Raw genomic sequence first — 112,005 nt, 5'->3', positions numbered from 1 at the left:
GCCGCCGCGGGCGTCGTGGGCGTGGCGCTCGCCCTCTGGGGCCGCGGCCGCATCGCCCCGATGCTGACGCTCTGCTGGGGCCTCGCCTGGGTCGCCGTCGGACGCCTGGCCGACGAGCCCGCCTCGACGACGACGGGGATCGCGGCGATCGTCGCCGCGGGCGTCGTCGCCGTCGTCACCATCGTCGCGCGGGTGGGGTCCGCGCGTACCGCACGCGCCGAGTCGTCCGCGGGGGGCGGCGAGAGCGCGTGACGGTCCGCTGCGCGGGAGCGCAGCAGGCGGGGTCGGGATGTTTTCGGGTCGTCCCGGCCCCGCCGCACGGCACCATGGAGTCATGGGCGAACGCGTCGAGGACCTGACGATCGACGTCGGCGAGGGGATCGGTGCCGTCCCGGCGGTGCTGCTCCGACCCGATGCCGCGACGGCGACCGTGGTCGTCGCACACGGGGCGGGCGCGGGCAAGGACCATCCGTTCCTGATGGGCTTCTGCCGCGGACTCGCCGAGTTGGGGATCGCGACGCTGCGCTTCGACTTCCCGTACCGTGTGGCCGGCCGCCGGTTCCCGGACCGCCCTCCGGTCGCGATCGCGACGTGGCGCGCGGTGGCGGATGCCGCCCGGGCGCACGCCGCCGACGGCGAGCCCGTGTGGGCGTCGGGCAAGTCGTTCGGCGGCCGCATGGCGTCGATGGCGGTCGCCGAGGGCATGGATGCCGCGGGGCTCGTGTTCCTCGGCTATCCGCTGCATCCGCCCGGCCGTCCGGAGAAGTCGCGCGACGAGCACTTCGCGCGGCTCGGCGGGGTGCCGATGCTCTTCCTGCAGGGGCGCAACGACCCCTTCGCGATCCCGAACGAGCAGCTCGACGCGCTCGTCGCCCGGCTCGCCCCCTCGGCCGTGCTGGACTGGATCGACGGCGCGAACCACTCGTTCGAGGTGAAGGGCGCGAAGCGCCCCGCGGCCGAGATCGGTGCCGGGCTCGCCCCGCGTACGGCGGAGTTCGTGGCCGCGCGGGCGGCCTGAGCGGGCATCGCGGTCCCGCCCGAGCCGGCACGGCCGGGCCGGCGTCAGCGCGACGAGACGTGCGCGACGATGGCGTCGAACGCGTTCAGGTCGAAGGCGTTGAGGTACTCGTCCTTCGACACGGGCTGCGACGACTGCTTCACGATGGCGATGCGACGCCGGGGATCGAGGTGGATCCACTGCCCGTTGATCCCGATGGCCATGAAGGCCTCACGACCGGGCGTGTGGCGCACCCACCACTGCGCCCGATAGCTCCACTCGCCGCGCCGGTGCACGACGTCGTCGGACTCGGGGCCGCGGTCGAACGCCGCGATGTCGCCGCCATCGGCGATCGCCCGGATGACGCCGGGCGGCACGACCTGCTCGCCCGCGAACACGCCGTCGGCGGTCATCATCGCGGCGAACCGGGCGAGGTTCTCGGGCGTCGCGTTCAGGCCGCCGCCGGCGACGAGGGTCGCGTTGCGATCGAGCAGCACGTAGGTCTCGCCGTCGGTGCCGAGCCCAGCCCACAGTCGATCGTGCAGCGTCTCCCGGAAGGACCGGCCCTCGACCCGGTTGGTGATCCAGTTGAGCACGTCCGTCTTCGGCGTCTGGTAGTGGAACGTGCGGCCGTGCGGCTCGGCGTCGTCGCGTTCCAGCGTCACGAGGTAGTCGGGCAGGTTCGGCGGGTACTCGATGCCGGGCACCGGGTCGGTCCAGCCGAGCACGGCGCCGTACCGGCGGATGCCGGACAGGGGGTCGGCGTAGTCCTCGACGAAGTGCATGGAGGTGGTCATGTCGAGCACCTGGCCGACGGTCGCGTCGGCGAAGGCGCTCGATGCCGCGAGCTCCGGCACGTGCGCGGTGACGGGGTCGGTCTCCCGAAGCCGGCCGTCGGCGACGGCGAGCAGCGCGAGGAGCCCGCAGAACGACTTCGTGACCGACATCATCTGGTGCGGCTGGTGCGCGTGCATGCCGTTGGCATAGCGCTCGTGGACCACGCGTCCCTCGTGGAGCACGACGAGGGCGTCGCTGTACGTCTCCCGCAGGTAGTCGCCGAGTCCGACGGTGCCGGCCCCGCTCGGCCGGGGCACGACGACGTCGTCGAGGTCCGCGATCCGACGCTCGAGCGCGACGGGCTCCGCCGCCGATCGGACGGGCGCCGACGGGTACAGCATGCGCATGTGCAGGTAGGCCCAGCGGTTGTACGGCGGGGTGAGCAGCGCCGTCGAGCGCGTCACGCGCCGGTCCGGTGGCGGGGGGAAGCCCTGCATGAGGCCGAGCTCGGCCGCGGTCGCGTACGGATCGACGGTCATCGCCACCTCCCGGGTCCCGTCCAGCCTCGCGGCTCACCGACGCGGGCGCAGGGACCTTGGGCCTCGCGATTCCGGCGCCGACGCGTCAGGGTGGCGATGACGAAGGGGGATCGTCATGACCGAGTACCCGCCCGGCGCACCACCGCCTCCACCGCCGGGGCAGAACCCGCAGGTGGCTCGCGCCGCGCGCGAGTCGACGTCGAACCGGTCGTTCATCGCGACGTGGCTGTTCTCGTGGCTGCTCGGCGTGCTCGGCGTCGACCGGTTCTACCTGGGCAAGGTCGGCACCGGCATCCTGAAGCTCCTCACCGCGGGCGGCTTCGGCATCTGGTGGCTGATCGACCTCGTGCTCACGCTCACGAACACGGCGAAGGACGCCGACGGGCGCCGCGTCGTCGGCACGACGCAGGAGCAGACGATCGCGTGGATCGTCACCGGCGTGATCGTGCTGTTCAGCTGGGTCGCCGGTGCCGTGACGCAGGGCTTCTCGTTCCTCACCGACCAGTTGCAGCCGTTGCTGCCCTGGCTCTGACGCCGCCGTACGAACCTCCTTACGAACCCCTTACGGCCGCCGCTCCGCAGCGATCGCAGCGGCACGGCGGACGTAGCCTGAGACCATGCCGACCGATCGCGCGCCCTTCGGCTGGTGGCGTCCCGCCGGGGCGGGCGTCGCGGCCGCGGCCTTCGGCGCCGGTGCGGGCGAGCTGATCGCCGCGATCGTGGCGCCGACGACCTCGCCGTTCGCGTCGATCGGGAGCCTGCTGATCGACCTCGCGCCGCCGTGGGCGAAGGATGCCGCGATCGCGCTGTTCGACACGGGCGACAAGCTCGCCCTGCTCATCGGCGTAGGCGTGGTGCTGGTGCTGCTCGGCGGCGTCGCCGGCGTCGTCGAGGCGCGCCGCCCGCGGTGGGGACGCGGCCTGTTCGCGCTCGCCGGCCTGTTCGCCGCGCTCGCCGCGATGACGCGCGCGAACGCGTCGGTGCTCGCGTTCCTCCCGGCCGCGGTCGGCGCGCTCGCGGCGATGGCGGCCCTGTCGATGCTGCTGCGCCGGCTGCCGGCCGAGCAGCCGACGCCCGCGGCATCCGTCCGCGAGGTCGACCGGCGCCGCTTCCTCGCCTGGGCCGGCGGCACGGCGGCGGTGGGCGTGCTCGCGGCGATCGCCTCGACGGCGCTGTCGGCGGGCTCGCGAGCGGTGAGCACGGTGCGGGACGCCCTGAAGCTCCCGACGCCGGCCTCGACCGCGTCGGTCCCCGCATCCGCCGAGCTCGGCATCGACGGGCTGACCCCGGTGATCACGTCGAACCGGGACTTCTACCGGATCGACACCGCGTTGAGCGTGCCGCAGGTCGACCCTGAGGAGTGGCGGCTGCGCATCCACGGCATGGTCGGCCGCGAGGTCGAGCTCACCTGGGACGACCTGCTCGCCCTGCCGATGTCGGAGAGCGTCACGACCCTCGCGTGCGTGTCGAACGAGGTCGGCGGCGACCTCATCGGCACGGCGGTCTGGCTCGGCACCCCGATCCGCGACCTGCTGGCGCGCGCGGTGCCGGATGCCGGCGCCGACATGGTGCTCTCCCGCTCGATCGACGGCTTCACCGCCTCGACGCCGCTCGAGGTGCTCACCGACCCCGCCCGCGAGGCCGTGCTCGCGGTCGGCATGAACGGCGAGCCGCTGCCGGTCGAGCACGGATTCCCGGTCCGCATGGTCGTGCCGGGGCTGTACGGCTACGTGTCGGCGACGAAGTGGGTCACCGACCTCGAGGTGACGCGCTTCGATGCGGCGCGCGCGTACTGGACGGACCGCGGCTGGAGCGCGCGCGGCCCGGTGAAGCTGTCGTCGCGCATCGACGTGCCGCGCATCGGTCAGGCGCTCTCGGCCGGCACGATCGTGGTCGCCGGCGTCGCCTGGCTGCAGCACACGGGCGTCGCCTCCGTCGACGTCCAGGTCGACGACGGCCCCTGGCGTCCGGCGACCCTCGCCACGGCCGTCTCGGCCGACACCTGGGTGCAGTGGCGGTTCGAGTGGGATGCCGCGCCCGGCCGTCACACGGTGCGGGTGCGCGCCACGTCGGCCGACGGCGAGGTCCAGACCGCCGACCGCGCCCCCGTTGCGCCCGACGGCGCGACCGGGCTGCACGAGCGCACGTTCGACGTCGCCTGACGCGGACGGTTCGCCGGCTGCTCGCGTCCACCACGGCGGCACTCGTCCGGGCGCCCCGGCAGCCGTCCTCCACCGGGTGACGCGGTGCTCGTCCGTCGGCGCACGCCATCGGTAGCTCGCCGGATCCGCTCGCCGCGATGAGACCGTTTCCGCACCGACGCTCCGGTACTTCGGTACCGCAACCGCGAGGCGAATCATGCGCCGGCGCGGCGCACGAGACGGAAGCGACAGGGGAGACGCGATGGCGGAACGACCGATCAAGGTCGACGAAGCGACGGACCGGACCGTGACCGAGCTGGCCTTCTTCCTCCGGACGACGAAGAAGGCCGTGGTCGCGACCGCGGTCGCGGTCGCGGAGTACGCGTCACAGGCGGCCCGCTCCCGCGGCGCGGCCCCGGGGCGGGACGCGCGTCAGCCGAGGCGCGGGGTGCGCGGCGGGGCGACGCGACGGGGCGCGAGTGCCTCGAAGGCGGCGCCGAGGCGCAGGAGGGCGGTGTCGTCGTAGGCGCGGCCGGCGAAGGTGAGGCCCACCGGCATCCGGATGTCGGCCATGAGGCCCATCGGGACCGTCACGGTCGGGATGCCGAGGTGCCGCGGCACGAGGTTGCCGTTGGCGACCCAGACGCCGTTGCGCCAGCCGAGGTCGGCCGAGGCGGGGTCCACGTCCATGTCGGCGGGGCCGACGTCGGCCACGGCCGGGAAGGCCACCGCGTCGAGGCCGAGATCGTCCATCCACTGCTCGAGGTCGACGCGGCGGGTCTCCTCGAGGCCGCGGAGGCCCTCCTCGAGCTCGGGCATGTCGTCCCACGTGGCGCCCGGGTTCGCGCGCACCCAGCCCGGGTACTCGGCGATGTCGTCGTCGAAGCCCGTGTAGCGGTCGGGCAGCGCACCCTCGGGCTGCGGGAAGATCCGCGCGCCGTCGACGTCGACGAGCGTCGACAGCGCCGGGTCGCCGTTGGCCTGCAGGAAGTCCTCCCAGCCCCACGCCGAGAGGTCGACGATCTCGCGCTTCAGGAACCCGGGCGTCACCAGCCCGCGCGTCGCGATCGTGGGCGCACCGGGGCGGTCGCCCTCGTAGTTCGACACGACCGGGAAGTCGACGAGCACGACCTCGGCGCCCGCCGCCTCGAGATCGCGGCGGGCGGCCTCCCAGAGGTCGATCACCGAGGCGCGCGTCTCGATGCGCTGCCCGGTCGCGCCGCCGATGCCGACGGTCTCCCCCGGCGCGGCGGTGCCGGCCTCGGGGTCGGCGTTGACGTACATGCGCGGCACGCCGATGCGCGTCCCTGCGAGCGCGGCGGGCGCGCCGGCGGCATCCGTCGCCAGCGCGGGGTACGAGGCGGGGCGCACGACGGATGCCGCGGGCAGCTCGATCCACGTCTGCGCGCGCCAGAAGTCGCCGCGCGTCTCCGGGTCGTCGGCGACGATGACGTCGAGCACCTCGAGCAGGTCGGCCATCGTGCGCGTCTGCGGCACGACGACGTCCATGGTCGGCACGAGCGGCCAGTTGCCGCGCGTCGAGATCACCCCGCGCGACGGCGTGTAGGCGCACAGCGCGTTGTTCGACGCCGGCGCGCGGCCCGACGACCAGGTCTCCTCGCCCAGGCCGAACGCCGCGAACGACGAGGCCGTCGCGGTGCCCGAGCCGTTCGACGAGCCCGAGCCGAACGCGGCCGTGAGGAAGTCCGCGTTGTACGGACTCTCGGCGCGACCGTAGACGCCGCGCTGCATGCCGCCGTTGGCCATGGGCGGCATGTTCGTCAGCCCCAGGCAGATCGCGCCGGAGCCGCGGAGGCGCTCGATCGTGAACGCGTCGCGCTGCGCGACGAGGTCGGCGAACGCCGGCGAACCGGATGCCGCGGTGAGGCCCCGCACGAGGTAGGAGTCCTTCGCGGTGTACGGGATGCCGTCGAGCGGGCCGAGCAGCTCGCCGCTCGCGCGGCGCGCGTCCGAGGCGCGGGCCTCGTCGAGCGCGTCGGGATTGCGGACGACGACGGCGTTCAGCGCGGTGTCCGTCTCTGGCCCGTCGTACGCGTCGATGCGCGCGAGGTACGCCTCGACCAGCTCGACGGCCGTGGTGCGACCGGCCTCGAGGGCGGCGCGCAGGTCGGCGATGGAGGCCTCGACCACGTCGATGCCCGTGCCGGCGTCCGCGGCGGCGCCGGTCGTCTCGGTGCGGATGTCGCTCATCATCGCTCCGTCTCCTCGTTCGGCAGCGCGGGCTGCTGCTGGGTGATGCAGTGGATGCCGCCGCCGCGCGCGAAGATCGGGCGCGCGTCGACGGTCACGACCTTCCGGCCGGGGTAGGCGTCGGCGAGGATCGCCGCCGCGCGCTCGTCGGCCTCGGGCTCGCCGAAGCCGCACGCGACCACGCCGTCGTTCACGACGAGGTGGTTCACGTAGCTCCAGTCGACGACGCCCTCGTCGTCCCGGAGGGTCGCGGGTGCGGGCAGGTCGACGACCTCGAGCCGCCGCCCCGCGGCATCCGTCTCGCCCTCGAGCAGCGTCTTCAGGTCGCGCGTGACCTCGAAGTCGGGGTGCGCGGGGTCGGCCTGGTGGTGCAGCAGCACGCGGCCGGGCGAGGTGATCGTCGCGACGATGTCGACGTGGCCGTTCGTGCCGAAGTCGTCGTAGTCGCGGGTGAGGCCGCGCGGGAGCCAGATCGCCTTCGTCGCGCCGATCGTGCGGGCCATCTCGGCCTCGACGCGGGCCTTGTCGGCGTACGGGTTGCGGCGCGGGTCGAGCTGCACGGTCTCGGTGAGCAGCACCGTGCCCTCGCCGTCGACGTGGATGCCGCCGCCCTCGTTCACGAGCACGGAGCTCACGAGCTCGGCGCCGACGTGCGCGGCCGCGAAGCGGGCGATCTCGGCGGACACCTTCCACTCGGCCCAGGCGGGGGCGCCCCAGCCGTTGAAGGTCCAGTCGACCGCGCCGAGCACGCCGGGCCGCTCGTCGTCGAACACGAAGGTCGGTCCGAAGTCGCGCATCCAGAACTCGTCGAGCGGGGCCTCGACGAGCTCGACCTGCGACCCGAGCATGCGGCGGGCGCGGTCCCGCTCGGTCGGGTCGACGACCATCGTGACCGGCTCGAACTCGGCGACCGCGTGGGCGACCGCGGTCCACGCCGCGTAGCCCTCCTCGCGCTCCCCGGCACCCTCGCCGAGGGTGATCCCCTCGCGCGGGAACGCCATCCAGGTGCGCTCGTGCGGTGCGGTCTCGGCGGGCATGCGCCAGGTCATGCGTCGGCTCCCTCGGTGCGGGCGGATGCCGCGGCATCCGGTTCGATCATGGCAGCGGATGCCGCGCCCGGGCGCTTCGCCGGGTCGCGGTACGGGTCGGTGGTCAGCCACAGCAGCGCGTAGATGCCGGCGCCGAGGACGGGGCCGACGAACGCCGAGAGGTCCGCGCCGCCGAGCGCGGCCGAGATCGGGCCGACGTAGAGCGTCGTGTTGGCCGAGAGCACGGCGATCGTCATGGCGCCGACCATCGCGACCGCGCCGGGCAGGAACACGCCGCCGCGGTACCAGAACGGGCTGCCGGGTCGCGTGTCGTCGAGCGCGGCGCCGTCGTAGCGGTTGCGGCGGAGCACGATGTCGATGGCGTAGATCGACACGAGCGGGCCGAAGACGGTGACGGACAGCTCGAGCGAGGCGCTCAGCGCGTCGAGGAAGCTCGGCGTGAGGAAGAGCACCCAGCCCGCCGCGGCGGTGGCGACGACTCCGGTCACGATCGTGGTCACCGGGCGCGAGATGCGCTCGGCGAGCGCCTGCGCGTAGAAGCCCGTCGAGTAGGCGACGAGCACGTTGTTCGTGATGCTCGAGAGCACGATCATGCCGAGGAAGAGCGGCGTGAACCACGCGGGCACGATCTCGCCGATGGTGAGCTCCGGGTCGGTCATGTCGATCGCGGTGCCGGCGACGACGCCGAGCAGGCCGATGAGCAGGGCGGGCACGAAGCCGCCGAGGGCCGTGTACCAGGCGACGGCCTTCTTCGACACGTTCGCCGGGAGGTACCGCGCGTAGTCGGCGCCGATGCCCCACGAGAGCGGGCTCGAGGCGACGATCGCGAAGCCCAGCATCACGAGCGCCCAGTGCTCGGCGACGGGGAGCGGCTCGACCGTGTAGGCCCAGTCGGCGGCACCGAACACGAAGACCGCGAGGATGACGAACACCACGGCGAGCGCGGCCGAGAACCACGGCGCGAGCGCGAGGATCGTGGCGTGGCCGTAGACGCCGATCACGAAGCTGAGGACGCCGATGACGGCGAGGACGATCCACTCGCCCCCGGGCGGGAGCCCGATGCCGACGTGCGCGAGCAGCGCGATGGCGCCGAGCGTCGCGAAGGCGACGTTGATGATCTCGTAGAACACGCCGATCAGCACGCCGAGCCCGGCGCCGAAGACCTTGTTGCCGCGGATGCCGAACATGGCGCGCATGATCGACACGCTCGGCGAGCCCGAGGCGGGTCCGCTGACGGCGAGCCAGCCGACGAGGGCCCACCAGAGGTTGCCGACGACGGTGATGGCGAGGGCCTCCCAGAGCGGCAGGCCGAGCAGCATGAGCACGCCGCCGACGACGAAGTAGAGGTAGCCGACGTTCGCCGACATCCACACCCAGAACAGGCTGGAGGGGCGGCCGTGCCGCTCGGAGGCGGGCACGTGCTCGGTGCCGTGCTGCTCGACGTGGCCGACGCGGTCGGCGGCCGGCGTGTGGGGCGCGGAGGGCGTCGCGGCGTCGGCGCGGATCTCCTGCGGGGTCTGGATGCTCATGTGCGGAACCTCATCGTTCGACGGCGGGAAGCTCGATCGACCTGATCGATATATTGATCATGCGATCAATAAGGTGCGAGGTTACCTAGACTGTGAGCACGATGTCAACACCCGTCCGCACCCGCGCCGCCCGGAAGAGCCCCGCCGAGCGCTCCGCCGAGATCGTCGAGGCCGCGCGCCTGGTCGCCCTCGAGCACGGCCTCGCGGCCGTCACGCTGCGCGCGATCGCGGCACGCGCCGGCGTCACCCCCGCCCTCGTCGCGCACTACCGGCCGAGCATGGACGTCCTGGTCGCGGAGACGTTCGCGGCCATCGTCGCGGCGGAGATCGACGAGGTGGCCGACCTCCTCGCCGACCGCCCGGGACCGCGCGAACGCCTCGGAGCACTGCTCGACACGCTGCTCGACGGCACGCGCGACGACGTCACGATCGTCTGGGTCGAGGCGTGGGCGATCGGCCGCCGCAACGAGCCGCTCGCGGCATCCGTGCGCGAGCAGATGGACGCGTGGCAGGAGGTCGTCCAGGACGTCATCGAGGACGGGACCGCCCGCGCGGGCTTCCGGACCGAGGATGCCGCGGCCGCGGCCTGGCAGCTCCTCGGCATGATCGACGGACTCAACGCCCAGGCCCTCGTGCGGTGGGGCGACCAGAGCGCGCGCGGATCGATGATCCACGGTGCCGTCGAGGGCATGCTCGGCCTCGAGCGCGGGGCGCTCGCCGCGCGCGACTGACGACCCGGAGCGGTCGGGCATCGCACGACGTCGCGAGTCCGCCGAGCGCGGCGTCGCGACATCCGGAGTCATTCCTCGATTTTCCGTGAGCGAACCTCGGATCCGTGCCAGACTGACGCCATGGGGGCCGACCCGCCGCGCCTCGCGGGGCGCGAGCGCGAACTCGCCGTGCTGTCGCACGAACTCGACGCGGTGCTGCGCGGCGAGGCGCGCACCGTCCTGATCACCGGAGAGCCGGGCATCGGCAAGACCGCGCTCATGCAGGCCGCCTGCCACGCCGTCGGCGAACGCGCCGTCGTCCTGACGGCGCGCAACCTCCCCCTCACGACCCGGGTGCCGAACCTCGCCGTGCGGTCGCTGCTCGCACAGGCGGAGGGCGACGGCGGCGACGCCCCGGCGCGATCGCCCGCACCCGTGCGCCTCGACGACGCCGTGCAGCACCTGCTCCGGGATCGACCGGTCATCGTCGCGATCGACGACCTGCAGTGGGCCGACTCGAGCACCCTCGACGCACTCATGTTCCTCGTGGGCGGCGCCGAGGACCGACCGCTCGGAGTGGTGGCCACGCTCCGCTCCGGCAGCGGCCGCGACATCGACCGCTGGCGCGCCGACCTCGTGCGCCTGCCCGGGACCCGCGTCCTCGACGTCGGACGCCTCGACCGGCTCGGCGTGCGCGACCTGATCGCGACCGAGCTCGGCGCGCCGCCGCATGAGACCCTCGTGACCGACGTGCTCGCGCGGACGGGCGGCAACCCGTACCACGTGCGCCTGCTCATCGCCGGGATCGACCCCGGGTCGCTCGAGGCGCCGGCGACCGCGCCGGGCCTCGACGCCGCGCTCCTGCAGGCGTGGTCCCGGATGCCGGAAGCCGCCCGGGAGCTGACCGTCATGCTCGCGATCCACGGCAAGCCGGTCCGGCCCGCGGTGCTCGCCGAGATCGACCCCACCTGGCACGACGCGCCGCGCGACCTGCGCCCGGCGATCGCGCTGCGCGTGCTCGACCAGGACGACGACGGGCGGCTCTGGTTCCACCATCCGCTCATCGCCGAACTGCTCGTCGCCTCGGTGCCGGCGGTCGAGCGCCGGGAGCGCCACGCCGCGCTCGCGCGCAGCACGCTGCGGGCCATCGGGAGCGGGATGGACGGCCCGGACGTGCTGGTCGACCTCGCCGACCATTACGCGGGCGCCGGCGATGCGGACGCGTGCATCGCGGCGAGCCGACGGGCGATCACGGCGCTCGCCGGCGTCGACGACGCGACGCGGCTGCGGCTGGCCCGCCGGAACGCCGAGCTGCTCGCCGTCGCCTCCGAGGTCGACGCCGCGTTCGAACGCGACGTGCTCGAGGAGTGGGCCGATGCCGCGTCCGCCGTCGGCGAGGACGAGGACGAGTTCGGCGCCGCCACGGCCCTGCTCGAGCACATCGACCGCGACGCCGACCCGACCGGCACTGCCGAGCTGCTGCTGCGTCGACAGCGTCTGCAGTTCCGCATCGGCGGCGAACTGAACACAGTCGCCGCGGCCCGCGAGGTCCTCGAGTTCGCCGCCGCCGACCCCGACGGGCGGCCGTACGCGCTCGCGCTGAGCGACCTCGCGCACGCCGAGAACCTCGCGGGCGACCCTGCCTCCGCCGCCCACGCGGCCGAGGCGGTCGAGCGGGCCCGCCGCCTCGGCGACACCGAGGCCCTCGCCTACGCCCTCGCCGCGGCCGGCCAGGAGGCCGCGCGCACCCGCGACCTCGATGCCGCGGCGCGACTCGCGGAGGAGACGTTCGCGGTCGCCGTCCCGAACGGCCACTACTGGCCCGCCGCGCTCGCCTCGTTCTGGGAGGCGTACTCGATGCCCACCTACCGGCGCGCGGCGACGCGGCTCAGGGAGCTGCGCGAGGTCCTCGTCGCGGCGGGCGCCCCGCATCGCGTGACCACCGCGATGGCGGCGACCGAGGCGTCGAGCTGGCTCACGATCGGCGAGGTGAGGGACGTCCGGGAGGCGCTGCGCTTCGTCCGCACCGAGCAACCGCCCGACTACGTCGACCTCAGCCTTCGCGCCATCGAGGCCCTGCTCGCGGCGTACCAGGGCCGGGTCGACGAGGCCGAGTCGCATCTCCAGCGCGCCCGCGAGCGCTTCCCCCACATCCCCTCGTACGTCATCCCCAGTCGGGCCGTCGCCGAGGGCACGACGAGCATCGTCGCGGGCGACCCCGCCGCGGCGCTCGGGGTGCTCATCCCCGCGATGACGGCCCACCCGGGCACGCACGGCACCGAATGGCTCGTCCCGCTCGCCGCGCGGGCGCTCGCCGACCGCGTCGACGCGGCGCGCGACCGGCGCGAGCCGACGGCCGGCGCGCTCTCGGAGCTCGCGGCGTTCCGCGACGAGCATCCCCAGGTGCTCCCGCGGCGCATGGGCACGTCGTACCCCCGCGACCTCGTCGCGCTCGACGCACTCTCCGACGCCGAGGTCGCCCGGGCGCGGGACGACGACGACGCCTTCGAGCGGTGGGCCGCGGCGGCCGACGCGTGCGCGGCCGCCGAGCTCGCGTGGGAGGAGGCGTACGCGTGCCGACGGGGCGCTGAGCGCGGGCTCGCGCGCGACCAGGGCACGCGATCCCGCGCGGTCGGACTCCTCAGGCGCGGCGCGGCGATCGCCGAGCGGACCTCGTCGGAGGGGCTCGCGGCCGACCTCGAGTCGCTCGCCGCATGGTCGCGCGTCCGGCTGCACGAGGACGTCGCCGTCGACGACGACGCCGTGAGCGACTTCCCGCTCACCCGCCGCGAACGCGAACTGCTGCCGTACATCGTCGACGGACGCACGTACGCCGAGATCGCCGCACTGCTGACCATCAGCGAGAAGACGGTCAGCTCGCACATCTCGAACCTGCTGCGCAAGACGGGCGCGGCGAACCGGGTCGACCTCGCCCGGATGATGCGGCGGCGCGAGCGGTCGGCCTGAGCCGGGGGCGGGCGCTCGACGGAGCTTCCGGAACATCCGCGCAGCTCCACCGGTTGGGGAGGACATGAGCTCCCTGCCGAACCACATGCACGCGGTCGCCGCGACCGGATCCGTCCCGCTCGACGACGAGCGCGCGCTCGTCGACGTGGAGGTCCCGCTGCCCGAGCTGCGGCCCCGCGACCTCCTCGTCGAGGTGGCCGCCGTGTCGGTCAACCCGGTCGACGTGAAGAGCCGGATGCGCCGCCCGGAGGACGCCCCGCCGGTCGTGCTCGGCTACGACGCGGCCGGCACGGTCGTGGCGGTGGGATCCGAGGTCACCCTCTTCGCCCCGGGCGACGAGGTCTACCACGCGGGCGTGATCACCCGGCAGGGCACGGATGCCGAGTACCACGCGGTCGACGAACGGCTCGTCGGCCGCAAGCCCGCGAACCTGTCCATGGCGGAGGCGGCCGCCATGCCGCTCACGACCATCACGGCGTGGGAATCGCTGTTCGACCGCCTCAGGCTGACCGCCGACAGCGGCGGCACGCTGCTCGCCGTCGCCGCGGCGGGCGGCGTCGGCTCGATCCTCACGCAGCTGGCGACCGCGCTCACCGACGTCGCCGTGATCGGCACGGCCTCTCGCCCGGAGACGCAGGACTGGGCGCGTCGCATGGGCGCCGCCCACGTCGTCGACCACCACGGCGACCTCACCGCCGCGGTGCGCGAGGTCGCACCCGACGGGGTCGACCGCGTCTTCACGCCGTCGACCGCCGGTCGCCTGCCCGTCTACGCCGACCTGCTCCGCCCCTTCGGGCAGATCGTGGCTATCGACGAGGACCCCGACATGGACCTGCGCGTGCTCAAGCAGAAGAGCATCGCCTGGCTCTGGGAGTCCATGTTCACGCGCGGCGTCTTCGAGACGCCGGACATGATCGGCCAGCACGACCTGCTCGACGCCGCCTCCGCGCTGTTCGAGGACGGCCGACTCCGCTCGACGCTCACGCGCGAGCTCGCAGGGATCGACGCCGCGGCGCTCCGCGAGGCGCACGGGCTCGTGGCATCCGGTCGCAGCATCGGCAAGGTCGTGCTCGTGCGCTGACCCGCGTCGCGCCCGACGGCGCGGTGTCGGATGCCGCGGCTACCGTGGGCACCAGGACGACGGCGGAGGGAGCCCGATGTACCTGGCCGAGGGCACGGTGGTCACGAGCGCGAGCGACCTGAAGAAGGCGTCCGACTGCGAGTTCGCCTTCCTGCGCGAGCTCGACGTGAAGCTCGGGCACGACACGCGCTTCGAGCCCGTGGCGGATGCCATGCTCGAGCGGGCCGGGCGCATGGGCGACGCGCACGAGCTGCGGGTCCTCCAGCGCTACCGCGACGAGTTCGGCGAAGGCGTCGTCGAGATCGACCGGCCCGACCTGCGCGACCCCGAGCAGCTCGAGGCCGCCGTCGCGGCCACGCGCGCGGCGTTCGAGGCCGGCGCGCCCGTGGTCTTCCAGGCCACCTTCGTCGACGACGGCTTCGTCGGGTTCGCCGACTTCATCGTGCGGCAGCCCGACGGGCGCTACCTCGTGCAGGACTCGAAGCTCGCCCGGCGCGCGCGCGTGACGGCGCTGCTCCAGCTCGCGGCGTACGCGGCCCAGCTCGACCGCCTCGGCATCCCCCGCGCCGACACCGTCGAGCTGCTCCTCGGCGACGGCACGACGAGTTCCCACCGGCTCGCCGACATCGAGCCGGTGTTCCTGCTCCGGCGCGAGCGCCTGCGCCAGATCGTCGCCGAGCGCGTCGCCGCCGACGGCCCGGTCGAGTGGGGCGATCCGAGGTACGCGCTCGACGGGCGATGCCCGACCTGCGACCTCGAAGTGCAGGCGAACCGCGACCTGCTGCTCGTCGCGGGGCTCCGCATCACCCAGCGCGCGCACTTCCACGACGCGGGCATCACGACGATCGACGAGCTCGCGGCATCCACCGGCCCCGTCGAGGGCGTGATGGACGCCACCCTCGAGGGGCTGCGCGTCCAGGCACGGCTCCAGCTCGCGGCCGAGGCCGAGACGCTCGCCGCGGAGGCGGCGGGCACCCGAGGGCCCGACGACCCGCCGCTGCCCCCGCCGGTCGAGGTGCGCGAGCCGGGCGCGCTGGCCGCGATCCCCGAACCCGACGCGGGCGACCTGTTCTTCGACTTCGAGGGCGACCCGCTCTACACCGAGGGCGCCGCGACCGAGTGGGGCCTCGACTACCTGTTCGGCATGGTCGACGTCGACGAGCGGTTCACGCCGATCTGGGCGCACTCGTTCGCCGAGGAGCGCGCAGCGCTGCTCGCCTTCCTCGAGCTCGTGCGCGAGCGCCGGGCGCGCCACCCGAACCTGCACATCTACCACTACGCGAGCTACGAGCGCACGCACCTGACGTCGATCGCCGCGCGGCACGGCGTCGGCGAGGCAGAGGTCGACCAGCTGCTCGCCGACGGCGTGCTCGTCGACCTCTACCCGATCGTCAAGCGCGCGGTGCGCGTCGGCAGCCGTTCGTACTCCATCAAGAAGCTCGAGCCGCTCTACATGGGCGACGAACTGCGCGAAGCCGACGTCAAGTCGGGCGGCGACTCGATCCTCGAGTACGTCCGTGCCCGCGAGCTGCGGGCCACCGGCGGGCTCGACCCGGCCACCGGGCTCGAGGGCGAAGCGGCCGCGCAGTTCGTGCTCGACGACCTCGCCGAGTACAACCGCTACGACTGCGTGTCGACGCTCCGGCTCCGCGACTGGCTGCTGGGGCTCGCCCGCGACCACGGCGTGGCGCCCGTGCCCGCGCTGCTGCTGGCCGAGCCGACCGGCAAGCAGTACGAGACGAGCCCGCTGGCGTCCGAGCTCGCCGCGCTGGCGGGCGGCGCCGACGAGCGTCGGGACGACCCCGACCGCACGGCGCTGGCCCTCGCCGCTGCGGCCATCGACTACCACGATCGCGAGGCCAAGACCTTCTGGTGGGGCCACTTCTTCCGTGTCGAGCAGCCGCTCGAGGCCTGGGAGGACCACCGCGACGTGCTCGTCGTCGACCCCGCCCGCACCGTGGTGCTGCACGACTGGTACCGCGAGGGCCGCCAGCAGTTCGACCGGCGCGAGTTGCTGCTCCGCGGGCGCATCGCGCCCGGGTCGCGCTTCAGTGCGGGCGCCGAGCTGTACCTGCTGTACGACTGGCCGGCGCCGTTCCCGTCGTTCTCGCGGCGGCCGGGCTCGCGGGCCCTGGCGAAGGCCGTCGTCGTCGAGGCGACGGCCGACGGGGTGCGCATCGAGGAGCGGTCCACCGCCGACGACACCTGGCGCGAACTGCCGTTCGCGCTCGTCCCGGGCCCGCCGCCGCAGGCGGGACGGCAGAAGGGCGCCATCGCCGAGTGGGCCCGCCCGATCGTGGATCTCCAGCCCCGCTGGCCGAAGGACGCGGCCGTCGACCTGCTGCGCCGCATCCCGCCGCGCACCAGGTCCGGGGCGCTCGCACCGCTGCCCGACCACGACTACGTCGGGTCGGTCGTTCGGTCGCTCGGCGACCTCGACGACTCGTACCTCGCGGTGCAGGGCCCGCCCGGCACGGGCAAGACCTACGTCGCGTCGCGCGTCATCGCGCGCCTGGTCGGCCACCACGGCTGGAAGGTGGGGGTCGTCGCACAGTCGCACGCGGTCGTCGAGCACCTCCTCGACGCCGTCGTCGAGGCCGGCCTCGACCCGCGGCTCGTCGCCAAGGCGCCCAAGGACCGCGACGACGGGGTGGCGCGCGGCTGGACGACGATCGAGAAGAACGGCGCAGCGGCGTTCATCGCGGCCAACCGCGAGCGCGGCTTCGTCTACGGCGGCACGGCGTGGGACTTCGCGAACGCCGACCGGGTCGGCCGTCGTGCACTCGACGTGCTCGTGATCGACGAGGCGGGTCAGTTCTCGCTCGCCTCCACGATCGCGGCCTCGGTCGCGTCGCGGCGGCTCCTGCTGCTCGGCGACCCGCAGCAGCTTCCGCAGGTGAGCCAGGGCACGCACCCCGAGCCGATCGACATGTCGGCGCTCGGCTGGATCGCCGACGGGCACGACGTCCTCCCCCACGAGTTCGGCTACTTCCTCGCCGAGAGCCGTCGCATGCACCCCGACCTCGCGGCCGCCGTCTCCGAGCTGTCCTACGAGGGCGAGCTCGCCTCGCACCCCTCCGCCGCGTCGCGGTCGGTGCAGGGCGTCGCGCCGGGCCTCGTGCCCGTCCCCGTCGAGCACGAGGGCAACACGACCGAATCGCCCGAGGAGGCGGCCGAGGTCGTGCGCATCGCGTCCTCGCTCGTCGGCCTGCCCTACACGGGCCTCCGTCAGGGCGACGGCGACCCGGTCGCCGATGCGCCGCGACCGCTCGAGCCCCGCGACCTCATCGTCGTGACGCCGTACAACGCGCAACTCGCGATCGTGCGTGCGGCGCTCGACCGCGCGGGCCTGGCCGACGTGCCGGTCGGCACCGTCGACAAGTTCCAGGGGCAGGAGGCGGCGGTCGCGATCGTCTCGCTCGCCGCATCGTCGGCGACCGCGGCGCCCCGCGGCGTGGAGTTCCTGCTGCTGAAGAACCGGCTGAACGTCGCGATCTCGCGCGCCCAGGTCGCCGCGTACCTCGTGTACTCGCCCGGGCTGCTCGACGCCCTGCCGCGCACGCCGCAGGGCGTCGCGCAGCTGAGCGCGTTCGCGCGGCTCGTCGGCGTCGAACTCCCGGTGTGGGCCCCGGAGCCCGTCGGCTGAGCGCGCGCCGGTGAGGCGCCGCCGGCGATGGCCCGCTCGACGACCTCAGGCGCCCATGGGCTTCTCGATCGCCTTCGCGATGCGGCGCTGTCGCGTCTCGTCGGTCTTGGCGTCGGTGATGGCCGTGACGTGGGCCTTCTGGTGGCTCGGCGCGAGGCGGTCGTAGGCCTCGCGCGCGCCCGGGGTGGCATCGAGCGCTGCAGCGAAGTCCTCCGGCGGCTCGACCGTGCGGGGCGCGGTGTCGAGCTCGAGCTCGACGGTGATCGGGTCACCGCCCGAGATCCCCGTCGCGGCGCGCTTGTCGGAGCTGAACGGGATCAGGTGCCGGCCGCCCATGACGGCGAGCGTGCTGCGGTACTCGAACCCGTTGACGCGCACGACCACCGGCGCCCGGCGGCCGCCGCCGAGCTCCTCGACGACCTCCGCGGGCACCTCGATGCCCGTGTTGTTCCCCGTCTGCGACATCGTGGTCTCGAACTGCATGCCCCGAGCCTCGCACCCGGTCGCCGCATCCGGAACCCCTGCGGCGGCCGCGCCTCCGGTCGCTGGGAATACCGCACAGGATACCCACGTAGGTTATGTGCATGACCTCCCCCACCGACCTCACCCCTGCCCGCATCACGATGTACGGCGCCGCCTGGTGCGGCGACTGCCGCCGGTCGAAGTCGCTGCTCGACCGCCGCGGGGTCGAGTACGACTACGTCGACCTCGAGGTGGTCGTCGAGGGCGCCGAGCGCGCCAAGGCGATCTCCGGTCGCACGAACATCCCCGTGGTCGTCTTCCCCGACGGCACGCACTTCACCGAGCCCACCGACGCCGAGCTCGGCGCGAAGCTCGACGCGTTCGAGCTCGACCAGGACGGCGCCGCCGCCTGACCCACCCAGGGGGTCGCTTTTCTCAGGAGTCATCCGGCGTGTCGCTGCGCGCGACGGCGTGTCCTCCTGAGAAACGAGGGCGTTCCGCGGAACCCTCCTGAGAAACGCATTCGGCGGGCGCGGGCGCCGGCGCCGGGTGGCCGGCGCGCGGGCGTCAGGCGAGCGCGGGCATGACCTCGCGCTCGTAGAGCTCGAGGCCCGATCGGTCGTACGCCAGCTCCGGGAAGTAGTGGATGGCGTAGCCGAGGCCGCGGTCGCGCATGTCGATCAGCTTCTCCACGACCTGCTCGGGCGTGCCCACCGCGATGGCCGCGTCGGACCGGAAGTCGTGGATGAAGCGCGCCGCCGCCTTCGGCCCTGCAGACCCGGCGATCCGCGCCTCGACGGCCTGCAGCCGGCGCTCGACGTCGGCCTCGTCCTCGCCGATGACGGTGTTGAAGTTCGCGCTGCGCACGATCGAGTCGAACTCGCGCCCGAGCCGGTCGGCGTGCCCGCGCAGCACCTCGCTCTTGTGGCTGAACTCCTCGGGGCTGCCGTAGAAGTTCGTGTAGGCGGCGTACTTCGCCGCGATCTTCAACGTGACCTTCTCGCCGCCGCCCGCGACCCACATGGGCACGCCGCCCTCCTGCAGCGGCTGCGGCTGCACGATCGCGTCGTCCACCTGGTAGAACTCGCCGTCGAGGCGGGCGCGTCCGGTCGTCCACGCCTGGTGCATGATCTCGACGCCCTCGCGCAGCATCCGGAGCCGCTCCGGCGCGTGCGGGAAGCCGTACCCGTAGGCCCGCCACTCGTGCTCGTACCATCCGGCGCCGATGCCCATCTCGAGGCGGCCGCCCGAGATGACGTCGACGGTCGCGGCGACCTTCGCCAGGTAGGCGGGGTTGCGGTACGCCATGCAGGTGCACATCTGGCCGAGCCGCACGCGCGACGTCGAGGCCGCGTACGCGGCCATGAGCGACCACGCCTCGTGGGTCGCCTCGGTCTCGCTCGGCACGGGCACGGTGTGGAAGTGGTCGTAGACCCAGATCGACTCCCACGGCGAGCCCTCGCGATCCGCGTGCTCGGCGAGGCCGTGCATCGTCGACCAGTGGTCGGCCGGCTCGATGCCGACGAGGTCGTGGCGCCATCCCTGGGGAACGAAGAATCCGAATCGCATCCCGCCAGCCTAGGGTCGTGATCTCAGCGCCAGCCCTGATGTCGGTGGCCCTTGACATCCGTACCGTCGGCGAACATGGCCCACACCATCGATCACGCGCATGTGCATGTCGACGACCTCGCCGCCGTCGCGATCACGACCGGCGGCATCCGCGTCATCCACCTCTCCGGGGTCGCCTCGTGCCCCAGCGAGCTGTGGCGGGTCGACATCGTCCCGAACCGGTCGCCGCTCGCGACGACCGCACCCGACCGGATCGCGATGGACCTGCGGTCGGCGCCGCCGCGCCGCCGTGGTCGGTTCCGCTCGGTGAAGGTGCCGTTCGAGGCGATCATCGAGGACCGCCACACGACCGAGCTCGAGCTGCACTTCGAGTGCCAGCCCGCCGTCGTGCTGCCGGTGCTCGAGGCCGACGGCTCGTTCGGCGCGGGCGCCCGTGCCTCGGCGCCGCGGCGGGGGCTCGCGACGGCCCGCGCGGTCGCGCACGCCCGGACGGCGACGGATGCCGCTCGCGGCGCGCTGCACGCGCTGCGTGACGCGATCGCGATCGCGCCGCCGCGGATGGCCGTCGCGGTCTGAGCCGACGCGTCCCGAACGCTACGCCAGCGCGAACCTCAGTTCCGCCATCGCCGGTCCCGACCACACGACGTCCTCGAGGTCGTCGCCGCGCACCGTGACGACCTTGCCGCCGCGCGCGATGACGAGCATCGCGAGCTGGGGAAGCAGGTCGCCGGCGTGCGTGCCGTCCGGGAGGGCGTCGCCGTTGCCGTGATCGACGGCGAACTCGATCGCCCCGGACTCGTGGTCGAGCGTGCCGTTGACCGACGTCGTGAAGTCGAACCACAGCCGCTCGACGGCGCCGTCGGCGGCGAGCCGCCCGATGGCGGCGAGGTCGCGCTCGACGCGCCCGGCGCTGCCGTCCGCGAGGTCGGTCAGCGCGGTCTTCGCCTCGTTCACGTTCAGCTGGGCGAGCTGCTGGCGCAGCTCGACGTCGATCTCCGCGGCACCGAGCCGGTCCGGGCCGCCCGGCACGGCGACGACGCGACGGCCGTTGTGGGCGCGGTCCAGGAACGAGCTGAGCAGCGGCTCGGCCGCGAACACGAACAGCGGCACCCGGGCATCGGGGTCGTGCTCCTGCAGCTCGTGCCAGACGGCGTCGGCGACGCGCTTGGCGTAGATGTCGTGGATCTCGGGACGACGGTCGTCCTCGTTCGTGCCGCGGTCGCCGTGGCCGCCACGGCGTCGCTGGCCGACATCGCCCGGCACCCGGTTGGCGGCGTCGTCGAGGTTGCGGGGCAGGCTCGGGTCGAGCGGCATCTCCTCGGCGCGCGCGGTGGGCAGCGCATGCCAGAGCGCCCACTCGTTCGAGGACAGGGTGACCGCGAAGGCCTCCTGGTCCTGGCTGGGCGCCCGGAGCAGCTGGCCGAGCACGAAGTGCGAGCCGACGTGGACCGCGTCGTCGAGGCGGTTCGGCAGCACGTAGACGTCGGTGAACCCGGGGGCGACGAAGATCGCCATCGATCGGGAGAGCCCGGCCCAGAGTCCTCGGTCGCCGAGCACGCCGTCGCGCTCGGACTTCAGCGCCTCGACCTCGCCCGCCTCGGCGCCGTTCCCGCGCAGCCGGTCGATGGCCTCGTCGAAGGCGCTCTTCACCGCGACCTCGGCGCGCTCGCGCTCGCTGACCACGGGTGACGTGGATGCGTAGATCGTGATGGCCGGGTGGTGCTCACCCGCCAAGGTCCCGAAGTCGGTCGTGGTGGGCAGCTCATGGTGAACCGTCATTCGTCCCTCCCCCAAGGTCGTGCGACGTCGTCGTCGCGTGTCCCCCAGCCTAGGAAGGTCGGCGCGGAACCGACAGACCCATTCGTCCGCCGTGACCGCACGCGCAACGGGCCCGGCATGATGGCCGGGCCCGTCGCGGAGTCGGTCGCGTCAGCGGCCGACCGGGTGGTTGGAGCGGATGACGCCCGTGGGGTCGACGGCCTGCTTGACCGCGCGCAGCCGCGCGAGCCGGCCGTCGTCGCCGAAGAAGCGCGAGCTCGTCGTGGGGCGCTCCGCGAAGTTGAGGTACTCGAGCCCGGCGCGCCACGGCTCGACACGCGAGAAGAGCCGGCCGAGCGAAGCCACGACCGCGTCGTGGGTCTCGGGCACCGAGATGCCGACGGCGTACACGAGGTACTCGGCCTCGAGCCCGGCGGTGGCGCCGGGAAGCGGCAGCCCCCGCTCGACCGCGAGCTCGACGGCCGCGGATGGCGCGAACGCGCCGCCCAGGTGGCGGATCTCGACCGAGAGCAGCGCGGTCTCGGCATCGGGGCCGACGGCCGCCACGACGGCGCGCACCGCCTCGGCGGGGAGGTCCTTCAGCATCATGCCGTCACCGTGCCCGGGCGTCGGGCCGGGCGGGTCCATGTGCAGCTGCAGCAGGTCGGCGGGCGCCTGCTCGTGCACGGTGTCCATCGCGGGCCCGAGCGCACGGAGCGGGGCGAGCAGGGCGTCGGCGCGGTCGGCCGACTCCTGGACGACGGCCTCGACGAGCACGAACGACTGCCCGGAGAGGAACGGCGGCAGCTCCGGCATGGCCGGGAACCGCAGCACTCGGCCGACCGAGGTGACGGTGTCGGGGACCGATCGGGTCCACTCGGCCCAGGCCTGCAGGACCTCCTCGGACCGCTCGATCGGGAAGAAGAGCGCGCCGGCGACCACCCGGTCGAGCTCGAGCAGCCCGAACTCGAGGGCGGTGACGACGCCGAAGTCGCCGCCGCCGCCGCGGACCGCCCAGAACAGCTCCGGGTCGTGGGTGGCGTCGATGCGGCGGAACTCGCCGTCGGCGGTCACGAGCTCGATGGCGACGACGTGGTTCGCGGCCATGCCGTGCGCGCGGCCGAGGAACGAGACGCCGCCGCCGAGCGTGTAGCCGACCACGCCGACGTCGTGGCTCGACCCGGCGAGCGCGGCGAGGCCGTGCGGTGCGGTCGCGGCGACGACGTCGCCCCAGAGGGCGCCCGGCTCGACGCGGGCGATCCGCTGCGTCGGGCGCACCTCGACGCGGCGCAGCTCGTGCGTGCGGAGCAGGATCGCGTCGGCGAGTCCGCGGCCCTCGGCGAGCGGACCGGCGTTGTGCCCGGTCGCCTGCGGCGCCACGGCGAGGCCGAGGTCGCGGGCGGCGCGGACGGTGCGGGCGACGTCGGCGATCGAGGCGGCGACGACGACGGCGGCGGGCCGCTGGGCGACGGCGAGGTTCCACGCCAGCCGGTCGGCGTCGTACTCGGGGTCGCCGGGGAGGGCGAGCCGGCCGTCGAGGCGCTCGGCGAGGATCGCGAACGATTCGCGGAGCGACATGGCGGGTGCGGCGGTGGTGGTCCGGGACTCCACGGCGTCGGCCGTGGTGGTGTCGTAGGCGAGGTTCACTGGTGGTTCCTTCCGGAGTTCTGGGGGTCGTGGGCCGGGTGGTGGCCGAGCGGCCTGGTCCGACGGCCGCCCGGATCACCGGGGGCGCTCACGACGGGTTCCATCCAACGACCCGGCGACGGGGCGCAGATCAGGACGGTCCCCCCGATCCGCTCAGGGATAACCCGCCCGTCGCGGGCGGAACCGGGCCGACGGAATAGCGCCTCGCGCCCGTCGGTTGGAGGTGTGGATGTCACTCTCGCCACGCCTCTCGGTCCTCGATCTCGTGCCCGTGCGGAGCGGCCAGTCCTCGTCGGAGGCGCTCACGGCATCCGTCGCCCTGGCGCAGGTCGCGGACCGGCTCGGCTTCACCCGCTACTGGTTCGCCGAGCACCACAACATGCCCTCCGTCGCCTCGACGACGCCGCCGGTGCTCGTCGCGTCGATCGCGGCCCGCACGGAGCGGATCCGCGTGGGGTCGGGCGGCGTCATGCTGCCGAACCACGCGCCGCTCGTCGTCGCCGAGCAGTTCGCCGCCCTCGAGGCGCTCGCGCCGGGCCGCATCGACCTCGGCATCGGGCGCGCGCCCGGCAGCGACCCGGTGATCACGCAGCTCCTGCGCATCTCGGGGCCGACGGCCGAGGTCGATCGGTTCCCGGACCACGTCGCCGACATCCTGAGCCTGCTCTCCCCCGACGGGGCGACGCTGCGCCTGACGAGCGGACGCGAGTACCCGATCCAGGCCACGCCGGCCGCCACCGCCGTGCCGGAGCTGTGGCTGCTCGGGTCGAGCGACTACTCGGCGCGCCTGGCCGCCGAGCTGGGACTGCCGTACGTGTTCGCGAACCACTTCTCGGGCGAGGGTCTCGAGCAGGCGCTGGAGCTCTACCGGTCGGGGTATCGCCCGAGCGAGCGGCATCCCGTGCCGCAGACGATCCTGACGCTCAACGCCGCGGTGGCCGAGACCGCCGAGGAGGCGGAGGCTCGCGCCCTCCCGCAGCTGCGGGCGATGGCGCGCCTGCGGCTGAGCCGGCCGATGCGCCCGCTCGAGACGGTCGAGGAGGCGCTTGCCGCACCGCGGGACTCGGACGCCGACGAGGTCATCGCGCGCATGCGATCGCGCTGGGTGATCGACGAGCCGGATGCCGCGGCCGCCGCCGTGCGCGCGCTGGCCGAGCGCCACGCCATCGACGAGGTCATGCTCTCGCCGGTCGCCGGCGCACGAGTCGCCGAGGACGCGTCGAGGACGCCGGGTCGCGAGCGCACGCTCGAGCTGCTCGCGGACCGCCTCGCCGCCTGAGCGGGCCGGTGCCGGTCCCAGCGGACCGGCACGAGCCCCATAGGAACATCATCGGATCGACACAGGGTCCGCCTCGGCGCGTCCGGCTGGATGGGAACTCCCAACCACCGTTCGGAGCCTCATCGTGGACCAGACCCTCCTCATCGTCGCCGACCTCGTCGCCGTCGGCCTGCTCGTCTTCGCCCTCTACTTCCCCCGCCACCGACGCCGAGACCTCGTCGTCGCGTACCTGACCGTCAACGTCGGCGTGCTGGCCGTGTCGATCGTGCTCGGCTCGAGCACCATCGGCGCGGGCCTCGGGCTCGGCCTGTTCGGCGTGCTGTCGATCATCCGGCTGCGATCGAGCGAGATCGAGCAGCACGAGGTCGCGTACTACTTCGCTGCGCTCGCGCTCGGACTGCTCGGCGGCCTGGGCGGCGCGTTCGGCTGGCTCACCGTCGCGCTCATGGCCCTCGTGCTCGCGGTGCTCGCCGTCGGCGACCACCCCGCGCTGTTCCGCCGAGCGCGCCAGCAGGTGCTCGTGGTCGATCGTGCGATCGCCGACGAGCGCGAGCTGCGCGACCACGTCGGATCGCTGCTGGACGCGCGGGTGCGCTCGGTCCGCGTCGAGCGGCTCGACCTCGTGAACGACTCGACGACCGTGGTCGTGCGCTTCGATGCGCCTCGAGCGGATGCCGCCGAGCGGCGGCCGGACCGCGGGTCCGGGATCACGGCCGCGACCGCCCCGCTCCCGGTCGGCCCGCGCCCGGAGCCCGTGCCCTTCACCGGCGCGGCGCGCGTCGAGTTCGACGGGGCCGCACGGTGACCGGCCGGCACGCGGCATCCGTCGCGCCCTCCCCGCTCCGCACGCTCGACGGGCTCGCGACGGTCGACCTCGAGGGGCTGAACGCCGAGGCCGCACTGCAGACCCGCGTCGACCGCAAGTACATGCTGCCGGTCGCGGCGCTGCCGGCGCTGCTCGAGCGCCTCCCCGACGGGACCCTCGTGCTCGACGTCGACGGCTGCCGGGCGAGCGCCTACCAGTCGGTGTACTTCGACACGCCGGAGCTCACGAGCTTCCACCTCGCGGCCCACGACCGGCGCCGCCGGTTCAAGATCCGCACGCGCTGCTACGTCGACACCGAGGCCAGCTTCCTCGAGGTGAAGACGCGGGGCGGCCGGGCGCTCACGGTGAAGGAGCGCATCGCCGTCGATCCGGCCGCCGCCGACACCCTGACCGGAGACGCCCGCGCCTACGCCGACCACGTGCTCGCGGAGTCGGGCGTCGGCGACCTCGGGCCCGCGCGGCTCGATCCGGTGCTCACGACCTCGTACCGTCGCACGACGCTGCTCCTGCCCGCCGCGCCGGGGCGGCCGGCGAGCCGGGCGACCATCGACGTCGACCTGGCCTGGACCGACCGCGGGGTCGACGGGCACTTCGGCCGCACGCTGCGCACGCCGTCGTCGGCGATCGTCGAGACGAAGTCGGGCGCGCAGGCCGGCGCGGTCGATCGGGTGCTGTGGGAGGCCGGGCACCGCCCGATGCGCGTCTCGAAGTACGCCACCGGCCTGGCCGCCATCCGCCCGGGCCTGCCCGCGAACCGCTGGACGCGCGTGCTCGACCGGCACTTCCGCACCGCGGTGGCCGAACCCGCCACCTGACCGCGGGCCCGACCGCGGCCGGCCCGGAGCGTCCGACCGCACCCGACCGACCTCGACCGACCCCGACCGCTCGGCCGAACCCATCCGACCGAACCCATCCGACCATCCGACCATCCGATCCGACCGATCCCTCCGAGAGGACCGCACCCATGAACGCCTTCCGCTTCCACCGCTCCACCGGCGCCGACCGCGACCCCGCCGCCGCGGGCAGCCGACGCCGGCCCTGGCTCGCCGCCGCCCGCGTCGCGCCCGTCGTCCTCGCCGGCACCCTCGTGTTCGCCGGCTGCACGGCGACGACCACGGCCGCCGGCGAGGACTCCGGCACCACCGATTCGACCGTGTCGCTCGCGGCCTCCGCATCCGTCGACCCCGGGGTGACCGCCGCCGAGGCCATGGCCGCGAACGAGGACCCGCCCGGCGAGGACGGCGACGACACCTGGGACGCCGCCTCCGAGGTCGCCGTCGAGCTCGACGGCTCGTCGGCGACGGTGGCTGCCGACGCCGAGGGCGTCTCGGTCGACGGCGACACCGTCACGATCACGGCGGCGGGCACCTACCGGCTGAGCGGCGACCTGGCCGGCCAGGTCGTGGTCGACACCGCCGACGAGGGTCTCGTGCGGCTCGTGCTCGACGGCGCCTCGATCACGAGCGACGCGTCGGCGGCGATCGCCGTGACGAGCGCCGACCGCGTGCAGGTGGTCCTCGCCGACGGCAGCGAGAACTCGCTCGCCGACACGTCGTCGTACGCGGACGACGCCGACGTGAACGCGGCCCTGTTCAGCTCGGCCGACCTCGAGATCGCCGGCTCCGGCGCCCTCACCGTCACGGGCAGCGGCAACGACGGCATCACCTCGAAGGACGGCCTGCTCGTCTCCGGCGGCGACATCACGGTCGACGCCGTCGACGACGGCGTCCGTGGCAAGGACGAGGTCATGGTCGCCGGCGGCACGCTCACCGTGACGGCCGGCGGCGACGGGCTGAAGGCCGACGACGACGAGGATGCCGACCGCGGCTACGTCGCGATCGCCGGCGGCACGGTGACGATCGACGCCGGCGGCGACGGCATCGACGCGGCGACCGACGTCGTCGTCTGGGGCGGCGCGCTCGACGTCACCTCGGGCGGCGGCGCGGGCTCGCCGGTCGCCGCCGACACGTCGGCGAAGGGCGTGAAGGGCGCCGTCTCGGTCGTCATCGACGGCGGCGAGGTCGTGGTCGACGCGGCCGACGACGCGCTGCACACCGACAACACGGCCCACGTGGCCGACGGCGAGCTCACGCTCGCGAGCGGCGACGACGCGGTGCACGCCGGCGTCGCGCTCACCGTCTCGGGCGGCACCCTCGAGGTGACCGGCTCGTACGAGGGCCTCGAGGCCGACGCGATCGCGATCGCAGGCGGCACTCTGCGGGTCCGCGCATCGGACGACGGCGTGAACGCGGGCAGCACGCTCGAGCTCGGCGGCGGCGAGCTCGAGGTCGACGCCGACGGCGACGGCATCGACGTCAACGGCAGCATCTCGATGAGCGGCGGCACCGTCGTCGTGCAGGGCCCGACCGAGCAGAACAACGGCGCCATCGACTACGACGCGCAGTTCGACATCACGGGCGGCTCGATCGTCGCAGTCGGCTCGAACGGCATGGCCATGGCGCCGAGCGCGGATGCCGCGCAGGCCTCGGTGCTCGTCGCCTTCTCGTCGACCGTCCCGTCCGGCACCGACCTCCAGCTGGTGGCGTCGGACGGCACGGTGGTCGCGAGCATCACGACCGCGAAGTCCGCCGGCAGCCTGGCCGTCTCCACGTCCGAGCTGGTGAACGGCGAGACGTACACGGTCACCGCCGGCGGCACGACGCTGGGCTCCGCCGTGGCGGGCGAGCAGGTGTCGGCCATGGGTCCGGGCGGCGGCATGGGCGGCCCCGGCGGCGGCGCCCCGGCGCCGCGGGGCTGAGCCGCGGAGGCGCGGGTCAGGCGCGGTTCGCGTGCACCCGCGCCTCCCACGGACCGAGCGGGGCGTCGAAGGGCGCCGGGGCGTCGGGCAGCGTGTTCGTGAGCAGCGGCATCCCCTCGCGCCACCGCTCGGTCACGTCGTCGGCGAAGACCGGGTCGTGCTCGACGGACGCGAGGTTCACCGTCACCAGCAGCCGATCGCCGTCGAGTTCCCGCTCGTACGCGAAGATCGCCGGGTGGCCGGCCTCGACGCGCGCGAAGGATCCGTGCGCCACGACCGGCCGGTCGTGGCGGAGCCCGATGAGCGCCCGCGTGTACTCGAAGACCGAGCCCGGGTCCCCGACCTGCGCCGCCGCGTTGATCCGGTCGTGGTTCGGGTTCACCGCGAGCCACGGAAGACCCTCGGTGAAGCCCGCGTTCGGCGTGGCATCCCACTGCACCGGCGTCCGCGCGTGGTCGCGGCTCATGAGGCTCAGCCCGTACAGCGCGTCGGCGACCGCGGTGCCGCTCGCGACCTCGTCGGCATAGGCGTTCAGGGACTCGACGTCCCGGTACTCGTCGATCGCCGAGAACGGCGCGTTCGTCATGCCGAGCTCCTGGCCCTGGTACACGTACGGCGTGCCCCGCAGCAGGTGCAGCATCGTGGCGAGCGCCGTCGCCGACGAGTACCAGTGCTCGTCGGCGTCGCCGAAGCGGCTCACCGAGCGCGGCTGATCGTGGTTCTCGAGGTACAGGCTGTTCCAGCCGCGGTCGGCGAGGCCCTCCTGCCACCTCTCGAGCGACGCGGCCAGCTCCCCCGGCGCCAGCGGGCGCGGGTGGAACTTCGTGGCCCCGTGGTCGAGGCCGACGTGCTCGAACTGGAACACCATGTCGACCTCCCGCCGTTCGGGGTCGGTGAAGCGCAGCGCCTCCTCGAGCGTCACGCCGGGCGTCTCCCCGACGGTGATGAGGCCGTCGCGGCCGTCGAACACCTCGCGGTGCATCTCCTGGAGGAACTCGTGCAGCCGGGGGCCGCTCGTGTACGCGGCGCCGCCGTCGCCGTAGCGGCGCCCGGACCGGACGGGCCCGTCGGGCAGGTGCGGATGCTTCGAGATGAGGTTGATCACGTCCATGCGGAACCCGTCGACGCCACGGTCGAGCCACCACCGCATCATGTCGTAGACGGCCTCGCGCACCTCGGGGTTCTCCCAGTTGAGGTCGGGCTGCTTCACGTCGAACAGGTGCAGGTAGTACTCGCCGGACGCCTCGTCCCACGCCCACGTCGACCCGGAGAAGAACGACTCCCAGTTCGTCGGCTCCGCGCCGGGCTCGCCGCCGTGCGTGCCCTCGCGCGGCGGTCGCCACCAGTACCAGTCCCGCTTGGGGTTCTCGCGACTCGACCGCGACTCGAGGAACCACGCATGCTCGTCGGAGGTGTGGTTCACCACCAGGTCCATCACGAGCTTCATGCCCCGCGCATGCAGTGCCGCGAGCAGGTCGTCGAGGTCGTCGAGCGTGCCGAACACGCGGTCGATGTCGCGGTAGTCGCTGATGTCGTACCCGTTGTCGGCGTGCGGCGACCGGTAGATCGGCGACAGCCACACGACGTCGACGCCGAGTCGTTCAAGGTGGTCCAGCCGCTGCAGGATGCCTCGCAGGTCGCCGACGCCGTCGCCGTCGGAGTCCTGGAAGCTGCGCGGATAGACCTGATAGACCACGGCGGACTTCCACCAGTCCGGGGCGGTCGACGGATGCCGGGGCTCGCGTTCGTTCGCCATGCCCCGATCCTCGCACGCGGACACGACGATGCCCCGGGCATCCGCCCGGGGCATCCGTTTCCTCGGCGACGAGCCGGCGACCGGCGTCGCCGGCTCAGGCCGCCAGTCCGAGGCGACGCAGGTCGTCGCCGGACGCGCGGTACTCGCCGCCGTCCGCGACGGTCGCCTCGCGCGGCACTCGGGCCGCGTTCTGCACGCGCGCGCCCGCGCCCACGGCCGCGTACGGGCCGACGACCGCGAAGCGGCCGACCACGGCGCCGCGCCCCACGCGCGCGTTCACGCCGACGGTCGCGTTCTCCGCGACGATCGCGTCCTGCTCGATCCACGCGCCGTGCGAGATGGTCGCGTTGCGCTGCACCTCGGCGCCGGGATCGACGTATGCGGTCGGATCGACGAACGCCGTGGCATCCACCTTCGCGGTCGTCGCCACGAGGCCGCGACCGTTCACGTGCTTGCGGTAGCGGCGCAGGATGCCGGCATCGTCTTCGAACTCGACGTAGCTGATGCCCACTCCGTCCTCCATTCCGTCCGGCCATAGGGGTGCCGGATACAGGTACAACATCCGGGCTGACCGGGGCATTCCCCAGCCTCCGCGCCGATCCTGTGCACGACCCGGGTTCTCCCTGATCCCGCGCTGGACGTGTCGCCCTAGCGTGTGGCGCGGGCGGCCGTCCCGGGCCGCTCCCCGCCGCCCCGTGCCTCCGCACCGGCGACGAGCCGACCACCGGAGCACCCGCCATGTCCACCTACCTGCTCTGCGCGACCCCCGTCCACGGGCATGTGGCCCCCACCGTCGCGGTCGCCGGCGCGCTCAGCGCACGCGGGCACGCGGTCACCGTCCTCACCGGCTCCCGGTTCCGTGACGCCGTGCAGGCCGTCGGCGCCGTCCACCGCCCCCTCGACGGGCTCGCCGACTACGACGATCGCGACCTCGGCGCGTTCCTGCCGGACCGCGATGCGCATCGCGGGGTCGACCGGTTCCAGTACGACCTGCAGGGGATCTTCATCCGCCCGGTCCCGGACCAGGCGCGCGCCGTGGCCCGGCTCGTCGACGAGCTGCGTCCCGACGCGATCCTCGCCGAGGCGGGCTTCGCCGGCGTGCTCCCGCTGCTGCTCGGCGACCCGGTCGCCCGGCCGCCCGTGCTCGCCCTCGGCGTGATCCCGCTCAGCCGATCGAGCGTCGACGTCGCGCCGTACGGGCTCGGCCTGCGCCCCACGCGGGGCGCGCTCGGCCGCCTGCGCAACCGCACGCTCAACGCGCTCTTCCAGCGCGTGCTGTTCCGCCGCACGCAGCGACTCGCGGTCGACGTGCTCGCGTCGATCGGCAGCGCACCCCTCACCGACTTCGTGCTCGACACCTCGCGTCGCTTCGACCGGTTCCTGCAGCTCTCGCCGGCCGAGTTCGAGTACGCGCGCAGCGACCTCGGCGACGACGTGCGCTTCGCCGGGGCCGTGCTCCCCGTGCTGCCCGACGCGGACCCGCTGCCGCCCTGGTGGGACGAGCTCGACGGCAGCCGTCCGGTGGTGCACGTGAGCCAGGGCACGGTCGACCACCTCGACTTCGGCCGGCTGGTCCGCCCGACGCTCGACGCCCTCGCCGGCCGCGACGTGCTCGTCGTCGTCGCCACCGGCGGGCGCCCGGTCCACGAGCTCGGCGAGCTTCCGCCGAACGCGCGCGCCGCCGAGTTCCTGCCGTACGACCGGCTCTTCCCGCGCACCGACGTCTTCGTCACGAACGCGGGCTTCGGCGGCGTCCAGTTCGCCCTGAGCCACGGCGTGCCGATGGTCGCCGCGGGCGACACGGAGGACAAGCCCGAGGTGTCGATGCGGGTGCAGGTCTGCGGCGCCGGACTCGCGCTCCGCTCGGGCGCGCCGCGTCCGCGGACGATCCGGCGCGCCGTCGACCGGGTGCTCTCGGACGCCGTCTTCCGCGAGCGCGCCGCCGAGCTCGCCTCGCGGGTGGCCGGCTACGACACCTTCGGCATCATCGAGGAGGAGCTCGAGGCGGCCGTGGCCGCACGCCGCGGGTCCCCGCGGCTCGCGGCGTGAGGCCGGTGGGGCCCGCAGGACGGCGCGGTGCGCGGAGACGACGACGCCCGCGGCATCCGCCCGATCCTCCGGGGGATGCCGCGGGCGCGGCGTCTCGGCGGCGTCAGCCGTCGGTGCGGGTCTCCGTGATCTCGACGTAGAAGACGAGCGTCTGGCCGCCGAGGCCGTTCGAGCTCTCCTCCTCGCCGTATCCGAGGGCCGGCGGGATCGTCACGAGCAGCTTGGTGCCGACCGGCTGGCCCACCAGCGCGGCGCCGAAGCCGGGGATCACGCCCGAGATCGAGAACGGCACGGGCGCGTTGCCGAAGCTCTGGTCGAAGACCTCGCCGGTCTCCCACACGACGCCCTGGTAGTCCACGGTCACGACGTCGTCCTCGCCGACGATCTCGCCGTCGCCCTGCTCGAGCACCTTGACGAGCAGCTCGTCGGAGGGATCGGCGTCGGGGATCGTGATCGTCGGGGTGCCGTCGTCGGCGTACTCGACGGTCGGCACGTCCTGGCTCCACTGGCCGGGCGTCGGCAGCTCGACGAGCTCCTCGACGTCCGTCACGATCACGAGCGTCTCGCCGGGCTCGACGCCGATGCCGGCGTTGCCCTCGTCGCCGTAGATCGACTCGGCGGGAGCCACGGTCACGACCCGCGAGCCCAGGGGGACGCAGTCGGCACCGGCGCGGAAGCCGTCGTAGAGGGTGCCGTCCTCGAGCTCGAGCGTGGCCGGCTGCGAGAAGAGCTGCTCGCCCGTGCTGCCCGAGAACGCCGTCACCTGCGCGCTGACCTTGTCGCCGGGCGCGGTCAGCTCGCCGTCCCCCTCGTCCACGATCGTGCGCTGCAGCTCCTCGGCCTCGAGCGGCGCGTCGAACGCCGCGGTGGGCTCGCCGCCGAAGTCGCCCGACACCTCGATGGCGTCGCTCTGGTCGCCCGCCTCGACCTCGAAGCAGGCGGCCGCGGCATCCGTCGACGTCGGCTCGGGCGCGTCGCCGCCGCCGCCCGCGCAGCCGGCGAGGAGGAGGGCGGTCACGGATGCGAGGGCGATGGGCGCGCCACGACGCAGGGCACGATTCATGGGAGGGGTTCTCGTTTCGGATCGGGAAGACGTGAGCCACCAGTCTGCATGCCGCAGGTCTCGTTTCCCTGAGTCTTCTCGGATGGGCGGACCCGGGTGACAATATGCGAATGGGGGAACGCAACACGACACCGGATGTCGCCGCCGTCTTCGGCGACGCCTCGGAGGTCTTCGCCGAGCTCGACGAGGTGCTCTGGGAGCCGATCTCGCGGGCGACGGTGCTGCGGGCCGCGCCGCGGTTCGACGAGCGCGTGCTCGACGTGTGCTCGGGCGATGGCGCATCGGCGCTGCCGACCGCGGAGCTGGTGGGCCCCGGGGGGCTCGTCGACGCCGTCGACCGCTCCGAGCCGATGGCGGCGCTCATCCGCGAGCGGCCGGGCGGGCACATGCCGTGGCTGCGCGTGCACGTCGCCGACGCGAGCGAGTGGCCGTACACGGGCTACGACCTCGTGCAGTGCGTGCTCGGCGTGTTCTTCTTCGAGGACGTCGCGGCCGGGGTCGAGCACCTGGTGCAGTGCGCCCGGCCCGGCGGGCGGGTCGCGGTGACGGTGTGGGCGCACGGTGCGTTCGACCCGCTGCCCGAGGCGCTCGTCGCCGCGCTCGACGCCGACGAGGCCGCTCCGACGCTCGACGACGGGCCGGCGATGCCGGACGCCGAGACGGCCGGAAGCCTGGCGCACTGGATGGCCGCACGGGGGCTCGTCGACGTTCGCGCGGACCTCGTGCCGCGGCGCCTCGACCTCGACCCGGCGCTGGCGTGGCGGCTCGTCGTCGGGACCGGGATGCGCGCGCTCCTCGGCGACCTCGACGACGCCGCACTCGAGGCCGTGCGCGACCGCTACCTCGCCGAGCTCGCGGCGCGCGGCGTGACCTCGGTCGACGCCAGCACGCTCATCGCGGTCGGGCGACGACCCGACGCGCCCGCGGCCGAGCCGGTGGACTGAGTCCGCGGCACTACGCCGCGTCGCCCTCCGGCGCCGCGCCCGTCGCGACCGGCCGCTCGGGCCGGTTCGCCCACTGGCTGAACGACCCGGGGTACAAGGCGGCGTCGATGCCGGCGATCGCGAGCGCCGCGACCTCGTGCGCGGCGGTGACGCCCGACCCGCAGTAGGCGGCGACCGGGTGCGCGTCGTCGATGCCGAGCGCGGCGAAGCGCTCGCGCAGTTCGTCGGGCGACCGGAACCGTCCGTCGACGTCGAGGTTCTCCGCCGTCGGCGCCGAGACCGCGCCCGGGATGTGCCCGGCGCGCGGGTCGATGGGCTCGACCTCGCCCCGATACCGCTCGCCGGCCCGCGCGTCGAGCAGCACGCCCGCGTCGCCGGCGCCGAGCGCGTCGGCCTCGTCGAGGTCGACGACCGGCATCGCCCCGAACGCCGCGGTGGCGTCGCCGGGCTCGGGCTCGACGTCGCCCTCCTCGAGCGGCAGCCCAGCGGCGACCCAGGCCGCGAGTCCGCCGTCCAGCAGCCGCGCGTCGGCGAACCCCGCGTGGCGGAGCAGCCACCACGCGCGCGCCGCCGACATGCCGGAGGCGTCGTCGACGACGATCGCCGCGTCGCCGTCGCGCAGCCCCCAGCGCCGCATCGCCCGCGTGAAGGCGGCCTCGTCGGGCAGCGGATGGCGGCCCTCGCCCACGGCGCCGTGGTCGGCGAGCTCGCCGTCGAGGTCGACGTAGACCGCGGTGGGGATATGCCCGGCCCGGTATGCATCGCGCCCGTCCGGCCGGGCGAGGGTCCAGCGCACGTCGAGCACCACCGTCCGCGACGCGCCCGGCGCGGCGCCGCGCTCCGCGTCGAGGCGGGCGGCGAGGGCGTCGGCATCGATGAGGATCGGCATGCCCCCCATCCTCGCAGCCCGCCCGCGGGTCGACGGGGCGCGTCGGTAGACTGGCCGGACGGTCGGTGCGCTTCGGGGGGAGAACGGATGATCCTCTCCCTCGTCGCGTTCGCCGTGGTGGCCCTGATCACGCCGTTCGCCACGAGGCCGCTCGGCCGACGCGTCTTCCCGGTGATCGCGCTGGTGCCCACCGTCGTGTTCGCCTGGCTGCTGACGCTCGTGCCCGCGGTCGCGAACGGCGAGGTCGTCGTCGAGCGCCTCGAGTGGATCCCGACGCTCGACATCGCGCTGTCCTTCCGGCTCGACCCGCTCTCGCTCCTGCTCGCGCTCGTCGTCACCGGCGTCGGCGGGCTCGTGCTGCTCTACTGCACGTGGTACTTCCGCGACGACGAGCCCTCGCTCGACCGCTTCGCGGCGCTGCTGCTCGCCTTCTCCGGCGTCATGCTCGGCCTCGTCACCGCCGACGACGTGTACGTGATGTTCACGTTCTGGGAGGCCACGAGCGTGCTGTCGTACCTGCTCATCGGCCACACGGCGGGCCGGCGCGAGGCCCGCGGCGCCGCGCTCCAGGCGCTCACGGTGACGACGTTCGGCGGCCTCGCAATGCTCGTGGGGCTGGTGGTGCTCACGGTCGCGGGCGGCACGACCTCGCTGCACGAGCTCGTCACGCAGCCCGTGACCGGCGTCGCCGCCGAGGTCGGCGTCGCGCTCGTGCTCGTCGGCGCGATCTCCAAGAGCGCGCTCGTGCCGTTCCACTTCTGGCTCCCGGCCGCCATGGCGGCGCCGACGCCCGTCTCCGCCTACCTCCACGCGGCCGCGATGGTGAAGGCCGGCGTGTACCTGGTCGCGCTCCTCGCGCCCGGCTACGCCGACCTCGCGGTCTGGCCGCCGATCGTCATCGGGATCGGGGCGTTCACGATGCTGGTGGGCGGCTGGCGCGCGCTCCGGCAGACCGACCTCAAGCTGCTGCTCGCCTACGGCACCGTGAGCCAGCTGGGCTTCATGGTGCTCGTGATCGGGCAGGGCACGCGCGACGCCGCGCTCGCGGGCACCGTGCTGCTGCTCGCCCACGCGCTCTTCAAGGCGCCGCTGTTCCTCACGGTCGGCATCGTCGACCATGCCGCGGGCACGCGCGACAAGCGGAAGCTGTCGGGCCTCGGCCGGCGGATGCCGTGGCTCGCCGCCTTCGCGACGCTCGCCGCCGCCTCGATGGCCGGCCTGCCGCCCCTGCTCGGGTTCGTCGCCAAGGAGGCGGTGTTCACCGCGCAGTTCGAGGGCGGCGCCGAGGGCGACGCGTGGGCATGGGTCGGCCTGACCGCCGTGGTCGTCGGGTCGATCTTCACCTTCGCCTACAGCGCGCGGTTCGTCTGGGGCGCCTTCGGCTCCCGTCGCGAGGCCGAGCCGACGCCGCTGCATCGCGAGCCGGCGCTGATGACCGCCGTCCCGGCCGTGCTCGCGGTCACCTCCCTCGTCGCGGCGTTCGCGACGTCGCTCATCGAGCCGCTCCTCGACGCGTACGCCGCGACGCTGCCCGGTCCGACGGCGTACCACCTCGCCCTCTGGCACGGACTCGAACCGGCCCTGGCGATCTCCGCCCTGATCATCGGGGTCGGTTCGCTCCTCGTGTGGCAGCGCGAGTCGGTCGCCCGGCTCCAGGCCGCGGTCCCGGACGCCGTCGACGCGGGTCGCGGCTACCTCCGCATCGTGAGCGCGATCGATCGCGGCGCGGCCCGGCTCACGACGTTCATCCAGTCCGGCGGCCTCCCCGGCTACCTGGCCGTCATCGTCGCCGTGTTCGTGCTCGGGCTCGGCGGGTCGGCGGCGCTCAACGGCACCTGGCCGGGGGGCATCCGCCTCGCCGACGGGCCGGCCCAGCCCTTCGTGGCGGTCGTCATGGTCGCGGCGGCGTCCGCGGCCGTCGTCGTGCGGCAGCGGCTGACGGCGGTGCTCCTCGTCGGCGCCACCGGATACGGGATGGTCCTGCTGTTCGGCGTGTCGGGCGCGCCCGACCTGGCGCTCACGCAGGCGCTCGTCGAGACGCTCACGATCGTCGTGGTCGTGCTCGTGCTGCGCCGCCTGCCACGGCGCATCACCGTGCGCCGGGCGGTGGTCCGCACGCCCGTCCGCATCGCGCTCGGCGCCCTCGCGGGCGTCGTCATGGCGGTCGTCGGCGTCGTCGCGCTCGGCGCCCGCGTGCAGCCCTCGGTCGCCGAGGGAATCCCGGCGCTCGCGGAGGAGGCGCACGCGAAGAACCTCGTGAACGCCCTGCTCGTCGACCTCCGCGCCTGGGACACGCTCGGCGAGATCTCGGTCCTCGTCGCGGTCGCGACGGGCGTCGCGAGCCTCATCTTCGTCTCCGGCCGCCAGGGCGGCGCACCGCGGCTCGAGGACGTCGGGCGCCGCAGCCGGCTGCGGCCGGTGCCCGAGCAGGCCGACAGCATCCGCGCCGCTCGGCGCCGGCTCGCCGACGTGGAGGGCGAGACGGATGCCGCGGCCGAGGCCGCGGCGACCCGCCAGACATGGCTGCTCGCCGGGCGCACGCTGTCGCCGCGCAACCGGTCGATCCTGCTCGAGGTGCTCGTGCGGCTGCTCTTCCACCCCGCGATCGTGGTGTCGGTGTTCCTGCTCTTCGTCGGGCACAACGCGCCCGGCGGGGGCTTCGCGGGCGGGCTCGTGGCCGGGCTCGCCCTCGTGGCCCGCTACCTCGCGGGCGGGCGGTACGAGCTCGGCGAGGCCGCCCCCGTCGATGCGGGGCTGCTGCTCGGCACGGGCCTGTTCGTGGCCGCCGGCACCGCGGCATCCTCGCTCCTCGTCGGCCTGACGGTGTTCGAGTCGTCCTGGTTCGAGACCGAGGTGCCCGTGCTCGGCACCCTCTCGATCGGCACGTCGACGCTGTTCGACATCGGCGTCTACCTGGTCGTCGTCGGCCTCGTGCTCGACATCCTGCGCACGCTCGGGGCCGAGATCGACCGCCAAATCGACGAGGCCGGCCCCGACGCGGTGCCCGCGGACCCCGCGGAGGCCCTCCGATGACCGCCTCGCTGACCCTCGTGATCGTCGCCGCCGTGCTCTTCGGCACCGGCATCACGGTCATGCTCGAGCGGAGCCTCACGCGCGTGCTCATCGGGTTCCTGCTCGTCGGCAACGGCGTCAACCTGTTCCTGTTCGTCATGGCCGGCGAGCCCGGGCTCGCGCCGATCCTGGGCGAGGGCGACGTGTCGGAGCTCTCCGACCCGCTGCCGCAGGCGTTCGTGCTGACGGCGATCGTCATCAACCTCGGCATCACCGCCTTCATGCTCGCGCTGATCTACCGGAGCTGGTGGCTCGCGCAGCTCGGCGAGCGCGGCGACCTGATCGGCGACGAGGAGGAGATCGTCGAGGACGCGGAGGAGACCGCCGACCTGTACCGCAGCTCCGAGGCCGACGACCTGGCCGTCCAGGAGGTCCTCGACGCGAGCGACGAGGACGGGGGCCGCCCGTGAACGACGCCCTCGTCCCCCTGATGGTGCTGCTGCCGCTGCTCGGCGCGGCGCTCGCGCTCATGCTCGGCCGGCGGCAGCGCGCGCAGATGGTCGTGAGCACGCTCGTGCTCGCCGCCGTGGCCGTCATCGCGGCGGTGCTGCTGGCCGAGGTCGACGCCTCGGGGTCGGGCGTCGCGGTCGCGGTCGGCGCGTGGCCGCCCCCGTTCGGCATCGTGCTGGTCGTCGACCGGCTGGCGGCCATCATGATCATCATCTCGGCGCTCATGCTGCTCGGCGTGCTCGTCTACGCCGTCGGCCAGGGCATCGCCGACCAGCACCGCGAGACGCCGGTGTCGATCTTCCACCCGACCTACCTGATCCTGTCGGCCGGGGTGTTCAACGCGTTCGTGGCCGGCGACCTGTTCAACCTCTACGTCGGCTTCGAGATCCTGCTGTCGGCGAGCTACGTGCTGCTGACCCTCGGCGGCACCGGCGAGCGCATCCGCGCGGGCGTGACGTACATCATCGTGAGCCTCGTCTCGTCGCTGTTCTTCCTCAGCGCCATCGCCCTGGTGTACGGCGCGACGGGCACCGCGAACATCGCGCAGCTGTCGGTGCGGATCGCCGAGCTCCCGCAGGACGTGCAGCTCATCCTGCACCTGCTGCTGCTCATCGCGTTCGGCATCAAGGCCGCGGTGTTCCCGCTGTCGTTCTGGCTGCCCGACTCGTACCCGACCGCCCCCGCGCCGGTCACGGCGGTGTTCGCGGGCCTGCTCACGAAGGTCGGCGTCTACGCGCTGATCCGCACCGAGACGGTGATCTTCCCCGAGTCCGACCTGTCCACGCTGTTCCTCGTGATCGGCGGGCTCACGCTGGCCGTCGGCATCCTCGGCGCCCTGACGCAGGCCGACATCAAGCGCCTGCTGTCGTTCACGCTCGTCAGCCACATCGGCTACATGATCTTCGGCATCGGGCTGGCGAGCATCGCCGGACTCGCGGCGACGATCTACTACGTCATCCACCACATCAGCGTGCAGACGACCCTGTTCCTCACGACCGGCCTGATCGAGCGCTTCGGGGGGTCCACGTCGATCACGCGCCTCGGCGGGCTCCGGAAGGCGTCGCCGATGCTGGCCGTGCTCTTCTTCGTACCCGCGATGAACCTCGGCGGCATCCCGCCGTTCTCGGGCTTCCTCGGCAAGGTGGGGCTCTTCCTCGCGGGTGCGGATGCCGCGGGCGGCACGCCGGCGACCGAGACGCTCGGCACCTCCTCGCCCGGTCCCGACTGGCTGATCTGGACGGTGATCGGGGTCGGCGCCGCGACCTCGCTCGTCACGCTGTACGCCCTCACGCGCTTCTGGAACCTCGCGTTCTGGCGGCCCAAGGGCGAGCTCGAGGGCTACCGCTCGCGCCTCATCGACTCGGTGCAGGAGGCGCCGGCCGGCGCGACGGTCGTCGCGACCCGCACGACGCCCGTGCCGATGCTCGCGGCGACCGCCGCGCTCGTCGCGCTGACCATCGCGCTCACGGTGTTCGCCGGCCCGCTCTACGAGCTGTCGAGCCGGGCGGCCGAGAACCTCCGCGACGCGACGGTGTACGTCTCGATCGTCTTCCCGAACGGGGGTGCGCTGTGACCGACGGAACGAACGAACGCCGTTCCCCGGAGCCCGATCGGCGCGTCCCGGCACCGCCCGAGCCGGCGGCGACGACGGGCGCCTCCGCAGCCCAGCTGAGCGGCTGGCAGGCCGTGTGGCGGCAGCTGCCGCTGCTCGCGGCGCTCGTCGTGCTCTGGCTCTTCCTGTGGGACCACGTCGACGTGCTCACGGTCACGACGGGCGTCCTGCTCGCGATCGGCGTCACGCGCGCCTTCTACCTCCCGCCCGTGCTGCTGAGCGGCCGCTTCAACCCGTGGCGGGGCCTCCTGCTCGGCCTGTGGATGATGTTCGACGTCGTGGTGGCCTCGATCCAGGTCGCGTTGCGCGCGGTGCAGCCGGGCTGGACGCCGATGAACGCGATCATCGCGGTGCAGCTGCTCACCCGCTCGGACCTCGTCACGACGCTGACCGCCGAGGCCATCACGGTGGTCCCCGGCACCGTCGTCGTCGACATCGACCGCGAGCGCGGCCTGCTCTACCTGCACGCGTTCGGCACGCGGACCGATGCGGACCTCGAGAAGGCCCGGGCGCACGTGCTCGCCACCGAGGAGCGGATCGTGCTGGCGATCGGCACGCACGAGCAGGCCGAGGCGGTTCGCGCGGCCCGCCGGCAGCGGAAGGCGGAGGGCCGGCCGCCGTCCGAGACGGAGCCGGTCGAGCTGCCGGATCGGGAGGGGGACGCATGAGCGCGCTCACCGTGATGGGGCTCGTCGCCGGGGTCATGTTCGGCGTCGGCGCGATCGCCGCGCTGGTACGGATCATCCGCGGGCCGACGATGCTCGACCGGGCACTCGCGACCGACGTCCTGCTCGCGATCGCGATGTGCGGGCTCGCGGCCGAGATGGCGATCAACCGCCACACCGACACGCTCGTCGTGCTGCTCGTGCTCGCGCTCTTCGCCATCGTCGGGTCGATCGCGATCGCCCGCTTCATCGGGAAGGAGGACCGCTCGTGAGCGTCGTCGAGCTGGGCGTGGGCGCCCTCATCCTCCTCAGCGGCTTCCTGTCAATGGCGGCCGGGATCGGCGCGCTGCGGTTCCCCGACGTGCTGAGCCGCCTCCACGCGGCGACGAAGCCGCAGGTGCTCGGGCTCGCGGTCGTGCTGCTCGCGATCCTGCTGCGCGCACCGAGCTGGGGCGTGCTGTCGACCATCGTCCTCGTCATGACGTTCCAGTTGCTCACCCAGCCGATGACCGCGCACATGCTCGGGCGCGCCTCGTACCGCTCCGACGCGCTGCGGCACGACCTCCTCATCCGCGACGACCTCGGTCGCGACATCGCCGAGCACGAGCACGACGGCGAGGACGTGGGGGCGCCCGACTGAGCCGCGCCCGACCGAGCCGGCGGGCGCCGGCTCAGCCGGGGGGCGTTGCGGCACTCCGCGACCTCTGCGCACAATGGGCCCGAGGCACCGCCCGTGCCGAGGAGGGACCGTGGATCGCGTCTGGTACGTCGCCTACGGGTCGAACCTGAGTTCCGCGCGCTTCCGCTGCTACGTCGCCGGCGGCCGCCCGGAGGGCGGAGCCCGGACCTACGTGGGCTGCCGGGACCGCACCGCGCCCGCCGAGGACGCGCCCGTCGCCGTGCCCGGTGCCGTCTACTTCGGCGGCCGCTCGCGGGTGTGGGGCGGCGGGATGGCGACCTACGACCCGCACGCGCGCGGCAGCGTCGCCGGCCGGGCGTACCTGCTCACGGTGGGCCAGCTCGCCGACGTGCTGGCCCAGGAGACCCGCACCCCGGTCGAGGCCGCCCTGGACCTGCGCCGGCTGCACCCGTCGACCGGGCGGCTGCACCTGGGCCCCGGTCGGTACCGCACGCTGTTGCGCGTCGGGGCCCGGCGCGGCATACCCATGGTCACGCTCGCGGGCGACGGGGACCGGGACGTCGCCGCCCCCTCGGCCCCGTACCTCCGCACGATGGCCGAGGGCCTGCACGAGTCCCGGGGCTGGCCGCCGAGCATCGTCGGACGCTACCTCGCCGCGCTCGCCGGCGCGCGACCGAGGTGGTCGCCGACGGCGATCGCCGACCTGGCCCGCGTCGCGGCCTGACGCACCGGCCGCAGGCGCGCCCGGCCTCAGGCGCGCCCGGTGAAGTGCGGCGTGCGCTTCTCCTGGAAGGCCGCGAACCCCTCGCGGTAGTCCTCGGTGTCGCAGAGCGCGGCCTGCGCGCGGTTCTCCTCGGCCATCGACGTCCAGAGCCCGACGCGCCGGTCCCGCAGCTCGGCGACGAGGCGCTTCGACGCCACGAACGCCTGGGTGGGGCCGGATGCCGCGGCGTGCGCGGCGGCACGCGTCTCCTGGAGCACCTCGTCCGCCGGGAAGACCCGCGAGAAGAGTCCGGCCGCGACGGCCTCGCTGCCGGACATGAGCCGGCCGGTCACGATCAGGTCCATGGTGCGGTGCGCGCCGAGCCGCTCGGTGAACAGTGCGTGGCCGCCCGAGTCGAGCGTCGCGCCGAGGTTCTTGAACGGCGATCCGACCTTGGCGGTGTCGGCGACGTAGACGATGTCGGAGGCGATGAGCAGCCCGAGGCCGACGCCGAGGCAGGCGCCGTGCGCGACCGCGAAGGTCGGCGCGGGGAAGCGCGACATCCGCTTGAGCAGCGGCTCGACGAGGCCGCCGAGGTAGCCGTGCACGTCGTCGTCGCGCGGGTCGACGCCGGCGATGTCGCGGCCGGCGCAGAACGCCCGGCCCTCGCCGCGCAGCACGAGGGCGCGCACGCCCGTGAACTCGGCCTGGTCGTACGCCTCGCCGAGCTCGGCGAGCGCCGCCTCGCCGAGCGCGTTGAGCTTCGCGGGCGCGTTCAGCGTGATCTCGGCCACGCCGTCGTGGATCTCGAGGTCGATCATCCGTCTCTCTTCTCTCTCGTCATCGAGTGATGCCGGTCGCGCCGAGGGATCCCGGTGCGCCGGCATCACTCGGCGGCAGCGGTCTCACTCGGCGGGGCTGGTGCCGCGGACGGCTCACACGTCGTAGTCGACCACGACGCGGTCGGATGTCGCGTGCGACTGGCAGGTGAGCACGTATCCGCGCTCCAGTTCCTCGGGCTCGAGGGCGTAGTTCTCGGTCATGTTGACGCTGCCGTCGACGACCCGTGCGCGGCAGGTGCCGCACACGCCGCCCGCGCACGCGAACGGCACGTCGGAGCGCACGCGGAGCGCCGCGTTGAGGATCGACTCGTTCGCGCTGACCGGGCTGTCGACGGTCGACGAGAGGCCGTCGAGCGTGAACTCGATCGCGACGGTCGGCTCGCCGCGCTCGACCGTGACGGGCCGGCCGTGCCGGGGCTCGGTGGCGCGGTCGGCGTCGGTCGTGAAGAGCTCGTACCGGACCCGGCCGACGGGCACGTCGCGGGCCTCGAGCGTGTCGCGCGCGAGCTGCACGAGCTCGAACGGCCCGCACAGGAACCACTCGTCGACCGTCGACGGCGGGATGAGCGCGTCGAGCATGCGCTCGAGCTTCTCGGCGTCGATGCGTCCCGAGAGGAGCGGTGCGGTGCGCTGCTCGCGCGAGAGCACGTGGTGCAGCGCGAGCCGGGCGGGGTAGCGGTCCTTCAGCTCGGCGAGTTCCTCCAGGAACATCACGTCGCGGGTCGACCGGTTCGTGTAGACGAGCGTGAAGCGCGCGTCGTCGGACCGGGCGAGCACGGTGTGCGCGAGCGCCATGAGCGGGGTGATGCCCGAGCCGGCGGCGATGCCGACGACGTGCTTGCCGTCGAGCGAGTCGAGGCCCGAGGTGAAGGTGCCCTGCGGGCTCATCACGTCGATGCGGTCGCCCGCGGCGAGCTCGGTGTTCGCCCACGTCGAGAACCGACCGCCGAGGTCGCGCTTGATGGCGACCGACACGCTTCCGCGCACGGGCGGCCGGCAGATCGAGTACGAGCGGCGCAGCTCGTGCCCGTCGAAGTCGCGCCGCAGCGCGACGTACTGGCCGGGCAGGTACGTGTAGTCGTCGGCGAGCTCGTCGGGCACCGCGAACGTGACCTCGACCGAGTCGTCCGTCAGCGGACGCACCTCGGCGACCTCGAGCGAGTGGAAGCGCGCGCGCCGACGCTTGGGGGCGGTGTCGCCGCCGACCGCGCTCGCGAGGAACGCGTCGGCGATCGCGGCATCCGTGTCGAGCGTGCCGGAGCCGGACCGGGCGGGGACGGTCGGGGCTCCCGTGGAGCCCAGGTTGATCGCGGCCATCAGAGCACCTTGAAGTAGTCGAAGGGCTCGAGGCAGTCGCGGCACTCGTAGAGCGCCTTGCACGAGGTCGAGCCGAAGCGGGCGAGTTCACGGGTGTTGAGCGAGTCGCAGCGCGGGCACTTGACCGCCAGCTGCAGGCGGATCGGCCCGGCGTCGCGCACGGGCGCGCTGCCGCTCGGCGCCTGGATGCCGTAGGCGCGGAGCTTGTCCTTGCCGGCCTCGCTCATCCAGTCGGTGGTCCACGCCGGCGAGAGCACCATGCGCACGTCGACCTCGTCGTAGCCCGCGTGCGTGAGCGCGAGCACGACGTCGTCGCGCATGGCGTCCATGGCGGGGCATCCGCTGTAGGTCGGCGTGAGCTCGACGTGCACGCCGCCGTCCTCGTCGACGGCGACCGAGCGGAGCACGCCCAGGTCCTCGATGGTGAGCACGGGCACCTCGGGGTCGGTCACGGTCGCGGCGACGTCCCACGCGACGCGCGAGGCGGCGTCCTTCGGCACCGGTCGAGCGACGGATGCCTCGGCGCCCGTCTCGACGACGGCGTCGGGGCGCACGTCGGCGCCGGGCCGCACCTCGGCCGCGGTCACCACGACGCTCCCGGGTGCACGCGCGCGAGCACCTGCATCTCGGCGAGCATCGGCCCGAGGTGCTCGGTGTGCTTCCCCTCGCGACCGCGGCCGTCGACGGTGAACGCGGTGCGGCCCTCCGGCCGCGCGAGGTCGGCCTCGGCGAACACCTGGTCGATCACCGCGTCGAACGGCTCGCGGAGCGACGACGGCAGCGGCGCGATGCCCCCATCGGCGAGCCGCGCGACGACGTCCTCGTCGCGGAACAGTTCGTCGACGTACGGCCAGGTCTGCTCGACGGCGCGGATCATGCGGCGGCGCGACTCGTCGGTGCCGCCCGCGAGGCGGAGGGTCCACTGGATCGCGTGGTCGCGGTGGTAGTCGACCTCCTTCGACGCCTTCGCCGCGATCGCGGCGAGCGTGGCATCCGTCGACGCCTCGAGGCGCCGGTAGAGCTCGACGAGGTAGGTGGACGCGACGAGCTGCCGGGCGATGGTGTGCGCGAAGTCGCCGTTGGGCTGCTCGAACAGCCAGGCGTTGCGGAACTCGGGCTCGTCGCGGAAGTACGCGAGGTCGTCCTCGCTGCGGCCGTCGTGGGTGCCCGCGTAGTGCAGCAGCGAACGCGCGTGGCCGAGCAGGTCGAGGGCGATGTTGCCGAGCGCGACGTCCTCCTCGAGCTCGGGCGCGCGCGTGATCCAGTCGCCGAGGCGCTGGGCGAGCACGAGCGCGTCGTCGCCGAGGCCGAGTGCGTAGGCCGCGACGTCGGCGGATGCCGCGTGGCCGGCGCCGGCCGCCTCGCCGGCGAACTCCTCGGCGAGCGCGACGCGGTCGACCGTGACGTCGCCGTGCGGGTCGAGGTCGCCGGCGTGGGGCTCGCCGCTCACAGGTGCTTCACCCCTTCGGACTTCGTGTAGTACACCGCGTGCCGGTAGTTCTTGCCCGCGGGGCTCTCGAAGAACGCGCCCTTCGCGTCGGGGTCGCTCGTCGTGACCGCGTCGGCGGGCACGACCCAGATCGACACGCCCTCGTTGCGTCGGGTGTACAGGTCGCGGGCGTTGCGCACGGCCATGTCGGCGTCGGGCGCGTGCAGCGACCCGACGTGCACGTGGCTCAGTCCGCGGTTGGCGCGCACGAAGACCTCCCACAGGGGCCAGGCCTCGGTGCCGGTCTCGCCGGGGGTGCTCATCTCGTCTCCTCGTCTCGGTCCGCTCCGTCGCGGGCCGTGGGTCTGTGTGGTCGGCGCCGGGTCAGGCGGCCGCAGCCGCCTTCGCGGCCTGCTTGCGGGCGTACTCGGCGGCGGCCTCGCGCACCCAGGCGCCCTCCTCGTGGGCCTCGCGGCGGCGGCGCAGGCGCTCGGCGTTCGCGGGGCCGCGACCGGCGAGCACCTCGTGGAACTCGTGCCAGTCGATCTCGCTCATGTCGTACGCCTGGCGCTCCTCGTTCCACTTCAGGTTCGGGTCGGGGAGGGTCACGCCGAGCACCTCGGCCTGCGGCACGAGCATGCCGACGAAGCGCTGACGCAGGTCGTCGTTGGAGAAGCGCTTGATGTTCCACGCCATCGACTGCGCCGAGTTCGGCGACTCGTCGTCGGGCGGGCCGAACATCATGAGGGAGGGCCAGTACCAGCGGTTCACCGCGTCCTGCGCCATCTCGCGCTGCGCCTCGGTGCCCTGCATGAGCTCGAGCAGGATCTCGAAGCCCTGCCGCTGGTGGAACGACTCCTCCTTGCAGATGCGCACCATCGCGCGGCCGTAGGGGCCGTAGGAGGCGCGGCAGAGCGGCACCTGGTTGCAGATCGCTGCGCCGTCGACGAGCCATCCGATGGCGCCCATGTCGGCCCACGTCGGCGTCGTGTAGTTGAAGATCGACGAGTAGCGCGCGCGGCCCTCGATGAGCTGTTGCATCATCTCCTCGCGCCCGATGCCGAGCGTCTGCGCGGCGGAGTAGAGGTAGAGCCCGTGGCCGGCTTCGTCCTGCACCTTGGCCATGAGGATGGCCTTGCGCTTGAGGCTCGGCGCCCGCGAGATCCAGTTCGACTCGGGCTGCATGCCGATGATCTCGGAGTGCGCGTGCTGGCTGATCTGGCGGATCAGCGTCTTGCGGTACGCGTCGGGCATCCAGTCGCGCGGCTCGATGCGCGAGTCCTGCGCGATGAGGTCGTCGAAGCGCGCCTGCGCGGCTTCGTTCTCGACCACGGTCAGGTCGGCGGGTGCGGTCATCGTCGACTCCAATGCTCTCGGGACCGGATGGTGCGGTGTCGGACCACTTACCAACCGATCGTTCAGTTAGTATATGCTGAGGTTCTGCGCCGGGGCAATCAGGGCCGCCGGCGACTCCCCCGCACTCGATGAGGAGCAGCGCATGACGGATGTCGCGACCGAACGCCAGGGCGGCGACCGACCGGCCGACGAGCAGGCGGATGCCGCGGCATCCGATCGCCTCAACCGCGAGATGATGCAGCGCGACCTCGCCTCGGCCATGCTCGGCATGATCGTCGAACGCGACGACCCCGGCCACGCGGTCGTGTCGATGCGCGTGCGGGAGGACATGACCAACGGGTTCGCCATCACCCACGGCGGACTCGTCTTCACGCTGGCCGACACGGCCTTCGCGATCGCGTGCAACGAGGACCACCGGGTCACCGTCGCCGCGGGCGCCGACATCACCTTCCTGAAGTCCACCGTCGCCGGGCAGACGCTCACCGCCACCGCGGTGCGCCGGGCCCGCAGCGGCCGGACCGGCCTCTACGACGTCACGGTCGTCGACGAGCAGGGCGACGCCGTCGCCGAGTTCCGCGGCCGCTCGATCTCCACCAACCGCACCATCTGACCCCCGGGAGCCACCGTGTCGACGACGACCCTTCCGCAGTCCCCCTCCGTTTCGGGCCTCGTGCCCGCCGCGCCCGACGAGCTCGATCCCGAGGAGCGCATGTCGCGCGCCGAGATCGAGGCCCTCCAGCTCGAGCGGCTGCAGTGGACCGTGCGCCACGCCTACGAGAACGTCCCGCTCTACCGCCGCAAGTTCGACGAGCACGGCGTGCACCCCGACGACATCCAGACCCTGGCGGATGTGGCGAAGCTCCCCTTCACGACGAAGGACGACCTCCGGCAGACCTACCCGTTCGGCATGTTCGCCGTGCCGATGGAGCAGGTCGCGCGCATCCACGCCTCCTCCGGCACGACCGGTCGCCCCACCGTCGTCGGCTACACGCACGACGACCTCGACCGCTGGGCGACGCTCGTCGCCCGCTGCCTGCGCGCCTCCGGCGTGCGCCCGGGCATGAAGGTGCACAACGCCTACGGCTACGGCCTGTTCACGGGCGGCCTCGGCGCGCACGCCGGCATCGAGAAGCTCGGCGCGACCGTCATCCCCATGTCGGGCGGGCAGACCGCACGCCAGGTGCAGCTCATCCGCGACTTCGAGCCCGACGCCATCATGTGCACACCGAGCTACCTGCTCACGATCGCCGACGCCATGGAGGAGGCGGGCATCGACCCGCGCTCGACGTCGCTCAAGACGGCGATCCTCGGCGCCGAGCCGTGGACGAACGAGATGCGGCAGCGCCTGCAGGACCGCCTCGGGATCGACGCCGTCGACATCTACGGCCTCTCCGAGGTCATGGGACCGGGCGTCGGCAACGAGTGCCTCGAGACCAAGGACGGCCCGCATCTCTGGGAGGACCACTTCCTGCCCGAGGTCATCGACGGCGAGACCGGCGACCAGCTGCCGGACGGCGAGAAGGGCGAGCTCGTCTTCACGTCGCTGACGAAGGAGGCCTTCCCGGTCATCCGCTACCGCACCCGCGACCTGACCCGCCTGCTGCCCGGCACCGCGCGCCCCGGCATGCGCCGCATGGAGAAGATCACGGGCCGCAACGACGACATGATCATCCTGCGCGGAGTGAACCTGTTCCCCACCCAGATCGAGGAGCTCGTGCTCGGCATCGAGCACCTCACGCCGCACTTCATCCTCGAGCTCACGCGAACGGGCAACATGGACGACCTCACGGTGCGGATCGAGCGCCACCCCGACCTCGAGATCGAGGCCTGCCAGGCCGCGACCGTGGTGCTCGCAGGCCGGATCAAGGAGTTCATCGGCTCCTCGGTGTCGGTCCGGCTCGAGGAGCCCGGCACGCTGCCGCGCAGCGAGGGCAAGTACAAGCGCGTCTACGACCTGCGCGAGCCGCGCTGATGCGCCTCGTCGCCGGGATGCCAGACTGAAGCGGATGTCAGGGAACACGATGCTCCGACGAGGACGCCCGGGCTACGACCAGCAGGGCATCCTCGAGGTCGCCGTCGCCGCCTTCAACGAGTACGGCTACGACGCGACGTCGATGGGCGTGCTCGCCGACCGGCTCGGCCTGTCGAAGTCGGCGATCTACCACCACTTCACGTCGAAGGACGAGATCCTCGAGCGCGCGCTCGACCAGGCGCTCGGCTCGCTCGAGGGCGTCCTCGACGAGGCGGGGGCGGCCACGGGAACGGCGGCTGACCGGCTCGACCACGTGCTGCGCGGCGCGGTCCGCGTGCTCGTCGAGCAGCTGCCGTACGTGACCCTGCTGCTGCGCGTGCGCGGCAACACCGACGTCGAACGACGCGCGCTCGCGCGTCGGCGCGCGTTCGACAAGCGCGTGACCGCGCTCGTCGCCGAGGCGCAGGCCGAGGGCACGCTGCGCAGCGACATCGACGTGCGCGTCGTCGAGCGGCTGCTCTTCGGCATGATCAACTCGATCGTCGAGTGGTACCGCCCCGGCGGACGCGAGGACGCCGATCGACTCGCCGACGACGTCGTCGCCGTCGCACTCGACGGGCTGCGGGTGCCGACCTCCTGAGGAGCGTGGTCCTCCCTCGGGTCGCCCGTCCGGTTCGTCCGTTCGAGGTCGCTGGTTCGGGTCGCTCGGCGGATGAGGTTCCGCCGCGTACTTCGGTACCGAAGTACCGAAGTACCGAGGTACCGAGGTACCGGAGCCTGCCCGAATCGACGCGGCGTCCGAGGCCGGCGCGATGGCCGAGCGCCGTGACATCCGCTCGGGCCGCTGCGAGACTGACCGGGAGGGGGACACGATGATCGAACTGCTCGACGACCTGCCCGAGGGCGTGATCGGGTTCCGCGCGATCGGGACGGTGACCGCCGCCGACTACCGCGAGGTGCTCGACCCCGCGATCGACGACGCGATCGACACCCGGGGCGTGCTCGACTTCGTGATCGTGCTCGGCGAGGAGTTCGACCACTACTCGCTCGGGGCGATGCTCGAGGACGCGAAGCTCATCGGCCGCCCGCTGTCGGCGTGGGACCGGGCGGCGTTCGTGACCGACCGCGACGTGCTCATCGGCATCGCCGTCGCCTTCGGCGGCCTGGTGCCGGGCGAGTTCCAGGTCTTCCCGATCGCGCACCTCGACGACGCCGTCGCGTGGGTGGCGGCTGGCGCGGCCGCCGCGCGCAGCTGACCGCCACGGGCGTCGCGGCCGCCTACGCGCGCGCGACCTCGGGATGCTCGGGTGGCAGGCCGTGGCGCTTCCCGGCCCGGAGCAGCTCGAGGTTGCGGCGCTCCCAGTCGAGCATCTCCTGCCGCTGGCCCTCGAGGATCCGGCTCTCGCCGCACGACGGCAGCGGCCGGCCGCACGTGCACGAACCGGGCCGCTTCGGATCGGGGTGGTGGAACGCCTGCAGCCGCCACAGCGCGACCATCGCCTTGTCGACGCGCCGCGTGGTGAGCTCGGTCGCGCGGCGCGCCCGGCGCACGAGGTCGTCCTGCAGCCCGTCGTGGATCGCCGCCCCCGCCTCGCTCCCCCGATCGAGCACGCCGGCGCGCAGCTGGTCGCGCTCGGCCGTCAGGCGCGCGATCGTCTCCGCCGCGGACTCGGCCTGCGACGCGGCCTCGTCCGCGGCGTCGCGGGCGTCGCGCTCCTGCGCGTCGACGATGCCGCGCCAGAGCGCGACGTGCTCGCGATCGCGGCGCTCGGCCTTCTCGGGGCCGAGGTGCGCGCGGCAGTGGCCGCAGACGACCTGGTCGGAGGGCGAGGCGAACCGGAACGGCTGCACGCTCTCGCAGCAGAGGCAGCGGACGCGAAGGTCGGTGTGGAGCGGATGATCGTGGGGCATGTCGGCCTTCCCGCCGGCCGCGCGGCGCGATCGCCCGGTGCGCGACCGACCCGATCAGCGTGACGGGCGCGCCGGTCGCGGGTCAAGTCGACCGACCGTCGACGCCCGCGCCCCCGGCTCGGGATCACCGGTCGAGCTGGAGCCGCGACCACGCCCACGTCGTGAGCACGCCGAACACGAGCGGCACCGACGGCACGGTGACGAGCGCGGCGGCGGGCACGGTTCCGGGCGCGATCGCCCAGAGGGCGGGTGCGACGAGCGGCACCCAGGCGCCGACGTCCGCCAGCGCGGACACCTGCGCGACCACGATGATCGCGATCGTCGCGGCGATGCCCGGCAGCAGCCCGCGCCCGAGGGTCGCCACCCACGCGGCGGGCACGGCGATGAGCGCGGAGAGCACGACGAGCACAGGGATCCGGACCAGCTCGCCGACGCCCGCGGCATCCGTCGTGCCGAACCCCATGGCGAACCCGAGCACCGCGACGACCGCCGTCAGCGCGACGGCGACGCCGACCGACCAGGCGGCGTAGACGAGCAGCTTGCCGAGCGCGATCGCCGCCCGCGAGACGGGCAGGCCGAACAGCGCGGCGACCGTGCCGTCGGCGAACTCGCGGCCGAACGTCCAGCTCAGCGCGACGCCGAAGGCGAGCAGTCCCGCCGCGGCGGTGATCTGCAGCACGACCCCGACGAGCCCGGCCCAGCCGGGCACCCCGGCGAGCGGTCCGAGCTTGGCGAGCACCTGCTCCTCGCCGGATGCCGCGGCGAGCAGCATCACGAGTGCGAGCGCGCCGATGCCGGCGACCAGCAGCACCGTGGTCGACGCCATCACGCGCGACGCGGTCGCCTTGCGCGCCTCGACCGCCACGGCGGCGCCGAGGCCCGCGAACGGGGCGAGCGGGCGTCGCCGCCGTGGCGCGTGCGCCGTCGCGCGGGGCGGGGCGTCGGTGCGAGTCGCCCGGGGGCTCATGCGGCATCCTCCTGCTCGGTCGGGTCGGCGGTGCGGGCCCGGTCGTCCTCGTGCACCAGGGCGAAGAACGCGCGTTCGAGGTCGATGCCCGCGGGGTCGAGGGCGCCGATGACGCGGCCGTCGTTGATGACCGTGATGCGGTCGGCCACCCGGGCGACCTCGTCGAGGTGGTGGCTCGAGACGAGGATGCCCGCGCCCGCGGCCGCGCGTCGCAGCAGCGACTCGCGCAGCACGATCACGCCGGCCGGGTCGAGCCCGTTCGTCGGCTCGTCGAGCACGACGGCGTCGGGGTCGTGCAGCAGCGCACCCGCCACGCCGACCCGCTGCCGGTTGCCGAGCGAGAGCCGGCTCGCGCGCACCCCCGCGTACCGCGCGAGGGCGAACTCCTCGACCACGCGATCGACCGCGTCCGGGATGCGTCGCGGCTCGAGGCCGTGCAGTCGGGCCGCGGCTTCGAGGTTCGCGCGGCCCGTCAGCTCGGCGTAGGCGAGCGGATGCTCGACGAGCTGGCCGACGCGGGCCCAGGTCGCGGCATCCGCCTCGGCCACGTCGCGGCCGCGCACGCGCACCGCGCCCGAGTCCGGCCGCAGCATGCCGAGCAGCAGGCGCATGAGCGTCGTCTTGCCGGCGCCGTTGAGGCCGACGAGCGCGTGGATCTCGCCGGGCTCGACGGTCAGGTCGATGCCGTGCACTCCTGCTCCACCGCGGAAGGCGCGGGCGACCATGCGGGCCTCGAGCCGGGGCGCCTCGGCCGCTGCGGCGCTCACGGCGTCGCCTCCGTCTGCTCGCCCGTCACGACGTCGAGGGCCCGATCGAGGGCCGCACCGAGGGTGTCGATCTCGCCGTCGGCCCACGCGTAGAGGCCCGTGACCAGGGCGGCGAGCACGGCGGATGCCGCGGCGCGCGCCTCGAAGGCCGGCGCGCCGTCGGCCACGAGCCGGGCGACGATCGCCTGCTCGGTGTTGCCGGTGCTGCGCCACATCGCCCCGCGCAGGGCCGGCGTGCGCGAGCCGATGCGCACGCGACGGCGGATCTCGGGGTGGTCGGGCTCGGGCACCGCCTGCCAGGCCGAGCGGATGCCGCGGGCGGCGCGCTGGATCGGGGGGAGGTCGCGCGGCTCGCGCGCGATGCCCGACGCGATCATCGGGTCGTACGGGTCCTCGAGGACCAGCGCCTCCTTGCTGGCGAAGTACCGGAAGAACGTCATCTCGCTGACGCCCGCAGCGGCGGCGATCTGCGCGACGGAGGTCTCGTCGTAGCCGTCGCGCTCGATGAGCTCGAGCCCGCGGTCGACGAGCCGCTGGCGCGTGCGCGCGCGCTTCGGGGAGAGCTCGGTCGTGGTCACCCTCAGAATGTTAGTGACTCACATTTCATTCCACAAGCGTTCAGCGCGCATCCCCCGAACACTCGGGCTCGTGTTCTACCATCGAGTCGTGCCCGACGTGATCCGCCCTGCCCGTTCGCGCGCCCGGAACATCGTGCGCGTCGCGGTGGCGACCCTCGTCGGAGCCGTGGCCGGCGCCGTCACCAGCATCACGCTCGCCGTCGGCCCGCTCGCCTCGACCGAACTGCCCGAGAGCGAGCGCGTCCCCGCCAACCCGCTGACGACGATCCCCGACGACCCGACCGTCCTCATCGTCGGCGACTCGTGGGCCGAGGGCATCGGCGCCACCAAGCCCGACCTCGGCTGGGCCCGGGCGGCCGCCGAAGCGCTCTCGTGGAACGCGACGATCGACGCCGTCGGCGGCACGGGCTTCACCAAGGGCAACGCGTCCGACGGACGCACCGACCTGGCCTACGACCAGCGGATCTCGGCGCACGCCGCGAGCGGCACGGAGTACGACATCATCGTCTTCCAGGGCGGGCTCAACGACTTCCTCGCGCCCCCGCGCGAGGAGACGGTCGCGGTCATCCGCGCCGTCGACATCGCGCGCCAGCGGTGGCCCGAGGCGGCCATCGTCGTGTTCGGCCCGCTCGAGCCCCTCGCCCAGGGCGTCGACCGCAGTTCCCGCCTCGAGGCCATCGCCACGGGCGCGGAGGAGTCCGACGCGATCTACGTCGACCCGAAGTCGCCGGTGCCGTGGCTCAACGAGCGCAACTCCCCGCGGTTCGACGCCGGCGACGGACTGCACCTCAACGACGCCGGCTACGCCTACGTCGCCGCCCGCTTCGCCGCGACCATCGAGTCCTACACCGACTGACCCTTCGGGACGGCGCGGTCGCGACGACGATCCGGTGCCGCACCTGTCGGACGCATCGGCGAGCATGGAGGCATGCCCTCCCCCGAGACGACCCTCGACCTCCGCGCCCGAGCCCTCGGCGCGCTCCGCGCGCTCGTCGGGCGCGACGACGCCGAGTTCCACGACGGCCAGTTCGAGGCCATCGAGGCGCTCGTGGCCGACCGTCGCCGCGCGTTGGTCGTGCAGCGCACCGGGTGGGGCAAGTCCGCGGTCTACTTCGTCGCCACGCTGCTGCTGCGCGAACGCGGCGCCGGGCCGACCGTGCTCGTCTCGCCGCTGCTCGCGCTCATGCGCGACCAGGTCGCCGCGGCCGAGCGCGCCGGCGTGCGCGCGGTCTCGATCAACTCCACCAACCCGCACGAGTGGGAGGACGTGCTGCGGCGCCTCGACGCCGACGACGTCGACGTGCTGCTCGTCTCCCCCGAACGCCTGAACAACCCGTCGTTCCGAGAGGAGCAGCTGCCGGCGCTCGTGCGCCGCCTCGGCCTCCTCGTCGTCGACGAGGCGCACTGCATCAGCGACTGGGGCCACGACTTCCGGCCCGACTACCGGCGCCTGCGCGACCTCATCGCCGAGCTGCCCGCCGACGTGCCCGTGCTCGCGACGACCGCGACCGCGAACAGCCGGGTCGTGGCGGATGTCGCCGAGCAGCTCGGCACCGACGTGCTCACGATCCGCGGGCCGCTCGCCCGGTCGTCGCTGCGCCTCGGCGTGCTGCGACTGCCCGACTCGGCGAGCCGACTGGCCTGGCTCGACGAGCACCTCGACGAGCTGCCGGGCTCGGGCATCGTCTACGCGCTCACCGTCTCGGCCGCCGTCGACACCGCACGCGTGCTGCGCGAGCGCGGGCACGACGTGCGCGCCTACACCGGCCAGACCGACCCCGACGAGCGCGAGGAGTCCGAGGGGCTGCTGAAGCGGAACGAGGTCAAGGCCCTCATCGCCACGAGCGCGCTCGGCATGGGCTTCGACAAGCCCGACCTGGGCTTCGTGCTGCACCTCGGCGCCCCGTCGTCGCCCGTGGCGTACTACCAGCAGGTCGGCCGTGCGGGGCGTGCGACCGAGAACGCCGACGTCCTCCTGCTGCCGGGGCGCGAGGACCGCGCGATCTGGCACTACTTCGCGACCGCGTCGATGCCCGACGAGGAGCGGGCGCGCCGGGTCATCGGCGAACTGTCGGACGTGCCGCTGTCGACGCCCGCGCTCGAGGCGCGTGTCGACATCCGGCGGACCCCGCTCGAACTGCTGCTCAAGGTGCTCGACGTCGACGGCGCGGTGCGCCGTGTGCGGGGCGGATGGGTCGCGACCGGCGAGCCGTGGACCTACGACGCGGAGCGCTACCGGCGCATCGCCGAGGAGCGCGAGGCCGAGCAGCAGCACATGCTCGAGTACGAGCAGGGCGAGTCGTGCCGCATGGCGTTCCTGCAGCGCTCGCTCGACGACGACACGGCGACCCCCTGCGGCCGCTGCGACGTGTGCGCGGGGGCGTGGTACCCGGGCGACGTCGACGCGGACGTCGCCGCCGCCGCAGCCGCCGCGCTCGACCGGGTGGGCGTGCCGATCGAGCCGCGCCGCGCCTGGCCGACGAGCGCCGACCGGCTCGGCGTGCCCGTGAAGGGCCGCATCGCGGCCGACGAGCAGGCCGACGAGGGCCGCGCGCTCGCGCGGCTCACCGACCTCGGCTGGGGCGCTGCGATGCGGGAGCTGTTCGCGGCCGGTGCTCCGGACGCTCCGGTGCCGCCGCGCGTGCTCGACGCGTGCGTGCGCGTGCTCGCGGAGTGGGACTGGACCGAGCGCCCCGTCGCCGTCGCCGCCGTGCCGTCCCGCACGCGTCCGCAGCTCGTCGCCTCGCTCGCGGAGGGCATCGCCGGCATCGGCCGGCTGCCGTACCTCGGCGAGCTCGCCCCGGTCGACGGCGGTCCCACGGGCGCGCCCGGGGGCAACAGCGCGTTCCGGCTGGCGAACGTCTGGGAGCGCTTCTCCGCCGACGGGCTCGACGTGCCCCCGGGCGGCGTCCTGCTCGTCGACGACCAGGCTGACAGCCGCTGGACGCTCACGGTCGCCGCCCGGACGCTGCGTCGGGCCGGGGCGACCGCCGTCCTGCCGTTCGTGCTCGCGCTGCGCGGCTGACCCACGTCGGCCCCGGGACCTACGATCGATCGATGACTCGAGAGCTGTGGGACCGTGAGGCGGCGACGTTCGACCGGGAAGCCGACCACGGGCTCGCCGCCCCCGCGACCCGCGCGGCATCGCGGGAACTCGGCCGTCGAGGCGACCCGGATCGTCCGCTCGGTCCGGGCCGAGGCCGAGGTGCGCCCGCACGACGAGGCGGCGTTCTGGGGCAGGGAGATCGACGACGAGCGGTAGCTGCTCGTCAGCGTGAGATGAATCGAGCTGCTCGGCCGAGCGCGTGCCGCCCCGAGGAGGGACGGGGTCGCCGCGCTAGCGTCGAGGCCATGGAGTTCCGAACCGCACGCCCCGACGACTCGGCGGCGCTCAGCGAACTCACGCTGGCCGGCGTCGCGTACTGGGGCCACGACGTCAACTTCCCCGAGGCCGTGCAGCATCTCAGGGAGCACGACCTGCCCACCCCGGAGTTCATCGGGTCGAACACGGTCGAGGTGCTGGTCGACGACGACCGGTCGGTCGGCTTCTACAGCCTCTCCCAGGAGGACGGATTCGTCGACCTCGTCCACATGTTCCTCGCCGTCGACCTGATCGGAACCGGACTCGGCCGTCGGCTCTTCGAGCGCGCGACGGGCGTCGCCCGCGGACTCGACGAGCGCATGCGCATCCTGTCCGATCCCGAGGCGACGGGGTTCTACGCCGCGATGGGCGCCGAGCTCGAACGGGAGGTGGAGGCCGCCCCCGGCTTCCGCCTCGGCCTCATGTGGCTCGACCTCCGCGAGCCCGCCGAGCACCCCTGACGGCGGGGCGGCCCGATCGCCACCCCGCCGTCGCCGGCCGTCAGGCCGGCTGCACCTGCGCGTCGGCGCCCACGGTCGCGTCGCCGTCGGCGTCGCCCGTCGGTTCCTTCGCGACGAGCGTGAGCACGTCGTACGTCGCGACGAGCTCGTCGTCCTGGTTCTTCAGCACCGCGTCCCAGCGCACCTCGCCGTACTCGTCGGTCTCGCGCGGCGTGATCTGCTTGGCCGTGAGCTCGACGCGGATCGAGTCGCCGGGGGAGACCGGCGTGATGAAGCGCAGGTTCTCCAGGCCCGAGTTGGCGAGCACGGGGCCCGGCGCGGCATCCACGAACAGGCCCGCGGCCCACGAGACGAGCAGGTAGCCGTGCGCGACGCGACCCGGGAAGAAGGGGTTCGCCGCCGCCGCGGCCTCGTCCATGTGCGCGTAGAACGTGTCGCCCGTGAAGTGCGCGAACGTCTCGATGTCCTCGAGCGTGACCGTGCGCGCGGGGGAGGCGACCTGGTCGCCGATGCGGAGCTCCGCGAGCGACTTCCGGAACGGGTGGCGCTCGCCCGACTCCGCGAACGGACGCGCCTCGGCACCCGAGTGCCAGACGCCGGTGAGGGCGGTGAGCATGGCCGGCGAGCCCTGCACCGCGGTGCGCTGCATGTGGTGCATGACGGCGCGGATGCCGCCGAGCTCCTCGCCGCCGCCGGCGCGGCCGGGTCCGCCGTGCACGAGGTGCGGCACGGGCGAGCCGTGTCCGGTCGACGTGCGCGCGTCGTCGCGGTCGAGGAAGAGGAGGCGGCCGTTCATCGCGGCGATGCCGGACGCGAGTGCGACCGCGACATCCGGATCGTGGGTGGCGACGCTCGTCACGAGCGAGCCGCCGCCGCGCGCGACGAGGTCGACCGCCTGGTCGAGGGAGTCGTAGCCGATGACCGAGGCGACGGGACCGAAGGCCTCGACCTCGTGCACGGCCGCGGCCGTGGCATCCGGGAACGACAGGAGCATGGGCGAGACGAACGCGCCCTCGGGGTCGGGGCCCGTCGAGCCGTCCGCGAGCACCACGTCGGGCGCGTCGGTCGACCCGACGACGACCTCGCCGCCGGCCTCGCGGAGGCGCGCGACCTGGCGGAGCACCTCGTCGCGCTGCGCGAGCGAGGCCAGCGGCCCCATGGTCACGCCCTCGGCGCGCGGGTCGCCGAGCACGACCTTGGCGGCGAGTCGCTCGCGGACCGCGTCGACGACCGCGTCGACCGCCTCGGCCGGCACGATCGCGCGGCGGATCGCGGTGCACTTCTGCCCGGCCTTCGAGGTCATCTCGACGACGAGCTGTGCGATGTACGCGTCGAACTCGGGCGTGCCCGGCAGGGCGTCGGAGCCGAGCACCGAGGCGTTGATCGAGTCGGTCTCGCTCGTGAACCGCACACCGCCCGTCTGAACCGAGTCGTGCGCCCGCAGCTTCTCGGCGGTCGACGCCGAGCCGGTGAAGCCCACGAGGTCGCCGAGCCGCAGGTGGTCGAACAGGTCCGGCACGCTGCCCGAGACCAGCTGGAGCGAGCCGGCCGGCAGGAGGCCCGACTCGACGAGGATCCGCACGAACGCCTCGGCGAGGTAGCCGGTCGGCGTCGCGGGCTTCACGACGGTCGGCACACCGGCGAGGAACGCGGGCGCGAACTTCTCGAGCGAGCCCCAGACGGGGAAGTTGAACGCGTTGATCTGCACGGCGACGCCGGGCAGCCGCGTGTAGACGTGGCGTCCGATGAACGAGCCGTCCTTCGACAGCGGCTCGACCGGGCCGTCGACGACGACCTTCGCGTTCGGCAGTTCGCGGCGGCCCTTCGACGAGTACGTGAAGAGCACGCCGATGCCGCCGTCGATGTCGACCCACGAGTCGCGCTTGGTGGCGCCGGCGCGCGCCGACACCTCGTAGAGCTCGGCCTTGCGCTCGGTGAGCGCGAGCGCCATCTGCTTGAGGAGCACGGCCCGCTGGTGGAAGGTGAGCTCGCCGAGCGAGCGCTGCCCGACCGTGCGGGCGTGCTCGAGCACCGCGCCGAGGTCGAGCCCATCGGTCGACACCCGGGCGACGACCTCGCCGGTCGACGCGTCGCGCACCTCGGCGGCGGATGCCTCGGCGGAGGCGTCGGGCGTCCACCATGCGTCGCGGACGTAGCTGGGCAGGATGCCGGTCATTCTGGTCTCCTCGGTGGTGTTCGTGTCGGCCGCGCTCGCGCCGGCCGTGTCGGTGTCGGCGCGCGTCACTGCGCGTCCCAGACGTGGAAGCCCTCGCCGGTCTTGCGACCGAGCTTGCCCTCGGCCACCATGCGGCGGAGCAGGGCGGGCGGCTCGAAGCGCTCGCCGAGCTCGCCTGCCAGGTACTCGGCGATGCCGAGCCGCACGTCGAGCCCGACGAGGTCGGTGAGCCGCAGCGGGCCCACGGGGTGCTTGTAGCCGAGCACCATCGCGGTGTCGATGTCCTCGGCGGAGGCGACGCCCTCCTCGAGCATGCGGATCGCCTCGAGTCCGAGCGCGACCCCGAGGCGGCTCGATGCGAAGCCCGGGGCGTCGTGCACGACGATCGGCGCCTTGGCGATCGCCTCGACCCAGCCGCGCGCCTGCTCGACCAGCGCGCCGTCGGTCGCGGTGCCGCGCACCACCTCGACGAGCGTCGAGGCGGGCACCGGGTTGAAGAAGTGCAGGCCGAGGAACCGGGCCGGGCGTTCGAGCCGCTCGGCGAGCACGTCGATCGAGATCGACGACGTGTTGCTCGCGAGCGCGGCATCCGCCCCCAGCACCGCCTCGACGCGCGTGAGCGCGTCGACCTTCAGGCCGAGGTCCTCCGGCACCGCCTCGACCACGAGGTCGGCCCCGCCGAACTCGGCGGCATCGGTCGCGACGGCGAGCCGCGCGGCGATCGCGTCGGCGGCCTCGTCGGTCGTGCCGCGGGCGACGGATGCCGCGACGGAGTCGAGCACGCGCGTGCGCGCCGCGTCGGCGGCCTCGTCGTCGCGTTCGACGACGGTCACGCGGGAGCCTGCGAGCAGGAACGCGTGCGCGATGCCCGCGCCCATGCGGCCGCCGCCGAGCACGCCGACGCGCTCGGGCGTCGACGGGGTCGCGGCGGGCACGGCGGGAGTCGTGGTCGGGTCGGTCACTCGGCGCTCCTCTGCTTCGCGGCCCGGCGCTCCAGGAACGCGGTCATGCGACGGTGCTTCTCGGGACTCTCGAACAGCACGGCCTGCTCCTCGAGGTCGACGTGGGGGTGGTCGGCGCGAGGGGCGCGGAGCACGCGCTTGGTCGCCATCGTCGCCGCGCGGTCGTTCTTCGCGATGCGGTCGGCGACGGCGTGGGCCTCGGCGAGCAGGTCCGCCGTCGGGTGCACGCCCGTGATCAGCCCGATCGAGAGGGCCTCGGCGGCGTCGACGATGCGGCCGGTGAGCAGGAGCTCGGTCGCGCGCGCCTCGCCGACGAGCTCCTTCAGCCGCCAGGTCGCGCCTGCCGCCGGGATGATGCCGAGCCCGGTCTCGGGGTTGCCGAACTTGGCGTCGGGCGTGGCGATGCGGATGTCGGCGGCGAACGCCAGCTCGGCGCCGCCGCCCAGCGCCCAGCCGTCGACCGCGGCGATGACGGGCATCGGCAGCTCGTTGATGCGGATGAACGCGTTGGCGTTGATGCCCGCCCTCGCGTCGGCCGCGGTGCGCTCGCGCATCTGCGCGATGTCGGCGCCCGACGCGAACACGCCGTCGGTGCCCGTGATGATCAGGATGCGCGGGTCGGCCTCGAGCTCCGCGCACAGCGCGTGGATGGCGTCGATCGTCGCCTGGTCGATCGCGTTGCGCTTGTCCGGCCGATTCAGGGTCGCGACGACGCGATCGTCGGCGCGCTCGACGAGGAGCGGCGACGGCGTGTCCGGCGAGACCGCGACATCCGGCGCGTTCATCGGACGCCCTCGACGATCAGCGCGCTGCCCTGGCCGACGCCCACGCACATGGTGGCGAGGCCGTAGCGGGAGCCCTCGCGCTCCATGCGGCCGAGGAGCGTGACGACGAGCCGGGCGCCGGACGAGCCGAGCGGATGCCCGAGCGCGATCGCGCCGCCGTCGACGTTGACCCGCTCGGGGTCGAGTCCGAGCCGGCGGATGCTCGCGAGCGACTGCGTCGCGAAGGCCTCGTTGAGCTCGACCGAGCCGATGTCGTCGAGCGAGACGCCCGACCGCTCGAGCGCCTTCTCGGTCGCCGGCACGGGACCGAGGCCCATGATCTCGGGTGCGAGTCCGGCGGCGGTGCCGACGACGACCCGCGCGCGCGGGGTCAGTCCGTAGCGCTCGACGGCCTCGCCGCTCGCGACGACGATCGCGCTCGCGCCGTCGTTGAGCGAACTCGAGTTGCCGGCCGTCACGACCGAGCCGCCCTTCACCACGGGGCGGAGCGTCGAGAGCACCTCGAGCGAGGTCTCGCGGCGCGGGCCCTCGTCGACGAGCACCTCGCCCTTCGCGGTGGGCACGCCGACGATCTCGGCCTCGAACCGGCCGGCGTCGATCGCGGCGACCGCGCGCTGCTGGCTGCGCAGGGCGAAGGCGTCGGCGTCCTCGCGGGTGATGCCGTCGACGCGGGCGACCTCCTCGGCGGTCTCGGGCATCGAGAACGTCGCCTTGTCGCGGGCGAGCAGCTTCGCGTTGGGGAAGCGCCAGCCGATCGACGTGTCGTAGGCCTCGCCGGGCTTGGCCCAGGGCTTCTCGGGCTTGGCCTGCACCCAGGGCGCACGCGTCATCGACTCGACGCCGCCGGCGACGATGAGGTCCGCATCGCCGGCGCGGATCGCCTGCGACGCCATGGTGATCGCCGACATGCCCGAGGCGCAGAGGCGGTTGACGGTGATGCCGGGCACCGAGTCGGGGAGACCGGCGAGCAGCACCGACATCCGCGCGACGTTCCGGTTGTCCTCGCCCGCCTGGTTCGCGGCGCCGAGGATGACCTCGTCGATCGCCCCCTCCTCGAGCGCGTCGAACTCGAGGCCGGCGCGACGGATCGCCTCGCCGACGACGAGGCTCGCGAGGTCGTCGGGCCGAACGCTCGCGAGCACCCCTCCGTACCGACCCACCGGGGTCCGCACCCCGCCGACGAGATACGCCTCCGCCATGCCTGCTCCTGACCACGTCGTCCGGACGGCGGCGCCGCTGCGGGCCGCCGCGTCATCCCCTCGGTTGAATTCCAACCGACCGTTCAGTCAGTAAGTATGCCGAACGGATGGCGCATCCGCCAGTCGAGCGCGGATGCGGACGCGTGATCAGCCGCCGTCGGTGGGCTCGGGCGCAGGCTCGGCGGTCGCGGTCGGGGTGGGCGCCGCCGGCTGGGGGCCGAAGAAGATCCACTGGCCGCCGAGGCACTGGAAGAACGCGACCGACTCGGTGTCGATGTAGACGTCGCCCTCGGTCGTGCAGGTCTTCGGGTCGGGGTCGCCCTGGCCCAGGAGCACCTGCGTGCCCGGGGTTCCGGGCTCGCCCCGCGGACCCGGTTCGCCCTGCGGTCCCGCCGTGCCCTGCGGTCCGGTCGCCCCGGTGAGGTGCTCGACCGCCTCGGCCTTGAGGTTGCCGGCGACCTGCCAGTCGCCGTCGCGGAAGACGTACAGGTCGGTGGTGTCGACGTCGATGTAGACGTCGCCGTCGTAGCCCTTCCCGGACTCGGGCGCGCCCATGCCCACGCGCACGGCCGACCCGGCGGGCAGGATCTCGGCGAGCGCCTCCTCGTAGTCGACCTGCTCGGCCGAGGCCGACGGCAGCGGCTGCGGCGTGTCGTCCGCCGACGGCGCGCCGGTCGAGCGGGCGAGCCACGCACCGAGGAACGCCGCGAGGAACGACAGCACGACGATCGCCACGCCGAACCACGACAGCATCGCGCGGCTCACGGTGGCGACGGCCGCGCTGCCCTGCCTCGGACCCGACTCGTCGCTCATGCGCTCCCCGTCCCCCGCCGCGGCGCTCGCAGGCGGTCGCTCGGACGCGGCAGGGCGCGTCGGTCCGACCATATCGCCGGGCGTCGCCGATCCCGGCGCCTGCCACTCGCGTTTCTCAGGGGCGGAACGCGGGATCCGCACCGTGCTCAGGAGGACACGCCGCGTCGTGCATCGACGTGCGGCGTGTCCTCCTGAGAAACGCGAAGGGCGCCCGGGGGTCAGGCGTCGGCGAGCAGCTCGTCGCCGAGGCGCACGTCCTCGAAGTCGACCTCGATCTCGGCGCGGCCGAGCAGGTCGGCGAGCCGGCGCTGCCGGTTGCGGGTGATGAGCGTCACGACGCGACCCTCGCGGCCCGCACGGCCGGTGCGGCCGGCGCGGTGCAGGTACGTCTTGTACTCGTCGGGCGCATCGGCCTGGATGACGAGGTCGATGTCGTCGACGTGGATGCCGCGGGCGGCGACGTCCGTCGCGACGAGCACGTCGACGCGACCGCTCGTGAGCTGCTGCAGGTTGCGCGTGCGCTTGGACTGGTTGAGGTCGCCGTGGAGGGCGACCGCGCGGATGCCGGCGTCCTCCAGGTGGTCCGTGAGGTCCTCGGCGAAGGCGCGCGTGCGCGAGAAGACCAGGGTCTTGCCGTCGCGGTCTGCGAGCTGGGCGACGAGGTCGCGCTTGTCGCGGTGGTCGATGACGAACACGCGGTGCTCGATCGTGCCCGAGGCCTGGTCCTCGCCCGCGACCTCGTGCACCGCCGGCTCGACCAGGAACTCGTCGACGAGCGCGGCGACGCCGGTGTCGAGAGTGGCCGAGAAGAGGAGCCGCTGGCTGCCCTCGGGGGTGCGGCGCAGGATGCGCTGCACCGGCTCGAGGAACCCGAGGTCGCACATGTGGTCGGCCTCGTCGAGGACCGTGACCATGACCTCGGAGAGGTCGAGACGGCCCTGCTCGATGAGGTCCTCGATGCGGCCCGGCGTACCGATGACGATGTCGACCCCGCGCTGCAGCGCACCGACCTGGCGACCCTGCGGGACGCCGCCGTAGATCTGCGTCGTGAAGAGGCCGACGCTCTGCGCGATCGGCTGCACGGTGCGGTCGATCTGCAGGGCGAGCTCGCGGGTCGGTGCGAGGATCAGCGCGCGGGGCCTCCGGCCCATCTGGCGCTTGCCGCCGGACTTGCCGGACGCCGCCCACTCCTGCATGAGTCGCTCGACGGTCGGGGCGCCGAAGGCGATGGTCTTGCCGGAGCCGGTGCGGCCGCGGCCGAGCACGTCGCGGCCCTCGAGCACGACCGGGATGGTCGCGGCCTGGATCGGGAACGGCGTCTCGGCGCCGAGGCGCGCGAGCGCGTCGACGATGTTGCGGCCGAGGCCGAGGTCCGCGAACGCGACGCCGTCGACCTCGTCGGCCGTCACGGCCTCGGCCTGGAGGCGCTCGAGCACGACGTCGTCGGAGGGCTCGAAGCGCTCGGCGCGGGGCTCGTCGGAGAAGAACGAGGAGGGCCGGCGCTCGGAGTCGCGGAAGCCCGGGCGATCGAACTCACGCGAACGGCGGGGGGCTCGCTCGTCGCGGTCGAACCGGCGGTCGCCGCGGTCGAACCGGTCGTCGCGACGGGGCGCACGCTCGTCCCGGTCGAACCGGCGCGGGGCACGGTCGTCGCGGTCGAAGCGACGCTCGCCGCGGTCGCCGCGGTCGTCACGACGCGGGGCCCGGTCGTCGCGGTCGAAGCGGCGCGGCGCACGCTCGTCCCGGTCGAACCGGCGCGGGGCACGATCATCGCGGTCGAACCGACGGTCGCCGCGGTCGCCGCGGTCGAACCGGTCGTCACGACGCGGGGCCCGGTCGTCCCGGTCGAAGCGGCGCGGCGCACGCTCGTCCCGGTCGAACCGACGCGGCCCGCGGTCGTCGCGCTCGGCGCGGCGGTCGTCGCGACCCGGACGATCGGCGCGGTGCTCGGTCCGGCCCTTCGCGACGCGCTCCTCGCGCGTCCAGCGCGGCGCCTTGGCGGACTCGGCGTCCTCCGGGCGGTGGCCGCGGTGCTTCGGGCTGCGCGAGCCGGGCTTCTGCGTGGAGCCGCCGCGACCGGGGGTGCGGCGGGCGCCCTGTCGGGCGGGGTCGAAGTCGCGGGCGACGCGGCCGCCGGCGGGCTTGCGGTTCTTGGGCATGGGGACTGCTTCCTGGTTGCTCGTGTACGTGGCAACCGGCTGCGCACGCAGCGCAGCACGACTGAGAACCCGGCAGCATCGTGGACCGGGGCCGTTTCACATACCTTGTGATGCTCCCCGCGCAGATCGCCCGGGGATCCGGCCCACTGGACTCACGTTTCCGCGCACGGCGCGGCGTCCGATGACCGACCCCGCAACGATACCGGACAGGCGCCTGTGAATCCGCCCGACGGCCGGATTCCGCCTCGGGAACGTAACGGAGCGGTAACGCATATCGCGTACGCTCTCGTCGTGACCACACCGCCGTCGATCTCCGTCGAGTCGCCGCGGGCGGCCGGCATCGCACGGCTGCTCGAGCACGGCTCCGCCTTCTCGCGCGCCCTGTACCCGGCCGGCGCGGGCTGCGTGCAGCTCGATGCCGACGAGCTCGACCGGCCCGGCGTGAGCGTCTACGTCGCCCGGTCCGAGGACGGCACGGCGCTCGGCATGGTCGCGCTCATCGAGCAGGGCGACCTCGACGGCGCCCGCGCCGAGATCGCGCGCATGTACGTCGACGAGGCGGCCCGCGGGCTCGGCATCGCCGGCATGCTGCTGCACCGCGCCGAGACGGATGCCGCGGCGCGCGGCGTCCGCGAGCTCGTGCTGCAGACCGGCTCCCAGCACCTCGCCGCGCAGGCGCTGTACGCGAAGCACGGGTACCGCCGGGTGCCGGCCTTCGGCCGCTACGCGGGTGTGCCGGCGAGCGTGTGCATGGCGAAGTCGCTCGTGGGGTTCGGCGCGGAGCTGCTCGGCGACGACCGGCCGCTCGCCGTCGGCGAGTAGCGGCGAAGCTCCGGGCGGATCCGGCGGACGGATTCAGCCCGTCGTCGCGCACCCGTCGAGGACGCCGCGGATCGCGTCGCGCTCCGGCGCGGTCACCCAGAGTCCGTGCGCGGCCTTGACCGCGACCTGGCGGGCGACGTACTCGCAGCGGAAGCCGCGGTTCGACGGCAGCCAGGTGGCGGCGTCGCCGGCGCCCTTCTGCTGGTTCGCCGACCCGTCGACCGCGAGGAGGTTGAGCGGGTCGTTCGCGAACTCGACCCGCTCCTCCTCCGAGAGCTGCTGCGCCCCCGTGACCCACGCGTTCGCGAGGGGCACGACGTGGTCGATCTGCACGAGCTGCGACGTGCCCTGTCCGCGGATGAACTCGATCACCCGGCCGGTGTACGGGTCGTCGAGGAGGCCGGCGAGCACGCGGCAGCCGGCAGGGCGGTCGATGTCCTCGAGGTCGCGGGCGAGCACGTCGTTGCGGGTGTCGCAGCCGTTGTGGTCGACGTCGGTCCAGCCGTGGCCGAATTCGTCGCGCTCGTAGCCGGTCATCGGCGCCCGTCCCTTGACGGGCAGGCTCGCGAGCGTGGCCTCGGCCTCCTCGACCTCGGCGGCGGTGAGCCCGGAGCCGGTCGGCCCGGAGGGCGACGCCCCCTCGGACAGCTCGGACTCGATGGCCGACAGGACGTCGACGAGGTCGTCGGTGGTGCACGCGGACAGGGACAGCGTGAGCGCGACGCCGAGGGCGGCGCTGAGGAGGGTTCGGATCACGGGACCGTTCGGGGACGAGGGGCGGGGGCCCGGGCGGTCGCCGGGGCGGGTGCCGCGAGCGTATCCGGCTGGACCGGTTCCGGGCGGCCGCCGGAAACCGTTCGAGCCGGTGTCCCCGGATCGGCGATCCTGGGGTAGCATCGCCTCACCCCCGAGCCCGGAGCCCCTGCCCATGACCCGACTCTCCGGCGATCGCGGCGGCCGGCGTCGCCGGTCGGTGCGGATCGCCCTCGCCGTGAGCGCCGCCATCGCGGTGGCCGCCGTCGCGTCCGCGTTCCACCAGCCGCTGCGCGAACTGGACCCGGCGGCGCGCCAGGCATCGAGCGAGGTCGCGGGCAACGAGGTCATCGGCATCCGCACCTTCGAGCCGCCGAACGACCTGCGCGTCGACCCCGACCTCGAGTACGGCGTCGCCGACGACGGCACCGTCCTGACGCTCGACGTGTGCCGCCCGCCCGCGTCGGCGATCGGCGGGACCCACGCGGCGGTCGTCTCGATCCACGGCGGGAGCTGGGCGCGCGGCGACAAGGCGAACGCCGACTGGCGGAACGTGTGCCTGTGGCTGGCGAGCGAGGGCTTCGTCGCGGCATCCGTCAACTACCGCCTGGTGCCGGACGCGGTCTACCCGGCGCAGATCGACGACGTCGCGGCGGCGGTGGCGTGGTTGCGGGAGCCCGCGCAGCTCGACCGGTTCGGCCTCGACCCCGCGCGGATCGGCGTCTTCGGCGGCTCGGCGGGCGGTCATCTCGCGGCGCTGCTCGGCACGCTCGGCGAAGGCCCCCTCGACGTCGGCTCGCGGGTCGCCGCCGTCGCCGAGCTCTCCGGCCCCGTGGGCCTCGGCCTGCCCGAGCTCGATGCGGATGCCGCGTCCGACTGGCTGCGCGGCATCGTCGGCGACTTCCTCGACTGCGAGCCGGGCACGCCCGACGAGTCCTGTCCGCAGGCCATCGACGCGTCGCCCACGGCGTGGGTCGACCCGACGGACCCGCCCTTCTTCATCGGCCACGCCGACTCCGAGATCATCCCGCTCAGCCAGGCCGAACGGCTCGCGGCCACCCTCGGGGCGTCGGCCGTCGAGGCGGACCTCGCCATCGTGCCCGGCGAGGCCCACTCGATCGGCATCCTCGACGAGGGCCTCCGCGCAGAGGTCGCCGCGTTCCTGCACGCCCACCTCGACTGAGACCGCCCGGGTCGGCGCGACCGCCGCCGGGAGACCGCCGCCGGGAGACCGCCGCCGGGAAACCGCCGCCGCAACGCGCACGCAACGTCCTCGCAGCACGCATGCGCTTCCATGGAGGCATGGGCACCGAACCGATCACCGTGTCGATCCGCCGCGAGGTCGACCCCGGCCGCATCGCGGAGGCGACCGTCTGGGTGCAGACCGGCGTGAACCTCGCCAACCGCTACCCCGGCTTCCTCGGCTCGGGCTGGGTCCGCGCGGGGCAGGACTCCGACGTGTGGCACATGCTCTACCGCTTCGCGGACGAGGAGACCCTCGAGGCGTGGGAGCGGTCGCCGGAGCGCGCCTGGTGGCTCGAGATGGGCCGCGGCTTCGTCCGCACCGAGCGCGCGAAGCGCCGGACCGGCATCGAGGGATGGTTCGACGAACCGGCCACCGGCTCGGTGCCCGCGGTCGACGACGCCGCCGAGGAGCCCGCGCTGCCGCCGGCGCCGCCGCGCTGGAAGCAGGCCGTGAGCATCTGGCTCGGCTTCTTCCCCGTCAACCTCGTCTTCTCACTGCTCGTGGCGCTGCTTCCGTGGTGGGAGGGCGTGCCGCTGGCGCTGCGGGTGCTCGTGACCACCCTCGTGCTGACGCCGATCATGACGTACTGGGTGCTCCCCTGGGTGACCCGGATGCTGCGGAGCTGGCTGGTCCCGTCGCCCGCCGCCTGATCGTCAGCGCGCGCCGATCCTCCGCGAGAGCGTGGCGGCGGCGTCGCGGACTCCCTCGGTGGCGGCCGCCACGAGGTCGGCCGGTGCCCCGTCGGCGAACGTGACCGCGATCGCCGCGGCCGGCCAGCCGAGGTGGTCGAGCACGGGGGCGCCGACGGAGGCGAGGCCGCCGGTGACCTCGCCGTGCTCGCCCGCGACGCCGGCGAGTCGCGCCTCCGCGAGCACGGCCTTCAGCCGCGAGTAGGTCCAGGCCGCGGCATCCGTCGCCGAGGGACGCGCCGCGAACGCCGATCGGTCGGGGTAGAGGGCCCGCAGCTGCGCGGGAGGCAGCGCCTGCAGCATGGCGCGACCCGAGGCGGTGAGGTGCGCGGGCAGGCGCACGCCGACGTCCGAGACGAGCGACGGGCGGCGCGGCGCGCGCTCCTCGACGAGGTAGAGCACGTCGCGGCCGTGCAGGACGGCGAGGTGGCCGGACTCGCCCAGCCGGTCGACGAGCGCGGCAACGAGCGGTCGGCCGAGGCGGGTGAGCGGCTGCTGGCGGCTGAACCCGCTCGACAGCTCGAAGGCCGCGACGCCGAGCCCGTAGCGCCGCTCCTCCGGCAGGTGCACGACGAACCCGCGCTCCTGGAGCACCGCGAGCAGGTGGTACGTCGTCGATCGGGGCAGGTCGAGCGCGGTCGCGATCGACGCGGCGGGCACCGGCCCGCGCTGCGCCGCCAGGTGCGAGAGCATCCGCAGCACCTGGTCGGCGGCGGGCACCTTCGAGGCCTCGGCCACGCGTCACCTCCTCGTCCGGTATCCCGGACGGAAGCGTACTCCCCCGCGTTCCGGCGCGCGCCTCCGCGGTGTGGAATCGGAGGCATGAGCACCATCGCGCCCGCACCCGCCCGTACCGCGGCATCCGTCACCGTCGGCACCGGACCGCTCACGATCGACGACGTCGTCGCCGTGGCCCGGCACGACGCGCGCGTCGAACTCGACGACGCCGCGCTCGCCGAGGTGGCCGCGAGCCGCGCGATCGTCGAGGGCCTCGCCGCGGACCCCGAGCCGCACTACGGCATCTCGACGGGCTTCGGCGCACTCGCGACGACCTTCATCGCCGAGGACCGCCGCGCGCAGCTGCAGGCGAGCCTCGTGCGCTCCCACGCCGCCGGCTCCGGCGCCGAGGTCGAGCGCGAGGTCGTCCGCGCCCTCATGCTCCTGCGCCTCTCCACGCTCATGACCGGGCGCACGGGCGTGCGCCGCGAGACGGCCGAGACCTACGCGGCGATCCTCAACGCGGGCATCACCCCGGTCGTGCGCGAGTACGGCTCGCTCGGCTGCTCGGGCGACCTCGCACCGCTCGCGCACTGCGCGCTCGTCGCCATGGGCGAGGGCGAGGTCCGCGTCGACGGCGCCGACGGGCCGACGGATGCCGCGGCGGCGCTCGCCGCGGCCGGCATCACCCCGCTCCACCTCGGCGAGAAGGAGGGCCTCGCCCTCATCAACGGCACCGACGGCATGCTCGGCATGCTCGCGCTGGCCATCCACGACCTCCGGATGCTGCTGGCCACCGCCGACGTCGCCGCGGCGATGAGCGTCGAGGGCCTCATGGGCACCGACGCCGTGTTCGCGGCCGACCTGCACGCCCTCCGGCCGCAGCGCGGCCAGGCGGTCTCGGCGGGCAACCTCCGGAACCTGCTCGCGGGGTCGCCGATCGTCGCCAGCCACAAGGGCCCGGAGTGCACGCGCGTGCAGGACGCCTACTCGCTGCGCTGCGCCCCGCAGGTGCACGGCGCCGCGCGCGACACGATGGCCCATGCGACGGTCGTCGCCGAGGCCGAGCTCGCGAGCGCGGTCGACAACCCGGTGCTCACGCCGGACGGCCGGGTGGAGTCGAACGGCAACTTCCACGGCGCGCCCGTCGCGTACGTGCTCGACTTCCTCGCGATCGCCGTGGCGGACGTCGCGTCGATGAGCGAGCGGCGCACCGACCGGTTCCTCGACCAGGCCCGCAACCACGGGCTGCCGCCGTTCCTCGCCCACGAGGTCGGCGTGGACTCGGGCCTCATGATCGCCCAGTACACCGCGGCCGGCATCGTCTCGGAGCTCAAGCGCCTCGCCGTGCCCGCGTCGGCCGACTCGATCCCGTCGTCGGCCATGCAGGAGGACCACGTGTCGATGGGCTGGGCTGCTGCACGCAAGCTGCGACGCGCCCTCGACGGACTCGCCCGCGTCGTCGCGATCGAGGTCATGACGGCCGCCAGGGGCCTCGCGCTGCGCGCCCCGCTCGAGCCGGGCGCGGCCACCGGGGCGGTCGTCGAACTCGTCGCCGAGGCGGGTGCGGTGCCGGGCGAGGACCGCTTCCTCTCGCCCGAGATCGAGGCCGTCGTCGGGGCCGTGCAGTCGGGCGAGGTGCTGCGCCGGGCAGGCGGGGTCGTCCCGCTCGACTGACTCGCGCGCAGGTTGCGCCCCGAACGGGGGTTCGCCCGCGGCAAACCCGAGGTTGTGCGCGGACCCCGCGGACGGGCAGACTTGGGGAGAGTCGGCATCGTTGTCGGCCGCCTGGAAAGCCCTATGTTCCGAACCCGAGACGCAGACGATCGAGACCCGTTCCGAGCGAGACCCGCCCGGAGGTGCACGGTTGCGGTCGCCGCGCTCGCCGGAGGAATCCTCCTCGGCGCCTCATCTCTCGCGCCCGCGTACGCGGAAGAGGTCGACGCGACGACCGTGACGACGGATGCCGGCGACGGCTCGACCGCGGACGCGACGGCCACCACCGAGTCGACCGACACGACCGAGGCGGGCGATCCCACGCCCGAGCCGACCCCGACCGAGGACCCGGCGCCGACGCCCGACCCGACGCCGACCACGGACCCGGAGCCGACGCCGGATCCCGAGCCGACGCCCGACCCGACGCCCACGCCCGACCCGACGCCCGAGCCCACCCCGGATCCGACGCCCGACCCGACCCCGACACCCACCCCGACCCCGACCCCGACGCCGACGCCCACTCCGACTCCGACTCCCACTCCCACTCCGACGCCGACTCCCACTCCGACGCCGACTCCGACGGCCACGCCGGTGCCGCCCACGTCCGGCGGGGTGACCGCGCCGTTCGTGCTCGTCGGGGACGGCCCCGTCGCGCAGATGGTCCGGACCACGACCGTCGTCGGAACGGCCGACTCGCGTACCGCGGCACTCTCCGGGCTCCAGGTCAAGCTCGACCGGGCGATGGCCGACCTGCGGAGCGCGCGGTCCAAGCTCGCGTCGGCCCGCAGCACGCAGGCCGATGCCCGCGCCGTCGCCGAGCGCCTCGACCAGGAGGCCGAGTCGGCCCGACGCGTCGCCGAGACGGCCGCGAGCGTCTACCTCGACGCGGTCGAGGGCGACGGCGCCGCGATGCGGTCGATGGCGGCCGCGTGGGGCTCCGGCAAGGACCTGCTCGCGGGGCTCGCCGGCATGGACCGGGTGCAGCAGCTCGCCGGCGACGCGGACCGGCTCCGCGACATCGCCGATCGTCGCGACGCCGACGCCACCACGGCCGAGGATCGTGCCGCCGCCGCGTGGGAGGCCGTCGACGCCATCCCGATCGCCGAGTACGAGAACGACGTGGTCAAGGCCGAGGGCGCCGTCGCCGCCGCGCGTGCCGCGATCAACGGCGCGCAGACTCGCCTGGCGGCCGAGACGGTCACCACCTTCGAGAACGTCCCGTCCGATTCCGGGCAGCTGAGCGAGCAGGGCTGGGCATCGCCCGTCTTCGGCTCGATCACCGACGGCTTCGGCCCGCGACCCGACAAGCCGCTCCCCGGCGTGAACCAGTTCCACCGCGGCACCGACCTCGCGGCCCAGTGCGGCACGGGCGTCTTCGCCGCGACCGACGGCGTCGTCGTCCAGGCCGGCCGCAACGGCACCTACGGCAACTGGATCCTCATCGACCACGGCGACGGGGTCGCGACCGGCTACGCGCACCTGCGCGACGGCGGCATCCTCGTCGACGTGGGCCAGGTCGTGGCGGGCGGCGAGCTCATCGGCGCCGTGGGCAGCACCGGCGCCTCGACCGGATGCCACCTCCACTACGAGGTGCGCCTCGACGGTTCGGCGACCGACGCGGTGCCGTTCATGGCCGCCCGCGGCGTGCAGCTCGGCTGACGCGGGTCGACACCGCGCCCGGTCGGCGACCGACGCGACGCCACGGTCGGCATGTCCGGGATCCCGGACGCCAGGCCCGCGGCATCCGTTGTCGACCGGCGAGCGAGGGTGTGTGATCGGAACATGACCACCGCAGCACCCACCGAGGCCGACGCCGTCGCCGGCCCCCGCACCGTCCGCGCCGCCCGCGGCTCCGAGCTCTCGGCGAAGAGCTGGCAGACCGAGGCCCCGCTCCGCATGCTCATGAACAACCTCGACCCCGAGGTGGCCGAGCGTCCCGAGGACCTCATCGTCTACGGCGGCACCGGCAAGGCCGCCCGCAACTGGGAGGCGTTCGACGCGATCACGCGCACCCTCCGCGAGCTCGAGCCCGACGAGACGCTGCTCGTGCAGTCCGGCAAGCCCGTCGGCGTCTTCCGCACCCACGAATGGGCGCCCCGCGTGCTCATCGCGAACTCCAACCTCGTCGGCGACTGGGCGACGTGGCCCGAGTTCCGCCGGCTCGAGCAGCTCGGCCTCACGATGTACGGCCAGATGACCGCCGGGTCGTGGATCTACATCGGCACGCAGGGCATCCTGCAGGGCACCTACGAGACCTTCGGCGCCGTCGCCCGCTCGCTCGCCGAGAAGCGCGGCGCGACCGAGGACGAGGTCGCGACGGCGTCGCTCGCCGGCACGCTCACCCTGACCGCCGGCTGCGGCGGCATGGGCGGCGCGCAGCCGCTCGCCGTGACGCTGAACGGCGGCGCCGTGCTCATCGTCGACGTCGACGAGACGCGCCTGACCCGCCGCGTCGAGCACGGCTACCTCGACGAGGTCGCGCCGTCGCTCGAGGTCGCGGTCGAGCGCGTGCTCGCCGCGAAGGCCGAGGGGCGCGCGCTCAGCGTCGGCGTCGTCGGCAACGCGGCATCCGTCTTCCCGGAGCTGCTCGAGCGCCGCGTGCCGATCGACATCGTCACCGACCAGACGAGCGCCCACGACCCGCTCTCGTACCTGCCCGTGGGCGTCACGATCGGCGAGTGGCACGCGCTCGCGGCCTCCGACCCGGAGGAGTTCACGCGGCTGTCCCGCGAGTCGATGGCCCGCCACGTCGAGGCCATGGTCGGCTTCCAGGCGATCGGCGCCGAGGTCTTCGACTACGGCAACTCGATCCGCCGCGAGGCCGAGCTCGGCGGGTACGCGCACGCGTTCGACTTCCCCGGCTTCGTGCCCGCCTACATCCGGCCGCTGTTCGCCGAGGGCAAGGGACCGTTCCGCTGGGCGGCGCTCTCGGGCGATCCGGCCGACATCGCGGCGACCGACCGCGCCATCCTCGAGCTGTTCCCCGAGGACGCCCACCTGCGCCGCTGGATCGAGCAGGCCGGCGAGAAGGTGCACTTCGAGGGGCTGCCCGCCCGCATCTGCTGGCTCGGCTACCAGGAGCGCCACCTCGCCGGACTGAAGTTCAACGAGATGGTCGCGTCGGGCGAGCTCTCGGCGCCGATCGTCATCGGCCGCGACCACCTCGACTCGGGGTCGGTGGCGTCGCCGTACCGCGAGACCGAGGCCATGGCCGACGGCTCCGACGCGATCGCCGACTGGCCCCTGCTGAACGCGCTGCTCAACACCGCCTCCGGTGCGACGTGGGTCTCGATCCACCACGGCGGCGGCGTCGGCATCGGCCGCTCCATCCACGCCGGCCAGGTCGTGGTCGCCGACGGCACCGACCTCGCGGCCGAGAAGATCGCGCGCGTGCTGGTCAACGACCCCGGCACCGGCGTCATGCGGCACGTCGACGCGGGCTACGACCGCGCCGTCGAGGTGGCTCGCGAACGCGGCCTCCACGTGCCCATGATGGACGCATGACCGACGGCGGTGCAGTGCAGCGGATGCTGCTGACGAACATCGGCGAGCTCGTCACCAACGACCCCGCGGACGGACGCGACGGCGGAGCGCTCGGCATCGTCCGCGACGCGGCCGTCCTCATCGAGGACGGCCGCGTCGCGTGGGTCGGTCCGGCCGTGCATGCGCCCGGCGCGGCGACGGACGCGACGGCGATCGGGTCTGCGACGGATGCCGCCTCCGTGCGCCGCGAGCGCGAGGACCGGCTCGACGGCGAGGAGCACCGGGCCGCCTGGGACGCCGGCGTCGAGGTGATCGACCTCGACGGCCGCGCCGTGATCCCGGGCTTCGTCGACAGCCACACCCACCTCGTGTTCGGCGGCGACCGCGCCGCGGAGTTCGCCGCCCGCATGGCCGGCCGCCGATACGAGGCGGGTGGCATCCGCTCGACGGTCGCGGCGACCCGCGCCGCGACGGACGACGAGCTGCGTGCCCGGCTCGCGGGCTTCGTCGACGAGCTGCATCGCCAGGGGACGACGACGTTCGAGGTCAAGACCGGGTACGGGCTCGGCGTGGTCGACGAGGCGAGGCTGGCGCGCCTCGCTCGCGAGGTCACCGACGAGGTCACCTTCCTCGGCGCCCACGTCGTCCCGGCCGAGTACGCCGACGGCGACCGCGAGCCCGGCACGGGCGCCGACGCGTACGTCGACCTCGTGGTCGGCGAGATGCTCGACGCGTGCACGCCGTACGCCCGATGGGTCGACGCGTTCTGCGAGCGCGGCGCGTTCACCGCCGAGCAGTCCCGGCGCGTGCTCGAGGCGGGTCGCGCCGCCGGGCTCGGCGTGCGCGTGCACGGCAACCAGCTCGGCGAGGGCCCGGGCGTCGCGCTCGCGGTCGAGCTCGGCGCGGCATCCGTCGACCACTGCACGTACCTCTCCGACGACGACGTCTCCGCGCTCGCAGCGTCGGACACGGTCGCGACGCTGCTGCCGGGCGTCGAGTTCTCGACCCGCCAGCCCTACCCCGACGCCCGCCGGCTGATCGACGCCGGCGCGACCGTCGCGCTCGCGAGCGACTGCAACCCGGGATCGAGCTTCACGAGCTCGATGCCGTTCTGCATCGCGGTCGCGGTGCGCGACATGGGGATGACGCCCGCCGAAGCCGTGTGGGCCGCGACCGCAGGCGGCGCCGCAGCGCTGCGACGGACGGACGTCGGCGCGCTCCGCCCCGGCATGCGCGCCGACCTGGCCGTGCTCGACGCGCCGAGCTCGATCCACCTCGCCTACCGGCCCGGCGTGCCGATCGTCGCCGAGACGTGGAAGGACGGCGTGCGGGTGGCCTGACCGGTCGTACGCGCGCGTCGTCGGCTCCGGCCGCGCGCCCGTGCGGAGGCGCGGTCGGTCAGTCGTCGTCGCCGCGCCGGAGCCGCCGTCGCGCGGCGAGCAGCGTCGCCTCCGGTCGAGCTGCGACCAGCCGCTCGGCCCGGTCGAGCACCTCGGTCGCCCGATCGGGAGCGGATGCCGCGACGGCGACGCCGAGCTCGGCGCGACGGTGCAGGTCGTGGGCGCCGGTCTCGGCGACGGATGCCTCGGTGGCACGCCGCAGTTCGGCGAGGATCGGCCGGATGACGGCGCGCTTCTCCTTGAGCGAGTGCACGTCGCCGAGCAGCAGGTCGAACTCGATCCACCCGATCCACATGCCGCCAGCCTCGCACGCGGTCGGGCCGGGCGGCGAGCGTCAGCTGCGACCGGCTCCGGCCTCCGCGCTCGAGCGGACGGCGGCCTCGACCTGCCAGCGCGCGGGCAGGGGCGCCGAGCCGCGGTCGGTGGGGTAAACCCGGCAGGCGAGCACGCCGGCGCCGGCAGCCGGGGCGACATCCGTGCCGTCGACGAGGATCGTCGGCGATCCGGCGAAGCCGGTCGCCGCGGCCTGCTCCTCCGTCTCGATCAGCACGAACTCGACCGCGACGTCCGGTCGGCCGAGCGCGTCGAGGACGGACCGCGCGAGCGCCCCGGCGTCGCGCCAGTTCGCGCAGTCGTCGATGTGCAGCACCTCGACGCGCATGTCCCCATTGTCACCCCGCGGCGTCGCACCCGCGCCGGGACCTCCGACGGTGACATCCGTCTCGCAGGGGAGGACGATGGAGGCGAGGACACCTCCCGGAGGTGGGGATCATGGACATCGCCATCGACCGCGCGGCCGGAACCGAGCAGGTCCGCATCTGGGCGGGCCTGCAGGGGTTCGTCAGCCTCGCGGCGCTCGTCGCGCTCATCCTGTTCTTCGTGCTCGCGACGCCCTTCTCGACCCCGCAGTCGAGGTGGTCGTGGCTCGGCCCGGTCAACGACTGGCTCGCCGTCATCGGCGCGCTGCCGTGGATCGTCGCGATGGTGCTGCTCGCCCGCTACGTCGTCGCCGGACCCTGGCTGTGGGCGCTCACCGTGGTCGCCTGCCTCGGCGCCGCGGCGATCGCGATCGTGACCCTCCTCATGCTCGCCGGGCTCGCCGACCTGCAGGCCCAGTCGGTGGTCGCCGTCGTGGCGACCGTCGTCGCCTTCGCGTGGTCCGCGGTCGCGGCCGGCGTCGCACGCGACGCCGGCGTGCTGCCGGGCTGGCTCGCCGTGCTCGCGATCGCACTGCTCGCGGCGCTCGTGGCGTGCGCGATCGCGGGCGGCATCGGATTCCTCGCGGCCGACGGCTCGGCGGTGCGCACCGTGCTCTTCGGCGTCGCCGTCGTGCTCGGCGGGCTCGCCTGGATCGCGTTCCCGGTGTGGTGGCTCGCGGTCGCGTCGACCGTGACGTGACGTCGGTCGCCCACGGCGGGGGCGACCCCCTCTGGCCTCGGGCCCTCGAGTCTGGAAGACTCGCCCCGGGGAAGGCGCAGCGATGAGGCTGCGCGGCGACAGGGGGGTTGCCATGTTCCGGAAGGTGTTCGCGTCGATCGCCGCGGTGAGTGCGGCGACGCTGGTCGTGGCGGGTGCGGCCTCCGCCGACGTCCCGACATTCGAATCGACCGCGACGGTGCGGGAGATGGTCGTCACGGCGAACCCGCTCGCGACGGATGCCGGCGAGCGGGTGCTCCGGTCCGGGGGCACCGCGGTCGATGCGATGATCGCCGCGCAGGCGGTGCTCGGCCTCGTCGAGCCCCAGTCCAGCGGCATCGGCGGAGGCGCGTTCGTCGTCTACCACGATGCCGCCACCGGAACGACCACCACGTTCGACGCCCGCGAGACGGCACCGTCGGCGGCGACCGAGGATCGCTTCCTCGGCCTCGGATTCTTCACCGCCTGGCAGAGCGGGCTCTCGGTGGGCGTGCCCGGCGTGCCGCGGCTGCTCGACGTCCTGCACGACCGCTACGGGGCGCGGCCCTGGCAGACGCTGTTCACGCGGGCGAAGACGCTCGCCCAGGACGGATTCGCGCTCACCGAGCGGACGTCCTCCCAGGCCGCGGGCCTGCTCGCCCTGAACCCGTCGTGCTCCGACCGCGTGTTCTTCCGCGACCCGACCGCCCTGGCCTATTTCGCCGACCCGGCGACCTGCGTGGCCAAGCCGGCCGGCACGATCGTCACCAACCGCGACTACGCCGACGTGATGAAGGCCCTCGCCAAGGACGGCGCCGACGCCGTCTACACCGGGCCGATCGCCGAGGAGATCGCCCACGCGGTCCAGTCCGATCCGGCCATCCCGGGCGACATGACGACGGCCGATCTCGCCGCCTACGACGTCGTCGAACGCGCCCCGGTGTGCCTGGACTACCGGGGCCACGACGTGTGCGGCATGGGCCCGCCCTCATCCGGCGGTCTCGCGGTCGGACAGATCCTCGGCATCCTCGAGGGCTTCGACCTGGCCGGCGCGGGCGCCGGCGATCCGCTCGACGACGAGGTCGTCCACCTGTTCACGCAGGCCGGCCGACTCGCCTTCGCCGACCGCAACCTCTACGTCGGCGACCCCGACTTCGTGACCGTCCCCGCGGAGGGAATGCTCGACGAGGCCTACCTCGCGTCCCGCGCCGCACTCATCTCGGACACCGACATGGGCACCGCGGGCCCCGGCACCCCGCCGGGCGAGTTCGACCCGACGGCGCCCGACGCGACCGCCAAGACGAGCGGCACCAGCCACATCTCGATCGTCGACCGCTGGGGCAACGCCCTCTCGATGACGACGAGCGTCGAGAGCTCCTTCGGCAACGGCGTCATGGTGCACGGCTTCCTGCTCAACAACCAGCTCACGGACTTCTCGTTCACCCCGGTCGGGAGCGACGGCACCCCCGTCGCCAACCGCGTCCAGCCCGAGAAGCGTCCTCGCAGCTCGATGTCGCCCACGATCGTGTTCGATTCGACCGGCGCCGTCGAATTGGTGACCGGATCGCCCGGCGGTTCACGGATCATCGGCTACACCGCGCAGTCGATCGTCAATCACATCGACTTCGGTCTCGACCCGCAGTACTCGATCGCCGTCCCCCACTACCAGAACCGCAACGGGTCGACCGAGATCGAGGTGCCGGTGCCGGGCGTGACCCTGGACTACGACGCCGCCGCGCTCGCCGCGCAACTCGTGGCCTGTGGCCACGCCGTGTCCATCACCTCGTTGGAGAGCGGGCTGTCGATCATCGAGATCGCACCCGGCGCCCTCCTCGGCGGCGCCGACCTCCGACGCGACGGGACGGTGGGGGGCCGCTGACGCTCCCTCGGAGCGCCCGGCTCGAGGCAGCGTGCCGGGACCGCGCGGGTCGTCGTCGGCGTCAGGCCGTCAGCTCCTTCTCGTAGCAGCGCACGTCCGGGTCGTCCTTCCAGTAGCCGTAGCAGGGGATGGGCGAGTACCCCGAGCGGCGGTACAGCGCCATCGCCTCGGGCTGGGCCAAGCCGGTCTCCAGCCGCAGGACCCGCGCGCCGCGCGCCGCGGCGATCCGTTCGGCCCGCTCGAGCAGCAACCGGCTGAGCCCGCGGCCGCGGGCGGCCGGAGCGACGTACATCCGCTTGATCTCCGCGAAATCCGGGGTGAACGACACCAGCACGCACCCCACCGGACGGTCGTCGGCCACGACCAGCACGGCCGGACTGTCGGGCGACGCGCCCGGTCCGGGATCGGTCTCGTCGTACCGGGCCATCACCTCGGCCTCCTGCTCCGCGACGAGTTCGACCACGCGCGGATCGGTCGCCACGGTCTCGTCGAGCACGACTCCGGATTCCATCTCGGAATCGTATCGGGCCGCGTTCAGGAGCGCCGCGTCCATGAGACACGCGATGCGCCGTCGGGCGGCGGAGTGGGTAGTCTCTCCGCTATGCGGTGCAGGTGAGCCCCGATCCCCGGTCCCTCATTCCCACGCCGTCACGGCGTCGACGAAAGGCTCACTCGTGCGTTCGCAGTTTCCTCTGGAGGGGCGGACCGCGCTGGTCACCGGTGTCTCCCGGCGTCGAGGCATCGGCTACGCGGTCGCGGCGAAGCTCGCGTCGCTCGGCGCGAACCTCGTGGTGCATCACCACCGCCCGCACGACCTGGACCAGCCGTGGGGCGGTGACGACCTCGATGCGGTGCGCGACGGGATCCGACAGCACCTCATCGACGGCTCGCACCTCGCGGACCATGCCGCAGACCTCGCCGATGCGAGCACCATCCCCACGCTCATCGGCCGGGCCGCCGCGCTGACCGGAACCCTCGACATCCTCGTCTGCAACCACGCTCGGAGCGGCGACGACGGCGGCATCCTGGACATGACGGCCGAGCGGCTGAGCGGGCACTGGGACGTCAACGCGCGGGCGAGCCTGCTCCTCACCGCCGAGTTCGCGCGGCTGACGGCGCCGCGCGACGAGACTCCGGGCAGGATGCCGGGCGAACGGATCACCGGTGACGGACCCTATTCGGAGCCACGCGGTCGGGTCCTCTGGATGACCTCGGGCCAGGTGCTCGGACCGATGCGCGGGGAGATCGCGTACGCCGCGAGCAAGGCCGCCCTGGCAGGGGTGACGCGGTCGGTCGCCGCGGAGCTGATCGAGCTCGGCATCATCCTGAACACGATCAATCCCGGGCCCGTGAACACCGGCTACATGGACCCCGAGACCACCGATCGGCCGTTGGACGAACTCCAGGCGCATCTGGCCACGACCCCGTTCGGCAGGTACGGATCGCCCCGGGACACCGCGGAGTTGATCGGCTGGCTCTGCACCGCCGAGGGCGCATGGATCGTCGGACAGGTGCTCACCAGCGACGGCGGGTTCAGCCTCGGCTGATGCGGCTCAACGACCCGGTTCCGCGCCGCGCGACTCGGAGAGCGCGTAGACGGTCACCGGATCTCGCTTCCCCTTGATCCGCACATCGGTGAGCACCCGGGCGCGCAGGTCCCGGGTTCCCTCGAGCCCCCGGTAGGTCTCGGCGCTCACCAGGATGGGCGCGCCGGCATCCTTGGTCCGGTCCTCCAGCCGGGCGGCGAGGTTGACCGCATCCCCCATCACCGTGTACTCGATCCGCTCGGCGCCGCCGATGTTGCCGGCGATGACCGGCCCGCTCGCGATGCCGATGCCGGCCTCGAGCCGTGGGAGACCGTCCTCGCTCTCCCGCTCGTTGAAGGAGGCGAGCGCCCGTCGCATCCCGATCGCCGTCCTCACCGCTCGGTCCGCGTGATCGGACATGGGGTTCAGCGGCGTGCCGAAGACCGCCAGCACCGAGTCGCCGCCGAAGCGGGTGACGACGCCGCCGTGGTCGACCACGACCGACACCATGGCCGTCATGTACCGGTTGATCACCTCGACCAGTCGTGCGGGCGGCAGCTGCTCGCTGAGCGTGGTGAAGTCGCGGATGTCCGAGAAGATCACCGAGCAGTCGACCAGCCTGCCCCCGAGACCAGCGCCGGTCTCCACGGCGGCCTGGGCCACCTCGGCGCTGACGTAGAGGCCGAACAGCTCCCGCAGTCGCTCGCCCTGACGCAACCCGTCCGTCATGACGTTGAATCGCTCACTCAGGTACCCGAGCTCGTCGTTGGTGGTCACCGCGGTCTTCGCGTCGAGCTCGTCGTGCTCCACACGGCCCATCGCCGCCTGCAACGCCTGGATCGGCCCGACGATGGCCCGCGCGACGAGGGCTGCCGTGATCACGCCGGCGACCAGGCCGACCCCGAGGATGAACAGCTGGACGAGGAGGAGGTTGTCGAGGATCGCCTGCGGGTTCTCGGCGTCGAGCACGGCGCGCATGCGCGCCTGCGTGAGCACCACGAGCAGGGTCGGCGTGAGCGCGCCGATGAGCGTGAAGGCCAACAGGAGGCGCCTCCGCACGAGGAGTCGGAAGGCGGGGACGGAGCTCAGGTTGCCGTCGGGGAAGAACGTGGGGATCTGCTGCCGCCAGATCAGGTCGGTGCCGAAGTAGACGATGGTCGTCCCGACGGCGCCGCCGACGGCGATGCCGACGAAGTTGCCCGGATCGCCGTACGCGATCGAGAGGAACACGGCCACGACGAGGCTTCCCGCGGCGACGAGCGACGCGCCGACGAGGGGCCAGACCAGGACCAGGCGGGCGACGTTCGGCGGCATCTCCGATGCGGGGGTGCCGGCCTCGATCAGGCCGAGCCACGTCCGGATCGGTCGTCCGAGCCAGATGACCATCGCGATCGCGCCGGCCAGGATCAGCACGCCGGCGACCGCGAACGTCAGCAGGCCCTCGGGCTCGAGCGACCCCACCGCCGATTCGTCGACGGGCATCGGATCGAGCAGCGAGAAGTAGAGGAAGACGATGAGGGCGCCGAAGACGGTCGCGCCGGTGGTGAGCGCCGCGACGCGCCGGGAGATCTCTCGTGACGACGGATGCGACGTACTCACGGTGCAGGTCCCCCTCGCGACTCGGGGTCAGCGTAGTACCGGGCCGGGCCGCGGTCGTGCGCGACGGGCCATCCGCCGCCCGTCGTCGTGCGGGACGTGCGCCCGCATGGACTCGTCAGCCCGCTCGCTGCACGTAGCCGCGGACCGCCTCCTCGAGGTCGTGCTCGTCGCGGATTGGCCGAGACCTGGGGTAGCTGGTCGTGATGAAGTGCTGGGCGTACGGGAAGCAGGCGACCTCGAACGGCTCGTCCTCCCGGAACCCGGCGCCGAACGTGTTGCGCTCCACCCGGACCGCGTCGTGCGGGACTCGCAGCGCCCGGGTCATCTCGCCCGGGTCGAAGACGAGTCCGAACGGCTCCGACCCGGGGTGCATGAGCCGGCCGCCGTAGTCGACGGAGAGGTTGCCGTCGACCCAGAGCCGCCGGTCGAGGGCTCGCACGGTCGCCTGCGGCAGTGCGGCGGTGACCGACAGGTGGTTGGCGCGCTCCCTGCTGCGGACGTCGATGATCACCTCTCCGGCGTGGGAGGTGGTCGCGACGGCATGGCTCGTGGTCGCACCCGAGAAGCCCTGTCCGGGGTCGTAGTTGATCGTGTTCGACTCGTAGTCGCAGATGACCCAGGTCAGCATCCCGGTCCGAACGTGCTCGGCGATGAGGTAGAGCTCGACGCGGACGCCGCAGAAGGTCGACGCGCGCACCGTGAAGGCGCCGAGGATCGCACACGGTCGCGGCGCCTCGTCGGCGAACATCGAGGTCGGGGCCAGGCGGTAGTCCGGTGGGAGCAACCTGGTCGCGGTCGCCTCGTCGCGGATCCCGTATGCGAGGAACGTGCAGTACGGGTCGACGACGAAGCCGATGTCCGACTCGCCTCCCGCGTGCGCCACGATCCATCGCTGCAGCGGTCGAGGCATCCGCGAGAGCATCTCGGCGCGCCCGTAGAGGCTCGCGACGGTCTTCGGGGAGATCGTCCCCTCGGCGTGCCTGACGAAGCTCCGCAACTCCTGCGGCTCGATCTGCGATCCCATGGCGCCAGCGTAGGAGCGGCGGACACCGGTCGACATCGAACCATCGATCGGTCCTTGTCGAACGTGCGGGCCGTCGGCAGACTGGCTGGACCGACGCGAGGAGGTCGCCATGGACGACGCGGTCGGCGCGACTCCGCACGTGGTCAGGCCCCTGACCCCCGAGACGTTCCCCGCGTGGCTCGCACTCGCCGAGAAGCACAACGGGGTCTGGGGCGGCTGCTACTGCTCCTACTTCCACGGCGATACGGAGCGCACCGCGAAGGACGACGTCGACCGGCCGACGTTCAAGCGGCGCCTGGTGGCCGAGGGGGTCGCGCACGCCGCGCTCGTGTTCGACGGCGACGCCGCGATCGCGTGGTGCGAGTACGGCAGCCCGGCCGAGCTGCCGAACATCTACCACCGAAGGCAGTACGAGGCGGGCGAGACCGCCCCGGCACCGTGGCGCATCACCTGCTTCTTCGTCGACCGCGATCATCGGAGGTCGGGAGTGGCGCGGGAGGCGCTCGACGGAGCGCTCGGGCTGATCGCGCAGGCCGGCGGAGGCGAGGTGGTCTCGTTCCCGAATGAACTCGCCCCGGGGAAGCGGACGTCGTCATCGTTCCTGCACAACGGCACGAGGGCGATGTTCGAGCGGGCCGGATTCACGTTCGAACGCCGCCTCGGCAAGAACAAGACGGTGATGCGGAAGACCGTCCCGCCCGCTGCCTGAACGCCACGGTTGCTCCGGTCGACGACCCCCGGGCTCTCCGGTTCCGTGTCCTCGACGAACGAAGAAATGAGTGCTATGTTCAGAATGTTCTGAACATGAGGAGCGAAACGCGATGGATCATGAGGAGGCGCGCGCCTACGCCGAAGACGTCGGCGTCGTGCTCGCCCAGATGGGCACGACGCCCGCGTTCGGCACGCTGCTCGGCTGGCTGCTCATCTGCGATCCGCCGCGACAGACGAGCACGGAGCTGAGCGAGGCGACCGGGCTGTCCAAGGCGTCGGTCTCGACGGGGATGCGGGTCCTGCAGCAGTCCGGCCTCGTCCGTCGCGTCCCGACCGCCGGCCGAGGGCACGCGTACGAGATCGAAGCGGATGCGTTCGCGTTGGCCGTCGACCCGACCGCGAAGATGCGCGCCTTCCTCGACGTGGTGCAGCGCGGCCTCGACCTGGTCGGCGACGAGCGCGCACCCCGGGCCCGGCGCCTCGCCCGCACCCGCGACTTCTACGTGTTCATGATGGCGCGCCTGCCCGAGCTCATGGACGAGTTCCGCGCGGCCCAGGACGCCCGCGACGCGCGGGACGCCCTCGACGCCCAGGGCGCCCGGCAACCCGAAGACCCCCGAGAAGCCCGACCCGCCCTGGAAGGACGCACCTGATGTCGAGGATCCTCGTGGTCACGGTCGGATCGCGCGGCGACGTGCAGCCGTACCTCGCGCTCGCGAAGGGGCTGCAGGATGCGGGGCACGACGTCGCCCTGGCGACGTGCGAACGGTTCGCGCCCTTCGCCGCCGAGCACGACGTGCCGTTCGCACCGCTCAGCGACGAGATCCTGATGCTGCTCGATTCCGATGCCGGCAGATCCGCGCTGGACGACGCGTCGGGCTTCTTCGGAACGGTCAAGGCCAACCTCCGCCTGGCACGGGCCGCCGGTCCCATCAACGAACGCCTCATGCACGACGTGTGGGAGGCGGCCCGAGCGTTCGAGCCCGACCTCGTGGTGTACCACCCGAAGGCGATCGCCGCACCGCACGTCGCCGAGCGGCTCGGCGCGACACCGGTCCTCGGACTCGTGGTGCCCGTCTCGGTGCCGACCGGCGACTTCCCGATGGTCGGCCTCCCCGCGCTCCGTCTCGGCCGCTGGTACAACCGGCTCACCTACCGTCTCGTCGGGCTCGGGTACGCCTCGTACGACCGCATGGTCGACCGCTTCCGGCGCGCGACCCTCGGCCTCGGCGAGCGGAAGCATGCGGCCCTCACGACGACGCTCCCGGACGGACGGCCGATCGAGGTGGTGCACGGCATCAGCGAGCACCTCCTGCCCCGACCGGCCGACTGGCCCGAGCACGTGCACGAGACCGGGTACTGGTTCCTCGACGTCGCCGACGCGTGGTCTCCCCCCGAGGAGCTCGTCGCCTTCCTCGACGGGGGCGACCCGCCGGTCTACGTCGGCTTCGGCAGCATGGCCGGCCGCGACCCGAAGCGCATCACGAGGGCCGTCGTCGGGGCCCTCGAGGCGGCGGGCGTGCGGGGGATCATCGCGACCGGCTGGGGCGGCATGGACGCCGAGGACTTCCCGGACTCGATCCTGCGCATCGACGAGGCACCGCACGACTGGATCTTCCCCCGGGTCGCGGCGGTGGTGCACCACGGCGGTGCGGGGACGACCGCGGCCGGCCTGCGCGCCGGGCGCCCGACCGTGGTGTGCCCGTTCATCGTCGACCAGTTCTTCTGGGGTCGCCTCGTCGCCGAGGCCGGCGCGGGGAGTGCGCCCATCCACCAGCGGAAGCTCACCGCCGAGCGACTCGCTGCCGCGATCCGCGAGGTCGTCGAGGACGCGGGCATCCGATCCACCGCCGAGGACATCGGGCGCCGCATCCGCGAGGAGGACGGGGTCGCGGCCGCGGTCGCGTGCATCGACCGCGTCCTCGCGAGGACGTGACGCGCGGTCCGAGGCGGCCGGCCGCTACCGCCGGACCTCGATCGAGCTGACGCCGCCGAGGTCGATCCACGCGCGCTCGCCCGTGTCGACCAGCACCGCGAGCACGTTGTCGCAGTGCGGGCAGCGGACGACCGAGCCCGCACCGCTGACGTACACCATGGTGCGCGCGAACTCCTGCACCGTGCCGCAGCCCTTGCAGCGGCCCGACGCCGTCGTGATGTCGAACGAGAAGAAGTCGGCGAGCGGTCCGGCGATCGCGTTGCCGTCGACGTGGCCGGTCATCAGGTGCCTCCGAAGCGCTCGGTGCGGATGTCGCGGGGATCGTGCCCGAGTTCGATGAGCCAGTCGGCGACGCGCTCGACGAAGCCGGTCGACCCGCAGACGTACACGATCGGGCGCTCGCCCGCCGGGATCGCGAACCCCTCCAGCGCCTCGCGCGTGATCCGGCCGGCGGGCACCGGCCAGCCCTCGGGCGTGCGCCGCGAGTACACGTGGTCGATGGCGAGCGGGGCGGATGCCGCGGCGAGCGCGGCCAGCTCGTCGCCGAAGTAGACGTCGTCCGGCGTCCGCACGGCGTACAGGAGCCGGAACGGCGTCGGGTCGTCGGCGTCGGCATGGGCCTGGGCGATGGCGTAGAGCGGCACGATCCCGGACCCGCCGGCGATGAGCTGCACCGGCCGCGGGCTGCCGCCCTCGGCCACGGGCCGCCACACGAAGAAGGCCCCGAGCGGCCCGTGGACCTCGAGCATGTCGCCGGCCTGCAGCACGTCGACGAGGAACGGCGAGACCTCGCCGTCGGGCACGCGGTCGACCGCGAGCACGACCCGGGTGCTCCCGCCCGATGAGGCGATCGAGTAGGAGCGGCTCGCGGTGTAGCCGTCCTCGGCGGTGAGTCGGATGTCGAGGTGCTGGCCGGCGGCGTTGCCGGGCCAGCCGTCGACGTCGAGTTCGATCCGCGCGGCGCTCGGCGTCTCGGAGCGCGTGGCGGCGACGGTCGCGGCGTGCCATCCGGCCCTCGGCACCCTCGAGACCGGCGGACCGATGGTGCGGGCCTCCGTCGTGGCCGCGTCGCTCACCAGTACCGCTCCTCCTTCCACGGATCGCCGTGGAGGTGGTAGCCGTTCTGCTCCCAGAAGCCGGGCTCGTCGTCCTCCATCATCTCGAGGCCGCGCACCCACTTCGCGCTCTTCCAGAAGTACAGGTGCGGCACGAGCAGCCGGGCCGGGCCGCCGTGCTCGGGGTCGAGCGGTTCGCCGTCGAACTCGAACGCCACCCACGCCTTGCCGTCGAGCAGGTCCTCGAGCGGCACGTTCGTCGTGTAGCCGCCGTAGCTGTGCGCCATCGTGTACCCGTAGTCGGTGTCGACGCCCTCGAACAGCGTGTCGAGCGAGACCCCGCGCCATCCGGTGCCGAGCTTCGACCAGTGCGTGACGCAGTGGATGTCGGTCGTGACGTCCTCGATCGGCAGCGCCATGAACTGCTCCCAGTCCCATGCGTGCACGGCGCCCGACTCGGTCCGGATCGTGAACTCCCACTCCGCGGTGTCGACCTCGGGCGTCGGACCCGCCGACAGCACCGGGAAGTCGCCGACGAGCGTCTGCCCCGGCGGGAGTCGATCGTCGCGCTCGCGCGAACGTCCCGAGAAGCCCCTGGTGATGAACGACATGGCGCCCCCTCCCCGTCGGTCTCACGATAGTGACGGCGAGGCCGGATGTCACCGGTCGATCCGCATCGTCATCTTCACGAAACGTCCGACGGGCCCGGGCGGGCGGCGTGCTGCGTAGGGTGGGGTCATGGCTGCCATCGCGCTCGGCATCCCGGCGGTCCGCCGGGCTGATGCCGCTGCGCCGTCGATGGCCGGCCGTCCGGACGTCGCGGGGCTCGTCGACCGGTTCGGGCGGGTCGCGCACGACCTTCGGATCTCGATCACGTCGGCCTGCTCGCTCCGGTGCACGTACTGCATGCCGGCCGAGGGGCTGCCCGTCATCCCGCGCGACGAGCTGCTGTCGGCCGACGAGATCGGCCGCCTCGTCGGGATCGCGGTGCGCGACCTCGGCGTGCGCGAGGTGCGCTTCACCGGCGGGGAGCCGCTGACCCGCGGCGACCTCGTCGACATCGTGCGCCGGAGCGCCGAGGCGGCGCCCGGCACGCCGCTCGCACTCACGACCAACGGCATCGGCCTCGACAAGCGCGCCGAGGCGCTGCGCGACGCCGGCCTCGGCCGCGTCAACGTGTCGCTCGACACCCTCGACCGGGAGCACTTCGCGCGGCTCACCCGTCGTGACCGGCTGCCCGCGGTGCTCGCCGGGATCGCCGGCGCGCACCGGGCGGGCCTCGGCCCGATCAAGGTGAACGCCGTGCTCATGCGACAGACGCTGCACGACGCCCCGGCGCTGCTGGCCTGGGCGATCGAGCACGGGTGCCGCCTGCGCTTCATCGAGCAGATGCCGCTCGACGCCGACGAGACCTGGCGCCGCGAGCACATGGTCGACGCCGACGAGCTGCTGGCGGAACTCCGGAGCGGTTTCGTGCTCGAGCCCGTCGGGCGCGAGGATCCGGCGGCACCGGCAGAGGAGTGGCTCGTCGACGGCGGACCGGCCACGGTCGGCATCATCGCGTCGGTGACGCGCCCATTCTGCGGGGCGTGCGACCGGACCAGGCTCACGGCCGAGGGCGCCGTGCGGTCGTGCCTGTTCGGCGACGACGAGACCGACCTGCGGGGGCTGCTCCGCTCCGGGGCGGGCGACGACGAGATCGCCGATCGCTGGCGCGCCGCGATGTGGGGCAAGAAGGCCGGCCACGGCATCGACGACGTCGACTTCGTGCGGCCGATCCGGACGATGGGAGGCATCGGTGGCTGAGACGACGACCACCGGGACGACCGTGCTCGTGCGCTACTTCGCCGCGGCGGCCGAGGCCGCCGGTGCGGAGGAGGAGCGGCTGGACCTCGTCGACGGCGCCGCGACGGTCGGCGCGCTCCGCGATCTCCTCGTGGATCGGTACGGGCCGGCGATGGCGCGCGTGGTGGCGAACGGCTCCTTCCTCGTCGACGGCGTCGTGCGTCGCGACCCGGAGACGCCCCTCGGCGCCCAGGTCGACGTGCTGCCGCCCTTCGCGGGCGGCTGACCGCGGCGCCCGGGCGCGAGCCCGAGCGCCGCGACGGCCCGCGCGCTCAGAAGACGTGCGAGAACCGCGCCGACGTGCGTGCCTCGTCGCGCAGGCGGGCCGCCTCGGACTGCAGCTCGCTGAGCTCGGCCCCCGACGGCGCGACGGCGCGACGGCGGTCGCGGCGCGCGGCGATCGCGACGGCGAGCCGGCGCATGACGTGCGCGGCGCCGGTGTGGAAGGCCGGCGTGGTGCTGATCGCGGTGTTCATGAGGTTCCCCCTCGGATCGGTTCCCGCCCCCGCGGGAAGCTGATCCCAGTCCACCGCGAGCGGCCCTGCGGGTCATCGGTGACGACTACCGAGATCCCGCGGCGGCACTACCGAGATCGCGTCATGCCGACGCGGACGCATCGGGCTCCACGAGACCGTGCTCGCGGGCGACGCGCGCCGCGTCGGTGCGCGACGACACCCCGAGCTTCGCGAGCACCGCCGCCACGTGGCTGTCGACGGTGCGCACCGAGACGACGAGCCGGGCGGCGATCTCCGCATTGGTGAGCCCCTCGACGAGCAGGCGGAGCACGTCGACCTGCCGGTCGGTCAGCCCCTCGGGGTTGTGGCGCGTGCCGCTCGACGGCCCCCGGGGCACGCCGTGCGCGCCGCGATCGCGCAAATCCGCCCGGACGATGCGGGCCAGCGGCTCGGCGTCGATCCGGTCGAGGATCGCCAGCGACTCCAGCAGGTCGGCATCCTCCGGGCTCTCGGCCAGCGCCCTCGCCTCGTGGTAGGGGCAGCCGATCCGGTGCCACCGGTCGGCGGCACGTCGCCAGTCGCCCCGGGCCTGGATCGCGAACGGATGCTCGCCCTCGGGCGGATCGTCGACGGGCTCGCCCGCCGCCCGCAGGAGCCAGGCGAGCTCCGCGGCGATCTCCAGTGCGTGGCGGGAGCGCGCCTGCTCGAACAGGGGGCGCGCGATCTCCCGCGCCCGCTCCGGGTCGCCGCGCAGCAGCGCCGCCTCCGCGAGCGCGGCACCCGCCGGGCCGGTCCGCTGGATCTCGCCGATGCCCTGCGCGATCCGCCACGCCTCGTCGAGCAGCGGCTCGGCTCCGTCGTCGCCGCGGCGCAGCCGCGCGAGCCCCGCGACGTAGAGGGCGACGCACCGGGCGTGCGGCACCTCCTCCGGCATGTCGATCGTGGCGAGTGCCTCGTCCCATCGCGCCCGTGCGAGGTCGAGCCTCGCCTGTTCGGCGCGTTGGTACGTCGCCATCCCGATGAACTCGGTGCGCTGCGCGGCCTCGAGCGCGGGCGGGATGAGCCGTTCGGCGTCGTCGAGCCGGTAGTCGTCGAGCGCCACCCAGATGAGGTTGATGTACGCTCGCCCGGCGTTCTCCATATCGCCGGCCGCCCGGGCCATCTCGGCCGACTCGAGCACCTCGCCGAAGCCGTCCGGGTCGCCGAGCTGCCCGATCGCGGTGCCATGGTTGTTGAGCGCGTGGGACAGCACGCCTCGGTCGCCGGTCTCCCGGGCGATCCGGATCGCCTCGGCGGCGAGGTCCCGGGCCCGCTCCAGGTCGTGCACGAGGAGCGCGAGCTGCGACTGGTTGCTCAGCGCGAGGGCGAGCATCGTCCGGTCGCCCGCTCCCGTGAGCACGCTCGTCGCCTCGGTCGCCGCCGTCTCCGCATCCGCTCGGCGCCCGGCCATCCAGTCGAACCGGGACTTCCAGCGCAGGCTGACGCCGAGCGCCACCGGATCGCCCAGGGCGCGGCGCAGGCCGATGGTCTCGACCTGGCGGTCGGCGGCGCCGACGGCGTCGCCCGTCGTGTACGCCTCGATCGCGAGCTGCTCGATGAGGTCGGCGAGCACCGGCGGCGGGTAGTGCTCCCGGTGCTCGAGCGCCGCCCGCAGGTGGGCGCGCGCCTGCAGGTGGGCACCGGAAGCGGCGGCGTCGTGCGCGGCCCTCGGCGCCCATTCGACGACCGTCGCGACATCCCCGGCCTCGATCGCATGGTGGACGATGCGCGCCGCGTCCTCGCTGCCGGACGCGAGCAGTGCGGCCACGGCGCGTTGCTCGAGCTCGATGCGACGCGAGGTGGGGAGGCCGTCGACGATCGCGCGCCGCGTGAGCTCGTGGCGGAACTGCACGCCGTCCGGTCGCACGCCGATCAGGCCCCGCTCCTCGGCTGGGCGCAACGCGCCGAGGCCGCCCGGAACGAGTCGGGCCAGCAGGTCGGGGTCGACCGCGGCGGGCATGACGGCGAGCTGCTCGACGTCGTCCTGCACCGCGGCATCGAGTCGGCGGAGCCGCCCCGTCACGGCATCGACCACCGTCGGCGGCACGCTCCGGGCGTCCGCCGAGGCGACGAGCTCGCTCACGAAGTAGGGGTTGCCGCCCGTCAGCTCGTACACGCGGCCGCCCGCGAGCCCGCTCCCGCGGGTGAGGGCCGCGACCGACTCGGCCGAGAGGCGCCCGAGCGGCATCCGCTCGACGCGGTCGCCGCGACCGAGGTCGCCGAGCAGCCGGTTGAGCGGGTGGTCCCGATCGAGCTCGTCCCGGTAGGTGAGCACGAGCACCGTCGGCAGTTCGTCGATGCGACGGCCGAGGAAGCGGAGCACGTCGAGGGTCGCATCGTCGGCCCAATGGAGGTCCTCGACGACCAGGATCGTGCCCGGTCGATCGACGAGCTCATCATGGAGCGCATCGAGCACCTCGTCGCGCTCGCCGCCGCGGAGTGCGGCGCGGAGGCGCGGACCGACGCCGCCGGCGAGGTCGCGCAGCGGGCCGAGCGTGCGCGGCGTGGTCATCGCATCGCACGCCCCGACGAGCACCCGGGTGCCGTCGGGCGGCGCCGCGCGGAGCGCCTCGACGAGGCTGGTCTTGCCGATGCCGGCCTCGCCGTGGACGAGGACGACGCGCCCGTGGCCCGCGAGCGCCGCCTGCGCGGCCTCACGCAGGGCGGTCGTCTCCGGGGCTCGCTCGAGCAGGCCCGTCGCCATGCCCCGATCGTGCCCCGCGCCGGTCAGGGCCGCAAGCGACGCGTCAGAGGTTCACCCACTCCGTCGTGCCGCCGTCGAGGTGCTGCCGCTTCCAGATCGGCGTGCGCTCCTTGATGCGGTCCACGAGCAGGGCGCACGCGGCGAACGCCTCGGCGCGGTGCGGTGCCGCGACGGATGCCACGAGCGCGACGTCGCCGATCCCGAGCTCGCCCACGCGGTGCGCTGCAGCCACGGCGAGGCCGGTCTCGCGCGCGACCTCCTCGCAGGTCTCGCGGAGGAACCGCTCGGCGTCGGGGTGGGCCGAGTAGTCGAGGGCGGTGACGGCCTCGCCGTGGTCGTGGTCGCGGATCACGCCCTCGAAGGTGACGAGGGCGCCGTCGCGACGGCGGAGCACGAACGCCTCGACGGCGGCGCGATCGATCGGCTCGGTCGTGACGACCGCGTGCACGTGCGGCTCAGGCATGCGGCGCACCGCCGTGCTCCATCCGCTGCGACTCCCCGATCGGCTCGTCGCCGACCGCGCCGGCCGGCGGCTGCGCGGTGTGGTCGCCGCCGGCGACCTGGTCCACGAGATGGGGCAGCAGTTCGTCGAGCACGGCGAGGCCGTCGGCGACGCCGCCGCGCGAGCCCGGCAGGTTGACGACGACGGTGCGCCCGGCCGTGCCGGCCAGTGCGCGGCTCAGCGCCGCGGTCGGCGTCGCCGCGCGGCCGGCGGTCCGGATGGCCTCGGCGACGCCCGGCAGCGCGCGGTCGAGGATCGCGGCGGTGGCCTCGGGCGTGCGGTCGGTGGGGCTCACGCCCGTGCCGCCCGTCGTCACGATCACGGCCGGCTGCTCCTCCGCGGCCGCGCGCAGCGCGTCGGCGATCCCGGCGTCGGCGACCACCCTCGGCTCGCCGGTGGCGAACCCGCGGGAGCCGAGCCAGCCCGCGATGACGGGGCCGGTCGTGTCCTCGGCCGTCCCCGCGGCGGCACGCGTGGAGGCGACCAGCACGATCGCGGAGCGTGCCGCGGCGGCATCCGTCGACACCGCCTCGGGCTCGCCCCCCGCGTCGACGCCCGCGTCGTCCGCGCGCCAGACGCCGCGCTTGCCCCCGCGCTTCTCGATGAGCCGGATGCCGCCGAGCCGCGCTGCCGGATCGACGGCCTTGACCATGTCGTGCAGCGTGAGGCCGGCGATCGCCACGGCGGTCAGGGCTTCCATCTCGACGCCCGTCCTGCCGGTGGTCGTCGCGGTGCCGCGGATGGTGACCGCCGCCTCCTCGAAGCCGAAGTCGACCGCGACGGAGTCGAGGGGCACGATGTGCGCGAGCGGGATGAGCTCGCTCGTGCGCTTGGCCCCCGAGATGCCCGCGATCCGTGCGGTCGGGAGCACGTCGGCCTTCTTCAGCGAGTCGGTGCGGACGAGGTCGACGACCGCGGCGGTCGTGTCGAGGCGGCCCTCCGCGATCGCGACGCGTCGGGTCACCGGCTTGCCGCCGACGTCGACCATTCGTGCGCGGCCGTCGTCGTCGAGGTGCGTGAGCTCGCTCATAGGAACACGGTATCGACGAGCTCGCCCGCCGCCACCGCCTCGGCGTCATCGGGGATCACGATGAGCAGCTCGGAGGCCGCGAGCGCCGCGACCAGGTGCGACCCCGGCCCCCCGACGGGCTCGGCGAGGCCGTCGGCCGTCCGCCGCCCGCGGAGGAACTGCCGCCGACCGGCGATCGAGCGCACGGGCCCGGCCAGCGGCATCCGTTCGGTGGGCGCGGCCGGCAGGCCCGCGATCGCCCGCAGGCTGGGCGCGACGAACAGGGCGAACGACAGCTGGGCGCTCACCGGGTTGCCGGGGAAGGCGATCAGGGGCACGCCGCGATGGATGCCGGTGGCCTGCGGGCCGCCCGGCTGCATCGCGACCGACCCGACCCACCCGCCGTTCGGTTCGATGAGCTCGCGCACGACCTCGTACGCGCCCTGCGAGATGCCGCCGCTCGTGAGGATGAGCTCCGCGCCCGCGTCGACGGCGGCGTCGAGCTCGGCGCGCAGGCGTGCGACGTCGTCGCGCACGCGGCCGGCGTGCACGACGACGGCCCCGGCCGCCGCGACGGCAGCGCGCAGGGCGACGCCGTTCGCGTCGGGCAGTTCTCCGGGGCCGAGCTCGGCGCCCGGCTCGACGAGTTCGCTGCCGGTGCTCACGACCGCGACCCGGAGCCGCTCGCGCACCAGGAGCTCGGTCCGCCCCGACGCCGCGGCGGCGGCGAGGTGCCGCGACTCGAGGCGGATCCCGGCGGGCAGCACGTCGGCGCCGGCCCGGAGGTCGGACCCGGCCTCGCGCACGTACTCGCCGGCGTCGCGGCCGCGCAGCACCCGGACCCGCGCGGACCCGTCGCCGACCGGCTCCGTGTCCTCCACGGGCACGACCGCGTCGGCCCCCTCCGGTACGGGGGCACCCGTCATGATGCGCATCGCCGTGCCCGCCGCCAGCGCCGCGGGCGTGCCCGGCGCCGCGGCCGACTCGCCCGCGACGGGCAGGTCGACCGGCGCGCCTGCGACGTCCGCGGCCCGCACGGCCACGCCGTCCATCTGCGAGTTCCGGAACGGCGGCAGGTCGATGGCCGACTCGACGGGCGACGCCGTGATGCGTCCGAGCGCGTGCTGGAGCGACACCCGCTCGGTGGGCCGGGCGCCGAGGGGCGCGAGGAGCGATCGCACGAACCGCGCGTGCTCGTCGAAGGGGATCCGGGCCATCAGTACCTCGTCACGTCGGGGTCGACGGCGAGCGACCACGCGTCGATCCCGCCGGTGAGGTTGCGCACGCGACCGAACCCGGCCGAGGCGAGCCGCTCGGCGGCCAGGCGCGACCGCACGCCGAGGTGGCAGAACACGACCACGGAGGCCGCGCGATCGAGCTCGCCGGCGCGGTCGTCGAGCTCGCCGAGCGGGATCAGGCTGGCGCCGGGGATCGTGGCGATCTCGGCCTCCCACGGCTCGCGCACGTCGAGCAGGATCGGAGGCGTGGCGGAGGCGAGCTCCTCGGCGAGCGCGTCGGCGCCGACTTCGCCGGCCGGCGTGCTCGTGCCGGCGGTGCGCCCGGCGCGCACCTCGCGGGGCGGGCCTCCGGCGGTGGGGCGTTCCGGGCCGTTCGGCCGGGGCGGCGCGTCGGCAGCGCGTGCGTAGGCGATCTCACGGGTCCGGCCGGTCAGTGCGTCGTACACGGCGACGCGCCCGAGCATCGGCTCGCCGACGCCGGTGAGCAGCTTCAGCGCCTCGCCGGCCATCATGCCGCCCGTCACCGTGCAGACCGTCGGCAGGATGCCGTCGATCTCGCAGCTGAGGCCCGCATCGGCGGGCGGCTCGGGGAACAGGTCGCGGTACGAGACCCCGCGCGCCTCCCAGCAGACGCCGACCTGGCCCGAGAACCGTGCCGCCGATCCCCACACGAGCGGGATGCCGGCACGGGCCGCGGCAGCGTCGGCGACGTACCGGGTGAGCAGGTCGTCCGTCCCGTCGACCACGAGGTCGGCGCCGGCGAGCAGGCGGTCGGCGCCGCCCTCGTCGAACCGCGTCGCGACGGGCACCACCTCGATGCCGGGTGCGAGCCCGGCGACGGTCTCCGCCGCCGATTCCACCTTCGCCCGACCGACGTCCGGGTCGCGGTGCAGCGTCTGACGATGGAGGTTGGTCGGCTCGACCCGGTCGTCGTCGACGATCGTCAGCCGGCCGACGCCGGCGGCGGCCAGCGCGGGGATGACGGCGCTTCCGAGTCCGCCGGCGCCGAGCACGACCACGTGCGCGGCCGCGAGGCGATGCTGTCCGTCGGCGCCGACGCCCGGCAGCACCCGCTGCCGGGCGAACCTCGGCGATGCGGGATCGATGGCCATGCCTCGATTCTCGCAGCCCGCTACGGCATCGGGGCCGCACAGGCAATCCCTGACGAATCCACAGGAATGATGCATACGCTCGCATGGACAGACCGCCGGGGGCACGGTCCGCCGCGGTGCGTCGACCATCGACGCCTCTTCCGGACGGCATCGGAATGCGCGAGCATGGTCAGGGGGCCGGATGAGCCGCACGACAGCAGGACCGCCGGGAGCAGGGCGGGGCAGATCGACGGATCTCGGCCGCCTGCTCCGGGACCTGGTGCCGCAGCGCCCTCGCTTCCTGCGGGGACCGCGCATCGACGACGGGCTCCGCGCGCCGGTCATCCGGACCGAGCGGCTGCTGCTGCGACCGCACCGCATCGCCGACGCCGCGGCGTGGTACGCGCTGCAGTCCGACCCCGACGTCGTCGCGTACCTCGAGTGGCCGCTGCGCACCCGGGCGGAGTCGTTCGTGCACCTGTTCAATCGCACGCGCCACACCCGCCTGGAGCAGCGCGACGACTTCCTCGCGCTCGCGGTCGTGCTGGACGACCGCGTGATCGGCGACGCCTCGCTGCACCTGCGCTCGCTCGAGCCCGCGCGTCGCCGCTGCGACGTCGGCTGGGTGATCGGCCCCGAGTGGCAGGGCCGCGGATACGCGCAGGAGGCCGGGCTGGCGATGCTCGACCTCGCGTTCGACCGACTGGGCGCCGCGACGGTCGAGGCGCACATGGCGCTCGGCAACCGCGCGTCGCTCGTGCTGGCGGAACGCCTCGGCTTCACCGAGGACCGCATCGAGGACGGCCAGCGCGTGATGGCGCTCAGCGTCGAGCGGTACCGGTCGCAGCTCGACGGCCGCGACGCCGCCTCGGCGTTCTGAGCGGGCCCTCCAGCACCTGGGGCGAGGCGGCGAACGACCGCGGCGTCTCCGGCCGACCCGCCCACGATCCCGCGAATGCGGTTACGATCGGATCATGGAGACGCGTCCGCGGTTCGGATCATGACTTCGTTCCGCATCAGCGAAGCGGCCGCCCTGCTCGGCGTGAGCGACGACACCGTGCGCAGGTGGGCCGACGCCGGGCGCGTCGAGGTCGAGCGCGGCGCGAACGGCATGCTCGTGGTCTCCGGCACCGAGCTCGTGCGACTGCTCGGCGACGACCCTGACGCCGGTGCCCTCGCGGAGGCCTTCCCCCTCGCCCGCGCGTCCGCGCGCAACCGCTTCGTCGGGCTCGTGACCGCCGTCGAGCGCGACGGGGTCATGGCCCGCGTCGAACTCCGCGCGGGTCCGTTCCGCATCGTCTCGCTCATGAGCCGCGAGGCCGCCGACGAGCTCGGCCTCGAGCCCGGCATGCTCGCCGCGGCGACCGCGAAGGCGACGATGGTCACGGTCGAACTCCCGGCCGGAAGCGACCGGTGAGGCGGATGCCGCGCCGCGCCGGCATCGCGGCCGTGCTCGCCGCGGTCGCCGCGGTCGCCACCGGTTGCGCGGCGAACCCGACGACGACGCATGCCGCGGACGCCCCCGGGTCGCCCGCCTCGACGCTCGAGCCCGGCGCGTTCACGGTCTTCGCGGCCGCGTCCCTCGCCCACGCGTTCGACGAGCTCGGCGACCGGTTCGAGCGCGCCCACCCGGAGGTGGACGTCGTGGTCAACCCGGGCGGGAGCGCCGCGCTCGCCCAGCAGGTCGTCGCCGGTGCGCCCGCGGACGTGCTGGCGACGGCGGCGGAGCCGCCCATGGAGGTGGTCGTGCGCGCGGGCCTCGCGGACGAGCCGGCGGTCCTCGCGACCAACACGCTCGAGCTCGCCGTGCCGCCCGGCAACCCCGGCGGCGTGGCCGGGCTCGACGACCTCGCCCGCGCCGACCTCCGCATCGCGCTGTGCGACCCGACCGTGCCGTGCGGCGCCGCCGCCGCGACGCTGCTCGACGGCGAGGGCATCACGCCCGCACCCGACACGCTCGAGCCCGACGTCACGGCCGTGCTGACGAAGGTCGTCCTCGGCGAGGTCGACGCGGGACTCGTGTACGTGACCGACGTCCGCTCGGCCGGCGATCGGGTCGAGGGCCTCGACGTGCCGGCCGCGGCATCCGTCGTCAACCGGTACCCGATCGCGGCGGTCGCCGACGCCCCGCATCCGCGCGCCGCGGCCGCCTTCGTCGCGTTCGTGACGGGTCCGACCGGGCGCGAGGTGCTCGCCGGGCTCGGCTTCGGGGCGCCGTGACCGCCGTGCGGCGCGGGCGCGCCGCGGGGGCGCTCGCCTGGCCCGTGGCGCTCCTCGCCGCGGTCGCCCTCGCGTTCCTGGTGCTGCCGCTCGTCGCGCTGGTCGTGCGGGCGCCGTGGGGAGACCTCGGCGACCTCCTCGCGCGCGAGGCGGTGCTGCAGGCGCTGGTGCTCTCGATCGGCACGGCGACGATCGCGACCGCCGCATGCCTCGTGCTCGGCGTCCCGCTCGCCGTCCTGCTCGCGCGCGCCGCGGACTGGCCGGTGCCGGCCCGGCGGGCGCTCCGCGCCGCGGTGACCGTGCCGCTCGTGCTGCCCCCGGTCGTCGGCGGCATCGCCCTCCTCCTGCTGCTCGGCCGCCGCGGCCTCCTCGGCGGCCTCCTCGATGCGGCGTTCGGCATCACCGTGCCGTTCACGACCGGCGCCGTCGTGCTCGCGCAGGTGTTCGTCGCGCTGCCGTTCCTCGTGTTCGCGGTCGAGGGCGCGCTGCGGTCGGCCGATCGTCGGACGGAGCTCGCCGCGGCCACGCTCGGCGCGTCGCCGTGGCAGGTCTTCCGCCACGTCACGCTCCCCCTCGTCGCGCCCGGCGTGGCCGCGGGCGCGGTGCTGTGCTTCACACGCGCCCTCGGCGAGTTCGGCGCGACGATCACGTTCGCGGGGTCGCTCCCGGGCGTCACGCGCACGCTGCCGATCGCGAGCTACCTCGCGATGCAGACCGACCCGGACGAGGCGGTCGCCCTCGCCCTGCTCCTGCTCGCGGTCTCGATCGCGGTGCTCCTCCTGCTGCGCGACCGCTGGCTGCCGGGGGTGCGGGGATGACGCGGGCCGCATCGCCGGAGGCCCGCCCGGTGCTCGAGGCGGACGTCGAGGTCACGCGCGGCGGGCATCGCGTGCGCGCCGCATTCGAGGTCGTGCCGGGTCGTCCGCTCGCGGTGATCGGACCGAACGGCGCCGGCAAGTCGACCCTGCTCGCCGCGATCGCCGGGCTCGTCCCGGTCGACGCCGGCCGGGTGCGGATCGGCGAGCGCACGGTCTCGGACCTGCCGCCCGAGCGGAGGCGCATCGGCGTGCTCTTCCAGGACTCCGTGCTGTTCCCCCATCTCAGCGTCCGCGACAACGTCGCGTTCTCCGCCCGCATGCGGGGGTCGCGGCGCGCCGCCCGCGCCGCCGCCGAGCCCTGGCTCGAGCGCTACGGGCTCACCGGACTCGCCGACCGCCTGCCGGGCGAGCTGTCGGGGGGCCAGGCGCAACGCGCGGCGCTGGCCAGGGCGCTCGCGGCCGAACCCGACGTGCTGCTGCTCGACGAGCCGATGTCGGCGCTCGACGTCGGGCTGCGCCACGACATGCGCGCCGAGCTCGCGCAGCACGTGCGCGAGTTCGGCGGGGCCACGGTCGTCGTCACGCACAGCCGGGCGGATGCCGCGGCCCTCGCCGACCACGTCCTCGTCCTCGAGGACGGCGAGGTCACCCAGCGCGGCGCCCTCGACGAGCTGGCCGCGGCGCCGGCGACCGCCTACGTGCGCCGGATGCTCGCCGACGCCGACGATTAGGGGGCGATGCCTCAGTGCGGGGTGTCGAGGTGGCCCTCGACGGCGTCGGCGTCCTCGATCTCGGACCACGACCAGATCGCGAACCGGAACTCGGCGACCGCGCACGTCGGCATGTGCTCGATCTCGCCCGAGAGCCGGTACGCGAGCTCGGACATGCCGGGATCGTGCGCGACGACCATGACGGTGCCGACCGCATCGTCGAGCCCGGACACGACGCCGAGGATCGTCTCGGGGCCCGCTCCGTAGAGCCGTTCCTCGAGCACGAGCGCGTCCGGGGCGAGGGCGAGCTCTGCGGCCATCGCCTCGGCCGTCGACCGCGCGCGGAGTGCGGTGCTCGCGCGGATCGCGTCGGGGACGATGCCGCGCTCCCGGAGTCGTCGCGCCATCTCGGGGGCGTCGCGACGGCCGCGGTCGTTGAGGGGCCGGTCGTGGTCGGAGAGCGTCGGATCGCCCCACGCGGACTTCGCGTGACGCACGAGCACGAGCGTCTTCATGGGGCCGAGTCTGCCACCGCTGGACGGGCGCGTCACGTGCGCCGGGCGCCGCCGCGGTCGCGCCGGTCGAGCCCGACCGCGAACTCGAGCACGCACAGCGCGGCGAGGCGCACGGTCCGCCCGTCCGGCGCGTCGGCCGTCGCATCGACCTCGGCGAGGTCGGCGCTGCGCACGCGCGGGTCGGATGCCGCGGCACGGACGAGCGCGCGGAGCTCCCATGCCGCGAGCCCACCGGGCACCGACGCCGGGCACGCCGGCACGACCGAGCGATCGCAGGCGTCGACGTCGACGTCGAGGTGCACCGGGCCGCCGGCCGCGCCCGCGATCGCGAGCGCCTCGGCCATGACGTCGGCGGGCGTGCGGCCGTGCAGCTCGTCGCGGTGCACGACCGTGATGCCGAGCTCGGCGGCGCGCCGGGCGTACGCCGCGGAGTTCGCGAAGTCCTGGATGCCGATCTGCACGATGCGGCTCGGGTCCAGGCCGGCCTCGACGAGCCGGCGGACCGGCGAGCCGTTCGAGACGCCGTCGCGCAGGTCGTAGTGGGCGTCGATGGTCACGAGGCCGGCCGTCGCGAGGTCGCCGCCCCACGCGCCGAGGGCCGTCGCGACGGTGACGGAGTTGTCGCCGCCGACGGCCATGACGGCGTCGGCTCGGCCGACGAGCTCGGCGACCCGGGCGCGCGTGCGCGCCTCGCCCGCCTCGCCGTCGGGTTCGTGCACGTCGCCGGCGTCGGCGAGCGCGAGGCGGTCGAGGTCGACGACGCCGGTGCCGGCCGTGCGGTCGGGCGAGAGCGCCGGGCTGTACCGGCGGAGCGCCTCGCGCACCGCGGCGGGCGTCGCGTGGGCGCCGGTGGACGAGAGCGACGTACGCCATGCCGGAACCCCGAGCAGGGCGAGGGCGGCCCGGGAGCCGTCGGCGAGGTCGTCGAACGCGGGCCACGATCCAGCGCGCGGCCACAGCGGATCGTGCGGGAGGGCGGCGGAGGGTGACGGCTCGCTCATGGGGGCGACGGTAGCAACGGAGGGCGGCGCCCGCAGGCCCGCGCTGCGCGCACGTGTCTGCGATCCCGGACCCCGCCGAGGTCCGGTCTCGGGGATCGGGAACATCGGCGGGACGCCGTGCGCTGGATCGGGCGGTCGCGATGGACGGCGTAGGCTCGCGGCATGGAAGACGAGTCCATCGCCGTGCTCGTGACGGGAGCGGAACGCCGGTTGCTCGAACCCGAGGTCCGGCGCGACCCCGCGGCGCTCGAGGACCTGCTCCACGAGTCGTTCCGCGAGATCGGCCGCAGCGGCCGCCTGTGGACCCGCGACGAGCTCATCGACGTGATGACCGGGCCCGACGCCGTCGACGTGCAGTCGGCCGTCGTGACCGGGGAGCACGTCGAGCGCGTCGCGCCCGACCTCGTGCTGCTGACCTACACCCTCGACGCCGACGGCATGCGCAGCCGACGGAGCTCGCTCTGGCGGATCGCCGGCGACCGACCGCGGATGCTGTTCCACCAGGGGACGCCGCTCGGCCCGCGCGTGGGATGACCCGACGCCGCCGCGCGTCCGCTCAGCGGGCCGGCGCCGCCGGGACCGCGAGGGCGACGAGGTCGTTCACGTCGGTGAGGATGACGTCGTGCGGGGCCCGCTCGAGCTCGGGCCGGCGCGCCGACCCGCTCAGGACCCCGACGACCCACCCGGCGCCCGCGGCGCGCCCCGCCTCGAGGAGCGCGAAGGAGTCGCCGGCCACGAGCACCTGACGCACGTCGAGGGTCCCGGTCGACTCCATGGCGTGGTGCACGGCGTACGGCGCGGGCGGTCCGCAGCTCGCGTCGTCGGCCGCGACCACGGCGTCGATCGCGCGCGCCGCGCGGAGGTCCTCCGTGCGGGACCAGCCGAGCGCGGCGAGCTGCGCGGCCGCCTCGACGTGCGTCCGCTCGCACACGAGCACGATCCGCACCCCTCGACGTCGCAGTTCGGCGATGGTCGCCTCGACGCCCCTGAGCACGACGGGCGCGGCCGCGGCATCCGTGGTGCGCCGGATCACGGCGCCCTCGAACGAGAGCACCGCCAGCGTGATCATCGACGCGCCCCGCCCTCATCGGGATGCGAGCGCGTCAACGGCGTCCGCCGATCGACCTCGTTCTCGATCGTGAACGTCGCCAGTTCCGGTCGGTACCGGTCGTCGGCATAGGCGAGGGGGCGCCGCGCGGCGTCGAAGGTGATGCGGCGCTCGCGGAGCAGCGGGCTGCCCGCGCCGACCTCGAGCACCTCCGAGTCGAGCGGGTTGGCCGCGACGGCGTCGATCGTGTGACGGGCACGTCGGAGGTCGACGCCCTTCGCCGCGAGGTGCGCGTGCACCGACCCGCGATCGTGGTCGAGGTCGGCGAGCAGCAGGCCCACCTCCGGCGGGAACGAGGTGCGCTCGACCATCGTCGGCACGCCGTCGAGCAGTCGCACGCGGACCACCTGCGTCACCGCCGCGCCCTCGTCGAGGCCGAGGAATCCCGCCACGGTCGACGGCGCAGGGCGGCTGCCGGCGTCGAGCGTGCGCTGGCCGGGCTCCTTGCCGATCGCGCGCGCCCACTCGGTGAACGAGGTGAACGTCGAGAACGGCTGCGTCGGCACGACCCGTCCGACGAGCGGCGGGCGCCCGCGGCCGCCGACGACGTACCCCTCCTCGCGGAGCACCGCGAGGGCGCGGCGCACGGGGCCCCGCGACGTCCCGAACTCGCGGCACAACGCGGCCTCGCTGGGCAGGCGCATGCCCGCCGACCAGTCGCCGCGGCCGATGCGCTCGCGAAGGGTGTCGTGCACCCGCTCGTGGAGCGGCACCTCGGTGGACATGCATCGACCGTACGGAGTCGGCGTGGGCCGGAGGGTGGGCGCGATGCGACGGGTCGGTGAAGGTTGGGTGAACCGGAGACGACGTCGGGCCGCTCAGGACCAGGGCAGCGGCAGCGCCTCGACGCGCTCGCCCCGCGCCGCCCCGCCGGGCGGGACGGCGAGCACCACGTCGGCGGAGGCGAGCCCGCGGAGCATGCCGGCACCGGCGAACTCGGTCGGCATCGCGACGCCCTCGGCGACCGTCGCCGGCACCAGGCCGGTCGTGCCCTCGCGTCCGGCCAGCGGCGCGCCGGCCCGGATGACGGCCTCGGCCGGCGTGAGCCCGGTCCATGCCGCGACGAGCGGCGCACCGATGGCGACAAGGCCCAGCACCGCCGCGAGCGGGTTGCCGGGCAGGCCGAGCACCACCCGCCCGCCACCGCGTGCGAGCAGCGTCGGGCCGCCCGGACGGATCGCGACGGACGGCACGAGGAGTTCGGCGCCCATCGCGTCGAGTGCCCGGCGCACGTGGTCGGCGTCGGACCGGCCCGTGCCGCCCGTCGTGACCACGAGGTCGACGTCGCCGCCGGAGAGGGCCGCGCGCGTGGCATCCGTGTCGTCCGGGATCCGCACCACGCCCACGACCTCGGCCCCGAGCGACTCGAGCGCGGCGGGCAGGGCGATGCGGAAGCTGTCGCGCACCCGGCCCACGCCCGGCACGCCGGACTCCACGACCTCGTCGCCCGTGAGCACGACGGCGACCCGCGGGCGGCGACGCACGGCGAGCGCATCGACGCCCGTCGCGGCCGCGAGCGCGATGCGGGGCGGCGTGAGCCGCACGCCCGGCCCGAGCAGGCGCTCGCCCGCGACCGCCTCCGAACCGGCCGGGCGGAGGTGGCGGTGCTCCGACACGTCCCGCCGGCCGACGTCGCCGACGGCCTCGAGCCGGTCGCCGTCGACCCCGCCCGCCTCGACGCGCAGGATCGCGTCCGCCCCCGTCGGCACCGGGGCACCGGTGACGATCGGCACCGCCTGACCCGGCCGGAGCACGCTGCGGGCGAGGCCGGTGTCCGGGTCGGGCGCCGCGTCGGGCCCGGTCGCCGCATCGGACTCCACGAGTCGCCACGGCCCGGCGCCGCGCACCGCCCACCCGTCCATGGCGGCCGACGCGAAGTGCGGCAGCGGGATCGGGGTGACCAGCGGCTCCGCCAGCACCCGACCGAGCGCGCGCGGCAGCGCGACGTGCTCGACCGCGGGAGGCGGCGCCGCGGCGGCGGCCCGCGCCCTCGCCTCGCGCCAGTCGACGGGACCGTTCACGAGCCCGCGAGCCGCCGGGCGCGCGCGAGCGCGTCGGCCGCGGCAGCCTCGGGGTCGGCCCCGGAGGCGGCGGCGACGCCCGCGGCGTATCCGGCGAGCCACGTCGTGACGGGCGCGGCCGGGCGGACGACGGCGTGCGCGGCGACGCCGGCGAGGCCGAGCACGCCGTCGAGGTCGAGCGGCGCCCCGGGGATGTCGAGCTCGGCCCGGACCCGGTCGGCCCACTCCGACAGCGTGCGGTGCAGCTCCTGCTGGTCCGGATCGCTCATGGGGTCGCTCCTCCCGTCGCGCCGAGGGCCTCGGCATCGGCCCACGTGTCCACGTCCATCGTCGCGCGGATCGGCACGGCGGTGTCCACGAGACGTAACGCGGCGAAGAGCGCGCGCACCGACGCGCCCTCGAGCGTGCCCGTTCGTTCGGTCGCCTCCGCGATCGCGGACTCGAGCGCGGGCCGCCGGACGACGCTCGCCAGGTGCTGCGGCCGCCCGTCCGCGTCGATCGCCCGGACCCCGTCGGCCTCGGGGTGCGCGGCGAGCGCGGCGAGCAGCGGCTCGACCGCGTCCGCGATGAAGGGCTGGTCGCCGGCGAGCAGCAGCACGTCGTCGCCGTCGTCCTCGAGCGCCGCGACGCCCGCCGCCACCGCCGCGGCCGGTCCGCCGAGGGGCGGTTCCTCGCGCACGATCCGGACGTCGTCGGGCAGGCGCGACGCGCCCGCCTCGCCCACGACCACCCGGCACCGCGCACCGGCCGCGGCGTCCACGACGCGCTCGAGGAGCGTTCGACCGTCGACCCGCAGGTCGCCCTTGACGATGCCGCCGAGCCGCTCGGCCCGGCCGCCCATCAGGATCACCGCATCGACCACGCCCACGGCTTCACCCTAGATCGCCCCCGTGCGGGCGCGTCGGCCCGGGTCGTGATAGGCAGGGAGCATGGGCAGGATCACCGCGAGGACGCGGGTCATGCGCGTCACGATCGGCGCCGCGGCATCCCGGCGCGAGGACCACCTCGCCGTCGAGGAGCCGCTCGAGCTCCGCGTCGGCGGCGAGCGGCTCGCGGTCACGATGCGCACGCCGGGTCACGACGTCGAACTGGCGACCGGGTTCCTCGTCTCCGAGGGCGTCGTCTCGCGCGGCGACCAGGTCGCCGCGGCCATCCACTGCGGCACACCGGGCGAGAACACCTACAACGTGCTCGACGTGGCGCTGGCACCCGGCGTGCCCGGGCCGGATGCCGCGCTGCGGCGCAGCCTCACCGTGACGAGTTCGTGCGGCGTGTGCGGCAAGGCGAGCATCGACGCCGTGCGCACGCGATCGTCGTACGAGGTGGCCGACGACGACCTCCGGCTCGAGCCCGACCTGCTCGCGGCGCTGCCGGACCGGCTGCGCGAGGGCCAGGCCATCTTCGACCGCACGGGCGGGCTGCACGCCGCGGGCCTCTTCGACGCTCGGACCGGCGACCTCCTCGTGCTCCGCGAGGACGTGGGCCGCCACAACGCGGTCGACAAGGTGATCGGCTGGGCCGCGCAGCAGGGCCGGCTGCCGTTGCGTGCGACGATCCTGCAGGTCTCCGGCCGGGCGAGCTTCGAGCTCGCGCAGAAGGCCACCATGGCCGGCATCCCGGTGCTCGCGGCGGTCTCGGCGCCGTCGTCGCTCGCGGTCGAGCACGCCGCGGCATCCGGTCTCACCCTCATCGGGTTCTCCCGCGGCACGTCGCTCGTCGTGTACGCGGGGATGGACCGCATCCTCGAGCCGGTGGAGGCGCACTGACATGGACGATCGGACCACCCCCGACCCCTACCCCGACCTCGAGGTCGGTCCGAGCAAGGAGTGGGCCGTCGGCGCACCCGGCATCCTGCACGCGATGGAGCCCGCACTCGCCCGCATGGGCCTGTCGCGCACCGCGCGGCTCGCGCTCGCGATCAACCAGAAGGACGGCTTCGACTGCATGAGCTGCGCGTGGCCCGACCCGAGCCACCGCAACCGCCTCGAGTTCTGCGAGAACGGCATGAAGGCGACGACGTGGGAGGCCACGCCCGTCACCGTGCCGCGGGAGTTCTGGGCGGAGCACTCGCTCACCTCGCTGCTCGATCGGTCGGAGTACTGGCTCGGGCAGCAGGGCCGGCTCACCGAACCCGTGCACAAGCGCGCCGGGTCCGACCACTACGAGCCGGTGTCGTGGCCCGAGGCGTTCCGGATCATCGCAGACCGGTTGAACGGGCTCGAGACGCCCGACCGCGCCGCGTTCTACACGAGCGGCCGCACCTCGAACGAGGCCGCGTTCCTCTACCAGCTCTTCGTGCGCGCCTTCGGCACGAACAACCTGCCCGACTGCTCGAACATGTGCCACGAGTCCACCGGCACGGCCCTCACGGCGACGATCGGCATCGGCAAGTCGACGGTCCACTACGACGACTTCGCGAAGGCCGACCTCGTGATCGTCATGGGCCAGAACCCGGGCACGAACCATCCGCGGATGCTCACGGCCCTCGAGGAGGCGAAGCGCCACGGCGGTCGCGTGGTCTCCGTCAACGTGCTGCCCGAGGCCGGGCTCATCCGCTACAAGAACCCGCAGAAGGTCCGGGGCCTCCTCGGCCGCGGCACCCCGATCGCCGACCGCTTCCTGCAGATCCGCTCCGGCGGCGACATGGCGCTGCTGCAGGCGGTATCCAAGCGCGTGCTCGACGCCGAGGATGCCGCGCCCGGCACCGTGCTCGACCACGACTTCCTCGACCGTCACGCGGACGGGCTCGAGGCGTTCCGCGCCCACCTCGCCGAGCTCGACGAGGCGGCCGTGCTCGCCGCCACCGGGCTCGCGACCGAGGAGATCGACGCGCTGGCCGAGGAGTACCTCGCCGCCGACCGCGTCATCATCACCTGGGCGATGGGGCTGACCCAGCACCGGAAGGCCGTCCCCACGATCAGGGAGATCGTCAACCTCCTCCTCCTGCGCGGCAACATCGGCAAGCCGGGCGCCGGCGCCTCGCCGATCCGCGGGCACAGCAACGTGCAGGGCGATCGCACGATGGGCATCTGGGAGCGGATGCCGGAGCGGTTCCTCGCCGCGCTCGAGGCGGAGTTCGACTTCCCAGTGCCGCGCGCGCACGGGGCCGACGCGCTGCAGACCGTGCACGGGCTCCAGGACGGCGCGATCGACGTGTTCGTCGCCATGGGCGGCAACTTCGTCGCCGCGATCTCCGACACGGATGCCGCGGAGGCCGCGATGCGCGGGGCGAAGCTGACCGTGCAGGTGTCGACCAAGCTCAACCGCTCGCACGTCGTCACGGGCGAGGAGGCCCTCATCCTGCCGACGCTCGGCCGCACCGAGATCGACCTCCAGGACGGGCGACCGCAGTTCGTCTCGGTCGAGGACAGCGTGTGCGCGGTGCACGCGAGCCATGGGGCGATCCCGCCCGTCGCCGACGGGCTGCGGTCGGAGGTCGCGATCGTGTGCGGGCTCGCCGAGGCGACGCTCGGCGAGCGCCACGGCATCCCGTGGGCCGAGTTCGAGCACGACTACGACCGGATCCGGGAGCGCATCGCGCGCGTCGTGCCCGGCTTCGAGTCCTTCAACGAGGACGTCCGACGCGAGGGCGGCTTCGTGCTGCCGAACGGGCCGCGCGACGAGCGCCGCTTCGACACCCCCTCGGGCCGGGCGATCATCACCGTCAACGAGCTGGAGCACCTCGAGCGCCCGCCCGGACGGCTGATCCTGCAGACGCTGCGCTCGCACGACCAGTTCAACACGACCATCTACAGCCTGGACGACCGCTACCGCGGCATCCGGAAGGGCCGCGACGTCGTCTTCGTGCATCCGGACGACCTGGCCGAGCTGGGCCTCGAGGACGGGCAGCGGGTCGACGTCGTGAGCGAGTGGCCGGGCGAACCGGACCGGCGACTGCCGAACCAGCGCCTCGTCGCGTATCCGACGGCGCGCGGCTGCGCGGCGGCCTACTACCCCGAGGCGAACGTGCTCGTGCCGCTCGCGAGCGCGGCGGAGGTGAGCAACACCCCGGTGTCGAAGGCGGTCATCGTCCGCCTCGAGGCGGTCGGTGCGGACGGCACGGACGCCGGGACCGCCGCGGGCCGCTGAGGACGCGTGCCCGCGGCGTCCGGGTCAGCGTCCGTCGTCGCGGCGATGGTCGTCGGGCGCGCCGCCGTCGGGCGCATCGTCGTCGGGCGCATCGTCGTCGGCAGGGGCATCGTCGTCGGCAGCGCCGTCGCTCGATCCGCCATCGTCGCTCCCCGTCGGCTCCGCCGTCGGCGCCTCGACCGGGGAGGTCGACGCCGCGCCCCCGGCCGCCGCGCCGCCGCCGGCCGCCACGCCGACCGGCTCGCGCTCCGCCTCGGCGCGCTCGGCCTCCGCTCGCCGGGCGGCGCGCTTCGCCTTCCGCCGTTCGCGTCCGCCCTCGACGAGGTCGTAGAGCGCGGGCAGCACGAGCAGGGTCAGCAGCGTCGACGAGAGCAGGCCGCCGATGACCACGAGCGCGAGCGGCTGCGAGATGAAGCCGCCGCTGCCCGTGATGCCGAGGGCGAGCGGCAGCAGCGCGAAGATCGTCGCGAGCGCGGTCATCAGGATCGGCCGGAGTCGTCGGGAGGCGCCGTGCAGCAGCGCGTCGCGCACGTCCATCCCGCGATCCCGGTACTGGTTCACCAGGTCGATGAGCACGATCGCGTTCGTGACGACGATGCCGACGAGCATGAGCACGCCGACGAGCGAGGCGACGCCGAGCGGGATACCCGTGGCGATCTGCAGCAGGATGGCGCCCGTCGCCGCGAACGGCACCGAGACGAGCAGCAGGAGCGGCTGCAGGAGCGACCGGAACGTCGCGACCATGACGACGTAGACGATGAGGATGGCCGCGAGGAGCGCGAGCCCGAGCTGCGAGAACGACTCCTGCTGGTCGGCCGTCACGCCCCCGAGGGACGCCGACGTTCCCTCCGGCAGGTCGACCGCCGAGACCGCGCGCTGCACGTCGGCGCTCGCGGTGCCCAGGTCGTCGCCCGACGGGGTCGCGGCGACGGTGGCACTGCGCAGCCCCTGCACGGTGGTGACGGACGACGGCCCGTCGACCTGCTCGACGGCGGCGAGCCCGTCGAGCCGGACCGGTCCGGTCGGCGTGGGCACCTCGAGCGCCCGGAGCTCGTCCACCGTCGCGGGCGACTCCTCGGCGGCGAGGTAGATGGTCAGCGTCTTCTCGTCGATCACGATCGACCCCGCCGACTGCGGCTGCATCTGCGCCGACACGTAGCCGCCGAGCGCGACCTCGGAGTACCCGGCGTCCGCAGCGGCGGCCCGGTCGACCTCGATCGCGATGTACGGCTGCGACGACTCGAGGTTCGAGGTCACCTGGCTCAGCGCGTCGAGCCCGGCGAGCTCCTCGACGACGGCGTCCGTCGCCGACCGCAGGTCCTCCTCGTTCGACGCGGTGATGTCCACCTCGATGTCGTTCGAGGCGCCGAAGCCGCTCTGCGCCGAGAGCGTGATGTCGCCGACGTCGTCGAGCTCGTCGAGTTGCGCGCGCACCTCCTCCTGCAGCGCCTCCTGGTCGGCGTCCTCGTCGGTCGTGACGTTGTAGGCGACCGTGTTGCTCGACCCGCCGAAGGCGGCGAGCGCGCCGCCCCCCGTCGACGTGCCGATCGACGCCTGCACCGTCTCGACGCCGTCGACGCCGCGGATCGTCTCCTCGACCGGCTCGGAGGCGGCGGCCATGGACTCGAGGCTCGAGCCGACCGGCAGCTCCTGCGTCACGCGGAAGGTGTTCTGCCCGCTGCTGCCGAGGAAGTTCGTCTTCATGAGCGGGGCGAGGGCCACCGTGCCGCCGAGCACGAGGACCGCCGCGATGATCGTGACGAGCGAGTGCCGGAGGGTCCACGACAGGATCGGCAGGAAGCCCTTCTGCAGTCGCGAGGGGTGCTCGAGCTCGTCGGCCGCGGCGCGACGGGCCGCGGCATCCGTCGGCGCGGCCGACGAGGGCCGGCTCGCGGCATCCGTCGTGGCGGCGGGCGTGAGGCCCGTGCCGCCGTCGGCGTCGCGGAGTTCGGGCGCCAGCCACACCTCGTCCGAGGCCGCCGCCGGAGCCGGCCGCGCCGTCGCCGGCACCCGCACCGGCGCCGGCGCCGGCTCGCGCTCGTCGCGGAGCTCGGGGGCGAGCCACACCTCGTCGACGAAGGCGGCCGACGCCGCGACGTCCGCCTCGGTCTCGCCCTTGCGCGGCTTCGCGGGCTTCAGGAACCAGTAGGCGAGCACCGGCACGATCGTGAGCGACACGAGCAGCGACGCCAGCAGGGCGATCGTGACCGTCAGCGAGAACGGCCGGAACAGCTCGCCCGTCACGCCCTCGACGAGCGCGATCGGGAGGAACACCGCGACGGTCGTGATGGTCGAGGCCGTGATCGCGCCCGCGACCTCGCGGACCGCGTGCACGATCGTCGAGGCCTTGTCGACGCCGGCGACGAGGTGGCGCTTGATGTTCTCGATGACGACGATCGAGTCGTCCACGACGCGTCCGATCGAGATGGTGAGCGCGCCGAGCGTGAGGATGTTCAGCGTGTAGTCGGCGGCCTGCAGGCCGATCAGCGTGATGAGCACCGATGTCGGGATCGAGATCGCCGTCACGAGGGTCGCGCGGACCGACAGCAGGAACACGAGGATCACGAGCACGGCGAACACGAGGCCGAGCAGGCCCTCGACCGCGAGCGACTCGATCGAGTGCTCGATGTACGGCGCCTGGTCGAAGACGACCGTGAACTCGGCGCCCGGGTTCGTCGTGTCGAGCGAGGCCTGCAGCGAGGGCAGGGCGTCGCGGACCGCGTTGGAGACCTCGACCGTGTTGGCCGAGGGGAGCTTGGTGACCGAGATCGCGAGCGCCGCCTCGCCGTTCACCCGCGAGATGCTGGTCTGGGGGTTCTCGGTGAGCTCGACCGCGGCGACGTCGCCGATCGTGAGCGAGACCGGCACGGCGACCGTGCCGGTCGTGGCATCCGCCCCGGGCAGGCCCGTGCCGTCGCCCGGGATGGTGCCGGTGTCCGTGCCGTCCGGGAGCGTCGTCCCGTCGGTGCCCGTCGCCCCCTCGGGCAGGCCCTCGCCGGTCGGGATCGGCTGCTGCTCGGTGCCGCCGAGCACCGGCAGGGCGCTCAGGTCGTCGACGGTGCCGAGGCGCGTGCCGGACTGGACCGCGAAGGTCGAGTCGCCCTCGGTGATCTGGCCCGCGGGCAGCAGCACGCCGTTCTGCTGCAGGGCGTCGCGGATCGCCTGCGAGGTCAGGCCGTACGTCGCGAGCTGGGCGACGTCGGGCGTGATCACGACCCGCTGGCCGCGATCGCCGACCAGCGCCGCATCGCGGACGCCGTCGATGTCGCGCAGCTCGGGCAGCGTGGTCCGGGCGAGCTCGTCGGAGAGCGCGGCGGTGTCGTCGGTGCCGGTCACGGCGACCGCGAGCACCGGCAGGTCGTCGAAGCTGAACGCGACCACCTGGGGGTCGACGTCCTCGGGCAGCGTGGGCGCGATCCGGTTGACCGCCGAGAGCAGCTTCTGCTCGGCGAACGCGAGGTCGGTGCCGTACGTGAAGCTCGCGACCACGCGCGAGACGCCGGTCGAACTCGTGGTCGAGGTCGACTCGAGGCCCGTGATGCCCTGGATCGCCGTCTCGATCGGGGTCGACACGTCGGCGTTCACGACCTCGGGCGACGCGCCGGGGTAGGGCGTGATGATCGACAGCTGCGGCAGCTGGATCGACGGCGCCAGCTCCTGCTTCAGCCCGTTGAGCGCGATGCCCCCGAAGATCGCCACGACGATGGTGACGAGCGCGATGAGGGCGCGGTTGCGCATGCTGAGCCTGGCGAGAACGGACATGGGGTCGATTCTCGCAGCGGACGCGGCCGTCCGGATAACGGGAAGCTGGGAACCCGCCGCCCCGATCTCTGGACCCGTGTCCC

The 112,005-nt window shown here is 74.0% G+C and carries 106 protein-coding genes (1 of these 106 cut by a window edge); 54 read left to right on the top strand and 52 right to left on the bottom strand.

Going from position 1 to position 112,005, the window contains the following annotated elements; genetic code table 11:
- On the top strand, positions 1–252 hold the 3' portion of the coding sequence (locus ABD230_RS10035) for a tryptophan-rich sensory protein (protein ID WP_344372617.1). It extends 618 nt beyond the left edge of the window; 252 of the gene's 870 nt are visible here — the last part of the coding sequence; its start codon lies beyond the left edge, outside the window; its stop codon occupies positions 250–252.
- Positions 253–334: 82 nt separating this feature from the next.
- Entirely contained in the window at positions 335–1,018 is a 684-nt protein-coding gene (locus ABD230_RS10030; RefSeq protein ID WP_344372614.1) for an alpha/beta hydrolase family protein, read from the top strand.
- Between the two features lie 44 nt (positions 1,019–1,062).
- On the opposite strand, the gene ABD230_RS10025 is transcribed toward ABD230_RS10030, so the two are convergent.
- Complete coding sequence (locus tag ABD230_RS10025) at positions 1,063–2,313, bottom strand: serine hydrolase domain-containing protein (protein ID WP_344372611.1); 1,251 nt, start codon at positions 2,311–2,313, stop codon at positions 1,063–1,065.
- Positions 2,314–2,428: 115 nt separating this feature from the next.
- Here ABD230_RS10025 and ABD230_RS10020 point away from each other — a divergent pair, with 115 nt between their 5' ends.
- Complete coding sequence (locus ABD230_RS10020) at positions 2,429–2,845, top strand: TM2 domain-containing protein (protein ID WP_344372608.1); 417 nt, start codon at positions 2,429–2,431, stop codon at positions 2,843–2,845.
- Positions 2,846–2,930: 85 nt separating this feature from the next.
- Positions 2,931–4,475: a molybdopterin-dependent oxidoreductase gene (locus tag ABD230_RS10015; RefSeq protein ID WP_344372605.1), complete on the top strand. Its 1,545-nt coding sequence runs from the start codon at positions 2,931–2,933 to the stop codon at positions 4,473–4,475.
- Positions 4,476–4,886: 411 nt separating this feature from the next.
- Here the strand turns inward: ABD230_RS10015 and ABD230_RS10010 are convergent, their stop codons facing one another.
- The 3 genes from ABD230_RS10010 to ABD230_RS10000 are packed head-to-tail and all read right to left on the bottom strand — an operon-like array spanning position 4,887 to position 9,243.
- Positions 4,887–6,665: an amidase gene (locus tag ABD230_RS10010; protein ID WP_344373301.1), complete on the bottom strand. Its 1,779-nt coding sequence runs from the start codon at positions 6,663–6,665 to the stop codon at positions 4,887–4,889.
- Positions 6,665–7,714 carry an agmatine deiminase family protein gene (locus ABD230_RS10005; protein ID WP_344372602.1) on the bottom strand — a complete coding sequence of 350 codons (1,050 nt, stop codon included), beginning with the start codon at positions 7,712–7,714 and terminating at the stop codon, positions 6,665–6,667. Before ABD230_RS10005 ends, ABD230_RS10010 begins: the two co-directional genes overlap by 1 nt.
- Positions 7,711–9,243, bottom strand: a complete 1,533-nt coding sequence (locus ABD230_RS10000; protein ID WP_344372599.1) for a purine-cytosine permease family protein — start codon at positions 9,241–9,243, stop codon at positions 7,711–7,713. Before ABD230_RS10000 ends, ABD230_RS10005 begins: the two co-directional genes overlap by 4 nt.
- A 101-nt stretch (positions 9,244–9,344) precedes the next feature.
- Between ABD230_RS10000 and ABD230_RS09995 the strand changes: the two genes are divergently transcribed.
- The 4 genes from ABD230_RS09995 (at position 9,345) to ABD230_RS09980 (ending at position 17,647) form a co-directional block, all read left to right on the top strand.
- Positions 9,345–9,974 carry a TetR/AcrR family transcriptional regulator gene (locus ABD230_RS09995; RefSeq protein WP_344372595.1) on the top strand — a complete coding sequence of 210 codons (630 nt, stop codon included), beginning with the start codon at positions 9,345–9,347 and terminating at the stop codon, positions 9,972–9,974.
- Between the two features lie 120 nt (positions 9,975–10,094).
- The gene (locus ABD230_RS09990) at positions 10,095–12,920 is read left to right on the top strand and encodes a helix-turn-helix transcriptional regulator (protein ID WP_344372592.1); all 2,826 of its coding nucleotides are present in this window, start codon (positions 10,095–10,097) and stop codon (positions 12,918–12,920) included.
- A gap of 64 nt (positions 12,921–12,984) precedes the next feature.
- A complete protein-coding gene (locus ABD230_RS09985) occupies positions 12,985–14,001 on the top strand; it encodes a zinc-binding alcohol dehydrogenase family protein (RefSeq protein WP_344372589.1) in 1,017 nt (338 codons plus the stop codon).
- A 76-nt stretch (positions 14,002–14,077) separates the two neighbouring features.
- On the top strand, positions 14,078–17,647 hold the full coding sequence (locus tag ABD230_RS09980; protein WP_344372586.1) for a TM0106 family RecB-like putative nuclease: 3,570 nt from the start codon (positions 14,078–14,080) through the stop codon (positions 17,645–17,647).
- 45 nt (positions 17,648–17,692) lie between these two features.
- On the opposite strand, the gene ABD230_RS09975 is transcribed toward ABD230_RS09980, so the two are convergent.
- Positions 17,693–18,130: a YdeI/OmpD-associated family protein gene (locus tag ABD230_RS09975; RefSeq protein WP_344372583.1), complete on the bottom strand. Its 438-nt coding sequence runs from the start codon at positions 18,128–18,130 to the stop codon at positions 17,693–17,695.
- Between the two features lie 101 nt (positions 18,131–18,231).
- Between ABD230_RS09975 and ABD230_RS09970 the strand changes: the two genes are divergently transcribed.
- Positions 18,232–18,522 (top strand): glutaredoxin family protein, encoded by a 291-nt coding sequence (locus ABD230_RS09970; RefSeq protein ID WP_344372579.1) that lies wholly within the window; start codon positions 18,232–18,234, stop codon positions 18,520–18,522.
- Between the two features lie 154 nt (positions 18,523–18,676).
- On the opposite strand, the gene ABD230_RS09965 is transcribed toward ABD230_RS09970, so the two are convergent.
- Entirely contained in the window at positions 18,677–19,678 is a 1,002-nt protein-coding gene (locus ABD230_RS09965; RefSeq protein ID WP_344372577.1) for an LLM class F420-dependent oxidoreductase, read from the bottom strand.
- Between the two features lie 75 nt (positions 19,679–19,753).
- Between ABD230_RS09965 and ABD230_RS09960 the strand changes: the two genes are divergently transcribed.
- Entirely contained in the window at positions 19,754–20,254 is a 501-nt protein-coding gene (locus tag ABD230_RS09960; RefSeq protein ID WP_344372574.1) for a hypothetical protein, read from the top strand.
- An 18-nt stretch (positions 20,255–20,272) separates the two neighbouring features.
- On the opposite strand, the gene ABD230_RS09955 is transcribed toward ABD230_RS09960, so the two are convergent.
- Positions 20,273–21,457 carry a hypothetical protein gene (locus ABD230_RS09955; RefSeq protein ID WP_344372571.1) on the bottom strand — a complete coding sequence of 395 codons (1,185 nt, stop codon included), beginning with the start codon at positions 21,455–21,457 and terminating at the stop codon, positions 20,273–20,275.
- Between the two features lie 150 nt (positions 21,458–21,607).
- Positions 21,608–23,083 (bottom strand): FAD-binding oxidoreductase, encoded by a 1,476-nt coding sequence (locus ABD230_RS09950; RefSeq protein ID WP_344372568.1) that lies wholly within the window; start codon positions 23,081–23,083, stop codon positions 21,608–21,610.
- 229 nt (positions 23,084–23,312) lie between these two features.
- Between ABD230_RS09950 and ABD230_RS09945 the strand changes: the two genes are divergently transcribed.
- The 4 genes from ABD230_RS09945 (at position 23,313) to ABD230_RS09930 (ending at position 27,946) form a co-directional block, all read left to right on the top strand.
- The gene (locus tag ABD230_RS09945) at positions 23,313–24,362 is read left to right on the top strand and encodes an LLM class flavin-dependent oxidoreductase (RefSeq protein WP_344372565.1); all 1,050 of its coding nucleotides are present in this window, start codon (positions 23,313–23,315) and stop codon (positions 24,360–24,362) included.
- A gap of 124 nt (positions 24,363–24,486) precedes the next feature.
- Positions 24,487–25,167, top strand: coding sequence for a DUF4956 domain-containing protein (locus tag ABD230_RS09940; RefSeq protein WP_344372562.1), 681 nt, complete (start codon positions 24,487–24,489; stop codon positions 25,165–25,167).
- The gene (locus ABD230_RS09935; protein ID WP_344372559.1) at positions 25,164–26,003 is read left to right on the top strand and encodes a polyphosphate polymerase domain-containing protein; all 840 of its coding nucleotides are present in this window, start codon (positions 25,164–25,166) and stop codon (positions 26,001–26,003) included. Before ABD230_RS09940 ends, ABD230_RS09935 begins: the two co-directional genes overlap by 4 nt.
- Before the next feature lie 149 nt (positions 26,004–26,152).
- Positions 26,153–27,946 carry a carbohydrate-binding domain-containing protein gene (locus ABD230_RS09930; RefSeq protein WP_344372556.1) on the top strand — a complete coding sequence of 598 codons (1,794 nt, stop codon included), beginning with the start codon at positions 26,153–26,155 and terminating at the stop codon, positions 27,944–27,946.
- A gap of 16 nt (positions 27,947–27,962) precedes the next feature.
- On the opposite strand, the gene ABD230_RS09925 is transcribed toward ABD230_RS09930, so the two are convergent.
- Together ABD230_RS09925 and ABD230_RS09920 are read right to left on the bottom strand one after the other, a co-directional pair.
- Positions 27,963–29,702 carry an alpha-glucosidase gene (locus tag ABD230_RS09925; RefSeq protein WP_344372553.1) on the bottom strand — a complete coding sequence of 580 codons (1,740 nt, stop codon included), beginning with the start codon at positions 29,700–29,702 and terminating at the stop codon, positions 27,963–27,965.
- A 94-nt stretch (positions 29,703–29,796) separates the two neighbouring features.
- Entirely contained in the window at positions 29,797–30,225 is a 429-nt protein-coding gene (locus tag ABD230_RS09920; RefSeq protein WP_344372550.1) for a transferase, read from the bottom strand.
- A gap of 215 nt (positions 30,226–30,440) precedes the next feature.
- On the opposite strand from ABD230_RS09920, the gene ABD230_RS09915 reads away from it, so the two are divergent.
- Complete coding sequence (locus ABD230_RS09915; protein ID WP_344372548.1) at positions 30,441–31,751, top strand: glycosyltransferase; 1,311 nt, start codon at positions 30,441–30,443, stop codon at positions 31,749–31,751.
- Between the two features lie 103 nt (positions 31,752–31,854).
- Here the strand turns inward: ABD230_RS09915 and ABD230_RS09910 are convergent, their stop codons facing one another.
- Positions 31,855–32,814, bottom strand: coding sequence for an FKBP-type peptidyl-prolyl cis-trans isomerase (locus ABD230_RS09910; RefSeq protein WP_344372545.1), 960 nt, complete (start codon positions 32,812–32,814; stop codon positions 31,855–31,857).
- 110 nt (positions 32,815–32,924) lie between these two features.
- Here ABD230_RS09910 and ABD230_RS09905 point away from each other — a divergent pair, with 110 nt between their 5' ends.
- The gene (locus ABD230_RS09905; RefSeq protein ID WP_344372542.1) at positions 32,925–33,758 is read left to right on the top strand and encodes a class I SAM-dependent methyltransferase; all 834 of its coding nucleotides are present in this window, start codon (positions 32,925–32,927) and stop codon (positions 33,756–33,758) included.
- Positions 33,759–33,768: 10 nt separating this feature from the next.
- On the opposite strand, the gene ABD230_RS09900 is transcribed toward ABD230_RS09905, so the two are convergent.
- On the bottom strand, positions 33,769–34,647 hold the full coding sequence (locus ABD230_RS09900; RefSeq protein ID WP_344372539.1) for a sulfurtransferase: 879 nt from the start codon (positions 34,645–34,647) through the stop codon (positions 33,769–33,771).
- Between the two features lie 87 nt (positions 34,648–34,734).
- Here ABD230_RS09900 and ABD230_RS09895 point away from each other — a divergent pair, with 87 nt between their 5' ends.
- The 7 genes from ABD230_RS09895 to ABD230_RS09865 all read left to right on the top strand — a co-directional run bounded on the left by ABD230_RS09895 (position 34,735) and on the right by ABD230_RS09865 (position 41,810).
- Positions 34,735–37,680 (top strand): Na+/H+ antiporter subunit A, encoded by a 2,946-nt coding sequence (locus ABD230_RS09895; RefSeq protein ID WP_344372536.1) that lies wholly within the window; start codon positions 34,735–34,737, stop codon positions 37,678–37,680.
- Positions 37,677–38,129 carry an NADH-quinone oxidoreductase subunit K gene (locus ABD230_RS09890; RefSeq protein ID WP_344372533.1) on the top strand — a complete coding sequence of 151 codons (453 nt, stop codon included), beginning with the start codon at positions 37,677–37,679 and terminating at the stop codon, positions 38,127–38,129. Before ABD230_RS09895 ends, ABD230_RS09890 begins: the two co-directional genes overlap by 4 nt.
- 20 nt (positions 38,130–38,149) lie before the next feature.
- Positions 38,150–39,742, top strand: coding sequence for a Na+/H+ antiporter subunit D (locus ABD230_RS09885; RefSeq protein ID WP_344373299.1), 1,593 nt, complete (start codon positions 38,150–38,152; stop codon positions 39,740–39,742).
- Positions 39,739–40,449, top strand: coding sequence for a Na+/H+ antiporter subunit E (locus ABD230_RS09880; RefSeq protein WP_344372530.1), 711 nt, complete (start codon positions 39,739–39,741; stop codon positions 40,447–40,449). The genes ABD230_RS09885 and ABD230_RS09880 overlap by 4 nt, the downstream gene beginning before the upstream one ends.
- A complete protein-coding gene (locus ABD230_RS09875) occupies positions 40,446–40,718 on the top strand; it encodes an MrpF/PhaF family protein (protein WP_344372524.1) in 273 nt (90 codons plus the stop codon). Before ABD230_RS09880 ends, ABD230_RS09875 begins: the two co-directional genes overlap by 4 nt.
- Positions 40,715–41,086 (top strand): monovalent cation/H(+) antiporter subunit G, encoded by a 372-nt coding sequence (gene mnhG, locus ABD230_RS09870; protein ID WP_344372521.1) that lies wholly within the window; start codon positions 40,715–40,717, stop codon positions 41,084–41,086. The genes ABD230_RS09875 and mnhG overlap by 4 nt, the downstream gene beginning before the upstream one ends.
- A 109-nt stretch (positions 41,087–41,195) precedes the next feature.
- Positions 41,196–41,810 (top strand): histone deacetylase, encoded by a 615-nt coding sequence (locus ABD230_RS09865; protein ID WP_344372518.1) that lies wholly within the window; start codon positions 41,196–41,198, stop codon positions 41,808–41,810.
- A gap of 26 nt (positions 41,811–41,836) precedes the next feature.
- On the opposite strand, the gene ABD230_RS09860 is transcribed toward ABD230_RS09865, so the two are convergent.
- The 6 genes from ABD230_RS09860 to paaA all read right to left on the bottom strand — a co-directional run bounded on the left by ABD230_RS09860 (position 41,837) and on the right by paaA (position 46,733).
- Positions 41,837–42,610, bottom strand: a complete 774-nt coding sequence (locus ABD230_RS09860; RefSeq protein WP_344372515.1) for an enoyl-CoA hydratase/isomerase family protein — start codon at positions 42,608–42,610, stop codon at positions 41,837–41,839.
- 114 nt (positions 42,611–42,724) lie between these two features.
- A complete protein-coding gene (paaE, locus tag ABD230_RS09855) occupies positions 42,725–43,948 on the bottom strand; it encodes a 1,2-phenylacetyl-CoA epoxidase subunit PaaE (protein WP_344372513.1) in 1,224 nt (407 codons plus the stop codon).
- On the bottom strand, positions 43,948–44,448 hold the full coding sequence (gene paaD, locus ABD230_RS09850; protein ID WP_344373297.1) for a 1,2-phenylacetyl-CoA epoxidase subunit PaaD: 501 nt from the start codon (positions 44,446–44,448) through the stop codon (positions 43,948–43,950). The genes paaE and paaD overlap by 1 nt, the downstream gene beginning before the upstream one ends.
- Positions 44,449–44,531: 83 nt before the next feature.
- Positions 44,532–45,398 carry a 1,2-phenylacetyl-CoA epoxidase subunit PaaC gene (paaC, locus tag ABD230_RS09845; protein WP_344372511.1) on the bottom strand — a complete coding sequence of 289 codons (867 nt, stop codon included), beginning with the start codon at positions 45,396–45,398 and terminating at the stop codon, positions 44,532–44,534.
- Complete coding sequence (gene paaB, locus ABD230_RS09840; RefSeq protein WP_067948099.1) at positions 45,395–45,700, bottom strand: 1,2-phenylacetyl-CoA epoxidase subunit PaaB; 306 nt, start codon at positions 45,698–45,700, stop codon at positions 45,395–45,397. Before paaB ends, paaC begins: the two co-directional genes overlap by 4 nt.
- Positions 45,701–45,761: 61 nt before the next feature.
- Positions 45,762–46,733: a 1,2-phenylacetyl-CoA epoxidase subunit PaaA gene (gene paaA, locus ABD230_RS09835; protein WP_344372506.1), complete on the bottom strand. Its 972-nt coding sequence runs from the start codon at positions 46,731–46,733 to the stop codon at positions 45,762–45,764.
- A 142-nt stretch (positions 46,734–46,875) separates the two neighbouring features.
- On the opposite strand from paaA, the gene paaI reads away from it, so the two are divergent.
- The 4 genes from paaI (at position 46,876) to ABD230_RS09815 (ending at position 49,961) form a co-directional block, all read left to right on the top strand.
- Positions 46,876–47,343 carry a hydroxyphenylacetyl-CoA thioesterase PaaI gene (paaI, locus tag ABD230_RS09830; RefSeq protein ID WP_425546209.1) on the top strand — a complete coding sequence of 156 codons (468 nt, stop codon included), beginning with the start codon at positions 46,876–46,878 and terminating at the stop codon, positions 47,341–47,343.
- A gap of 99 nt (positions 47,344–47,442) precedes the next feature.
- The gene (gene paaK / locus ABD230_RS09825; protein ID WP_344373292.1) at positions 47,443–48,705 is read left to right on the top strand and encodes a phenylacetate--CoA ligase PaaK; all 1,263 of its coding nucleotides are present in this window, start codon (positions 47,443–47,445) and stop codon (positions 48,703–48,705) included.
- Between the two features lie 34 nt (positions 48,706–48,739).
- On the top strand, positions 48,740–49,345 hold the full coding sequence (locus ABD230_RS09820) for a TetR/AcrR family transcriptional regulator (protein WP_344372502.1): 606 nt from the start codon (positions 48,740–48,742) through the stop codon (positions 49,343–49,345).
- Positions 49,346–49,577: 232 nt separating this feature from the next.
- On the top strand, positions 49,578–49,961 hold the full coding sequence (locus ABD230_RS09815; protein WP_344372499.1) for a SpoIIAA family protein: 384 nt from the start codon (positions 49,578–49,580) through the stop codon (positions 49,959–49,961).
- A gap of 22 nt (positions 49,962–49,983) precedes the next feature.
- Here the strand turns inward: ABD230_RS09815 and ABD230_RS09810 are convergent, their stop codons facing one another.
- From ABD230_RS09810 to ABD230_RS09795, 4 genes are all read right to left on the bottom strand, one after another.
- Positions 49,984–50,616, bottom strand: a complete 633-nt coding sequence (locus ABD230_RS09810) for a hypothetical protein (RefSeq protein ID WP_344372496.1) — start codon at positions 50,614–50,616, stop codon at positions 49,984–49,986.
- Positions 50,617–50,740: 124 nt separating this feature from the next.
- A complete protein-coding gene (locus ABD230_RS09805; protein ID WP_344372494.1) occupies positions 50,741–51,583 on the bottom strand; it encodes an ABC transporter permease in 843 nt (280 codons plus the stop codon).
- A complete protein-coding gene (locus ABD230_RS09800; RefSeq protein ID WP_344372491.1) occupies positions 51,580–52,350 on the bottom strand; it encodes an ABC transporter ATP-binding protein in 771 nt (256 codons plus the stop codon). The genes ABD230_RS09805 and ABD230_RS09800 overlap by 4 nt, the downstream gene beginning before the upstream one ends.
- Positions 52,347–52,928 carry a TetR family transcriptional regulator gene (locus ABD230_RS09795; RefSeq protein ID WP_344372488.1) on the bottom strand — a complete coding sequence of 194 codons (582 nt, stop codon included), beginning with the start codon at positions 52,926–52,928 and terminating at the stop codon, positions 52,347–52,349. Before ABD230_RS09795 ends, ABD230_RS09800 begins: the two co-directional genes overlap by 4 nt.
- A gap of 88 nt (positions 52,929–53,016) precedes the next feature.
- Here ABD230_RS09795 and ABD230_RS09790 point away from each other — a divergent pair, with 88 nt between their 5' ends.
- The 4 genes from ABD230_RS09790 (at position 53,017) to ABD230_RS09775 (ending at position 56,750) form a co-directional block, all read left to right on the top strand.
- Positions 53,017–53,784, top strand: a complete 768-nt coding sequence (locus tag ABD230_RS09790) for an SGNH/GDSL hydrolase family protein (protein ID WP_344372485.1) — start codon at positions 53,017–53,019, stop codon at positions 53,782–53,784.
- A 72-nt stretch (positions 53,785–53,856) separates the two neighbouring features.
- Entirely contained in the window at positions 53,857–55,953 is a 2,097-nt protein-coding gene (locus ABD230_RS09785; protein WP_344372480.1) for a RecQ family ATP-dependent DNA helicase, read from the top strand.
- Positions 55,954–56,007: 54 nt separating this feature from the next.
- Positions 56,008–56,190 (top strand): hypothetical protein, encoded by a 183-nt coding sequence (locus ABD230_RS09780; protein ID WP_344372477.1) that lies wholly within the window; start codon positions 56,008–56,010, stop codon positions 56,188–56,190.
- Positions 56,191–56,279: 89 nt separating this feature from the next.
- The gene (locus ABD230_RS09775; protein ID WP_344372475.1) at positions 56,280–56,750 is read left to right on the top strand and encodes a GNAT family N-acetyltransferase; all 471 of its coding nucleotides are present in this window, start codon (positions 56,280–56,282) and stop codon (positions 56,748–56,750) included.
- Positions 56,751–56,790: 40 nt separating this feature from the next.
- Here the strand turns inward: ABD230_RS09775 and paaZ are convergent, their stop codons facing one another.
- The 6 genes from paaZ to ABD230_RS09745 form a co-directional block, all read right to left on the bottom strand.
- The gene (gene paaZ / locus ABD230_RS09770; protein WP_344373290.1) at positions 56,791–58,926 is read right to left on the bottom strand and encodes a phenylacetic acid degradation bifunctional protein PaaZ; all 2,136 of its coding nucleotides are present in this window, start codon (positions 58,924–58,926) and stop codon (positions 56,791–56,793) included.
- A 65-nt stretch (positions 58,927–58,991) separates the two neighbouring features.
- On the bottom strand, positions 58,992–59,888 hold the full coding sequence (locus ABD230_RS09765) for a 3-hydroxyacyl-CoA dehydrogenase family protein (protein ID WP_344372470.1): 897 nt from the start codon (positions 59,886–59,888) through the stop codon (positions 58,992–58,994).
- Complete coding sequence (locus ABD230_RS09760) at positions 59,885–60,673, bottom strand: enoyl-CoA hydratase/isomerase family protein (RefSeq protein WP_344372467.1); 789 nt, start codon at positions 60,671–60,673, stop codon at positions 59,885–59,887. The genes ABD230_RS09765 and ABD230_RS09760 overlap by 4 nt, the downstream gene beginning before the upstream one ends.
- Entirely contained in the window at positions 60,670–61,872 is a 1,203-nt protein-coding gene (locus ABD230_RS09755; protein ID WP_344372463.1) for a thiolase family protein, read from the bottom strand. Before ABD230_RS09755 ends, ABD230_RS09760 begins: the two co-directional genes overlap by 4 nt.
- A gap of 147 nt (positions 61,873–62,019) precedes the next feature.
- Positions 62,020–62,685, bottom strand: a complete 666-nt coding sequence (locus ABD230_RS09750) for a hypothetical protein (protein ID WP_344372459.1) — start codon at positions 62,683–62,685, stop codon at positions 62,020–62,022.
- A 218-nt stretch (positions 62,686–62,903) separates the two neighbouring features.
- Positions 62,904–64,844 (bottom strand): DEAD/DEAH box helicase, encoded by a 1,941-nt coding sequence (locus tag ABD230_RS09745; RefSeq protein WP_344372457.1) that lies wholly within the window; start codon positions 64,842–64,844, stop codon positions 62,904–62,906.
- Positions 64,845–65,135: 291 nt separating this feature from the next.
- Between ABD230_RS09745 and ABD230_RS09740 the strand changes: the two genes are divergently transcribed.
- Positions 65,136–65,666 (top strand): GNAT family N-acetyltransferase, encoded by a 531-nt coding sequence (locus ABD230_RS09740; protein ID WP_344372454.1) that lies wholly within the window; start codon positions 65,136–65,138, stop codon positions 65,664–65,666.
- Positions 65,667–65,699: 33 nt separating this feature from the next.
- Here ABD230_RS09740 and ABD230_RS09735 read toward each other — a convergent pair whose 3' ends face one another.
- The gene (locus tag ABD230_RS09735; protein ID WP_344372451.1) at positions 65,700–66,422 is read right to left on the bottom strand and encodes an HNH endonuclease family protein; all 723 of its coding nucleotides are present in this window, start codon (positions 66,420–66,422) and stop codon (positions 65,700–65,702) included.
- 172 nt (positions 66,423–66,594) lie between these two features.
- On the opposite strand from ABD230_RS09735, the gene ABD230_RS09730 reads away from it, so the two are divergent.
- Together ABD230_RS09730 and ABD230_RS09725 are read left to right on the top strand one after the other, a co-directional pair.
- Positions 66,595–67,602: an alpha/beta hydrolase fold domain-containing protein gene (locus tag ABD230_RS09730; RefSeq protein ID WP_344372448.1), complete on the top strand. Its 1,008-nt coding sequence runs from the start codon at positions 66,595–66,597 to the stop codon at positions 67,600–67,602.
- A gap of 119 nt (positions 67,603–67,721) precedes the next feature.
- On the top strand, positions 67,722–68,315 hold the full coding sequence (locus ABD230_RS09725) for an antibiotic biosynthesis monooxygenase (RefSeq protein ID WP_344372444.1): 594 nt from the start codon (positions 67,722–67,724) through the stop codon (positions 68,313–68,315).
- Between the two features lie 3 nt (positions 68,316–68,318).
- Here the strand turns inward: ABD230_RS09725 and ABD230_RS09720 are convergent, their stop codons facing one another.
- Positions 68,319–69,047, bottom strand: a complete 729-nt coding sequence (locus tag ABD230_RS09720; RefSeq protein ID WP_344373288.1) for an IclR family transcriptional regulator — start codon at positions 69,045–69,047, stop codon at positions 68,319–68,321.
- A 129-nt stretch (positions 69,048–69,176) separates the two neighbouring features.
- Here ABD230_RS09720 and hutH point away from each other — a divergent pair, with 129 nt between their 5' ends.
- From hutH to hutI, 4 genes are all read left to right on the top strand, one after another.
- The gene (gene hutH / locus ABD230_RS09715; RefSeq protein ID WP_344372440.1) at positions 69,177–70,748 is read left to right on the top strand and encodes a histidine ammonia-lyase; all 1,572 of its coding nucleotides are present in this window, start codon (positions 69,177–69,179) and stop codon (positions 70,746–70,748) included.
- A 276-nt stretch (positions 70,749–71,024) separates the two neighbouring features.
- The gene (locus ABD230_RS09710; RefSeq protein WP_344372437.1) at positions 71,025–72,446 is read left to right on the top strand and encodes a M23 family metallopeptidase; all 1,422 of its coding nucleotides are present in this window, start codon (positions 71,025–71,027) and stop codon (positions 72,444–72,446) included.
- A 123-nt stretch (positions 72,447–72,569) separates the two neighbouring features.
- The gene (gene hutU, locus ABD230_RS09705) at positions 72,570–74,291 is read left to right on the top strand and encodes a urocanate hydratase (protein ID WP_344372434.1); all 1,722 of its coding nucleotides are present in this window, start codon (positions 72,570–72,572) and stop codon (positions 74,289–74,291) included.
- A complete protein-coding gene (hutI, locus tag ABD230_RS09700; RefSeq protein ID WP_344372429.1) occupies positions 74,288–75,610 on the top strand; it encodes an imidazolonepropionase in 1,323 nt (440 codons plus the stop codon). Before hutU ends, hutI begins: the two co-directional genes overlap by 4 nt.
- 58 nt (positions 75,611–75,668) lie before the next feature.
- Here the strand turns inward: hutI and ABD230_RS09695 are convergent, their stop codons facing one another.
- On the bottom strand, positions 75,669–75,965 hold the full coding sequence (locus tag ABD230_RS09695) for a DUF503 domain-containing protein (protein WP_344372425.1): 297 nt from the start codon (positions 75,963–75,965) through the stop codon (positions 75,669–75,671).
- Positions 75,966–76,004: 39 nt separating this feature from the next.
- The gene (locus ABD230_RS09690) at positions 76,005–76,331 is read right to left on the bottom strand and encodes a hypothetical protein (RefSeq protein ID WP_344372422.1); all 327 of its coding nucleotides are present in this window, start codon (positions 76,329–76,331) and stop codon (positions 76,005–76,007) included.
- A 110-nt stretch (positions 76,332–76,441) separates the two neighbouring features.
- Here ABD230_RS09690 and ABD230_RS09685 point away from each other — a divergent pair, with 110 nt between their 5' ends.
- Both ABD230_RS09685 and ggt read left to right on the top strand, forming a co-directional pair.
- Positions 76,442–77,068: a hypothetical protein gene (locus ABD230_RS09685; RefSeq protein WP_344372419.1), complete on the top strand. Its 627-nt coding sequence runs from the start codon at positions 76,442–76,444 to the stop codon at positions 77,066–77,068.
- Positions 77,069–77,180: 112 nt separating this feature from the next.
- A complete protein-coding gene (gene ggt, locus ABD230_RS09680) occupies positions 77,181–78,944 on the top strand; it encodes a gamma-glutamyltransferase (protein WP_344372416.1) in 1,764 nt (587 codons plus the stop codon).
- Positions 78,945–79,005: 61 nt separating this feature from the next.
- On the opposite strand, the gene ABD230_RS09675 is transcribed toward ggt, so the two are convergent.
- Positions 79,006–79,455 carry a GNAT family N-acetyltransferase gene (locus tag ABD230_RS09675; RefSeq protein WP_344372412.1) on the bottom strand — a complete coding sequence of 150 codons (450 nt, stop codon included), beginning with the start codon at positions 79,453–79,455 and terminating at the stop codon, positions 79,006–79,008.
- 163 nt (positions 79,456–79,618) lie between these two features.
- Between ABD230_RS09675 and ABD230_RS09670 the strand changes: the two genes are divergently transcribed.
- Complete coding sequence (locus tag ABD230_RS09670) at positions 79,619–80,491, top strand: SDR family oxidoreductase (protein WP_344372409.1); 873 nt, start codon at positions 79,619–79,621, stop codon at positions 80,489–80,491.
- Positions 80,492–80,497: 6 nt separating this feature from the next.
- Here the strand turns inward: ABD230_RS09670 and ABD230_RS09665 are convergent, their stop codons facing one another.
- Together ABD230_RS09665 and ABD230_RS09660 are read right to left on the bottom strand one after the other, a co-directional pair.
- On the bottom strand, positions 80,498–82,069 hold the full coding sequence (locus ABD230_RS09665) for an adenylate/guanylate cyclase domain-containing protein (RefSeq protein WP_344372406.1): 1,572 nt from the start codon (positions 82,067–82,069) through the stop codon (positions 80,498–80,500).
- Positions 82,070–82,184: 115 nt separating this feature from the next.
- Positions 82,185–83,093: a hypothetical protein gene (locus ABD230_RS09660; protein WP_344372403.1), complete on the bottom strand. Its 909-nt coding sequence runs from the start codon at positions 83,091–83,093 to the stop codon at positions 82,185–82,187.
- A gap of 109 nt (positions 83,094–83,202) precedes the next feature.
- On the opposite strand from ABD230_RS09660, the gene ABD230_RS09655 reads away from it, so the two are divergent.
- The 3 genes from ABD230_RS09655 to ABD230_RS09645 all read left to right on the top strand — a co-directional run bounded on the left by ABD230_RS09655 (position 83,203) and on the right by ABD230_RS09645 (position 85,740).
- Positions 83,203–83,802 carry an N-acetyltransferase gene (locus ABD230_RS09655; protein ID WP_344372400.1) on the top strand — a complete coding sequence of 200 codons (600 nt, stop codon included), beginning with the start codon at positions 83,203–83,205 and terminating at the stop codon, positions 83,800–83,802.
- A 112-nt stretch (positions 83,803–83,914) separates the two neighbouring features.
- The gene (locus tag ABD230_RS09650; RefSeq protein ID WP_344372397.1) at positions 83,915–84,457 is read left to right on the top strand and encodes a GbsR/MarR family transcriptional regulator; all 543 of its coding nucleotides are present in this window, start codon (positions 83,915–83,917) and stop codon (positions 84,455–84,457) included.
- Positions 84,457–85,740 (top strand): glycosyltransferase, encoded by a 1,284-nt coding sequence (locus ABD230_RS09645; RefSeq protein ID WP_344372394.1) that lies wholly within the window; start codon positions 84,457–84,459, stop codon positions 85,738–85,740. The genes ABD230_RS09650 and ABD230_RS09645 overlap by 1 nt, the downstream gene beginning before the upstream one ends.
- Positions 85,741–85,764: 24 nt before the next feature.
- Here ABD230_RS09645 and ABD230_RS09640 read toward each other — a convergent pair whose 3' ends face one another.
- From ABD230_RS09640 to ABD230_RS09630, 3 genes are read right to left on the bottom strand one after another with little or no spacing between them, the layout of a single operon-like run.
- On the bottom strand, positions 85,765–86,022 hold the full coding sequence (locus ABD230_RS09640) for a DUF6510 family protein (RefSeq protein WP_344372391.1): 258 nt from the start codon (positions 86,020–86,022) through the stop codon (positions 85,765–85,767).
- Positions 86,022–86,816 (bottom strand): FAD-binding oxidoreductase, encoded by a 795-nt coding sequence (locus ABD230_RS09635; RefSeq protein ID WP_344372389.1) that lies wholly within the window; start codon positions 86,814–86,816, stop codon positions 86,022–86,024. The genes ABD230_RS09640 and ABD230_RS09635 overlap by 1 nt, the downstream gene beginning before the upstream one ends.
- Entirely contained in the window at positions 86,813–87,406 is a 594-nt protein-coding gene (locus ABD230_RS09630) for a sulfite oxidase-like oxidoreductase (RefSeq protein WP_344372386.1), read from the bottom strand. The genes ABD230_RS09635 and ABD230_RS09630 overlap by 4 nt, the downstream gene beginning before the upstream one ends.
- Before the next feature lie 127 nt (positions 87,407–87,533).
- Between ABD230_RS09630 and moaA the strand changes: the two genes are divergently transcribed.
- Together moaA and ABD230_RS09620 are read left to right on the top strand one after the other, a co-directional pair.
- Complete coding sequence (moaA, locus tag ABD230_RS09625; RefSeq protein WP_344372384.1) at positions 87,534–88,601, top strand: GTP 3',8-cyclase MoaA; 1,068 nt, start codon at positions 87,534–87,536, stop codon at positions 88,599–88,601.
- Positions 88,594–88,866: a MoaD/ThiS family protein gene (locus ABD230_RS09620; RefSeq protein ID WP_344372381.1), complete on the top strand. Its 273-nt coding sequence runs from the start codon at positions 88,594–88,596 to the stop codon at positions 88,864–88,866. Before moaA ends, ABD230_RS09620 begins: the two co-directional genes overlap by 8 nt.
- Before the next feature lie 46 nt (positions 88,867–88,912).
- Here ABD230_RS09620 and ABD230_RS09615 read toward each other — a convergent pair whose 3' ends face one another.
- The 6 genes from ABD230_RS09615 to ABD230_RS09590 form a co-directional block, all read right to left on the bottom strand.
- On the bottom strand, positions 88,913–89,116 hold the full coding sequence (locus ABD230_RS09615) for a hypothetical protein (RefSeq protein ID WP_344372377.1): 204 nt from the start codon (positions 89,114–89,116) through the stop codon (positions 88,913–88,915).
- 121 nt (positions 89,117–89,237) lie between these two features.
- Positions 89,238–91,838, bottom strand: a complete 2,601-nt coding sequence (locus ABD230_RS09610; RefSeq protein ID WP_344372374.1) for an ATP-binding protein — start codon at positions 91,836–91,838, stop codon at positions 89,238–89,240.
- Positions 91,839–91,881: 43 nt separating this feature from the next.
- Positions 91,882–92,301, bottom strand: a complete 420-nt coding sequence (locus ABD230_RS09605; protein WP_344372372.1) for a molybdenum cofactor biosynthesis protein MoaE — start codon at positions 92,299–92,301, stop codon at positions 91,882–91,884.
- Complete coding sequence (gene moaCB / locus ABD230_RS09600) at positions 92,294–93,370, bottom strand: bifunctional molybdenum cofactor biosynthesis protein MoaC/MoaB (protein ID WP_344372369.1); 1,077 nt, start codon at positions 93,368–93,370, stop codon at positions 92,294–92,296. The genes ABD230_RS09605 and moaCB overlap by 8 nt, the downstream gene beginning before the upstream one ends.
- On the bottom strand, positions 93,367–94,566 hold the full coding sequence (locus ABD230_RS09595; RefSeq protein ID WP_344372366.1) for a molybdopterin molybdotransferase MoeA: 1,200 nt from the start codon (positions 94,564–94,566) through the stop codon (positions 93,367–93,369). Before ABD230_RS09595 ends, moaCB begins: the two co-directional genes overlap by 4 nt.
- Entirely contained in the window at positions 94,566–95,699 is a 1,134-nt protein-coding gene (locus ABD230_RS09590) for a ThiF family adenylyltransferase (protein WP_344372362.1), read from the bottom strand. Before ABD230_RS09590 ends, ABD230_RS09595 begins: the two co-directional genes overlap by 1 nt.
- 259 nt (positions 95,700–95,958) lie before the next feature.
- Between ABD230_RS09590 and ABD230_RS09585 the strand changes: the two genes are divergently transcribed.
- From ABD230_RS09585 to ABD230_RS09565, 5 genes are all read left to right on the top strand, one after another.
- Positions 95,959–96,558: a GNAT family N-acetyltransferase gene (locus ABD230_RS09585; RefSeq protein WP_344372359.1), complete on the top strand. Its 600-nt coding sequence runs from the start codon at positions 95,959–95,961 to the stop codon at positions 96,556–96,558.
- 120 nt (positions 96,559–96,678) lie between these two features.
- Entirely contained in the window at positions 96,679–97,095 is a 417-nt protein-coding gene (locus ABD230_RS09580) for a TOBE domain-containing protein (protein ID WP_344372356.1), read from the top strand.
- Between the two features lie 5 nt (positions 97,096–97,100).
- Positions 97,101–97,898 (top strand): molybdate ABC transporter substrate-binding protein, encoded by a 798-nt coding sequence (modA, locus tag ABD230_RS09575; protein WP_344372353.1) that lies wholly within the window; start codon positions 97,101–97,103, stop codon positions 97,896–97,898.
- Entirely contained in the window at positions 97,895–98,716 is an 822-nt protein-coding gene (locus ABD230_RS09570; RefSeq protein ID WP_344372350.1) for an ABC transporter permease, read from the top strand. The genes modA and ABD230_RS09570 overlap by 4 nt, the downstream gene beginning before the upstream one ends.
- Entirely contained in the window at positions 98,713–99,447 is a 735-nt protein-coding gene (locus ABD230_RS09565) for an ABC transporter ATP-binding protein (RefSeq protein WP_344372346.1), read from the top strand. The genes ABD230_RS09570 and ABD230_RS09565 overlap by 4 nt, the downstream gene beginning before the upstream one ends.
- An 11-nt stretch (positions 99,448–99,458) precedes the next feature.
- Here ABD230_RS09565 and ABD230_RS09560 read toward each other — a convergent pair whose 3' ends face one another.
- The gene (locus tag ABD230_RS09560; protein ID WP_344372341.1) at positions 99,459–99,941 is read right to left on the bottom strand and encodes a SixA phosphatase family protein; all 483 of its coding nucleotides are present in this window, start codon (positions 99,939–99,941) and stop codon (positions 99,459–99,461) included.
- A 32-nt stretch (positions 99,942–99,973) separates the two neighbouring features.
- The gene (locus ABD230_RS09555; protein WP_344372338.1) at positions 99,974–100,942 is read right to left on the bottom strand and encodes an arginase family protein; all 969 of its coding nucleotides are present in this window, start codon (positions 100,940–100,942) and stop codon (positions 99,974–99,976) included.
- A 162-nt stretch (positions 100,943–101,104) separates the two neighbouring features.
- On the opposite strand from ABD230_RS09555, the gene ABD230_RS09550 reads away from it, so the two are divergent.
- Entirely contained in the window at positions 101,105–101,476 is a 372-nt protein-coding gene (locus ABD230_RS09550) for a nuclear transport factor 2 family protein (RefSeq protein ID WP_344372335.1), read from the top strand.
- A 22-nt stretch (positions 101,477–101,498) separates the two neighbouring features.
- Here ABD230_RS09550 and ABD230_RS09545 read toward each other — a convergent pair whose 3' ends face one another.
- The 5 genes from ABD230_RS09545 to mobA form a co-directional block, all read right to left on the bottom strand.
- On the bottom strand, positions 101,499–102,011 hold the full coding sequence (locus tag ABD230_RS09545; RefSeq protein WP_344372332.1) for an HAD family hydrolase: 513 nt from the start codon (positions 102,009–102,011) through the stop codon (positions 101,499–101,501).
- Positions 102,008–102,775 carry a GntR family transcriptional regulator gene (locus ABD230_RS09540; RefSeq protein ID WP_344372329.1) on the bottom strand — a complete coding sequence of 256 codons (768 nt, stop codon included), beginning with the start codon at positions 102,773–102,775 and terminating at the stop codon, positions 102,008–102,010. The genes ABD230_RS09545 and ABD230_RS09540 overlap by 4 nt, the downstream gene beginning before the upstream one ends.
- Positions 102,776–102,868: 93 nt before the next feature.
- Positions 102,869–104,071 (bottom strand): molybdopterin molybdotransferase MoeA, encoded by a 1,203-nt coding sequence (locus ABD230_RS09535; RefSeq protein WP_344372325.1) that lies wholly within the window; start codon positions 104,069–104,071, stop codon positions 102,869–102,871.
- On the bottom strand, positions 104,068–104,340 hold the full coding sequence (locus ABD230_RS09530) for a DUF6457 domain-containing protein (protein ID WP_344372321.1): 273 nt from the start codon (positions 104,338–104,340) through the stop codon (positions 104,068–104,070). Before ABD230_RS09530 ends, ABD230_RS09535 begins: the two co-directional genes overlap by 4 nt.
- Positions 104,337–104,939: a molybdenum cofactor guanylyltransferase gene (mobA, locus tag ABD230_RS09525; protein WP_344372318.1), complete on the bottom strand. Its 603-nt coding sequence runs from the start codon at positions 104,937–104,939 to the stop codon at positions 104,337–104,339. Before mobA ends, ABD230_RS09530 begins: the two co-directional genes overlap by 4 nt.
- 61 nt (positions 104,940–105,000) lie before the next feature.
- On the opposite strand from mobA, the gene fdhD reads away from it, so the two are divergent.
- Both fdhD and ABD230_RS09515 read left to right on the top strand, forming a co-directional pair.
- Positions 105,001–105,837, top strand: a complete 837-nt coding sequence (fdhD, locus tag ABD230_RS09520; RefSeq protein WP_344372314.1) for a formate dehydrogenase accessory sulfurtransferase FdhD — start codon at positions 105,001–105,003, stop codon at positions 105,835–105,837.
- A 1-nt stretch (position 105,838) separates the two neighbouring features.
- Positions 105,839–108,160, top strand: a complete 2,322-nt coding sequence (locus ABD230_RS09515) for an FdhF/YdeP family oxidoreductase (protein ID WP_344372311.1) — start codon at positions 105,839–105,841, stop codon at positions 108,158–108,160.
- Between the two features lie 24 nt (positions 108,161–108,184).
- On the opposite strand, the gene ABD230_RS09510 is transcribed toward ABD230_RS09515, so the two are convergent.
- A complete protein-coding gene (locus ABD230_RS09510; RefSeq protein ID WP_344372306.1) occupies positions 108,185–111,922 on the bottom strand; it encodes an efflux RND transporter permease subunit in 3,738 nt (1,245 codons plus the stop codon).
- Positions 111,923–112,005 lie beyond the last annotated feature (83 nt).

The sequence above is a fragment of the Agromyces tropicus genome, from assembly GCF_039531345.1.
In the GTDB taxonomy this organism is placed as follows: domain Bacteria; phylum Actinomycetota; class Actinomycetes; order Actinomycetales; family Microbacteriaceae; genus Agromyces; species Agromyces tropicus.
This window is presented reverse-complemented; position numbering and strand designations above follow the sequence as displayed.

Excerpts from the sequence above, each read along its gene's own strand:
- ABD230_RS09595 (WP_344372366.1), bottom strand. The coding sequence starts at position 94,566 with ATGGCCCGGATCCCCTTCGACGAGCACGCGCGGTTCGTGCGATCGCTC.
- hutU (WP_344372434.1), top strand. The coding sequence starts at position 72,570 with ATGACCACCGCAGCACCCACCGAGGCCGACGCCGTCGCCGGCCCCCGC.
- paaE (WP_344372513.1), bottom strand. The coding sequence starts at position 43,948 with ATGGCCGCGATCAACCTGGGCTCCACGGGAGCCCCGACCGTCCCCGCC.
- ABD230_RS09760 (WP_344372467.1), bottom strand. The coding sequence starts at position 60,673 with ATGAACGCGCCGGATGTCGCGGTCTCGCCGGACACGCCGTCGCCGCTC.
- ABD230_RS09775 (WP_344372475.1), top strand. The coding sequence starts at position 56,280 with ATGGAGTTCCGAACCGCACGCCCCGACGACTCGGCGGCGCTCAGCGAA.
- ABD230_RS09550 (WP_344372335.1), top strand. The coding sequence starts at position 101,105 with ATGGAAGACGAGTCCATCGCCGTGCTCGTGACGGGAGCGGAACGCCGG.
- ABD230_RS09990 (WP_344372592.1), top strand. The coding sequence starts at position 10,095 with ATGGGGGCCGACCCGCCGCGCCTCGCGGGGCGCGAGCGCGAACTCGCC.
- ABD230_RS10000 (WP_344372599.1), bottom strand. The coding sequence starts at position 9,243 with ATGAGCATCCAGACCCCGCAGGAGATCCGCGCCGACGCCGCGACGCCC.
- ABD230_RS09820 (WP_344372502.1), top strand. The coding sequence starts at position 48,740 with ATGTCAGGGAACACGATGCTCCGACGAGGACGCCCGGGCTACGACCAG.
- ABD230_RS09925 (WP_344372553.1), bottom strand. The coding sequence starts at position 29,702 with ATGGCGAACGAACGCGAGCCCCGGCATCCGTCGACCGCCCCGGACTGG.
- ABD230_RS09695 (WP_344372425.1), bottom strand. The coding sequence starts at position 75,965 with ATGTGGATCGGGTGGATCGAGTTCGACCTGCTGCTCGGCGACGTGCAC.
- ABD230_RS09685 (WP_344372419.1), top strand. The coding sequence starts at position 76,442 with ATGGACATCGCCATCGACCGCGCGGCCGGAACCGAGCAGGTCCGCATC.
- ABD230_RS09615 (WP_344372377.1), bottom strand. The coding sequence starts at position 89,116 with ATGAACACCGCGATCAGCACCACGCCGGCCTTCCACACCGGCGCCGCG.
- ABD230_RS09750 (WP_344372459.1), bottom strand. The coding sequence starts at position 62,685 with ATGAGCGACGAGTCGGGTCCGAGGCAGGGCAGCGCGGCCGTCGCCACC.
- ABD230_RS09860 (WP_344372515.1), bottom strand. The coding sequence starts at position 42,610 with ATGATCGACCTCGAGATCCACGACGGCGTGGCCGAGATCACGCTGAAC.
- ABD230_RS09995 (WP_344372595.1), top strand. The coding sequence starts at position 9,345 with ATGTCAACACCCGTCCGCACCCGCGCCGCCCGGAAGAGCCCCGCCGAG.
- ABD230_RS09655 (WP_344372400.1), top strand. The coding sequence starts at position 83,203 with ATGGACGACGCGGTCGGCGCGACTCCGCACGTGGTCAGGCCCCTGACC.
- ABD230_RS09915 (WP_344372548.1), top strand. The coding sequence starts at position 30,441 with ATGTCCACCTACCTGCTCTGCGCGACCCCCGTCCACGGGCATGTGGCC.
- ABD230_RS09965 (WP_344372577.1), bottom strand. The coding sequence starts at position 19,678 with ATGCGATTCGGATTCTTCGTTCCCCAGGGATGGCGCCACGACCTCGTC.
- ABD230_RS09545 (WP_344372332.1), bottom strand. The coding sequence starts at position 102,011 with ATGATCACGCTGGCGGTGCTCTCGTTCGAGGGCGCCGTGATCCGGCGC.
- ABD230_RS09645 (WP_344372394.1), top strand. The coding sequence starts at position 84,457 with ATGTCGAGGATCCTCGTGGTCACGGTCGGATCGCGCGGCGACGTGCAG.
- ABD230_RS10015 (WP_344372605.1), top strand. The coding sequence starts at position 2,931 with ATGCCGACCGATCGCGCGCCCTTCGGCTGGTGGCGTCCCGCCGGGGCG.
- ABD230_RS09675 (WP_344372412.1), bottom strand. The coding sequence starts at position 79,455 with ATGGAATCCGGAGTCGTGCTCGACGAGACCGTGGCGACCGATCCGCGC.
- ABD230_RS09660 (WP_344372403.1), bottom strand. The coding sequence starts at position 83,093 with ATGGGATCGCAGATCGAGCCGCAGGAGTTGCGGAGCTTCGTCAGGCAC.
- ABD230_RS09605 (WP_344372372.1), bottom strand. The coding sequence starts at position 92,301 with ATGCCTGAGCCGCACGTGCACGCGGTCGTCACGACCGAGCCGATCGAT.
- ggt (WP_344372416.1), top strand. The coding sequence starts at position 77,181 with ATGTTCCGGAAGGTGTTCGCGTCGATCGCCGCGGTGAGTGCGGCGACG.
- ABD230_RS09610 (WP_344372374.1), bottom strand. The coding sequence starts at position 91,838 with ATGGCGACGGGCCTGCTCGAGCGAGCCCCGGAGACGACCGCCCTGCGT.
- paaZ (WP_344373290.1), bottom strand. The coding sequence starts at position 58,926 with ATGACCGGCATCCTGCCCAGCTACGTCCGCGACGCATGGTGGACGCCC.
- ABD230_RS09580 (WP_344372356.1), top strand. The coding sequence starts at position 96,679 with ATGACTTCGTTCCGCATCAGCGAAGCGGCCGCCCTGCTCGGCGTGAGC.
- ABD230_RS09895 (WP_344372536.1), top strand. The coding sequence starts at position 34,735 with ATGATCCTCTCCCTCGTCGCGTTCGCCGTGGTGGCCCTGATCACGCCG.
- ABD230_RS09910 (WP_344372545.1), bottom strand. The coding sequence starts at position 32,814 with ATGAATCGTGCCCTGCGTCGTGGCGCGCCCATCGCCCTCGCATCCGTG.
- ABD230_RS09945 (WP_344372565.1), top strand. The coding sequence starts at position 23,313 with ATGTCACTCTCGCCACGCCTCTCGGTCCTCGATCTCGTGCCCGTGCGG.
- moaA (WP_344372384.1), top strand. The coding sequence starts at position 87,534 with ATGGCTGCCATCGCGCTCGGCATCCCGGCGGTCCGCCGGGCTGATGCC.
- ABD230_RS09560 (WP_344372341.1), bottom strand. The coding sequence starts at position 99,941 with ATGAAGACGCTCGTGCTCGTGCGTCACGCGAAGTCCGCGTGGGGCGAT.
- ABD230_RS09745 (WP_344372457.1), bottom strand. The coding sequence starts at position 64,844 with ATGCCCAAGAACCGCAAGCCCGCCGGCGGCCGCGTCGCCCGCGACTTC.
- ABD230_RS09530 (WP_344372321.1), bottom strand. The coding sequence starts at position 104,340 with ATGAGCGATCCGGACCAGCAGGAGCTGCACCGCACGCTGTCGGAGTGG.
- ABD230_RS09515 (WP_344372311.1), top strand. The coding sequence starts at position 105,839 with ATGGACGATCGGACCACCCCCGACCCCTACCCCGACCTCGAGGTCGGT.
- ABD230_RS09730 (WP_344372448.1), top strand. The coding sequence starts at position 66,595 with ATGACCCGACTCTCCGGCGATCGCGGCGGCCGGCGTCGCCGGTCGGTG.
- paaK (WP_344373292.1), top strand. The coding sequence starts at position 47,443 with ATGTCGCGCGCCGAGATCGAGGCCCTCCAGCTCGAGCGGCTGCAGTGG.
- ABD230_RS09720 (WP_344373288.1), bottom strand. The coding sequence starts at position 69,047 with ATGCTCTCGCACCTGGCGGCGCAGCGCGGGCCGGTGCCCGCCGCGTCG.
- ABD230_RS09875 (WP_344372524.1), top strand. The coding sequence starts at position 40,446 with ATGAGCGCGCTCACCGTGATGGGGCTCGTCGCCGGGGTCATGTTCGGC.
- ABD230_RS09980 (WP_344372586.1), top strand. The coding sequence starts at position 14,078 with ATGTACCTGGCCGAGGGCACGGTGGTCACGAGCGCGAGCGACCTGAAG.
- moaCB (WP_344372369.1), bottom strand. The coding sequence starts at position 93,370 with ATGAGCGAGCTCACGCACCTCGACGACGACGGCCGCGCACGAATGGTC.
- ABD230_RS09650 (WP_344372397.1), top strand. The coding sequence starts at position 83,915 with ATGGATCATGAGGAGGCGCGCGCCTACGCCGAAGACGTCGGCGTCGTG.
- ABD230_RS09805 (WP_344372494.1), bottom strand. The coding sequence starts at position 51,583 with ATGAGCCCCCGGGCGACTCGCACCGACGCCCCGCCCCGCGCGACGGCG.
- ABD230_RS09785 (WP_344372480.1), top strand. The coding sequence starts at position 53,857 with ATGCCCTCCCCCGAGACGACCCTCGACCTCCGCGCCCGAGCCCTCGGC.
- ABD230_RS09890 (WP_344372533.1), top strand. The coding sequence starts at position 37,677 with ATGACCGCCTCGCTGACCCTCGTGATCGTCGCCGCCGTGCTCTTCGGC.
- ABD230_RS09900 (WP_344372539.1), bottom strand. The coding sequence starts at position 34,647 with ATGCCGATCCTCATCGATGCCGACGCCCTCGCCGCCCGCCTCGACGCG.
- ABD230_RS09590 (WP_344372362.1), bottom strand. The coding sequence starts at position 95,699 with ATGGCCATCGATCCCGCATCGCCGAGGTTCGCCCGGCAGCGGGTGCTG.
- ABD230_RS10020 (WP_344372608.1), top strand. The coding sequence starts at position 2,429 with ATGACCGAGTACCCGCCCGGCGCACCACCGCCTCCACCGCCGGGGCAG.
- modA (WP_344372353.1), top strand. The coding sequence starts at position 97,101 with ATGCCGCGCCGCGCCGGCATCGCGGCCGTGCTCGCCGCGGTCGCCGCG.
- ABD230_RS09555 (WP_344372338.1), bottom strand. The coding sequence starts at position 100,942 with ATGAGCGAGCCGTCACCCTCCGCCGCCCTCCCGCACGATCCGCTGTGG.
- ABD230_RS10010 (WP_344373301.1), bottom strand. The coding sequence starts at position 6,665 with ATGAGCGACATCCGCACCGAGACGACCGGCGCCGCCGCGGACGCCGGC.
- paaI (WP_425546209.1), top strand. The coding sequence starts at position 46,876 with ATGACGGATGTCGCGACCGAACGCCAGGGCGGCGACCGACCGGCCGAC.
- ABD230_RS09725 (WP_344372444.1), top strand. The coding sequence starts at position 67,722 with ATGGGCACCGAACCGATCACCGTGTCGATCCGCCGCGAGGTCGACCCC.
- ABD230_RS10005 (WP_344372602.1), bottom strand. The coding sequence starts at position 7,714 with ATGACCTGGCGCATGCCCGCCGAGACCGCACCGCACGAGCGCACCTGG.
- ABD230_RS09565 (WP_344372346.1), top strand. The coding sequence starts at position 98,713 with ATGACGCGGGCCGCATCGCCGGAGGCCCGCCCGGTGCTCGAGGCGGAC.
- paaB (WP_067948099.1), bottom strand. The coding sequence starts at position 45,700 with ATGAGCACCCCCGGCGAGACCGGCACCGAGGCCTGGCCCCTGTGGGAG.
- ABD230_RS09985 (WP_344372589.1), top strand. The coding sequence starts at position 12,985 with ATGAGCTCCCTGCCGAACCACATGCACGCGGTCGCCGCGACCGGATCC.
- fdhD (WP_344372314.1), top strand. The coding sequence starts at position 105,001 with ATGGGCAGGATCACCGCGAGGACGCGGGTCATGCGCGTCACGATCGGC.
- ABD230_RS09970 (WP_344372579.1), top strand. The coding sequence starts at position 18,232 with ATGACCTCCCCCACCGACCTCACCCCTGCCCGCATCACGATGTACGGC.
- ABD230_RS09885 (WP_344373299.1), top strand. The coding sequence starts at position 38,150 with ATGGTGCTGCTGCCGCTGCTCGGCGCGGCGCTCGCGCTCATGCTCGGC.
- paaA (WP_344372506.1), bottom strand. The coding sequence starts at position 46,733 with ATGACCGCACCCGCCGACCTGACCGTGGTCGAGAACGAAGCCGCGCAG.
- ABD230_RS09955 (WP_344372571.1), bottom strand. The coding sequence starts at position 21,457 with ATGACGGTTCACCATGAGCTGCCCACCACGACCGACTTCGGGACCTTG.
- ABD230_RS09815 (WP_344372499.1), top strand. The coding sequence starts at position 49,578 with ATGATCGAACTGCTCGACGACCTGCCCGAGGGCGTGATCGGGTTCCGC.
- ABD230_RS09510 (WP_344372306.1), bottom strand. The coding sequence starts at position 111,922 with ATGTCCGTTCTCGCCAGGCTCAGCATGCGCAACCGCGCCCTCATCGCG.
- ABD230_RS09975 (WP_344372583.1), bottom strand. The coding sequence starts at position 18,130 with ATGCAGTTCGAGACCACGATGTCGCAGACGGGGAACAACACGGGCATC.
- ABD230_RS10030 (WP_344372614.1), top strand. The coding sequence starts at position 335 with ATGGGCGAACGCGTCGAGGACCTGACGATCGACGTCGGCGAGGGGATC.
- ABD230_RS09540 (WP_344372329.1), bottom strand. The coding sequence starts at position 102,775 with ATGTCCACCGAGGTGCCGCTCCACGAGCGGGTGCACGACACCCTTCGC.
- ABD230_RS09920 (WP_344372550.1), bottom strand. The coding sequence starts at position 30,225 with ATGGAGGACGGAGTGGGCATCAGCTACGTCGAGTTCGAAGACGATGCC.
- ABD230_RS10025 (WP_344372611.1), bottom strand. The coding sequence starts at position 2,313 with ATGACCGTCGATCCGTACGCGACCGCGGCCGAGCTCGGCCTCATGCAG.
- ABD230_RS09960 (WP_344372574.1), top strand. The coding sequence starts at position 19,754 with ATGGCCCACACCATCGATCACGCGCATGTGCATGTCGACGACCTCGCC.
- ABD230_RS09640 (WP_344372391.1), bottom strand. The coding sequence starts at position 86,022 with ATGACCGGCCACGTCGACGGCAACGCGATCGCCGGACCGCTCGCCGAC.
- ABD230_RS09905 (WP_344372542.1), top strand. The coding sequence starts at position 32,925 with ATGGGGGAACGCAACACGACACCGGATGTCGCCGCCGTCTTCGGCGAC.
- ABD230_RS09930 (WP_344372556.1), top strand. The coding sequence starts at position 26,153 with ATGAACGCCTTCCGCTTCCACCGCTCCACCGGCGCCGACCGCGACCCC.
- ABD230_RS09755 (WP_344372463.1), bottom strand. The coding sequence starts at position 61,872 with ATGGCGGAGGCGTATCTCGTCGGCGGGGTGCGGACCCCGGTGGGTCGG.
- hutH (WP_344372440.1), top strand. The coding sequence starts at position 69,177 with ATGAGCACCATCGCGCCCGCACCCGCCCGTACCGCGGCATCCGTCACC.
- ABD230_RS09630 (WP_344372386.1), bottom strand. The coding sequence starts at position 87,406 with ATGTCGTTCATCACCAGGGGCTTCTCGGGACGTTCGCGCGAGCGCGAC.
- hutI (WP_344372429.1), top strand. The coding sequence starts at position 74,288 with ATGACCGACGGCGGTGCAGTGCAGCGGATGCTGCTGACGAACATCGGC.
- ABD230_RS09810 (WP_344372496.1), bottom strand. The coding sequence starts at position 50,616 with ATGCCCCACGATCATCCGCTCCACACCGACCTTCGCGTCCGCTGCCTC.
- ABD230_RS09690 (WP_344372422.1), bottom strand. The coding sequence starts at position 76,331 with ATGCGCGTCGAGGTGCTGCACATCGACGACTGCGCGAACTGGCGCGAC.